General features: G+C 72.8%; 100 protein-coding genes, 4 pseudogenes and 1 riboswitch (2 of these 105 cut by a window edge). Of the genes and pseudogenes, 47 read left to right on the top strand and 57 right to left on the bottom strand.

All coding sequences use genetic code 11. The features are described from left to right. Positions 1–334, top strand: the 3' portion of a protein-coding gene (locus ACZ4O3_RS01920) for a carbohydrate ABC transporter permease (protein ID WP_362723152.1). 500 nt of this gene lie to the left of the window's left edge; 334 of the gene's 834 nt are visible here — the last part of the coding sequence; its start codon lies off the left edge, out of view; it ends in the stop codon at positions 332–334. Continuing rightward, positions 334–1614, top strand: a complete 1281-nt coding sequence (locus ACZ4O3_RS01925) for an ABC transporter substrate-binding protein (protein ID WP_467720818.1) — start codon at positions 334–336, stop codon at positions 1612–1614. The genes ACZ4O3_RS01920 and ACZ4O3_RS01925 overlap by 1 nt, the downstream gene beginning before the upstream one ends. A gap of 79 nt (positions 1615–1693) precedes the next feature. On the opposite strand, the gene ACZ4O3_RS01930 is transcribed toward ACZ4O3_RS01925, so the two are convergent. Continuing rightward, the gene (locus tag ACZ4O3_RS01930) at positions 1694–3943 is read right to left on the bottom strand and encodes an MMPL family transporter (RefSeq protein ID WP_362723147.1); all 2250 of its coding nucleotides are present in this window, start codon (positions 3941–3943) and stop codon (positions 1694–1696) included. Between the two features lie 394 nt (positions 3944–4337). Between ACZ4O3_RS01930 and ACZ4O3_RS01935 the strand changes: the two genes are divergently transcribed. After that, positions 4338–4889 (top strand): DUF1697 domain-containing protein, encoded by a 552-nt coding sequence (locus tag ACZ4O3_RS01935; RefSeq protein WP_362723145.1) that lies wholly within the window; start codon positions 4338–4340, stop codon positions 4887–4889. Here the strand turns inward: ACZ4O3_RS01935 and ACZ4O3_RS01940 are convergent. The 16 genes from ACZ4O3_RS01940 to ACZ4O3_RS02015 form a co-directional block, all read right to left on the bottom strand. Next, positions 4870–5724, bottom strand: a complete 855-nt coding sequence (locus ACZ4O3_RS01940) for a transglutaminase-like domain-containing protein (RefSeq protein WP_362723143.1) — start codon at positions 5722–5724, stop codon at positions 4870–4872. The genes ACZ4O3_RS01935 and ACZ4O3_RS01940 overlap by 20 nt on opposite strands. A gap of 286 nt (positions 5725–6010) precedes the next feature. Beyond that, positions 6011–6748: a sirohydrochlorin chelatase gene (locus tag ACZ4O3_RS01945; RefSeq protein WP_384993368.1), complete on the bottom strand. Its 738-nt coding sequence runs from the start codon at positions 6746–6748 to the stop codon at positions 6011–6013. An 8-nt stretch (positions 6749–6756) separates the two neighbouring features. Beyond that, positions 6757–7635: an ABC transporter permease gene (locus ACZ4O3_RS01950; RefSeq protein WP_362719464.1), complete on the bottom strand. Its 879-nt coding sequence runs from the start codon at positions 7633–7635 to the stop codon at positions 6757–6759. Continuing rightward, positions 7622–8407 carry an ABC transporter ATP-binding protein gene (locus tag ACZ4O3_RS01955; protein ID WP_362719467.1) on the bottom strand — a complete coding sequence of 262 codons (786 nt, stop codon included), beginning with the start codon at positions 8405–8407 and terminating at the stop codon, positions 7622–7624. The genes ACZ4O3_RS01950 and ACZ4O3_RS01955 overlap by 14 nt, the downstream gene beginning before the upstream one ends. 35 nt (positions 8408–8442) lie before the next feature. Further along, positions 8443–9546: an aliphatic sulfonate ABC transporter substrate-binding protein gene (locus tag ACZ4O3_RS01960; RefSeq protein WP_362719470.1), complete on the bottom strand. Its 1104-nt coding sequence runs from the start codon at positions 9544–9546 to the stop codon at positions 8443–8445. A gap of 222 nt (positions 9547–9768) precedes the next feature. Beyond that, complete coding sequence (locus ACZ4O3_RS01965; protein ID WP_362719473.1) at positions 9769–11106, bottom strand: sulfate adenylyltransferase subunit 1; 1338 nt, start codon at positions 11104–11106, stop codon at positions 9769–9771. A gap of 2 nt (positions 11107–11108) precedes the next feature. Next, entirely contained in the window at positions 11109–12044 is a 936-nt protein-coding gene (cysD, locus tag ACZ4O3_RS01970) for a sulfate adenylyltransferase subunit CysD (RefSeq protein WP_467720819.1), read from the bottom strand. Next, a complete protein-coding gene (gene cysC, locus ACZ4O3_RS01975) occupies positions 12041–12649 on the bottom strand; it encodes an adenylyl-sulfate kinase (protein ID WP_384993381.1) in 609 nt (202 codons plus the stop codon). The genes cysD and cysC overlap by 4 nt, the downstream gene beginning before the upstream one ends. Then, entirely contained in the window at positions 12646–13365 is a 720-nt protein-coding gene (locus ACZ4O3_RS01980; RefSeq protein ID WP_467720820.1) for a phosphoadenylyl-sulfate reductase, read from the bottom strand. The genes cysC and ACZ4O3_RS01980 overlap by 4 nt, the downstream gene beginning before the upstream one ends. After that, entirely contained in the window at positions 13362–13541 is a 180-nt protein-coding gene (locus ACZ4O3_RS01985) for a hypothetical protein (RefSeq protein WP_217546992.1), read from the bottom strand. Before ACZ4O3_RS01985 ends, ACZ4O3_RS01980 begins: the two co-directional genes overlap by 4 nt. Further along, positions 13538–15232, bottom strand: a complete 1695-nt coding sequence (locus tag ACZ4O3_RS01990; protein ID WP_467720821.1) for a nitrite/sulfite reductase — start codon at positions 15230–15232, stop codon at positions 13538–13540. The genes ACZ4O3_RS01985 and ACZ4O3_RS01990 overlap by 4 nt, the downstream gene beginning before the upstream one ends. A 126-nt stretch (positions 15233–15358) precedes the next feature. Beyond that, on the bottom strand, positions 15359–15442 hold the full coding sequence (locus tag ACZ4O3_RS01995) for a putative leader peptide (RefSeq protein ID WP_309500612.1): 84 nt from the start codon (positions 15440–15442) through the stop codon (positions 15359–15361). 92 nt (positions 15443–15534) lie between these two features. Further along, positions 15535–16125, bottom strand: coding sequence for a GNAT family N-acetyltransferase (locus tag ACZ4O3_RS02000; RefSeq protein WP_362719485.1), 591 nt, complete (start codon positions 16123–16125; stop codon positions 15535–15537). Positions 16126–16167: 42 nt separating this feature from the next. Then, a complete protein-coding gene (locus ACZ4O3_RS02005) occupies positions 16168–17502 on the bottom strand; it encodes a hypothetical protein (protein WP_467720822.1) in 1335 nt (444 codons plus the stop codon). Between the two features lie 202 nt (positions 17503–17704). Beyond that, complete coding sequence (locus ACZ4O3_RS02010) at positions 17705–18982, bottom strand: GAF domain-containing protein (RefSeq protein ID WP_467720823.1); 1278 nt, start codon at positions 18980–18982, stop codon at positions 17705–17707. 294 nt (positions 18983–19276) lie between these two features. Then, complete coding sequence (locus tag ACZ4O3_RS02015; RefSeq protein WP_467720824.1) at positions 19277–20920, bottom strand: acyl-CoA dehydrogenase family protein; 1644 nt, start codon at positions 20918–20920, stop codon at positions 19277–19279. A 151-nt stretch (positions 20921–21071) separates the two neighbouring features. Between ACZ4O3_RS02015 and ACZ4O3_RS02020 the strand changes: the two genes are divergently transcribed. Both ACZ4O3_RS02020 and ACZ4O3_RS02025 read left to right on the top strand, forming a co-directional pair. Then, the gene (locus ACZ4O3_RS02020; RefSeq protein WP_384993398.1) at positions 21072–22217 is read left to right on the top strand and encodes a YihY/virulence factor BrkB family protein; all 1146 of its coding nucleotides are present in this window, start codon (positions 21072–21074) and stop codon (positions 22215–22217) included. 24 nt (positions 22218–22241) lie between these two features. Next, positions 22242–22916, top strand: a complete 675-nt coding sequence (locus ACZ4O3_RS02025) for a helix-turn-helix transcriptional regulator (RefSeq protein ID WP_467720825.1) — start codon at positions 22242–22244, stop codon at positions 22914–22916. Here the strand turns inward: ACZ4O3_RS02025 and ACZ4O3_RS02030 are convergent. After that, the gene (locus tag ACZ4O3_RS02030) at positions 22857–23300 is read right to left on the bottom strand and encodes a VOC family protein (RefSeq protein ID WP_467720826.1); all 444 of its coding nucleotides are present in this window, start codon (positions 23298–23300) and stop codon (positions 22857–22859) included. The two genes, ACZ4O3_RS02025 and ACZ4O3_RS02030, sit on opposite strands and share 60 nt — an antisense overlap. A 51-nt stretch (positions 23301–23351) precedes the next feature. Beyond that, on the bottom strand, positions 23352–23984 hold the full coding sequence (locus tag ACZ4O3_RS02035) for a VOC family protein (protein ID WP_467720827.1): 633 nt from the start codon (positions 23982–23984) through the stop codon (positions 23352–23354). A gap of 98 nt (positions 23985–24082) precedes the next feature. Between ACZ4O3_RS02035 and ACZ4O3_RS02040 the strand changes: the two genes are divergently transcribed. The 4 genes from ACZ4O3_RS02040 to ACZ4O3_RS02055 all read left to right on the top strand — a co-directional run bounded on the left by ACZ4O3_RS02040 (position 24083) and on the right by ACZ4O3_RS02055 (position 26575). Then, complete coding sequence (locus tag ACZ4O3_RS02040; RefSeq protein ID WP_467720828.1) at positions 24083–24625, top strand: membrane lipoprotein; 543 nt, start codon at positions 24083–24085, stop codon at positions 24623–24625. A gap of 31 nt (positions 24626–24656) precedes the next feature. Beyond that, the gene (locus tag ACZ4O3_RS02045; RefSeq protein ID WP_362731869.1) at positions 24657–25307 is read left to right on the top strand and encodes a ThuA domain-containing protein; all 651 of its coding nucleotides are present in this window, start codon (positions 24657–24659) and stop codon (positions 25305–25307) included. A gap of 159 nt (positions 25308–25466) precedes the next feature. Continuing rightward, a complete protein-coding gene (locus ACZ4O3_RS02050) occupies positions 25467–26333 on the top strand; it encodes an isocitrate lyase/PEP mutase family protein (RefSeq protein WP_384993414.1) in 867 nt (288 codons plus the stop codon). Continuing rightward, on the top strand, positions 26330–26575 hold the full coding sequence (locus tag ACZ4O3_RS02055) for a hypothetical protein (RefSeq protein WP_467720829.1): 246 nt from the start codon (positions 26330–26332) through the stop codon (positions 26573–26575). Before ACZ4O3_RS02050 ends, ACZ4O3_RS02055 begins: the two co-directional genes overlap by 4 nt. 79 nt (positions 26576–26654) lie before the next feature. Here ACZ4O3_RS02055 and ACZ4O3_RS02060 read toward each other — a convergent pair whose 3' ends face one another. Continuing rightward, positions 26655–26795, bottom strand: a complete 141-nt coding sequence (locus ACZ4O3_RS02060) for a hypothetical protein (protein WP_362732905.1) — start codon at positions 26793–26795, stop codon at positions 26655–26657. A 163-nt stretch (positions 26796–26958) separates the two neighbouring features. Here ACZ4O3_RS02060 and ACZ4O3_RS02065 point away from each other — a divergent pair, with 163 nt between their 5' ends. After that, entirely contained in the window at positions 26959–28515 is a 1557-nt protein-coding gene (locus ACZ4O3_RS02065) for a carboxylesterase/lipase family protein (RefSeq protein WP_467720830.1), read from the top strand. 34 nt (positions 28516–28549) lie between these two features. Here ACZ4O3_RS02065 and mmuM read toward each other — a convergent pair whose 3' ends face one another. Further along, positions 28550–29485 carry a homocysteine S-methyltransferase gene (mmuM, locus tag ACZ4O3_RS02070; RefSeq protein WP_467720831.1) on the bottom strand — a complete coding sequence of 312 codons (936 nt, stop codon included), beginning with the start codon at positions 29483–29485 and terminating at the stop codon, positions 28550–28552. Positions 29486–29544: 59 nt separating this feature from the next. After that, a complete protein-coding gene (locus ACZ4O3_RS02075; protein WP_467720832.1) occupies positions 29545–32049 on the bottom strand; it encodes a SpoIIE family protein phosphatase in 2505 nt (834 codons plus the stop codon). A gap of 289 nt (positions 32050–32338) precedes the next feature. Here ACZ4O3_RS02075 and ACZ4O3_RS02080 point away from each other — a divergent pair, with 289 nt between their 5' ends. Beyond that, positions 32339–33235 (top strand): RNA polymerase sigma-70 factor, encoded by an 897-nt coding sequence (locus ACZ4O3_RS02080; protein WP_362728449.1) that lies wholly within the window; start codon positions 32339–32341, stop codon positions 33233–33235. A 286-nt stretch (positions 33236–33521) separates the two neighbouring features. After that, positions 33522–34451, top strand: a pseudogene (locus tag ACZ4O3_RS02085) (lysylphosphatidylglycerol synthase transmembrane domain-containing protein); the annotation flags it as partial. Between the two features lie 72 nt (positions 34452–34523). Here the strand turns inward: ACZ4O3_RS02085 and ACZ4O3_RS02090 are convergent. Further along, a complete protein-coding gene (locus tag ACZ4O3_RS02090) occupies positions 34524–35159 on the bottom strand; it encodes a TetR/AcrR family transcriptional regulator (protein WP_384993433.1) in 636 nt (211 codons plus the stop codon). Between the two features lie 120 nt (positions 35160–35279). Between ACZ4O3_RS02090 and ACZ4O3_RS02095 the strand changes: the two genes are divergently transcribed. From ACZ4O3_RS02095 to ACZ4O3_RS02110, 4 genes are all read left to right on the top strand, one after another. Continuing rightward, positions 35280–36497, top strand: a complete 1218-nt coding sequence (locus ACZ4O3_RS02095) for an ABC transporter permease (RefSeq protein WP_467720833.1) — start codon at positions 35280–35282, stop codon at positions 36495–36497. Positions 36498–36771: 274 nt separating this feature from the next. Then, positions 36772–37110 carry a VOC family protein gene (locus tag ACZ4O3_RS02100; RefSeq protein WP_467721001.1) on the top strand — a complete coding sequence of 113 codons (339 nt, stop codon included), beginning with the start codon at positions 36772–36774 and terminating at the stop codon, positions 37108–37110. Positions 37111–37330: 220 nt separating this feature from the next. Further along, on the top strand, positions 37331–39028 hold the full coding sequence (locus tag ACZ4O3_RS02105) for a DUF2264 domain-containing protein (RefSeq protein WP_467720834.1): 1698 nt from the start codon (positions 37331–37333) through the stop codon (positions 39026–39028). A gap of 83 nt (positions 39029–39111) precedes the next feature. Next, positions 39112–39390, top strand: coding sequence for a hypothetical protein (locus ACZ4O3_RS02110; protein WP_467720835.1), 279 nt, complete (start codon positions 39112–39114; stop codon positions 39388–39390). Between the two features lie 16 nt (positions 39391–39406). Here ACZ4O3_RS02110 and ACZ4O3_RS02115 read toward each other — a convergent pair. The 4 genes and pseudogenes from ACZ4O3_RS02115 to ACZ4O3_RS02130 all read right to left on the bottom strand — a co-directional run. After that, positions 39407–39595, bottom strand: a pseudogene (locus tag ACZ4O3_RS02115) (ABC-2 family transporter protein); the annotation flags it as partial. After that, positions 39593–39892, bottom strand: a pseudogene (locus tag ACZ4O3_RS02120) (ATP-binding cassette domain-containing protein); the annotation flags it as partial. The pseudogenes ACZ4O3_RS02115 and ACZ4O3_RS02120, both read right to left, overlap by 3 nt. Positions 39893–40032: 140 nt before the next feature. Continuing rightward, positions 40033–41268: an ROK family transcriptional regulator gene (locus ACZ4O3_RS02125; RefSeq protein ID WP_467720836.1), complete on the bottom strand. Its 1236-nt coding sequence runs from the start codon at positions 41266–41268 to the stop codon at positions 40033–40035. Between the two features lie 109 nt (positions 41269–41377). Next, positions 41378–42631: an FAD-binding protein gene (locus ACZ4O3_RS02130; protein WP_384993456.1), complete on the bottom strand. Its 1254-nt coding sequence runs from the start codon at positions 42629–42631 to the stop codon at positions 41378–41380. Between the two features lie 136 nt (positions 42632–42767). Here ACZ4O3_RS02130 and ACZ4O3_RS02135 point away from each other — a divergent pair, with 136 nt between their 5' ends. From ACZ4O3_RS02135 to ACZ4O3_RS02145, 3 genes are all read left to right on the top strand, one after another. Continuing rightward, positions 42768–43775, top strand: a complete 1008-nt coding sequence (locus ACZ4O3_RS02135; RefSeq protein WP_362724131.1) for a hydroxyacid dehydrogenase — start codon at positions 42768–42770, stop codon at positions 43773–43775. A gap of 231 nt (positions 43776–44006) precedes the next feature. Next, on the top strand, positions 44007–45326 hold the full coding sequence (locus ACZ4O3_RS02140; RefSeq protein ID WP_467720837.1) for a radical SAM protein: 1320 nt from the start codon (positions 44007–44009) through the stop codon (positions 45324–45326). 401 nt (positions 45327–45727) lie between these two features. Then, the gene (locus ACZ4O3_RS02145; protein WP_467720838.1) at positions 45728–47239 is read left to right on the top strand and encodes a cellulose binding domain-containing protein; all 1512 of its coding nucleotides are present in this window, start codon (positions 45728–45730) and stop codon (positions 47237–47239) included. Between the two features lie 97 nt (positions 47240–47336). Here the strand turns inward: ACZ4O3_RS02145 and ACZ4O3_RS02150 are convergent, their stop codons facing one another. The 3 genes from ACZ4O3_RS02150 to ACZ4O3_RS02160 form a co-directional block, all read right to left on the bottom strand. Next, positions 47337–48338: an ABC transporter substrate-binding protein gene (locus ACZ4O3_RS02150; RefSeq protein WP_362728598.1), complete on the bottom strand. Its 1002-nt coding sequence runs from the start codon at positions 48336–48338 to the stop codon at positions 47337–47339. A 97-nt stretch (positions 48339–48435) separates the two neighbouring features. Next, complete coding sequence (locus ACZ4O3_RS02155) at positions 48436–49470, bottom strand: ABC transporter permease (protein ID WP_362728600.1); 1035 nt, start codon at positions 49468–49470, stop codon at positions 48436–48438. Then, positions 49467–50261 carry an ATP-binding cassette domain-containing protein gene (locus ACZ4O3_RS02160; protein ID WP_362728602.1) on the bottom strand — a complete coding sequence of 265 codons (795 nt, stop codon included), beginning with the start codon at positions 50259–50261 and terminating at the stop codon, positions 49467–49469. The genes ACZ4O3_RS02155 and ACZ4O3_RS02160 overlap by 4 nt, the downstream gene beginning before the upstream one ends. A 201-nt stretch (positions 50262–50462) precedes the next feature. Between ACZ4O3_RS02160 and ACZ4O3_RS02165 the strand changes: the two genes are divergently transcribed. Beyond that, positions 50463–51473 (top strand): LacI family DNA-binding transcriptional regulator, encoded by a 1011-nt coding sequence (locus tag ACZ4O3_RS02165; RefSeq protein WP_467720839.1) that lies wholly within the window; start codon positions 50463–50465, stop codon positions 51471–51473. A gap of 108 nt (positions 51474–51581) precedes the next feature. Here ACZ4O3_RS02165 and ACZ4O3_RS02170 read toward each other — a convergent pair whose 3' ends face one another. After that, positions 51582–52898 (bottom strand): acyltransferase family protein, encoded by a 1317-nt coding sequence (locus tag ACZ4O3_RS02170; protein WP_467720840.1) that lies wholly within the window; start codon positions 52896–52898, stop codon positions 51582–51584. Positions 52899–53251: 353 nt separating this feature from the next. On the opposite strand from ACZ4O3_RS02170, the gene rsgA reads away from it, so the two are divergent. From rsgA to ACZ4O3_RS02190, 4 genes are all read left to right on the top strand, one after another. After that, positions 53252–54349: a ribosome small subunit-dependent GTPase A gene (gene rsgA / locus ACZ4O3_RS02175; protein WP_362731369.1), complete on the top strand. Its 1098-nt coding sequence runs from the start codon at positions 53252–53254 to the stop codon at positions 54347–54349. A 105-nt stretch (positions 54350–54454) separates the two neighbouring features. After that, positions 54455–55843 (top strand): bifunctional transcriptional activator/DNA repair enzyme AdaA, encoded by a 1389-nt coding sequence (locus ACZ4O3_RS02180; protein ID WP_467720841.1) that lies wholly within the window; start codon positions 54455–54457, stop codon positions 55841–55843. After that, complete coding sequence (locus ACZ4O3_RS02185) at positions 55843–56337, top strand: methylated-DNA--[protein]-cysteine S-methyltransferase (protein ID WP_467720842.1); 495 nt, start codon at positions 55843–55845, stop codon at positions 56335–56337. The genes ACZ4O3_RS02180 and ACZ4O3_RS02185 overlap by 1 nt, the downstream gene beginning before the upstream one ends. Positions 56338–56506: 169 nt before the next feature. Continuing rightward, positions 56507–57688 (top strand): SGNH/GDSL hydrolase family protein, encoded by a 1182-nt coding sequence (locus ACZ4O3_RS02190; protein WP_467721002.1) that lies wholly within the window; start codon positions 56507–56509, stop codon positions 57686–57688. A gap of 4 nt (positions 57689–57692) precedes the next feature. Here the strand turns inward: ACZ4O3_RS02190 and ACZ4O3_RS02195 are convergent, their stop codons facing one another. Further along, positions 57693–58178, bottom strand: a complete 486-nt coding sequence (locus ACZ4O3_RS02195; protein WP_362731681.1) for a DUF456 domain-containing protein — start codon at positions 58176–58178, stop codon at positions 57693–57695. Between the two features lie 21 nt (positions 58179–58199). Beyond that, the gene (locus tag ACZ4O3_RS02200) at positions 58200–59180 is read right to left on the bottom strand and encodes a helix-turn-helix domain-containing protein (protein WP_384993484.1); all 981 of its coding nucleotides are present in this window, start codon (positions 59178–59180) and stop codon (positions 58200–58202) included. A gap of 488 nt (positions 59181–59668) precedes the next feature. On the opposite strand from ACZ4O3_RS02200, the gene ACZ4O3_RS02205 reads away from it, so the two are divergent. Both ACZ4O3_RS02205 and ACZ4O3_RS02210 read left to right on the top strand, forming a co-directional pair. Beyond that, a complete protein-coding gene (locus ACZ4O3_RS02205) occupies positions 59669–61357 on the top strand; it encodes a protein phosphatase 2C domain-containing protein (protein WP_467720843.1) in 1689 nt (562 codons plus the stop codon). A gap of 61 nt (positions 61358–61418) precedes the next feature. Next, positions 61419–63161: a pyruvate dehydrogenase gene (locus ACZ4O3_RS02210; protein ID WP_362728718.1), complete on the top strand. Its 1743-nt coding sequence runs from the start codon at positions 61419–61421 to the stop codon at positions 63159–63161. Positions 63162–63176: 15 nt separating this feature from the next. Here ACZ4O3_RS02210 and ACZ4O3_RS02215 read toward each other — a convergent pair whose 3' ends face one another. Beyond that, positions 63177–64511, bottom strand: coding sequence for a helix-turn-helix domain-containing protein (locus tag ACZ4O3_RS02215; protein ID WP_467720844.1), 1335 nt, complete (start codon positions 64509–64511; stop codon positions 63177–63179). Between the two features lie 178 nt (positions 64512–64689). Between ACZ4O3_RS02215 and ACZ4O3_RS02220 the strand changes: the two genes are divergently transcribed. The 3 genes from ACZ4O3_RS02220 (at position 64690) to ACZ4O3_RS02230 (ending at position 66666) form a co-directional block, all read left to right on the top strand. Then, complete coding sequence (locus ACZ4O3_RS02220; protein WP_467720845.1) at positions 64690–65310, top strand: hypothetical protein; 621 nt, start codon at positions 64690–64692, stop codon at positions 65308–65310. A gap of 134 nt (positions 65311–65444) precedes the next feature. After that, a complete protein-coding gene (locus ACZ4O3_RS02225; protein ID WP_362729057.1) occupies positions 65445–65909 on the top strand; it encodes a hypothetical protein in 465 nt (154 codons plus the stop codon). 307 nt (positions 65910–66216) lie between these two features. After that, on the top strand, positions 66217–66666 hold the full coding sequence (locus tag ACZ4O3_RS02230) for an ATP-binding protein (protein WP_362729055.1): 450 nt from the start codon (positions 66217–66219) through the stop codon (positions 66664–66666). A gap of 80 nt (positions 66667–66746) precedes the next feature. Here the strand turns inward: ACZ4O3_RS02230 and ACZ4O3_RS02235 are convergent, their stop codons facing one another. Then, positions 66747–67778 carry a DUF2637 domain-containing protein gene (locus tag ACZ4O3_RS02235; RefSeq protein WP_362729053.1) on the bottom strand — a complete coding sequence of 344 codons (1032 nt, stop codon included), beginning with the start codon at positions 67776–67778 and terminating at the stop codon, positions 66747–66749. 316 nt (positions 67779–68094) lie between these two features. Continuing rightward, the gene (locus ACZ4O3_RS02240; RefSeq protein WP_467720846.1) at positions 68095–68919 is read right to left on the bottom strand and encodes a (2Fe-2S)-binding protein; all 825 of its coding nucleotides are present in this window, start codon (positions 68917–68919) and stop codon (positions 68095–68097) included. Between the two features lie 163 nt (positions 68920–69082). Between ACZ4O3_RS02240 and ACZ4O3_RS02245 the strand changes: the two genes are divergently transcribed. Beyond that, complete coding sequence (locus ACZ4O3_RS02245) at positions 69083–69850, top strand: GntR family transcriptional regulator (protein ID WP_362731896.1); 768 nt, start codon at positions 69083–69085, stop codon at positions 69848–69850. Positions 69851–70019: 169 nt separating this feature from the next. On the opposite strand, the gene ACZ4O3_RS02250 is transcribed toward ACZ4O3_RS02245, so the two are convergent. Continuing rightward, entirely contained in the window at positions 70020–70787 is a 768-nt protein-coding gene (locus ACZ4O3_RS02250) for a hypothetical protein (RefSeq protein WP_467720847.1), read from the bottom strand. A 353-nt stretch (positions 70788–71140) separates the two neighbouring features. Beyond that, positions 71141–72838, bottom strand: coding sequence for a PucR family transcriptional regulator (locus tag ACZ4O3_RS02255; protein WP_467721003.1), 1698 nt, complete (start codon positions 72836–72838; stop codon positions 71141–71143). A 354-nt stretch (positions 72839–73192) separates the two neighbouring features. Here ACZ4O3_RS02255 and ACZ4O3_RS02260 point away from each other — a divergent pair, with 354 nt between their 5' ends. The 5 genes from ACZ4O3_RS02260 (at position 73193) to ACZ4O3_RS02280 (ending at position 79879) form a co-directional block, all read left to right on the top strand. Beyond that, positions 73193–74083 carry an FAD binding domain-containing protein gene (locus ACZ4O3_RS02260; protein WP_362724759.1) on the top strand — a complete coding sequence of 297 codons (891 nt, stop codon included), beginning with the start codon at positions 73193–73195 and terminating at the stop codon, positions 74081–74083. Continuing rightward, positions 74083–74643 (top strand): (2Fe-2S)-binding protein, encoded by a 561-nt coding sequence (locus ACZ4O3_RS02265; RefSeq protein WP_362724756.1) that lies wholly within the window; start codon positions 74083–74085, stop codon positions 74641–74643. The genes ACZ4O3_RS02260 and ACZ4O3_RS02265 overlap by 1 nt, the downstream gene beginning before the upstream one ends. A 4-nt stretch (positions 74644–74647) precedes the next feature. Beyond that, positions 74648–77047, top strand: coding sequence for a xanthine dehydrogenase family protein molybdopterin-binding subunit (locus tag ACZ4O3_RS02270; protein WP_467720848.1), 2400 nt, complete (start codon positions 74648–74650; stop codon positions 77045–77047). Positions 77048–77196: 149 nt separating this feature from the next. Next, positions 77197–78654 carry an NCS2 family permease gene (locus ACZ4O3_RS02275; RefSeq protein WP_467720849.1) on the top strand — a complete coding sequence of 486 codons (1458 nt, stop codon included), beginning with the start codon at positions 77197–77199 and terminating at the stop codon, positions 78652–78654. Between the two features lie 73 nt (positions 78655–78727). Then, positions 78728–79879 carry an XdhC family protein gene (locus tag ACZ4O3_RS02280; protein WP_467720850.1) on the top strand — a complete coding sequence of 384 codons (1152 nt, stop codon included), beginning with the start codon at positions 78728–78730 and terminating at the stop codon, positions 79877–79879. Positions 79880–80457: 578 nt separating this feature from the next. On the opposite strand, the gene ACZ4O3_RS02285 is transcribed toward ACZ4O3_RS02280, so the two are convergent. Next, positions 80458–80955: a cyclic nucleotide-binding domain-containing protein gene (locus ACZ4O3_RS02285; RefSeq protein ID WP_467720851.1), complete on the bottom strand. Its 498-nt coding sequence runs from the start codon at positions 80953–80955 to the stop codon at positions 80458–80460. A 42-nt stretch (positions 80956–80997) separates the two neighbouring features. Continuing rightward, positions 80998–81438, bottom strand: a complete 441-nt coding sequence (locus tag ACZ4O3_RS02290; protein WP_467720852.1) for an SRPBCC family protein — start codon at positions 81436–81438, stop codon at positions 80998–81000. Positions 81439–81595: 157 nt separating this feature from the next. Between ACZ4O3_RS02290 and ACZ4O3_RS02295 the strand changes: the two genes are divergently transcribed. The 3 genes from ACZ4O3_RS02295 to ACZ4O3_RS02305 all read left to right on the top strand — a co-directional run bounded on the left by ACZ4O3_RS02295 (position 81596) and on the right by ACZ4O3_RS02305 (position 84777). After that, positions 81596–82618 (top strand): DUF2278 family protein, encoded by a 1023-nt coding sequence (locus ACZ4O3_RS02295; RefSeq protein ID WP_467721004.1) that lies wholly within the window; start codon positions 81596–81598, stop codon positions 82616–82618. 717 nt (positions 82619–83335) lie between these two features. After that, the gene (locus ACZ4O3_RS02300; protein WP_467720853.1) at positions 83336–83755 is read left to right on the top strand and encodes a TIGR03668 family PPOX class F420-dependent oxidoreductase; all 420 of its coding nucleotides are present in this window, start codon (positions 83336–83338) and stop codon (positions 83753–83755) included. A gap of 71 nt (positions 83756–83826) precedes the next feature. Beyond that, positions 83827–84777, top strand: a complete 951-nt coding sequence (locus ACZ4O3_RS02305; protein WP_467720854.1) for a serine/threonine-protein kinase — start codon at positions 83827–83829, stop codon at positions 84775–84777. Between the two features lie 32 nt (positions 84778–84809). Here the strand turns inward: ACZ4O3_RS02305 and ACZ4O3_RS02310 are convergent, their stop codons facing one another. Then, the gene (locus tag ACZ4O3_RS02310) at positions 84810–87215 is read right to left on the bottom strand and encodes a SpoIIE family protein phosphatase (protein WP_467720855.1); all 2406 of its coding nucleotides are present in this window, start codon (positions 87213–87215) and stop codon (positions 84810–84812) included. Positions 87216–87441: 226 nt separating this feature from the next. Here ACZ4O3_RS02310 and ACZ4O3_RS02315 point away from each other — a divergent pair, with 226 nt between their 5' ends. Next, positions 87442–87672 carry a response regulator transcription factor gene (locus tag ACZ4O3_RS02315; protein ID WP_362731857.1) on the top strand — a complete coding sequence of 77 codons (231 nt, stop codon included), beginning with the start codon at positions 87442–87444 and terminating at the stop codon, positions 87670–87672. 60 nt (positions 87673–87732) lie between these two features. Continuing rightward, positions 87733–88857 carry an NAD(+)/NADH kinase gene (locus ACZ4O3_RS02320; protein WP_362731859.1) on the top strand — a complete coding sequence of 375 codons (1125 nt, stop codon included), beginning with the start codon at positions 87733–87735 and terminating at the stop codon, positions 88855–88857. Positions 88858–89196: 339 nt separating this feature from the next. Here the strand turns inward: ACZ4O3_RS02320 and ACZ4O3_RS02325 are convergent, their stop codons facing one another. After that, entirely contained in the window at positions 89197–90543 is a 1347-nt protein-coding gene (locus ACZ4O3_RS02325) for a hypothetical protein (protein ID WP_467720856.1), read from the bottom strand. A 113-nt stretch (positions 90544–90656) separates the two neighbouring features. On the opposite strand from ACZ4O3_RS02325, the gene ACZ4O3_RS02330 reads away from it, so the two are divergent. After that, on the top strand, positions 90657–91895 hold the full coding sequence (locus ACZ4O3_RS02330; RefSeq protein WP_467720857.1) for a molybdopterin-dependent oxidoreductase: 1239 nt from the start codon (positions 90657–90659) through the stop codon (positions 91893–91895). Positions 91896–92208: 313 nt separating this feature from the next. On the opposite strand, the gene ACZ4O3_RS02335 is transcribed toward ACZ4O3_RS02330, so the two are convergent. From ACZ4O3_RS02335 to ACZ4O3_RS02345, 3 genes are all read right to left on the bottom strand, one after another. After that, the gene (locus ACZ4O3_RS02335) at positions 92209–92952 is read right to left on the bottom strand and encodes a class I SAM-dependent methyltransferase (protein WP_467720858.1); all 744 of its coding nucleotides are present in this window, start codon (positions 92950–92952) and stop codon (positions 92209–92211) included. Beyond that, positions 92949–93575 (bottom strand): TIGR04282 family arsenosugar biosynthesis glycosyltransferase, encoded by a 627-nt coding sequence (locus ACZ4O3_RS02340; RefSeq protein ID WP_467720859.1) that lies wholly within the window; start codon positions 93573–93575, stop codon positions 92949–92951. The genes ACZ4O3_RS02335 and ACZ4O3_RS02340 overlap by 4 nt, the downstream gene beginning before the upstream one ends. 103 nt (positions 93576–93678) lie before the next feature. Further along, the gene (locus ACZ4O3_RS02345) at positions 93679–94383 is read right to left on the bottom strand and encodes a glycosyltransferase family 2 protein (protein ID WP_467720860.1); all 705 of its coding nucleotides are present in this window, start codon (positions 94381–94383) and stop codon (positions 93679–93681) included. A gap of 123 nt (positions 94384–94506) precedes the next feature. Between ACZ4O3_RS02345 and ACZ4O3_RS02350 the strand changes: the two genes are divergently transcribed. Together ACZ4O3_RS02350 and ACZ4O3_RS02355 are read left to right on the top strand one after the other, a co-directional pair. After that, complete coding sequence (locus ACZ4O3_RS02350) at positions 94507–95256, top strand: response regulator transcription factor (protein ID WP_467720861.1); 750 nt, start codon at positions 94507–94509, stop codon at positions 95254–95256. Next, positions 95249–96361, top strand: a complete 1113-nt coding sequence (locus ACZ4O3_RS02355) for a sensor histidine kinase (RefSeq protein WP_467720862.1) — start codon at positions 95249–95251, stop codon at positions 96359–96361. The genes ACZ4O3_RS02350 and ACZ4O3_RS02355 overlap by 8 nt, the downstream gene beginning before the upstream one ends. 30 nt (positions 96362–96391) lie before the next feature. Here ACZ4O3_RS02355 and ACZ4O3_RS02360 read toward each other — a convergent pair whose 3' ends face one another. Continuing rightward, entirely contained in the window at positions 96392–97393 is a 1002-nt protein-coding gene (locus ACZ4O3_RS02360; protein WP_467720863.1) for an NAD-dependent epimerase/dehydratase family protein, read from the bottom strand. Between the two features lie 75 nt (positions 97394–97468). Next, complete coding sequence (locus tag ACZ4O3_RS02365) at positions 97469–98266, bottom strand: response regulator (protein ID WP_384993558.1); 798 nt, start codon at positions 98264–98266, stop codon at positions 97469–97471. Between the two features lie 121 nt (positions 98267–98387). Here ACZ4O3_RS02365 and ACZ4O3_RS02370 point away from each other — a divergent pair, with 121 nt between their 5' ends. Continuing rightward, a complete protein-coding gene (locus ACZ4O3_RS02370) occupies positions 98388–99974 on the top strand; it encodes a sensor histidine kinase (RefSeq protein ID WP_467720864.1) in 1587 nt (528 codons plus the stop codon). Continuing rightward, positions 99971–101182 (top strand): PP2C family protein-serine/threonine phosphatase, encoded by a 1212-nt coding sequence (locus tag ACZ4O3_RS02375; RefSeq protein ID WP_467720865.1) that lies wholly within the window; start codon positions 99971–99973, stop codon positions 101180–101182. The genes ACZ4O3_RS02370 and ACZ4O3_RS02375 overlap by 4 nt, the downstream gene beginning before the upstream one ends. On the opposite strand, the gene ACZ4O3_RS02380 is transcribed toward ACZ4O3_RS02375, so the two are convergent. From ACZ4O3_RS02380 to ACZ4O3_RS02390, 3 genes are all read right to left on the bottom strand, one after another. Then, a complete protein-coding gene (locus ACZ4O3_RS02380; RefSeq protein WP_467720866.1) occupies positions 101170–102021 on the bottom strand; it encodes a YihY/virulence factor BrkB family protein in 852 nt (283 codons plus the stop codon). The genes ACZ4O3_RS02375 and ACZ4O3_RS02380 overlap by 13 nt on opposite strands. Before the next feature lie 49 nt (positions 102022–102070). Further along, positions 102071–102898, bottom strand: a complete 828-nt coding sequence (locus ACZ4O3_RS02385) for a GAF and ANTAR domain-containing protein (RefSeq protein WP_362714711.1) — start codon at positions 102896–102898, stop codon at positions 102071–102073. Positions 102899–103322: 424 nt separating this feature from the next. Then, the gene (locus tag ACZ4O3_RS02390) at positions 103323–103676 is read right to left on the bottom strand and encodes a VOC family protein (RefSeq protein WP_362731830.1); all 354 of its coding nucleotides are present in this window, start codon (positions 103674–103676) and stop codon (positions 103323–103325) included. 144 nt (positions 103677–103820) lie between these two features. Between ACZ4O3_RS02390 and ACZ4O3_RS02395 the strand changes: the two genes are divergently transcribed. Then, positions 103821–104960 (top strand): SGNH/GDSL hydrolase family protein, encoded by a 1140-nt coding sequence (locus ACZ4O3_RS02395; protein WP_467720867.1) that lies wholly within the window; start codon positions 103821–103823, stop codon positions 104958–104960. 163 nt (positions 104961–105123) lie between these two features. Next, the gene (locus ACZ4O3_RS02400) at positions 105124–107586 is read left to right on the top strand and encodes an endonuclease/exonuclease/phosphatase family protein (RefSeq protein ID WP_467720868.1); all 2463 of its coding nucleotides are present in this window, start codon (positions 105124–105126) and stop codon (positions 107584–107586) included. Positions 107587–107638: 52 nt separating this feature from the next. On the opposite strand, the pseudogene ACZ4O3_RS02405 reads toward ACZ4O3_RS02400, so the two are convergent. The 7 genes and pseudogenes from ACZ4O3_RS02405 to ACZ4O3_RS02435 all read right to left on the bottom strand — a co-directional run. Further along, a pseudogene (locus tag ACZ4O3_RS02405) lies at positions 107639–108022 on the bottom strand (5-methyltetrahydropteroyltriglutamate--homocysteine S-methyltransferase); the annotation flags it as partial. After that, a riboswitch (cobalamin riboswitch) is annotated at positions 108005–108126 on the bottom strand. It overlaps the preceding pseudogene by 18 nt. 164 nt (positions 108127–108290) lie before the next feature. Continuing rightward, positions 108291–108806 carry a flavin reductase family protein gene (locus ACZ4O3_RS02410; RefSeq protein WP_362728444.1) on the bottom strand — a complete coding sequence of 172 codons (516 nt, stop codon included), beginning with the start codon at positions 108804–108806 and terminating at the stop codon, positions 108291–108293. 58 nt (positions 108807–108864) lie between these two features. Then, the gene (locus tag ACZ4O3_RS02415) at positions 108865–109644 is read right to left on the bottom strand and encodes an alpha/beta hydrolase (protein ID WP_467720869.1); all 780 of its coding nucleotides are present in this window, start codon (positions 109642–109644) and stop codon (positions 108865–108867) included. Between the two features lies 1 nt (position 109645). Further along, positions 109646–110977, bottom strand: coding sequence for an LLM class flavin-dependent oxidoreductase (locus ACZ4O3_RS02420; protein WP_467720870.1), 1332 nt, complete (start codon positions 110975–110977; stop codon positions 109646–109648). A gap of 36 nt (positions 110978–111013) precedes the next feature. Beyond that, the gene (locus ACZ4O3_RS02425; RefSeq protein WP_467720871.1) at positions 111014–111841 is read right to left on the bottom strand and encodes an ABC transporter ATP-binding protein; all 828 of its coding nucleotides are present in this window, start codon (positions 111839–111841) and stop codon (positions 111014–111016) included. Continuing rightward, entirely contained in the window at positions 111838–112707 is an 870-nt protein-coding gene (locus tag ACZ4O3_RS02430) for an ABC transporter ATP-binding protein (protein ID WP_467720872.1), read from the bottom strand. The genes ACZ4O3_RS02425 and ACZ4O3_RS02430 overlap by 4 nt, the downstream gene beginning before the upstream one ends. After that, positions 112704–112797 carry the final stretch of an ABC transporter permease gene (locus ACZ4O3_RS02435; protein ID WP_467720873.1) on the bottom strand. It continues 815 nt past the right edge of the window, so only the last 94 of its 909 coding nucleotides appear in the window; its start codon lies beyond the right edge, outside the window; it ends in the stop codon at positions 112704–112706. The genes ACZ4O3_RS02430 and ACZ4O3_RS02435 overlap by 4 nt, the downstream gene beginning before the upstream one ends.

Consider the following 112797-nt stretch of genomic DNA (forward strand, 5'->3'; position numbering starts at 1 on the left):
ACTGGAGGAGGCCGCGGCCGTGGACGGGGCCGGTCGGCTGCGGACCCTGGTGTCGGTGACGGCACCGCTGCTGGCGCCCGGGATCGTGGCGACCGGGCTGTTCGCCTTCGTCACCGCGTGGAACGAGTTCTTCTTCGCCCTGGTGCTGCTGAAGACACCGGAGAAGCAGACCCTGCCGGTCGTCCTCACGCACTTCATCGGCGCGGAGGGCGTGGCCGACCTCGGACCCCTCGCCGCGGCCGCCTTCCTGGCCACGCTGCCCTCGCTGGTCGTCTTCGCGCTCGTCCAGCGGCGGATCACGGGTGGGATGCTCACCGGGGCGGTGAAGAGCTGATGCGGCCCAGAACCGGCACGGCACTCCTCGTCCTGCTGCTCGTGCTCGCCGGCTGCTCGGCGGGCGGGAGGGCCGACGGCGGTCCGATCACCCTCCGTTTCCAGTCCCTGGCCTGGCAACAGGACTCGGTCGCCGCCAACAAGGAACTGGTGAAGGAGTGGAACGACACCCATCCGAGCGTCAAGGTCGCGTACGTGCAGGGGAGCTGGGACAGCGTTCACGACCAGCTGCTCACCTCCTTCGAGGGCGGTGAAGCCCCGGACATCGTCCACGACGCCTCCGACGACCTCGCCGACTTCGCCTACGGCGGCTACCTCGCCGACCTGACCGGCCTGCTGCCCGAGCGGCTCAGGTCCGACATCCCGCAGCGGAGTTGGCGGACGGCGACCTTCGGTGACGGCATCTACGGGGTGCCCTTCCTCCAGGAGCCGAGAGTGCTGATCGCCAACAGCACCTGGCTCGCGAAGGCGGGAGTGCGCATACCGACCCCCGGGCACCCCTGGAGCTGGGCCGAGTTCCGGCAGGTCACCAGGGAACTCAGCGGCGACGGCAGGTACGGCGTCGCCTGGCCGCTCAGGGAGCCCGTCTCGGCCACGCTCAACCTGTCCCTGTCGGAGGGCGGACAGCTCTTCCACCGTGGGGCGGACGGCAGGGTGACCGTGCGGTTCGGGGCCGCCGACCAGGTCGTGCCGCGCACCGTCCACGACCAGGTCGACGTAGACCACAGCGCGCCCGGGTCCACCCTGGGCAGCGGCGGCTCGGACACCCTGCCGGGCTTCTTCGGCGGCAAGTACGCGATGGTCCCGCTGGGCTTCTCCTACCGTCAGCAGATCGTCCAGCAGGCGCCGAAGGGCTTCCGCTGGCAGGTGCTGCCCGCCCCGGCCGGCGCCGACGGACTCGCCCAGGGCGTCAGCCCGCAGACGCTGTCCGTCGCCGCGGCCAGCCCCCACCGGAAGGAGGCGGTCCAGTTCATCGACTTCCTGCTCCGGCCGGAGAACATGGTCCGGCTCGCCCTCGGCGACTGGATGCTGCCCACCGGCACCCAGGCCCTGGACGACCCGGCCCTGCACACCGCCACGGACGGCTGGGCCACCGGCACCGCCCTGGCCGGCCACCTCAGCCCCGCACCCGCCCAGACGGTCCGCGGCTACCCGGAGTGGAAGGACAAGGTGGCCACCCCCGCCCTCCAGTCGTACTACAGCGGCGCCATCGGCCTCGGTGAACTCCGCCACCGCCTGGAGCACGACGGCAACCTCGTCCTCGCCCGCTACCAGCGCTGAACACCCGCGGGCGCCGAACAGGGCCCGCCGGCTCACCCGGAGACCGACGGGCCCTGTGCCGGGGGGCGTTGCCCGGAGCTCAGACCGGCAGCCGGTCCGGCTCCCCCCGGTTCACCGCGGGCGCCACCGGCTCCGGGGACTCGTCGTGGGTGAGGTCCGGCAGCCAGCGCAGCCAGCGCGGCAGGTACCAGTTGCGCTCGCCGAGCAGGGCCATCACCGCCGGGAGCAGCACACCCCGGATGAGCGTCGCGTCGATGAGGACCGCGGCGGCCAGGCCCACGCCCATCTGCTTCATGGACTGCATGGACAGTGTGCCGAAGATCGCGAACACGGCCACCATGATGACGGCGGCGCTGGTGACGACCCCGGCCGTGGTGACCACACCGTGCTGGATCGCGTCCTTGGTGGACCGGCCGCGCAGCCGCGCCTCGCGGATCCGGGAGACCACGAACACGTGGTAGTCCATCGACAGGCCGAACAGGATCACGAAGAGGAACAGCGGCAGCCAGCTGACGATCGCGCCGACGCCCTCCGCGCCCACCAGGGAGGCGCCCCAGCCGTGCTGGAAGACGGCGACGAGGATGCCGTAGGCGGCGCCGACCGAGAGCAGGTTGAGCAGGATCGAGGTGATCGCGACCGTCAGCGAGCGGAACGACAGCAGCATGAGGAGGAAGGCGAAGACGACCACGAAGGCGAAGACCGGCACGACCGAGCCCATCAGCTGGTCGTTGAAGTCCTCGTTGCCCGCGACGTTCCCGGTCACCGGTGCCTGCACCCCGTCGACCCTGCCGAGCGTGGCGGGCCGTACCTCCTCGCGCAGCTTCACCAGGCTGTCGCCGGCCCTGTCCAGGTCGGAGCCGCCGACCAGCGGTACGGAGATCAGTGCGACGTTCTGGGCGTCGTGCACCCTGATGTCGACCGGGCCGCGCGAGGCACCCGAGCTGATCGCCTGCTCGCGGAAGTCGGCCAGTGCCCGCCGGACCTCGGGGGCGTTGATGTCCTTCGCCGTGACGACCACCTCGGCCGGTTCGGAACCGCCGGGGAAGGCCTCGTTGACCCGGTCGTAGGTCTGCACGATCGGCAGTGAGCCGCCGAACTCCTGGTCCAGGGTGAGCTGGGAGGTCTTCATGCCGAGGGCGGGCGCGGCGACCGCGAGCAGCGCCCCGGCCGCGACGAGCACGGAGACCAGCGGCCTGGCGAGCACCCCGCGCAGCACGGCGGTCCAGAACCGGCTCTCGGAGGGGCCGTGGGCGCGCCTGGCGCGACGCAGGAACGGGATCCGGCCCTTCTCGACCCGACCGCCCAGCAGGGAGAGCAGCGCGGGCAGGACGGTCACCGAGCCGACCATGGCGACCGCGACGACCATCAGGGAGGCCAGGCCCATCGCCTCGAACTCGGCGAGGCCGGTGAACAGCATGCCCGCCATCGCCACGCAGACCGTGACGCCGGAGACGATGATCGCCCGGCCGCTGGTGGCGGCGGCGATCCGCAGTGCCGCGTCCGCGCCCCGGCCGGCCTCCCGCTCCTCGCGCTCCCGGCGCAGGTAGAACAGGCAGTAGTCGACGCCGACGGCCATGCCGACCAGCAGCATCACGGAGTTGGCGGTGTCGCTCATCGGCTGCAGATGGCTGACCAGGCCCATCAGGCCCATCGTCGCCATGATCGCGGTCACCGCCAGACCGACCGGCAGCAGCGCCGCCACCAGTGCGCCGAAGGCGATCAGCAGGATGCCGAAGGCCACCGGCACGGCGGAGTACTCGGCCCGCTGGAAGTCCTTGCCGAAGGCGTCGGCGTACTGCTTGTTCATGCTGGCGCCGCCGATCTCCGCGATCCGCAGCGTGCCGTGCGCCTTCTGCACCCCGGCCACCGCGTCCAGGACCGGCTCGACCCGGTCGGCGGCGGTCTCCGCGTCGCCCCGCATGTCGAACTGGACCAGCGCGCTGCGGCCGTCCTTCGAGATGGTTCCGGAGGTGTACGGCGAGGTGATGCCGGTGGCCCTGCCGGTGCCGCCGACCGCCTTGACGACGTCCGCGACGGCGGCCCTGAACCCGGCGTCCGTGGCCTTGACCGACGGGTCCTCGGACTGGATCAGGACCGTCTCGCTCGCCGGTTGCCTGATCCCCGCGTCGTCGATGATCCGCGCCGCGGTGTGGGTCTCGCCCTTGAGCTGGTCGCTCTCGTCGACGTCGACCCGCCCGGCCGCCGAGCCGAGTCCCATGGCCAGGACGACGAACAGCACCCATATGCCGACGGCGGCCCAGCGGTGCCGGGCGCTCCAGCCGCCGGCCCGGGCGGCCAGGCCCCGCACCCGCGTCTCTCCGTTTCCCATGACGGGATCCATGACCGGATCGCCCCCTCGTGTGCGGTGGCGGCCCCGGCCGCCACGGATTCTTCACGACTTCCTCTGTTCGATTCGAAGGTATGGGGCGGACAAGACCGACTCCTCGTGCTGGCCGGTGAAGTCCGGCGGCCGGCTCTCGTCGCCCGGGAGGATGTCGGGCCCTTACATCTATCGACCCATCTCGGGGGTGATGATCAGGGCTGTCCCTTCCGACGACGGGGATCCGCTTTGTGATTACAGAACCTTGTTGAACAAGTCACAGGTGCGTGTAGGAGTTGATCCGGAGCGGTCCGATCGGCCAGAGTTTCGGGCAGTCCGGCATGCCCGGCACGGCCGTCGTGCCCACCCCCACGGGGCACGACGGCCGTTCTAAGGTGTTCGAATGACGATGTATGCGGCACTGCTGCGCGGGATCAACGTGGGCGGCAGGAAGAAGCTCCCGATGGCCGAGCTGCGGGCGCTCATGACCGGCCTCGGGTACGAGTCGGTGCAGACCTACCTCCAGAGCGGACAGGCCGTCTTCGCCGCCGCCCGGGGGGACGCCGAATCGCTGGCTGCCGAGCTGGCCGGGGCGGTCGAGGAGCGGTTCGGTTTCGCCGTCGACGTGCTCGTCCGCGACCACGCCTATCTGAGGGCGGTCGCCGAGTCCTGCCCGTTCCCGGCCGCCGAACTGGAGGCCAGGCAACTGCACGTCACCTACTTCTCCGCGCCGCTCGCGCCGGAGCGGTTCGCGGACATGGATCCCGCCGCCCACCTCCCCGAGGAGTTCCGCCTGGGCGACCGTGCGCTGTACCTGTACGCGCCGGACGGCCTCGGCCGTTCCAAGCTGGCGGAGGCGCTGTCCCGGCCGCGGGTCAACAAGGGGCTGATCGCCACCACCCGCAACTGGAACACGGTCGTCAAGCTGGTGGAGCTCACCGACCCGGCAGCGTGACCGTCCGCCGGCCGAGGAAGGGCGCCGCCGACACGATCTCGCGCGGTACGGCCAGCCGTGGGTCCGCGGCCAGGCGGCGCAGCCCGTCGGGGTCGTCGGTGGACGCCACGGTGTCGAGAAGCGCCAGGTCGTCCGCCGTGACCGGGGTGTCCGGCCCACCGGCGAGGCCCCAGCCGTCCCAGGGCAGCGGTTCGGTGCCGTGCCGGGCGGCGAGGTCCAGGACCAGGTTGTGGCGCACGAGCCACAGACCGCGCAGTCCGGGATCGGCCCACACCCCGAACGTGCCCGGATCGGCCTCGCCCGCCCGGCAGGCCCGCCAGGCCCGGCCCGCCACCACGAACCGGTCCCTGGGCACGTCCAGCGGGTCGAAGGGCACGTCGTAGACGTCCGCGGACACCTGCGCGTCCGCGAGCCGCCAGCCGCCGTCCGGCCGCTGGTACTCGGTCACCCAGTGGTCGTCGTGGAAACCCTCGGCGAAGTAGGTGGCGTAGCCGCCCCGGACGCGCGCCGGCGTCCCGGTGGCCCGCAGCAGCGAGCACAGCAGCAGGGAGTAGTCCCGGCAGGTTCCGACGAACTGCTCGTCGTAGGAGCGTGGCTCGGTGAGCGGAGCGTCCTTGCGCTCGCGCAGGATGCGCAGGATCTCGCGGACGTAGCGGGCCTCACCGTCGTGGTGCAGCCGGTCCCGCGGGATCTCGTGTCCGAGCCGTTCGCCCTCCAGCCGGTGGACGACGAGCCCGCGGACGAGGCGGGTGAGCTCGCGCGGGTCACGGGGCAGGCCGGCGGTGTCGAGCGGGCCCGGATCGCTGTACGGCGTCTGGTTCAGGCAACTGTCCATGACCGCACCTTCGCCCCTGCCCCAGGGGCAGGGTCCAGCGCCACGAGCCGGATGCCGAGTTCGTATACACCTGTGCCGTGCCGCCGCGCTCACCCGGTCGACTGACGCACGGGGCGGGTTGTTGGCAACCGTACCGGTAAGGGACCCGGTGTGACACGTTCGCCGGCCACGGCGCAGAAGTAAGAGCCGGGCTCGGCGGCACCGCTCGATGGAGCGCCGCTGCCCGGCCGTTCGCGGTCCGACGTCACAGGGGAGCGCCGGACCGCGAACCCCGAGCAGACCCCGCTCAGGCTCCTACGGCCGTCAGGGCGGGGGTACGGGCCGCGTCGTACCGCTCCAGCAGCAGCCGGGCCACCTCCGGGGCCGGGCCGAGCACCTCGGCCAGCACGTCCGCCCGCGCCGCGCCTCGCGCGATCCGGTCGGGCAGGAAGCCGGGGGCGAGGACGTAGGGGGCCACCGCGACCCGGGCACAGCCGAGTTCCCGCAGCTCCCGTACCGCGTCCTCGGTACGCGGGAGGGATGCGGAGGCGAACGCGGGCCGCACGGCGCACCAACCGGTGTGCCGCCACTCCCGCGCGATTTCTGCGATCACCGCGATCGCCTCCGGGTCACTGGACCCCGCCGAGGCCAGCACGACCCCGGTCGAGGGTTTGTCGGCGGGAGTCAGCCCCGCCTCGTGCAGCCGCCGTTCGAGGGCCGCCAGGAGCAGCGGGGACGGCCCGAGCACGTCCGCCTGCCGGATCCGCAGCCGGGCGGGCGCGCCCCGCAGCACGGCGGGTATGTCGGCCTTCGCGTGGAAGGCGCGCGTCAGCAGCAGCGGCAGGGCCACCACGTCACGGACGCCCTCCGCCGCCAGGGACTCCATCACCCCCTGCACCGAGGGGACGTTGAAGTCCAGGAAGCCGGTCTCCACGCGCAACCCGGGCCGCAGCGACCGTACCCGCCGTACCAGGGCGTGCACGGTCGCCGCGTGCCGGGGATCGCGGCTGCCGTGGGCGATGACGACCAGAACCGGCCTGCGCACGGGCGACCTCAGCCCTTCACCAGCAGACCGCGGCTGCGCAGCACGTAGCGCTCCAGCGGGCTGAAGATCAGCAGGTCGATCGCGATGCCTACGAACAGGATCAGGATGATGGCCTCGAACACCATGGCCATGTCGCTGGCGGTGCGCGCGTTCTCCAGGAGCTGGCCCAGGCCCACGCCGAGGTCCGGGAAGCTCGCGATGATCTCCGCCGCCATCAAAGAGCGCCAGGAGAACGCCCAGCCCTGCTTCAGGCCCGCCACATAGCCGGGCAGCGCCGCCGGCAGCACCACGTGCCAGATGCCCTTCACGCCCGTCGCGCCCATGGTGCGTCCGGCGCGCAGGAACAGCGGGGGCACCTGGTCGACACCGGAGACCAGTCCGTTGGCGATGGAGGGGACCGCGCCGAGCAGGATCACCGCGTACATCATCGAGTTGTTCAGGCCCAGCCAGATCACGGCCGGCGGCACCCACGCCACCGACGGCAGTGACTGCAGGCCGGACAGGATCGGGCCGATGGCGGCGCGCACGAACCTCACCCGGGCCACCAGCAGACCCAGCGGGGTGCCGATGACCAGCGCGAAGAGGAACCCGAGGAGGCCACGGCTGACACTGGTCCAGATGTAGCCGAGCAGGTCGCCCTTGAGCCAGGCGTCCTTGAACGCGTCTCCCACCGCGGTGGGCGAGGGCAGCTTGGACGGGTCGTCGACGACCGGGACGAGGAGCGTCCAGACCACGAGGACCACGGCGAGCGCGATGATCGGTGGCAGGATCTTGGCGGTGAAGACCTGCCGGAAGGTCGGGCGGCCGACGGTCGACGTCTCCAGCGCGTCGAGGCCCGCCTCGACACTTCCGGCGTCCTTGGCCGCGGTCGTCTCAGTGCTGGCCATGACGGCGGATCTCCCCACGCAGTACATCGGTGATCTCGAGGGACAGTTCGGCCACGGGCGCGTCCTCGATCCGGCGCGGCTGCGGGATGCCGACCGTCCACTCGCTCGCTATCCGGCCCGGGCGGGACGACAGCAGGACCACCCGCTGGGCGAGCCGCACCGCTTCGCGCACGTTGTGCGTGACGAACAGGACGGAGACCCCGGTCTCCTGCCAGATCCGGGTCAGCTCGTCGTGCAGCACGTCCCGGGTGATGGCGTCCAGGGCCGAGAACGGCTCGTCCATCAGCAGCAGGTTGCTCTCCTGGGCGAGCGCCCGGGCCAGCGCCGCACGCTGGCGCATCCCGCCCGACAGCTCGTGGACGCGCTTGCCGTACGCGCCCTTCAGCCGGACCAGTTCGAGCAGCTGCTCGGCCCTGGCACGGCGGTCGTTCTTGGGAACCCCCTGGAGTTTCAGGGCGAGTTCGATGTTCTTGCCCGCGGTCAGCCACGGGAAGAGGGCGTGCTCCTGGAACATCAGGGCGGGCCGCCCGTCCGTCGCGATGGAGCCCGCGGTGGGCCGGTCAAGACCCGCCGCCAGGTTCAGCAGCGTGGACTTGCCGCAGCCCGAGGCCCCCAGGAGGGTGACGAACTCACCCGGCGCGACATCGAGCGTGATGTCGTCCAGGACGAGCTGCTGTCCGCCGGGAGTCGCGAAGGACTTCGAGACGTGCTCAAGGCGAGCCGCGTACTCCACCGACTCGCCGGCCTTGGCGAGCGTCGTGGTCGTGGCCATGGTCGTCACCTCCTGGGAACGCGTCGGGACCGGGGTCAGCTGCTGCCGAGACCGGCGGCGTCGACCGTGCTCGCGCCGTCGGCCTTGAGGATCTTGTTGAGGATCGTCAGGTCGTAGATGTTCTTCAGCAGCGGGTCGGAGAGCAGACCGGCCTTGACGGCGTGCTCGGCCTCGGTGTTGAGGGTGGAGGCCAGCGGGTCGTCGGTGAACTGGATCGACTTCCAGGCCGGGTCCAGGACCTCGGCGGGGAGCGCCTTGCCGGAGTCGGCCTCCAGCTGCTTGTTGGCGGCGGCCTTCGCCTGGTCCGGGTTGGCGTTGATCCACTTGTTGGCCTCGACCGAGCCCTTCAGCACGGCTTCGACGACCTTCGGGTGCGCCTTGAGGAACTTCTGCGACACGATGATGTTCGTGATCACGAACTTCTTGTCGGGCCACAGCGTGGACTCGTCGAGGAGCACCTTGCCGCCCTCGGCGACCAGCTTGGACGCGGTCGGCTCGGGCACCCAGGCGCCGTCGACGGATCCGGCCTTGAAGGCGTCCGGGGTGATCTTGTTGTCCGTGCGGACGACCGTGACGTCGCCCTTGCCGCTCTGCGCGTCGACCTTCCAGCCCTGCTCGGCGACCCAGTTGAGGAACGCCACGTCCTGCGTGTTGCCCAGCTGGGGCGTCGCGATCTTCTTGCCCTTGACGTCCTTCAGGGACGTGATCTTCTTCGGGTTGACGACCAGTTTCACGCCGCCCGACGCCGAACCGCCGATGATCTTCAGGTCGGTGCCGTTGGACTTGGTGTAGCCGTTGATCGCCGGCGAGGGGCCGATCCAGCCGATGTCGATGGAACCGGAGTTGAGCGCCTCGATCTCCGAGGGGCCGGCGTTGAAGATCGCGTACTTGGCCTGGGTGGCGCCGAGCTCCTTCTGGAAGAAGCCCTTCTGGTTGCCCACCAGCGCGGTCGCGTGGGTCAGGTTGCCGAAGTAGCCGATCCTGACGGTGTCGAGGCCGTCGATCTTCTTGGCGCCGGCGGCGACCTTGGCCGTGTCGGTCTTGTCGGAGTCCGACCCGTAACCGCAGGCGGCGAGGGCGAGCAGGGGAAGCGCGGCTATCACCGCGAGACTGCGGCGGAAAGCTTTTGTAGCAGGCACGGGAGGTGTTCCTCTCGGAGGCCCGGCGGTCACGGTCTCTCAGGTCGTGGCCGGGAGGTCGGCAGGTCTTCGTTCACGGCAGTGGGGGGTGAGGGCGCGCAGGCAGTGCGCGTACGTCAACGCACACATCGCGCCACTCCGCCCTGCCCGCTGCCGAGACTGCCGCTGCCGACGCGGCCGCCTTCCTTGGCGAACGTGGAGTAGTAGTCGGTGGAGTTCACGTCAGAAGTCCCACCCGTCGTCCTCGGCCTCGTCCTTGACGGGCTCGGGGGAGGCGAACGACTCACCGACCATGCCCGCGGTGAGCGTGGTGCCGTCGGCGGGGTCGATCAGGATGAAGGAGCCGGTGCGGCGCGAGTCGGCGTAGGAGTCGACCGGCAGCGGCTCGGCGGTACGGATCTTCACCCGGCCGATGTCGTTGGCGACGAGCTGCCCCGGGTGCGGGTGCAGGGACAGGTCGTCGAGGGTGAGCCGGGACGGGATGTCCTTGACGATCGCCTTGACCGTACGGGTGCCGTGCTTGAGCAGCACCCGGTGGCCGACGGTCAACGGCTGGTCGGCCACGTGGCAGACGGTCGCCTCGACCTCCTGGGTGGTCTCCGGCGCGTCCTTCGTCGGCACGATCAGGTCGCCGCGCGAGACGTCGATGTCGTCGGCGAGCAGGAGGGTCACCGACTGGGTGGTCCAGGCCGAGTCGACCGGCCTGCCGAGCAGGTCGATGCCGGAGACCGTGGTCGTACGACCGGACGGCAGGACCGTGACCGGCTCGCCGACGTGGAAGGTACCGGCGGCGATCTGTCCGGCGTAGCCCCGGTAGTCCGGGTGCTCGGCGGTCTGCGGGCGGATCACGTACTGCACGGGCAGCCGCGCGTGGCAGTGCGCCAGGTCGTGGCTGACCGGGACGGTCTCCAGGTGCTCCAGGACAGTCGGGCCGCCGTACCAGTCCATGTTCGCCGACGGTTCCACGACGTTGTCGCCGACGAGCGCCGAGATCGGGATCGCGGTGACCTCCGGGACGCCCAGCTCGGTCGCGTAGGCCGTGAACTCCTCGGCGATCCCGGCGAAGACCGCCTCCCGGTAGCCGACCAGGTCCATCTTGTTGACGGCGAGGACGACGTGCGGGACCCGGAGCAGGGCGGCGATCGCGGCGTGCCGGCGGGTCTGCTCGACGACCCCGTTGCGGGCGTCGACCAGGACCACGGTCAGTTCGGCGGTGGAGGCGCCGGTCACCATGTTGCGGGTGTACTGCACGTGGCCCGGGGTGTCGGCGAGGATGAACCGGCGCCGGGGTGTGGCGAAGTAGCGGTAGGCCACGTCGATGGTGATGCCCTGTTCGCGCTCGGCGCGCAGTCCGTCAGTGAGCAGGGCCAGGTCGGGGGTGTCCTGTCCGCGGGATGCCGAGGCGCGTTCCACGGCCTCCAGCTGGTCGGTGAGGACCGACTTGGAGTCGTGCAGCAGGCGTCCGACGAGGGTGGACTTGCCGTCGTCGACCGAGCCGGCGGTCGCGAAACGCAGGAGGGTGGCCTCGGTCAGGCCGAGTTCCGTGGTGGTCGTGCTCATCTCTAGAAGTACCCCTCGCGCTTGCGGTCTTCCATCGCGGCTTCGGAGAGCTTGTCGTCGGCGCGGGTGGCGCCGCGTTCGGTGAGCCGGGAGGCGGCGATCTCGGCGATCACCTTCTCGATGCTGTCGGCGTCGGAGTCGACGGCGCCCGTGCAGGACATGTCACCGACGGTCCGGTAACGCACCTGGCGCTTCTCGACGCTCTCGTCGTCCCGCGGGCCGCCCCACCCGCCCGCCGTCAGCCACATCCCGCCCCGCTGGAACACCTCGCGCTCGTGCGCGAAGTAGATGTCCGGCAGCTCGATCTCCTCGCGGGCGATGTACTGCCAGACGTCGAGTTCGGTCCAGTTGCTGAGGGGGAAGACGCGGACGTGTTCGCCGGGGGCGTGGCGTCCGTTGTAGAGGTTCCACAGCTCGGGGCGCTGGCGGCGGGGGTCCCACTGGGAGAACTCGTCGCGCAGGGAGAAGACCCGTTCCTTGGCGCGCGCCTTCTCCTCGTCCCGGCGGCCGCCGCCGAAGACCGCGTCGAACCTCTCGCTCTGGATCTTCTCGGTGAGCGGCACCGTCTGCAGGGGGTTGCGGGTCCCGTCGGGCCGTTCGCGCAGCGCGCCCCGGTCGATGTAGTCCTGCACGGAGGCCACGTGGAGACGCAGCCCGTGGTGCTCGACCGTACGGTCGCGGTACTCCAGGACCTCGGGGAAGTTGTGGCCGGTGTCCACGTGCAGCAGCGAGAAGGGGATCGCGGCGGGGGCGAACGCCTTGAGTGCCAGGTGCAGCATGACGATGGAGTCCTTGCCGCCGGAGAACAGGATCACCGGCCGCTCGAACTCGCCCGCCACCTCGCGGAAGATGTGGACCGCCTCGGACTCCAGCGCGTCCAGGTGGGACAGGGCGTACGGGGTACCGGTGCCCTCCTCGTGGGTCGCCACGGTCGTCATGCCAGTCCCTTCTCGGTGAGCAGGGCGTGCACGGACGCCGCGGACTCCTGCACGGTCTGGTGCTGCGACTCGATCCGCAGATCGGGCGTCTCGGGCTCCTCGTAGGGGTCGTCGACCCCCGTCAGCCCGGTCAGCTCACCGGCTGCCTGCTTGGCGTACAGACCCTTCACATCGCGTACGGAGCACACCTCGACCGGGGTCGCCACATGCACCTCGACGTAGGCGGTGCCGTTCTCCTCGTGGCGCTTGCGCACCGCGTCCCGGCTGTCCGCGTAGGGGGCGATCACCGGGACAAGGGCCATGACGCCATGACGTGCCAGAAGTTCGGCGACGAAGCCGATGCGCTGCACGTTGGTGTGCCGGTCCTCACGGCTGAAGCCGAGGCCCGCCGAGATGAACTCGCGGATCTCGTCGCCGTCGAGCACCTCGACGCGGTGGCCCTCGGCGCGCAGCCGGTCCGCCAGCTCGTACGCGATGGTGGTCTTGCCGGCGCTCGGCAGACCCGTGAGCCAGACGGTGGCTCCGGTCGTCACGTGATTCTCCTGTGTGTCGGTGGTCGTCGCGAGGGGGGTGCCGACCTGCGCCCCGAAGGCCTGTGCGGTCATCCGTGCAGGCCGCACTCGGTCTTGGCGCGCCCTGCCCAGCGGCCGGCGCGCGCGTCCTCGCCCTCCAGCACCCGGCGGGTGCAGGGGGCACAGCCGATCGAGGCGTAGCCGTCCATCAGCAGGGGGTTGGCCAGCACCCCGTGCTCCGCGACATACGCGTCCACGTCGTCCTGGGTCCAGCGGGCGATCGGCGAGATCTTGACCTTCTGCCGCTTCTCGTCCCAGCCGACGACCGGCGTGTTCGCCCGGCTCTCCGACTCGTCGCGGCGCAGCCCGGTCGCCCAGGCCGTGTAGTTCGCCAGGCCGCGCTCCAGGGGCAGGACCTTGCGGAGCCGGCAGCACAGGTCCGGGTCGCGGTCGTGCAGCTTCGGCCCGTACTCCGCGTCCTGCTCGGCGACCGTCTGGAGCGGGGTGAGCGTGATGACGTTGACGTCCATCACGGCCTCCACGGCGTCCCGGGTACCGATGGTCTCCGGGAAGTGGTAGCCGGTGTCGAGGAAGACGACGTCGACCATGCCGTCGCTCCTGCGGGCGCGTGAGGCGAGGTGGGCCACCACCGCGTCCTCCATGGAGGAGGTCACGCAGAAGCCCTTGCCGAAGGTGTCCACCGCCCACTGGAGGATCTCCAGGGCCGAGGCGTCTTCGAGATCGCGGCCCGCCTGCTCGGCCAGTGCCTTCAAGTCGTCGGTGGTGCGGTCTTCCTGAACGGTGGTCATATCTGTTCCCCTCCGGCCTCGGAGTGCTTCAGCCCCCGGGCGAGCAGCCCGAGGAACTTCAGCTGGAATGCGCGGTTGCACGCCGCGCATTCCCAGGCGCCGTGGCCCTGTTCGTTCGGACGCAGGTCCTCGTCGCCGCAGTAGGGGCAGTAGAACGGGGCGGCCCGCTCGCTCATGAGAGGGCCTCCTCACTGGCGCGGGACGCCCAGGCGGCGAACCGCTCGCCGTCCTCGCGCTCCGCCTGGAAACGCTTGAGCACCCGCTCGACGTAGTCCGGGAGTTCCTCCGAGGTCACCTTGAGACCGCGGACCTTGCGGCCGAAACCGGCCTCCAGGCCCAGGGCGCCGCCCAGGTGCACCTGGAAGCCCTCGACCTGCTCGCCCCGCTCGTCGAGGACCAGCTGGCCCTTGAGACCGATGTCCGCGACCTGGATGCGGGCGCAGGCGTTCGGGCAGCCGTTGAGGTTGATGGTCAGCGGCTCGTCGAAGTCGGGCAGCCGGCGCTCCAGCTCGTCGATGAGCGAGGCGCCCCGCGCCTTCGTCTCGACGATGGCGAGCTTGCAGTACTCGATGCCGGTGCAGGCCATGGTGCCGCGCCGGAAGGCAGACGGCCTGGCGGTCAGGTCCAGTGCCTCCAGGGCCTCGACCAGCGAGTCGACCTGGTCCTCGGTGACGTCGAGGACGATCATCTTCTGCTCGACGGTGGTCCGTACCCGGCCCGAGCCGTGGGCCTCGGCGAGGTCGGCCACCTTCGCCAGGATGGCCCCGTCCACCCGGCCGACGCGCGGCGCGAACCCGACGTAGAAGTTGCCGTCCTGCTGCCGGTGGACACCGATGTGGTCGCGCCAGCGCTGCAGGGGTTCGGCCGGCGCGGGGCCGTCGACGAGCCCGCGCTCGAGGTACTCCTCCTCCAGGATCCGGCGGAACTTCTCCGCGCCCCAGTCGGCGACCAGGAACTTCAGCCGGGCGCGGGTGCGCAGCCGCCGGTAGCCGTAGTCCCGGAAGATGCCGATGACACCGGCCCAGACCTCCGGGACCTCCGCCAGCGGCACCCAGGCGCCCAGCCGGACGCCGATCTTCGGGTTGGTGGACAGACCGCCGCCGACCCACAGGTCGAAGCCGGGGCCGTGCTCGGGGTGCTCGACGCCGACGAAGGCGATGTCGTTGATCTCGTGCACCACGTCGAGCAGCGGCGAACCGGAGATCGCGGACTTGAACTTGCGCGGCAGGTTGGAGAACTCCTTGCTGCCGATGTACCGCCGGTTGATCTCGTCGATCGCCCAGCTGCCGTCGATGATCTCGTCCTCGGCGATGCCGGCGACCGGCGAGCCGATGACCACGCGCGGGGTGTCGCCGCACGCCTCGGTGGTGGACAGGCCGACGGCCTCCAGGCGGTTCCAGATCTCGGGAACGTCCTCGATGCGGATCCAGTGCAGCTGGATGTTCTGCCGGTCGGTGATGTCCGCACTGCCCCGCGCGAACTCCTGCGAGATCTCTCCGATCACCCGCAGCTGCTGGGTGGTGAGGCGGCCGCCGTCGATCCGCACCCGGAGCATGAAGTACTTGTCGTCCAGTTCCTCCGGCTCCAGGACGGCCGTCTTGCCACCGTCGATGCCGGGCTTGCGCTGCGTGTACAGGCCCCACCAGCGCATACGTCCGCGCAGGTCGTTGGGGTCGATCGAGTCGAAGCCGCGCTTGGAGTAGATCGTCTCAATGCGTGTCCGCACATTGAGACCGTCGTCGTCCTTCTTGAACTGTTCGTTGCCGTTGAGCGGGGTGAAGTGCCCCATGGCCCACTGCCCCTCGCCGCGGTGACGACTCACCTTGCGGCGGGGCGCGGAGGCGGGGTTCTGCGGGGTGGCGGCCATGGCGATATACGTCCTTCGGACAGGTGGGAAGCGGCTCTTACCTGCGCCTGCGGGCGCGTGGGGGCATGTCTGCGCGACACTGCGCAAGGAGAGGTCTGGACAGCGGGGAGCGGCGGTGCTGTGCTCTCAGCCCGCCGGACAGATGGCGCTGGACATGCGGCCGAGGTCGACGTGCCGCCGACTCACCAAGGCGATTCCAGTTCCAGACATGACGGAAGCGTGTCACGCGGATCTCGGGCCAGTCCACCATCGTCCGTGATTCGGACGGATCTATTCTGAATACTGAGACGTGATGGTGTGGGTCACGCCGCGGGTCGTGGATCCGGGTGGGCCCCCGGCCAGGGGCCCGGGGCCGAGACGTCCGGTTCCTCCTCGACCTTCGTGTCGAAGAGCCGGAAGCCCCGCCGCTGGTAGTTGGCCATCGCGTGCTCGCCGTCCAGGCTGCAGGTGTGCAGCCACACCCGCTTCGTCGGCGGCAGCCCGGGCCACCGGTCCGCCAGGTCCCAGGCGCGTGCGGCGCCGTGGGAGAGCAGGTGACCGCCTATCCGGCGGCCGCGGAACGCCGGGACCAGGCCGAAGTAGAGGATCTCCACGACCCCGCCCTCCTGCGGTTCCAGCTCGACGTAGCCGGCCGGGGTGCCCCGGTCGTAGCCGACCCAGGTCTCCACGCCCGGCCGCTCCAGGTGCTCGCGCCACCGGGCGTACGTCCAGCCCAGCCGGTCGGTCCAGCGGATGTCGCCGCCGACCGAGGCGTACAGGAAACGGCTGAACTCGGGGGAGGGGATCTCCGAGCGCACGACCCCGACCGTGCCGCCCTCCGGCACGGCGGCCGGGAGGAGGTCGGCGGACGAGGTCTGCTCCAGGGACCAGGTGGTCACGACGATGCTGCTCATGGGGCCAGGCAATCATCCCGGCACCGGCCGTGTCGACGTCCGTTATCCGAGGGACGCGTCGATCGAGCGCAGCGGTACCGAGAACAGCATGCGGCCGGTGAGCGACCACACCTCGCCGGTGTCGGGGGCGTAGGAGAGCGAGCCGGTGCTCTCTCCCCAGCAGCGGTGCGAGGCGTCCGAGCCGCAGCGGGCCGCCTGCGCGCCCTTCGTGTCCTGGCGCCACAGGCTGCCGTGCCCGTCCATGGCGCCGGGGAGGTGGCCGACGTACCACTCGGAGGCGGTCGCCCCCGGCGGGCGGTACGCCAGGACGCCACGGATCTCCGAGGCCCCGGTGCGGTACGCCTCGACCGCGTCCGCCCGGCCCGCGGGGTCGGTGGCGAGCGGTCCGTCGTGCTTCGGGTTCTCGTCGAACGCGTACCGCCACAGCCGGGCCCGCTGATCGCTGTCCGCGGGTGTCCACTCGCCCAGGACCAGGCTGTCCGGGGCCGTCCCGCGGTCCACGGCGAGCGCGCTGGGACAGGGCGCACCGGTCTCGGAACAGGCTCCGGCGGTGAACCGGTACGAGCCCACGGCGGGCATCACGTACCGGAAGCCGTCGGCCGACCAGCCGCCGCGCACCCGGCCGATCGCGGCGGACAGCACGGAGGTGCGCTGGATCCGGTTCAGGTCGTAGACGTAGAGCGCGTCGGCGCTGCCCGGGGTGGTGGTGACCAGCAGCTTGTCCTCGTACCAGGCCATGCCGGAGATCTGCGAGGCCAGCCCCCGGTAGGTGCGGCCGTCGGCGCTGGGTACGGTCAGCAGCACCCAGGAGTAGGAGGGGTGTGCCGGGTCGTTCTCGTTCACGACCGCGACCCTGGCCAGGCCCCGGGAGGCGGCCGGGCCGCTGTCGGCGCTGTGGGTCCAGCCGGCCAGGACGACCCGGTTGGCGCCCCACAGGCCGTCGTCGTCCGCGTCGGAGGAGGTGGTCACCGAGGCCGGGCGCCAGTCGTCGGTGAGGGTGTCGGAGGGGTCCCAGCAGTACGCCGCGGTGGCCTCCGGGGTGACCGGCAGCGAGTCCCGGTCGGCGGAGTCGCAGTCGGCCGCGGTGCGCAGGTTGTGGTCGGCGTCCTCCAGTACGTCGGCGACTCCGATCGTGCCGCCCATCGCCGAGGCGAGCCGGTCCAGCGAGCGGCGCGGCACCAGGTTCTCCTGAAGCTGGAGCCGCCCGGTGTCGGCGGCGGCGGTCAGCGGCTTCAGCGCGCCGGGGTCCTCGGCGACCGTGGCCTGCGAGGCACTGACGATCGTGGCGGTCGCGGTGAGTGCCAGCGCGGCCCCGGCCAGGGCCGCGCGCAGTGCCGTGCCCCGCCTGCGCCGCCGGTGTCTGCCGCGATGCTTCATGTGTCCTCCCGAGGCGGGCCAACTGTGCCTCATGGTCCGTACGTTGACCGAGGAGCAGTTGGTGATGCCCGTAACGGGATGCTACGGCAGTCGGGGCGCCCGTACCGCGAAGACCCCGCAAAAATGCGGAAGATACCTCCTCTGATGCCCCGGATGCGTCGAATGGGCGCCGGGGTGCGGACCCGCACGCCACGTCGCGGCTTCAGCGGGACCGGAGGCCCGGCCCTCTGCCCGCGGCCACCGCCGGGGCGTTCGAGCAGGGCAGCAGGTCGTGCGGGTCGGCGGGGAGCAGCACCTCGATCTCCGCGTCCTCCCGGAACCGGTAGGGCCGGTGTTCGAGCAGCGCCCCCAGATAGCGCCGGATCCGGGACATCTCGGCGCGCACGGTCACCGTCCTGGAGGCGTCACCGAAGACGTCCTCGGCCAGCCCGGCCGCGCTGCGCCCGGCGCGCCGCACCGCCAGCAGATACAGCAACTCGGCGTGCCGGGGACTCAGTTCCCGGGACCACGAGCAGGCGTCGCCGCCCACCGTCACGGAGGGCCGGCGCGGCCGGGCCAGGTCGAGCACCAGCCGGCCGCCGCCCGCCGGTGCGGGTTCGTCCACCGCCCGCAGCAGCCAGCCCCCGGCCAGCGGCTCCACCACGCACAGCCCGAGCGCCGGCAGCCAGCGGCGGCCCGGCGAAAGGGACTTGGGCAGCGCGAGCCGCTGCGGATACGGCATGCCGATGACCGCCGCCGTCCAGCCGCCGGCGTCCACCACCAGTGCCCGCCCGGCCAGCCGGGCCAGCACCGGCGCCGCGACCGCGCGCAGCCGCTCCAGCGCGTCCAGGTGCAGTTCCCGCAGCCGGGCCTCGGCGAGTTTCGCCACCGAGTCCACCCAGGCCAGGATGGCCGGATGCATGGTCTCCAGCGGGCCGCTGATGTCGACCACGCCGAGCAGCGTGCCGTCCCGGGGATCGGTGATGGGGGCGCCGGAACACGTCCATGAGGTGAGCGAGCGGGCGAAGTGCTCGGCGGCGAAGACCTGGACGGGGCGCCGCACCACCGCCGGGGTGCCGATCCCGTTGGTGCCCACGACGTCTTCGCGCCAGTCGGCGCCGGGTGCGAAGCCGACGCCGTCCGCCTTGCGCAGCACCGGCGAGGAACCCTCGCGCCACAGCACCCGGCCCTCGGCGTCGGCCACCACCATGATGTGCTGGGCGATGTCGGCGACCGAAAGCAACCCCTCGCGCAACACCGGCAGTACCTCCCTGAGCCGTGACTCCTCTCGCCTGCGCCGCACCTCGTCGGGGGAGAGCGGCCCCGCACCGAAGTCGTGGTCGGGGTCGACACCGCTGCGCAGCGTCCGCCCCCAGGACTGCTCGATCACCGGCCGCGGCGCGATCCGCCCACGCTGCCCGGCGAGTCTCGCCTCCCGCAGTTCGCTCAGTAACCGTGCCGCCTGCGCCGCGTCCACCGCGGCGAGTCGCGCCACGTCCATCGGCGGGTTCCCCACTGATGTCCTCCCGGACAGTCCTCGGAAAAGGTGTGGAAGTGTGTTGTCAAGCCGTCCGGGCGGCGGTTTCCGGTCCGGCTGCGCGTCTCATACTGCCGTTCTCCCGTGCCGGAGGCACACAGTCCGTCCACAGACACCGAGATGTTGCAACCCCTTGCAACCCTGGTGAACGGACCGCGGGTGGCCGAAAATTGAGCCGACGCTTCGGCGTCGGTGGCCTGACATGGGCCGAAGGAGCGGGGGTGGTGCCGTGTCGGCGCAGCACCACCCCCGTGCGCCTCAGGCCGGGACGCCTGCCCGGGCCCGGTCCACCACGGCCGTCAGGTCCAGGCCCTTGGGCAGGGTGCCGAAGGAGGAACCCCAGTCGTTGGCCAGTCGTGACGCGCAGAAGGCGTCTGCCACCTCCGGGGGTGCGAATCGGACCAGCAGGGAGCCCTGGAGCACCGTCGCCAGGCGTTCCACGAGGCGTCTGGACCGGGCCTCCATGCCCTCCAGGTCGGCCAGTTCGGAGAAGAGGTCCTTGACCGCGCGGTCCAGCCGGTGGTCGGCGCCGTGCGCCCGGCCGATCTCCTGGAGGTAGGCGTCCAGCGCCCCCGGCTCGCGTTGCAACGCCCTCAGGACGTCCAGGGCCTGGATGTTTCCCGCGCCCTCCCAGACCGAGTTCAGCGGTGACTCGCGCACCAGCCGGGGCAGCCCCGACTCCTCCGCGTAGCCGTTGCCGCCCAGGCACTCGGCGGCCTCCACGGCGACCGGCGCACAGCGCTTGGTCACCCAGTACTTGGCGGCCGGCAGCGCCAGCCGCAGCAGGGCGCGTTCGGCCTCGCCGTCGTCGTCGTAGGCGGCGGCCAGCCTGAGTGCGAGCGCCGTCGCGGCCTCCGACTCGATCGCGAGGTCGGCCAGGACGTTGCGCATCAGCGGCTTGTCGGCGAGCTTGCCGCCGAACGCCTCGCGGTGCGTGCAGTGGTGCACGGCCTGGGCCACCGCCTGCCGCATCAGCCCCGCCGAGCCCACCACACAGTCGAGCCGGGTCGCGGCGACCATCTCGATGATGGTCCGCACCCCGTGCCCCTCCTCACCCACCCGCCGCGCCCAGGTGCGGTCGAACTCCACCTCGCCCGACGCGTTCGACCGGTTGCCGAGCTTGTCCTTGAGCCGCTGGAGGAGGAAGACGTTGCGGGTGCCGTCCGCCAGCACGCGCGGCACCAGGAAACAGGTCAGTCCGTCCGGTGCCTGGGCCAGCACCAGGAAGCCGTCCGACATCGGTGCCGAGCAGAACCACTTGTGCCCGGTGAGCGTGTACGTCCCGGACTCGGCCAGCGGGGCGGCGACGGTCGTGTTCGCGCGTACGTCGCTGCCGCCCTGTTTCTCCGTCATGCCCATGCCGAAGAGGGCGCCGGCCTTCCGCGCGGCCGGCCGCAGCTCACGGTCGTAGATCACGGACGTCAGCAGCGGTTCCCATACGGCGGCCAGCTCCGGGTCGGCGCGCAGCGCGGGCACCGCCGCGTTCGTCATCGACAGCGGGCAGCAGTTCCCGGCCTCGGCCTGGGTCCAGACCAGGAAGGCGGCCGCCCGCCGGACGTGCCCGGACGGCCGTACCCAGCCCGTGGTCAGACCCGCTCCCACGCCTTTGCCGAGCAGCCGGTGCCAGGCGGGATGGAACTCGACCTCGTCGACGCGGTGGCCGTAGCGGTCGTGGGTGCGCAGTCGCGGCGGGTGCTCGTTGGCCTGCGCCCCCCACTCCTGGACCTGCGCCGAACCGGCCGAGACGCCGATCGACGACAGCTCGGCGCGCACCTCGTCGAGCAGTTCCGGGGCGGTGTGCCGGGCCACCGCCTCGACGAGGGCGTGGTCGGCGGCGAAGAGGTCGTATCCGACCAGCGGGGGCGGCTGGTTGGTCACGGTATGGGTGGTGGTGCCTGCCATGTCTGCGAACCTAACCGGGGGCGACGGCGGTGGTCTCCAGCGTGACACAGGGGTACCCCCGATCGCCGCGCAAGATCCCGTGGGGTCCGGAAGATCGCTCGGGGACCCCCGGAAGATGAGTACCGCGCCGGACGGCGGATACCGTTAGGGCGTGCAGCCAGCAAGCGATACCCCCGAGCGGCCCTCCGGCCGGCTCCACCGGGCCAGGGCCCTCTACCGGAACGTCTCCAAGCGCAGGACGGCCTGGCTGCTGGTCAAGGACACCGTCAATTCCTGCATGGAGTACCGCATCCTCGGCCTCGCCGCCGAGGCCGCCTTCTTCACGCTGCTGTCCGTGCCGCCGCTGCTGCTCAGCCTCATCGGCCTGCTCGGCTACGTCGACGACTGGACCGGTGCCGACACCATCGCCAGCCTGGAGGCCAACCTCCTGGACGCCTCCCGGACCGTCCTGTCCGACAAGGGCGTCCGGGAGATCGCCGAGCCGATCCTGCACGACGTGATGCGGGGCGGCCGCCCCGACGTGATCTCCATCGGCTTCCTGTTCGCCCTGTGGTCGGGCTCGCGCGCGGTGAACGTCTTCATCGACACGATCACCGTGATGTACGGTCTCGACGGCGTCCGGGGCATCGTGAAGACCCGGGTGGTCTCCTTCCTGCTGTTCGTCGCGGCCCTGCTGATCGGCTCGGTGGCGCTGCCGCTGATGGTGGCCGGGCCGGACGCGGTGGTCCGGATCGTGCCGTGGTCGGAGACGGTCGTACAGGTCCTGTACTGGCCGGTCGTGATCGTGCTGTCCATCGTCTTCCTGACCACGCTGTACCACGTCTCCGTGCCGGTGCGCTCGCCGTGGATCGAGGACGTGCCGGGCGCCCTGGTGGCCCTGGCCATGTGGGTCCTCGGCAGCTTCCTGCTGCGCATCTACCTGACCAACACCGTCGAGGGCGCGACGATCTACGGCTCGCTCGCCGCGTCCGTCGCCGTGCTCCTGTGGATCGGTGTGTCCGCCTTCGCCGTGCTGGTGGGCGCGGCGATGAACGCCGCCATCGACCGGGTGTGGCCGGCCGCGGCCACCGCCGCGGCGCGCGCCGCCAACGAGCGGCTGCGGGAGGTCCAGGTCGCCGAGTACGTCGCCCGCGCGGCCGCGGCCCGGGACGCGGACCCGGGGGACCCCGACGACCCCGACATGCCGTCGGAGTTCCCCGAGCGCTGGTCCCGGTTCCTGCCGCCGGAGGACGTCACGGCGCGGTTGCGTACGCATGTGAAGAGCAGCCATCCGCCGCGCAAGCCTGACGGCAGCTGAACGGGCGCGTCTGGGCTGGCGTACGTGTACAAGGAGCGGGTGTCCCGGCTTCCCGGTGCCGTCGTCTGGGTGAACAGACCCGGCGAGGGCGGAGCCGGGCGGGTACTGCCCGACGGGTGCATGGATCTGCTCTGGCACGAGGGGCGGCTGCTGGTCGCCGGGCCCGACACGCGCGCGTACGTCACCGAGGGCGCCCGGGGCGTGTGGGTGGGCCTCCGTTTCCACCCGGGCACCGCGCCCGCCGTCCTCGGCGTCCCGGCGCACGAACTGCTCGACCGGCGCGTGGAGCTGACCGACCTGTGGCCGCCCGCGGTGGTACGACGGCTGCGCGACCGCGTCGGTGCCGCCGCCGACCCCGCCGCCGCGCTGGAGCGGATCGCCCTGGAACGGGACGTGCCGGCCGACCCGTTGCTGAAGCGGCTCGTCGAGGCGCTGGACGCGGGGCGTCCTGTGGCCGCCGTCGCCGACGAGCTCGGCCTGGGTGCCCGCCAGTTGCACCGGCGCAGTCGCGACGCGTTCGGCTACGGTCCCAAGACGCTCGCCCGGGTGCTCCGGATGCAGCGCGCCCTCTCGCTCGCCCGGAGCGGGGTGCCGCTCGCGGAGACGGCGGTCCGGGCCGGGTACGCCGATCAGCCTCACCTATCCCGCGAGGTGAGGGAGTTGGCCGGACTGCCGGTGACCGGGCTGCTCGGCGGGTAGCGGGGCGAACAGGTCGACGCCGTTGCCGTCGGGGTCGTGCACGGTGGCGTACCGCTGGCCCCAGAAGGCGTCCCACGGCTTGAGCTCGCCGTGGTGGCCGGCGCCGACGAGGTCCTCGTAGGCCGCGTCCACCTCGGCCGGTGATCCGCAGCGGAAGGCGAGCCCGACCCGGCCGCCGCCGGCCGGCGGGCGCCAGGCCGGGTGGAAGGAGCGGACCGTCTCCTCGGTGTCCAGGGCGACGACGAGGCCGCCGGGCAACTCGGCCTCGACGTGCGGCTGTTCCTCGGCGCCGGGCGGGAATTCCAGGCCCAGGCGACGGTAGAAGGCGAGGGAGGCGGCCAGGTCGGAGACGACCAGGCCGATCACGGCGAATCGTGGAGTCATGACGTCACCGTAGGCACGGGCCGTGGCGCCGGTCTTGAAGGAATCGGACACTCAGGAGAAGATCACGGCCCCCCGCGGGGTGTCGACGGTGAAGGAGAACGCCACCGGTCCCTCGGTCAGGACCAGGTCCGTGCCCAGGGCCCTCAGCAGAGGGCGGACCCGCGCGGGGTCGGGGACGGTCGCGGAGAGCGCGAGCAGCGGAGTGACCGGCAGCCCGGAGGCCGTCGGGTGGAGCGAGGAACCCCAGTCGATCAGGAACGGCACCAGGCCCGAGGGATGCGCGGTGGTGCTGTCGGTCAGACGCCACTCGAGGAGTGTGCCGTCGGGGCGCCGGCGGCTCATCGGACGCGGGGTGCCGGGGTCGTAGCCCCGGGCCCGTGCGGCCGCGACCGCCCCGTCCAGGTCCGGCGGGCTGATCGCCCAGGTCACCGTGCGGGCCGTGGTGAGTCCGTCGACGCCGAAGGGGCGGGCGCCTGGCGGTACGGACTGCTCCGGGTCCGGGCCGATGATCTCCAGGTAGCCGGTGCCGCCCAGCGACACCAGATGGTTGCGGGTGCCGAGGTCCGGATGGGCACCGCCGGGCACCGGCGCCACACCCGTCCGCCGCGCGAAGTCGGCGACCGTCGCGGCGAGGTCGGGGGTCGCGAGCACCAGGTGGTCGAGGAGGGGCGGGGTGGCGTTCATCGAGGCGAGCCTAGGGCCTGTCCGGCGGGGGCGGACAGGTGGCGGGGCGACCGGGAAAACCGGGTGCCCGTGGCACACCCGTGCGGCACGATGGGCGCATGATCCGTGCCGTGCGCGTCCTGCCGACCCTGCTCCTGGCCGCCGCCCTGCTCAGCGGATGCGGTACCGAGAAGGCGGACCCCGGCGCCTCCCGCTCGCCCGCCGACCCGGCCGAACTCGCCGCCAGGGCGAAGGCGTCGGGTATGAACCCGGACTTGGTGTACGTCACCGGGGCCCCGGGGTTCACGCTCGCCCGGCAGTCCGTCGGGGTGCAGGGCGCGGACGGCTTCTCCGCCGCGTACACGGACGAGACCGGCGCCGTCATCCACCTCTACACCGACCACCTGCGCTACGCAGGGCAGCACAAGTACGAGGTGAAGGAGAAGGACTGTGTGGTGTGGCTCGAAGGCGAGGGCGGCGTCTCCGGCGCCGTACTCGCCAAGGCCGTGCGCGCGGTCCGCCGGCCCACCGCCGGCGAGCTCGACACCCTGCTGCCCACGCCCGACCCGGCCTTCACCGACGACCAGCCGGTGCAGCGGGGCGATCTGCCGTCCAACGGCGACGGCGCGCCCGACAACAGCGTTCCGACGCCCGGCCTTTGAACCGCCGGCGGCCATGGGCGACCATGCGGTCATGGCCCCTCGACTGCTCGTGTGCACCCGTACCACCGGCTACCGCCACGACTCGATCCCCGACGCCGTCGCCGCCGTACGGGAGTTCACCGACTTCGACGTCGACGCCACCGAGGACCCGGCCGCCCTGGAGCAGCCGCTGGACGGGTACGCGGCCGTCGTCTTCCTCTCCACCAGCGGCGAGATCCTGACACCGCGGGGCCGCGACCGGCTGGCCGCCCACGTCGAGGCGGGCGGCGGTTTCGCCGGCGTGCACGCGGCGGCCTGTACCGAGTACGGCTGGCCGTACTACGGCGAACTCCTCGGCGCCCGCTTCGACCGCCATCCGGAGTACCAGCCCGGCCGGGTGCTCGTCGAGGACCACGGCCATCCCGCGACCCGGCGGCTCCCCGCGGTCTGGGACTTCACCGACGAGTGGTACGACTTCAGGGACAACCCGCGCGGCCGGGTACGGGTGCTGCTGCGCGCCGACGAGTCGTCGTACGACGGCGGCACCATGGGGGACGACCATCCACTGGCCTGGTGCCGCGAGCAGGGGGCCGGACGGGTGTTCTTCACGGCACTCGGCCATGCCCCCGAGGCCTACCGGGATCCCGGCTTCCTGACCCATCTGCACGGGGGGCTCGCCTGGGCCGCTCGGCTCGGCCAGTGACGTTTCTCCGGTGAACTCGATCCACCATTGGGGTGAGTAAAGCTCGCGCACACAGATAGTCACGTGCGTATCTAGAGATGCTCTTGTCTTGGCAAAGGGCTGTCGAGACGCGGAGGTCACGGAGCCGCCGCGCCACCCACCCACAGGAGGAGCCGGACCTTGACTTACGGGAAGAAGCTGCGCGAGCAGATCGCCGGGCCGGGGACCACCCCGCTGATCGGCGTGTACGACATGTACTCGGCGTCGATCGCAGCCAAGCACTACGACGGGATGTTCGTCTCGGGCTTCGGCTTCGCCGCCTCGTACTACGGCCTGCCGGACATCGGATTCATCGCCTGGCCCGACATGGTGGCCTTCGTCCAGCGGCTGCGGGGTGCGTTCCCGCACCACCACCTCCTCGTCGACATCGACGACGGGTACGTCGACCCCGAGGTGGCCTGCCACGTCGTGGAAGGGCTGGAGCGGATCGGCGCCTCCGGGGTGATCCTGGAGGACCAGAAGCGGCCGCGCCGCTGCGGGCACGCCGACGGCAAGCAGGTGCTGCCCCTGGAGGAGTACCTGGACAAGCTGGAGAAGGTCCTGGAGACCCGCCAGGACCTGGTGGTGGTGGCCCGCACGGACGCCACCGACGAGCACGACATCCTGCACCGCGCGGAGCGGCTGGCCGCCACCGACGCGGACGTGATCCTCGTCGACGGGGTCCGCAGCGAGGAGTGGATCCGCCGCATCCGCAAGGTCGTCGGCGACAAGCCGCTGCTCTTCAACCAGATCGGCGGCGGCAAGTCACCCCGGCTCTCGCTCACCGAACTGGACGAGCTCGGCGTCGACGTCGCCATCTACTCCACCCCCTGTCTGTTCGCCGCGCACGAGGCCATGGAGAGCGCGCTGGGCCGACTCAGGGCGGCGGACGGCCGGCTGCCCGCGGTGGACGCGGCCGGTGGCGTAGGGGTCAAGGCGTCCACCTCCCTGCTGGAACGCAACATCGCCCGGGAGCGGCTCGAGGAGCCCGAGGGCGTGGGCGTGTGACGCGGTTGCCGACGGCGGTGGCGGTGGCGGCGGCGCTGCTCGGCGCCGCCGCGGTCCCCGGGCACGCGGCCGGGAGCCTGATCACCGTGATCGACAACTCCAACGCCGACTCCATCCTGGAGGTGGACCGTACGGCGAACGTCCAGGCCGGGCGGGGCACGGCCGGCAGCGACCACGACGGGAGCGCCGTGGAGGCGATCCAGGCGCTGCGCGGTGAGCTGCCTCAGAGCGACGACGACTGAATGACCGGCCGGTGGGCAACCGCGCGTCCGTCGTGACGGGGCGCGCGGTTGCCCACCGCTCTTGACGGGGTGTTCCGGCTCACTCCTCGTTCGTGTCCGGGCGGCCCTCGTCGTCCAACTCCACGTCCTCCTTCGGGTCGTGCCGCTCGTCCGGGGCGGCCACCGTGGCGTGGTGCTCGGCCGGGGCACAGGCCGCCGGGGCGCGCAAGGTCGGATTCATGCACAGAAAACGATCTCGAGCCGGGAAGCGGCCGGCCGCCCGCGGTACGCCAAGTAGCCGCGGGTATCCGCCGGGACGCCGTGTACGGCGGAATACTGGAACTGGATGTGGTGCTCTTTTCCAACCGGTGTCGTGGCGTGCGGCGGGAGGAGCTGGTGGGCGGATGACGGCAGACCGGACGGACCCGACGGGACCCGTGGCCGGCACCCCGTACGGGGCGGTCCGCGGCAGGTGGGAACACGGGGTCGCGGTGTTCCGCGGCATCCCCTACGCCGCCCCGCCCTTCGGGGCGCACCGGTTCCGTCCGCCCGTGCCGCCCGAGCCCTGGGACGGCGTCCGGGACGCGGGTGACTTCGGGCCGACGGCACCCAAACCGCCGTACTCGGAGGCGTTCGCGGAGTATCTGTCCGACCCGGTGATCCCCGGCGACGACTGCCTCAACCTCAACGTGTGGACCCCGGAGCCGGGCCCCGGCGCCCGGCTCCCGGTCCTGGTCTGGCTGCACGGCGGCGCCCTGACCCGGGGATCGTCCGCCGTACCCGTGTACGACGGCCACGCGTTCGCCCGTGACGGCGTGGTCTTCGTCTCCGTCAACTACCGGCTGGGGGTCGAGGGGTACGGCCTGTTCCCCGACACCCCGCCGAACCCCGGCCTGCGCGACCAGCTCGCCGCCCTGCGCTGGGTCCACGCCACCGTCGCCGGGTTCGGCGGCGACCCCGACCGCATCACCCTCTGCGGCCAGTCGGCGGGAGCCATCAGCGCCGGCGCCCTGCTGGCCGCGCCCCAGGCCCAGGGGCTGATCCGCCGGGCCGTGCTGCAGAGCGGCCCGCCCGAGGCCGCGGAGCGCGACAAGGTGCGGCGCATGGTCCGCCGGATGGCCAACCGGCTGCGTGTCCCCGCCACCGCCCAGGCCTTCGCCGAGGTCGACCGCGAGCTGCTGCTGCGCACCCAGGCCGAGGTCGGCCGGCTGAGCAGCCCGGTCCTGGGCGGCCCCGCCTTCGGGATCGTCGTCGACGGCGACCTCGTCCCGCGCGACCCCCTGGAGGCCCTCCTCGACGGCGAAGCGGCCCACGGCGTGGACCTCCTCATGGGCTGGACCCGCGACGAGTACCGGCTCTGGCTGGTCCCCGGCGGCCTGCTCGACCACGTCGACCGGCTCGGCCCGGTCGCCCTGGCCGGTGCCATGGCCCGCTGCCACGCCGGCCACGAGGTGCCCCGCGGCTACCGCCTCCTGCACCCCGAGGCCGGCACCGCCGAGACCGTCGGCCAGATGGTCACCGACCACCTGCTCCGCCGTCCGCTGCACCGGCTGGCCGAGGCCCGGCCGGGCTCGTCGTACCTCTACGAGTTCGCCTGGCCCTCCAACCGCCCCCGGCTCGGCGCCTGCCACGCCCTGGAGCTGGGCTTCGTGTTCGACACCGGGGACGGGCCCGACGCGGCCCGGCTGGCCGGTGAGGGCGCCCCGCAGCGGCTGGCCGACGAGACGCACGGCGCCTGGGTGCGGTTCGCCGCCACCGGGGACCCCGGCTGGCGGTCCTGGGACGACACCCATCCGGTCCGTGTCCTCGGCGACGGTGAGCCCCGCACGGTGTCCGGTCCCCGGGACCGTGAGTTCGCCCTCTGGACACCGGGTGCGGTGCCGCGGTCCGAGCGGACCGCCGAACCGGCCACGGCCGTACGCCGGCTGCGCCGCTCGGTGGCCGCGGTACGCCGCCGCTGAGCCCCGCGGCCGCGCGGGGACCAGCGCGCGGTGGTCAGCGGTCCTGCGGGCCCCGGACCGCCCGGGCGATCCCGGCGATCGCCTCCGGTCCCACCCGGCAGCAGCCCCCGATCAACCGGGCCCCCGCGGCCCGCCACCCCGCGACCTGATCCGCCGCGAACGTCGACCGTCCCGTCCACGTCCGCGCCGCCGCGTCCCACACCTCCCCGCTGTTGGGGTAGACCACCACCGGCTTCCCGGTCACCCGCGCCGCCACCTCCACCGCACGGTCCACGTCCTCGGGCGCACAGCAGTTCACCCCCACCGCGATCACCTCGTCCGCGTCGGCGGCCAGGGCGAACGCCTCCGCCAGCGGCTGTCCCGCCCGAGTCCGCCCACCCGCCACGCTGTACGACAGCCAGGCCGGCACCCCCAGCCCGCGCACCGCCCGCAGCAAGGCCGCCGCCTCCTCGGCGTCGGGCACGGTCTCCAGCGCGAGCACATCCGGCCCGGCCCCGGCCAGCACCTCCAGGCGGGGCCGGTGGAACCGCTCCAGCTCCCCGACGCTCAGCCCGTACCGCCCGCGGTACTCGGAGCCGTCCGCGAGCATCGCCCCGTACGGCCCGACCGAGGCGGCCACCCACAACGGCCGTACGATCCCCTCGGCCCGCGCCCGCCGAACCGCGTCCCGGCCCAGCCGCACGCTCAGCGCGAGCAGCCGGGCGGCCTCCTCGTGAGCGATCCCGCGCTCCGCGAACCCCTCGAACGTGGCCTGGTAACTGGCGGTGATCGCGACGTCCGCGCCTGCCCCGAAGTACGCGAGGTGCGCGTCGCCCACCGCGTCGGGCCGGTCGGCCAGCAGCCGTGCCGACCACAGCGCGTCGCTCAGGTCGTGTCCGGAGGACGCCAGCTGGTTGGACATACCGCCGTCGAGCACGACCGTCCCGGCGGCGAGGGCGTCGGCGATGCCGGGGGAGTCGTCGCTGTCCATGCCCCGACGCTAGCCGACCCGGCAGCGAGCGGCCGACGGTGTCCGCCTCCCGGTCCCGGTCACCACGCCCGGGCCGCACACGCGCCGCCCGCCGGCCGGCCCTGCGGGCGGACCGTCGAGGGCCGGCCGAGGTCCTGTTCGGACCAGACGACCTTGCCGCCGGACTCCGGGCGGGAGTCCCACCGGCGCGACAACTGGGCCACCAGAAACAGGCCGCGGCCGTTCTCGTCGGTGGTGCGTGCGCGGTGCAGACGCGGGAGGCAGTCGGTGGTGTCGAAGACCTCACAGGTCAGGACCTGGTGCTGGATCAGTCGCAGTCCGATGGGGCCGCTGCTGTGGCGGACGGCGTTGGTGACCAGTTCACTGACGATCAGTTCCGTGGAGTCCTCAAGGCTTTCCAGGCCCCATTCGGCCAGCTGACCGGCGGTCAGGCGGCGGGCGCTGCGGACCGCGGTCCGGTCACCCGGCAGCGTCCACGAGGCGACCTGGGCGGGACCGAGTGAGAGGGTGCGCACCAGGAGCAGGGTGACGTCGTCGGACGGTGCCGGGCCCGGGAGGGTCTCCATCGCGCGGTCGCAGAGGTCCTCCAGGGAGCGCGCCGGTTCCGACAGCACGGCGCCCAGGTGGTTCATCCCCGCCTCGATGTCGTGGTCGCGGGTCTCGATCAGGCCGTCGGTGTACAGGGCGAGGAGACTTCCCTCGGGCAGCTCCAGCTCCACGGCCTCGAAGGGGGTCCCCAGCCCGACGCCGAGCGGGGTGCCGGTGGGAAGGTCGGGGAAGGTGACCCGGCCCTGCGGGTCGACGATCGCGGGCGGAGGGTGCCCGGCCCCGGCCATGGTGCACCTGCGGGTGGCCGGGTCGTAGACGGCGTACAGACAGGTGGCGCCCATCACGGCGGCCAGCTGGTCCGGGATGTCCCCGACGTCCTCGCCCAGCCGCTCCAGCGTGTCGTCGAGGCGGGTCAGCAGCTCGTCGGGCGGCAGCTCCATCTCGGCGAGCATGTGTACGGCGGTGCGGAGCCGGCCCATGGCGGCGGTCGCGTTGATGCCGTGGCCGACCACGTCGCCGACGACGAGGGCGACCCGCGCGCCGGACAGCGGGATCACGTCGAACCAGTCGCCCCCGACGCCGATGTCCAGGTCGGCGGGCAGATAGCGGGAGGCCACCTGGACCGCCGTGCCGCCCCGCAGACGCTGCGGGAGCAGGTTGCACTGGAGCGCGAGGGCCGTCGCGTGTTCGCGGGCGTACAGTCGGGCGTTGTCCAGGGACAGCGCCGCGCGGCTGACGAGCTCCTCGGCGAGCAGCAGGTCGTTCTCCTGGAACGGCGCCGGGTCCTCGGTGCGGATGAACAGCGCCATTCCCAGCAGCACACCCCTCGCGCGAATGGGGACGACCATCAGCGAGTGCATGCCGTTCTCGTGGATCTTCCGCGCCCGTACCGGGTCCTGGTCGGGCCAGGTGCCCGGAGCGGTGTCCAGGACCGGCTCCAGGTGGGATCTCCCGGTGCGCAGGACGTCGGTGAACGGCGCGGCGGGCGGCACGGGGACCGCCTCGCCGCGCTCCCACGGGGATTCCGGGACCCCCTGGCGGATCGAGGCCAGCCCGGCGCGCAGGAAGACGGGGAGGCGCTCGCCCGTCGGGCCGATACGGACGGCGGGCCCTTCTCCCGTCGGGACCGAGTGCTCCAGGTCGACGACGGCGTAGTCGGCGAACAGGGGTACCGCGAGATCGGCCAGTTCCTGGCTGGTCCGCATCACGTCCATGGTGCTGCCAAGACGGGTGCCGGCCTCACTGAGGATCGCGAGGCGCTCCTGCGCCCGGCGGCTCTCGGTGACGTCGACACTGATCGTGCACACCCCGACGGGCCGCCCTTCGGCGTCCTGGAGGCAGAAGAAGGAAGCCATGAGGATGTGCTCCCGGCGTGGACTCGCCGACAGCCGCCTGCGGAACTCGTGGACGCCGGGTGTGCCGGTGCGCAGGGTCTGCCGCATCGCCGCCTCGAACGCCCTGGCCTTGGCCGCGGGCAGCGTGTGGGTGGACCGCCGTCCGAGCCGTTGCTCGGGGGAGACGCCGTCGTGGCTCTCCATCGTGTCGTTGACCCAGGTGCAGCGCAGCTGCGAGTCGCGGACGACGATGCCGATCGGTGAGCGGGTGAGGAGCGATTCCCGCACCGATCCGTTCGTGGCTTGGCGGGAGAGCTTGCGGACGTCGGTCACGGACACCAGCCACCGGACGGCTCCGTCCTGCCCCCGCAGCATCGAGATCCGCAGGCTGACGGTGAGCTGCCGGCCGTCCCGGTGGCGTACCGCCGTCGTGCCCGACCAGCCCTTGCGGGCACGGCATCGTTCGACGAACGCCGATATCGTCGGCGCCTCCTCGAAGGACGGCACCACCAGGGCGGCGGACCGGCCCACCATGTCCCCGGCGGGGTATCCGACGAGCCGCTCGGCGGCCTGGGTCCAGCCGAGCACCGTCCCCTGCTCGTCGACCATCGCGATGGCGGAGTCGGACATCTCGTGGGTGGTCGGCTGCCTGTCGAGTGTCGCCGTGTGAGTGCTGCGCATCGAGCTCTTGTCCTTAGGTGAATGGGGCGGAGGGACGCTGTTCGTGCCTTGTCTCCGGTCCCGGATCCAGACGCAGATGCGAACGCCGGTTCGGTGTCGTTTGCGTGGTTTTGTCTCTAGACCGGGCTCCACTCCGATGTGTGACAGCGTCACTCGGCCGGATTCGGGGGAAGCGTGCGCCGGTGCCTTGACTCCTTGCGGGGGAGGGAGTGGCGCATAAAGCTATGTAAAGGACATATCCATCGCCGGGGATGCCGGGGAACTTGTCGACCAGCAAGGAATCTGCGCGATGCCGACGAACAGCAACCCACCGGACGGCTCCGAGGACCTCCGGGAGGCGGAGGCGGTCTTCCAGGACGCTCGCGGCGCCATGTTCGGGATCGCCTACCGGATGCTCGGCAGCGTCGCTGAGGCGGAGGACGTCCTTCAGGAGGCCTGGATCCGCTGGCAGACCTACGACCGGTCCAGGGTGGACAGCCCACGGGCGTTCCTCACGACGACCGTGACCAGACTCGCGATCAATGTGCTGCAGTCGGCGAGGGTCCGTCGGCAGGCGTACGTCGGGCCGTGGCTTCCGGAGCCGGTCGACACCAGCGGCGACCCGGCGCTGGGTGCCGAGAACACGGAGGCGCTGGAGGTCGCGGTGCTGATGCTGCTGGAGAAGCTCACCCCCACCGAACGCGCGGCCTACGTCCTCCGGGAGGCGTTCGACTATCCGTACGAGCAGATCGCGGAGGTCATCGGCCAGACCAACGCCAATGCCCGCCAACTCGTGAGCCGCGCGCGCAAGCACCTGGCCGCGGAGAAGCGGGCCGGTGTCCCGGCCGCGGACCACCAGAGGTTCCTGACGGCGTTCGTGGCCGCCGCCCAGGAAGGGGAAGTGGCCGTGCTGGAGCGGCTGTTCACGGAGGACGTCGTCTCGTACTCGGACGGCGGAGGCGTCGTGCGGGCGTCCAAGTTCCCGGTGGTGGGCCGTCATCGCGTGGCGAAGTACTACCACGCGTTCGCGGACCGCTTCTGGGTCGGCGTCACGGTGGAGCCGGCCGAGGCGAACGGCAGGCCGGCGGTGAGTCTGTCCCGCGACGGCGCCGTGTTCGCCGTCCTCACGGTGAGCGTCACCCCGGACGGCATCGACCGGGTGATGGTCATGATGAACCCGGCGAAACTCGCCGCCATGACCGCCTGAGTGCCGGCGCCCGAGCGAAAGGGCCCCGCCCCGCGGCGGTCTCCGCTAGGACCGCTCGCGGGAGGGCGGGGCCATCCGCCCCCCCATCACTGCACGGGGGGGCGGACCGCAGGCGGCCGTCCCTTGACGCCTGCCTTCCGAAAATAAAACGAACAGTTCTTTTTTACAAGCCCTGACCGAGCATCCGGTCAAGGAAAACGAATGTTCATCTTGACCCGTCTCGTCGGAACCCGCAGGATGGAGCACGAAAACAGAATGATCATTCCGGATAAGGGAGGGTGGCGGCATGGGCTCGGTGCGGGCCAGGGGGCCGGTGTGGTCGCACGCCCGGTCCCGCGTCGCGCTCGTCACGGGCGCCGTCGTGCTGTTGCTCGGTGTCGAGCTGGCGCTCGCCGCGCCCTACGCGTGCCGTGCGGCGGGGCGGCTGGCCCACGCTCGGCCTGCCTGGTTCCTGCCGGCCGTCGCCGCGGAGGTGATGTCGATGGCGGCCTTCGCCCGTCTGCAGCGCCTGGCCCTCGGGGTGGGCGGGCTGCGGGTGGGACTGCGTGCCGCGGCTTCCGCCGTGTTCGCGGGAAACGCCCTCAGCGCGACGCTGCCGGGCGGCAGCCTGGTGTCGGTCGCCTACCGGACGCGGCGCATGCGTGCCTGGGGCGCCGGCGTGCCGCTGATCGGCTTCACCCACGCGGTCACCGGGGTGCTGGGCACGGTCACGCTCGTCATGCTCGGGGGGTTCGGCGCGCTGCTGGCGGGGGACGGCGCCCGGCTCACCGGGGCGGCCGTTCAGGTGGCGGCGGCCGGTGGCGGCATCGCCGTCGCGCTCGTCCTCGTCCGGCATGCCGGTGTGCTGCGCCGTCCGGTGGGCGCCCTGCTCCGGGCGTGGCGGAGGCTGCGGCGCGGCGAGGGCCGGCAGACGTCGGCCGACGGCCTGCTGGGAGAGCTGGCCGCCCTGCGGCCTCCGCCGCGCTTCTGGGTCCTGGGGCTCGGCGCCGCCCTGGTCAACTGGGTCGGCGACCTCGTGTGCGTGCTCGCCGTGTGCCATGCGGTGGGCCGCGCGCCGGCTCCGGGCGAGGTGCTGCTCGCCTACGTGGCCGCGATGACGGCCATGTCGGCGCTGCCCCTGTTGCCCGCGGGGCTCGGACCGCTGGACGCGGCTCTGGTGCTGACCCTGCATCGCGGCGGAATGCCGATGGCCGACGCCACGGCCGCCGACCTTCTCTACCGGACCCTCAACCCGGGGCTGATCGGCGTGGCCGGGTGGTCGGTCCTGCTGGCCCGCCGGCGGGACGGATCAGGGGGTGGCCTGCTCCGGCCACAGGGCCCGCACGGCTTCGCTCACCCCGGCCATGAGCGCGGGGTCCAGCACGGCCATGTGGAGGATGTAGCCGGGCAGCAGGCAGACCAGCGCACCGGCGATCTTCTCGGCGGTCACCTCGCCGGGCAGGGCGCCGCTCTCCTGGTGCTCTCGCACGACCTCCGCGAGGTCGGAGCGCATCTGGGCCAGCAGAGTGCTGAACTGCCGGGCCAGCGCGGGATTGCGCAGGGCCTCCGACCAGGCCAGCACGGCGAGCCGTGAGGTGTCCTGTGCCGCGGACCGGGACGTCAGGAGGTCGAGGACCTCCGCGAGGACGGCCCCCACGGAACCGGCGGGCCGGGTCGTGGCGACCGTGTGGACCAGTGCCAGGACGTCGCGCATGTTCTCCTCGGCGATGGCGAGGATCATCTCGTCCTTGCTCGCGAAGTGCCGGTAGACCGCGCCCGCCGAGAGCCCGGACTCCGCGAACAGGTCCTGCATCGACGTCGAGTGGAATCCGTCGCGCAGGAAGCACCGCCGGGCCGCGTCCAGAATCTGGGCACGGCGAGCGTCCATGTACTCCTGGGACACCTTCGGCATGGGGGCATCCTCCAAAGAAAAACGAATGTTCATCTTGACTCGGGATCGCTGAGCCTAGCAGACTGGCTCGCCAGAGAATGATCATTCGTTTTTGGAGGCGGGATCGTGAAGTCCCCGTTGGCGGGAAATCAGTCATGGCGTCGTCTGGCCATCATGGCAGTGGCGCTGCCGCTGGTGATCTCAGTGGCAGTGCTGGCCTATGCCTGGCCCGCGGCGCGCATCGCCCCGCGCGACCTGCCGGTGGGGATCGTCGGCACGAGTACGGCGAGCCAGGGGGTGGTGGAGGGGCTGGCCCACGGCGAGCCGGGGGCCTTCGACTTCCGTCTCTACCCCGACAAGGCGTCGGCGCGTGCGGCCATCAGGGAGCGGGACATCTACGGTGCCTTCGCCGTGACTCCCGGCAGCCTCACCGTGCTGGAGTCCACCGCCGCGAGCCCGACGGTCGCCCAGCTGCTGGACAAGACGGGTGTGCAGCTGGCCGCCCGGGCGTCCAGGGCGGCCGCGGAGCGTGCTGCCGCGGCCGCCCACGACGCGTCCGCGCACGCCAAGTCCCCCCACGCCAAGTCGGCCCGCACCAAGACCGCCGACGCGAAGGGCGGCAAGGCCGCGGCTGCTGCCGGCACGCCGGCGCCGGTGAAGGTGAAGACCGTGGATGTCGTCCGGATCTCGGCGGACGACCCCCGGGGCGTGGTCTTCAGTGCGTCGCTTCTCCCGATGACCATCTGCAGCATCGTCATCGCCCTGGTCGTCGTGCTGGCACTGCGGCTGCGACCCGTGGTGCGTGCCTTGTCCCTGGTCGTGGTGAGCGGAGCGGCGGCCCTCGGCGTCTACGTGATCGCCCAGGGGTATCTCGGCGCCCTGCCGCACGACCACCTGGCGACCTGGGCTTCCCTGGCGCTCACCATCCTCGCCATGAGCGCCACCACCGCCGGGATGGTCACGCTGGTGGGGTCAGGGGGGCTCGCGCCGAGCGCGGCGCTCATGGTCTTCGTCGGCAATCCGTTCGCGGGCAGCACGTCCGCACCGGAGCTGCTGCCCAGGGCGGCCCATGTCATCGGCCAGTGGCTGCCGCCGGGTGCCGGCGCGAGCCTCGTGCGCGGTACGGCCTACTTCGACGGCAGCGACAGTGCGGGCCACGTGGCCGTCCTCGTTCTGTGGAGCCTGCTGGGGCTGACGGCCGTCCTGTTCGGTCACTATGCCTACCCCCTGGAGCGGGGCCCCGTCACCGGCGAGAGCAGGACGGCGGGTCCGAAGGGCCCGGCTCTCGATGCCCCGGCCCCCCTGGTGCCGCCGTCCGTCGAGGACCCGTCCGCGCCGGTGAGCGTCGGAATGCGCGCGCACTCGCACGCCCGGCACGCCGCGGGCGCCTGACCCGGCGCTGAGGGGGCGCGGGCGCCGCGGCCCCGCCCGGCAGCGGCCTCGTGGCCCCGGGCGCCCGGGGGCGCGGCCTCGGGGCCCCAGGGGTTCTGGGGCAGGGCCGGGACAAGGCCGGGCGGCATGTGATCTCGGGTGGACGCGATGCGGTGGGAACCGCCGTCGAAGCGCCGGACGCGGCCGCCCTGGCCCGCTTCTGCGCCGAGCTGCTGGAGCGGCCGATCGTCACGAGGAGCCCGGGACGGCGGTGGTGGCCCCGCCGCAGGGAGCCGTGCACATCGTGTTCCAGGAGGCCGCCGGTCACCGTGCACCGCCGGCCTGGCCGCCGGTGCACGGTGAGCAGCGCACGACGATGCGCTTGGACTTCCAGATGGACGACCTGGACCTGGCGGTGGCCGACGCCGTCGCCCTGGGCGCGACACCGGGCGCGCACCAGCCGCGGGACCACGTCCGTGCCCTGCTCGATCCGGCGGGTCACCCTTTCGGGCAGGTCCTGATCCATCCCGCGTACAACGCCAGGACGAGCGACGAGGCGGCCTACCGCGCGAATCCGGAGACAACGGCATCGCGCTTCTGGTCAACGGGCTCGGCGTCAATCATCCTGAGGTGATCCGCTCGGCCGCCGCGGCTCCACCTGTACGACGTGAAGAAGGACGACACGCACACCTCCTACGAACTGCTCGCCCGGCACCTGGTCCCGCGGGGCACCGTGCGGGTGGCACGAGCCCCTGGGGCGTCCCGACCGGAACCGGGGCGCCCCAGGTCTTGAACGGCGGGCGGTCCGGCGCGGGGTCCGGTACGAGGTTCGGCACGAGCGAGGAAGGGCACCGATGCAGATGCCTCCCGGGGACCGCGGTCCCAGCCCGCGCACCGGCTACACCCGCACGCACTGGGAGGCCGCGGCCGACGCCCTGCTCGCCGCCGTGGAGCCGTACGCAACCCCGGACCGCGCCCTGTACCACCTGCCCGGCGACCACCCGAGCTGGTCGGGACGGCTCTCCGACGGCCTGGAGGGCTACGCGCGCACCCTGCTCCTCGCCGCTTTCCGCCGGGACGAGACCGTGCTCCAGCGGTACGCGGACGGACTCGCGGCCGGCGTGGCGGGCGGCTGGCCGCGCGTCGAGGACCGGAGCCAGCCGCTGGTCGAGGCGGCCTCCGTCGCCCTCGCCCTGCGGCTGACCCGCCCGCTGCTGTGGGACCGTCTCGACGACGCGGTGCGTCAGCGCGCCGCGGTCTGGCTCGCCGACGCGCTCACCGCCGAACCCTGGCCCTGCAACTGGGAGCTGTTCCCGGTGACGGTCGGCGGGTTCCTCGCCGAGGTCGGCCACGAGACGGAGGCCGCGCACCGGGCGGTCGACCACGGCCTGGCCCGTATCGAGGAGTGGTACGCCGGCGACGGCTGGTACACCGACGGCGACGGCCGCAAGTACGACTACTACAACGGCTGGGCGATGCACCTCTACCCGGTGCTGCACGCCTGGCTGGCCGGCGACGAGAAACTCCTCGACCTGTACGGCGGCCGTCTGGAACGCCATCTCGCGGACTACGCCCGGCTGTTCGGCGGCGACGGTGCCCCCATGCACCAGGGCCGCTCACTGACCTACCGCTTCGCGGCCACGGCCCCGCTCTGGCTGGGCGCCCTCACCGGACGCACGCCCCTGCCCCCCGGGGAGACCCGGCGGCTGGCCTCCGGCGCGCTCAGGTACTTCCTGGACCGCGGCGCGGTGGACGCCCACGGGCTGCTGACTCTCGGCTGGCACGGCCCCGACCGCGCCGTCCTCCAGGGATATTCGGGCCCCGCCTCCCCGTACTGGGCGAGCAAGGGCTTCCTCGGCCTGCTGCTCCCCGCGGAGCACGACGTGTGGACGGCGGTGGAGGAACCGGGGCCGGCCGAGCGTACGGACGCGGTCACGCCGATCGCGCCGGCCAACTGGCTCCTCCAGTCCACGAGTTCGGACGGGATCGTGCGCCTGCACAACCACGGCAGCGAGGACGTCCGCTACGACCCGTACTACACCCGGCTCGGCTACTCGACCGTGACACAGCCCTCGGCGTCGAACGACAACAGTGTGATCGTCGGCGGCGATCCGGGCCGGACCGACATCGAGCCGCTGGGCGTCGGCGAGGAGTGGGCGGCCTCGCGGCACACGGCCGGCTCGGGCGCCCGGGTGACGAGCGTCGTACTCGTGCGCGGGGCCGCGGAGGTGCGGGCCTTCCTGGTGGCCGGGGCGGCGCCGGGGACGCCGGTGCGGGTGACCGGCTGGGCCGCACCGGAGGGGCTCCGGGCCGAACTGCTGCCCGCCGTCGGCCTCGACGAGACGCTGAGCGGGGTCACGGGCGAGGGCGCGACCCTGTTCGTCGCGCTGAGCCGGCTCACCGGAACGGCGAACGCCGCGCGGTTGGGGGAGACGGTGACCGTACACGCCGAAGGGGAGCGTGAGGTGACCGTGCTGTGGGCCGGCGGGCCGGGACTGCGGGTCCGCTGGCAGGACGACGGAGTGGCTGTGGAGCACATCGCGCGGGACTGAGCCCGGCCGGACGGCCGGACGCGGGGCGGCGCGTCACGCTGCTGCCCGACGGGGAGCGGCTGCGGGCCGAGCTGATCGGGCAGTTGGAGCACGGCCGTCCGGCCGCCGGTGAACCGACGCCCTTCGCGGTCTTCCTCGACCACGTCCTGCGCCCGTTCACCGCCTACCGGCCGCGGACCGGCCTGCCCCGTCTCACGGTGGCCGCCGGAACCGACTCCCGCGGCCAACTGCTCCACGACACGGCCGAGTCCGTCGCCCGGCACACCGGCGCCGCCTTCGCCGAGATCCCCGGCGGGCACCTGGGCACCGTGCAGCACCCGGCCGGCTTCGCGGACCGGGCCGGGGAGGTCCTGCTCGGCTGACCGTCCCGCCGGCCGGTCAGCCGTTCACCCCCGTGTAGTGGCCGAGCGCCCACCGCCACAGCCCGCGGGACGCCAGGTAGGCGAGCAGGCCGAGGAGCGGGGATCCGGCCGCCAGCCAGTAGGGGACGCCCGTCGCGTGGCCGTGCCCGGTGAGGACCGCGGCCGGGAAGTAGGCGACGAAGGCGAGGGGGAGGCCGTAGGTGATGTTGCGGGCGTTGCGCTCCCGCTCCTGGTACGGCACCACGCCGGCGACCCGGGCGTGGCCGGAGCTCGGGGTGAGGATGCCGGTGAGCATCTTGATGGTGGTCGACTTGCCCGCGCCGTTCGGGCCGAGCAGGGCGAGGAGTTCGCCGGGGGCGACGTCGAAGGTGATGTCGGAGACCGCGTGCTTCTCGACGCGCTCGGGGTTGACCAGGGACCGCAGGGCGCCGGAGAGACCCGGGCGCCGGACGGTGGTGTGGAAGGTGCGGGACAGACCGCGGACCTCGATGCTTGCGGCCACGCTGGGTGACTCCCTCGTTCCGTGCGCGACGTACGGCCGGCCGGTTCGGTAGGCCGACCGGCCGCGGATACGCAACGACGGTCGCAGGGCGCCGAGGGGCCCGGCAATGGATTAAAGGAGCGGCGGGTTGGACTGATCGATCACCGGGAGGCGGACGCGGTACGGCCCGCGCGCGTCCCGCCCCGTTGTCCCACGGACCGCAGCGCCCCCTCCAGCGCGAAGGTGGCCGCGCCCAGGCAGACCGGGTCGGTGGGGATGGGGGACAGGACGATCTCGGTGGCGGCGAACGGCCGTCCGAGCGCATGGAGCCGGACGGCCTCGCGGACCTCGTCGAGCAGCGGTTCACCGAGCCTGCGGGCGACCCAGCTGCTGAGCACGACCAGTTCGGGGTTGAGCAGGTTGACCAGGTTGGCGACCCCGGCGCCGATGTATCGGGCGGTGTCGCGCACCACCCGGACCGCGACCGGGTCACCGTCGGCCACCGCCCGGGCCAGCGCCTCGATCGTGGCCGTCTGGTCGTCGGGGTGCAGCAGCGGACTGTCCGGGCTCGACTCGCGCAGGTTCAGCATGATGCCGGGCGCGCCGGCATAGGTCTCCACGCAGCCGTGGTTGCCGCAGTGGCAGGGCCGCCCGTCCAGGACGAGCGTGGTGTGCCCCCACTCCCCGGCGCTGTTGCTGACCCCCCGGTGCAGCTCGCCGCCGAGCGCGAGCCCGGCGCCGACCCCGGTGCCCAGGTTCACCACCACCGTGTCGCCGCGGCCGCGCGCCGCCCCGAACCACTGCTCGGCCACCGCGCAGGCGCGCAGCGGATTGTCCAGGTGAAGCGGGTAGGCGATGTGTTCGGAGAGCAGGCCGAGCAACGGCACGTCGTGCCAGTCCCAGTTGGGCGCGTACTCGGCGATGCCGGTGTGCCGGTCCACCTGCCCGGGCGCGCTCACTCCGACCCCCAGCACCCGCGCGCCCTCCACCCCGGCCTGGGCGACCACCGAGCCGACGGCGACGGCGACATGGCCGACCACCTGCTCGGGACGGTGCTCGCCGGGCCGCAGGTCCTCCTCGGCCCGGGCCAGCACGTTCAGCGCGAGGTCGAACAGCTCGACGTGGACGTACGTCTCCGCGATGTCGACGCCGATCAGCGCGCCCCCGGAGGCGTTGACCGCCACCAGCCCCCGGGGCCTGCCGCCCGCCGAGTCCTCGAAGCCGACCTCCGTGATCATCCGCAGGTCGAGCAGTTCGCCGACGAGGGTGGCGACCGTGGCCAGACTCAGCCCGGTGACGGACGCCAACTCCTGCCGGGAGGTGGGAGACTCGGCGATGATGTGCCGCAGCACCTCGTAGCGGTTCGCGGTACGGATGTCCCGTGATGTGTGCTTCACACGGCGCAAGGCTATGGGCTGCGGCGGGCTTTCGACAAGGTATTAGGAAAAGGGCTTTATTAAGTCGGTGGCATCGGCTCCGCGGCAGCGCCGGCGCGTCGCGGCCGCGTCACAGAGCCAGCGCGTCGCGGACGAAGGGATTGGCGAACTTCCCGTCCGGGTCCAGGGTCCGGGCCAGTGCGCGGAAGTCGGCGAGCCGGGGGTAGCGGTCGCGGAGCACCTCACCGGGGACGCTGTGCACCTTGCCCCAGTGCGGACGCGGCTCGAACGGCGCCAGCACCTCCTCCAGCAGGCCCACCGCGGGCAGTACGGCCGCCAGGTCGTCGACCCAGGTGAAGTGCAGGGCGACGGAGTCCCGGTCGTGGGCGGGGCTGAGCCACTGCGGATCGGCGGCGATGGTCCGCACCTCGCTGGTCAGCAGTGCGGGGGAGACCGACTGCCGGACGGCGTCGACCGCGTGCAGCGCCTCGACGGCCGTCGACCTCGGCAGCAGGTACTCCGACTGGAGCTCGTCCCCGCTGCTCGGTGTGAACTCCGCCCTGAAGTGCGGCAGCCGCTCGTGCCAGGGCCCGGGCACCCCGAACTGCTCGGTGCAGTTGCCCGCCGGCATCCCCGGCACCGGGTGCATCGCCTCCGTCGCGGGCGCGGCCCAGCCGAAGTCGACGGCCGGCCGGTCGGTGCGCCGCTTCACCCACACCTGCCTGAAGCCGGGCTCCCGCCAGTCGGTGAACAGACTCACGCTGTAACCGGCCCCGGACACGGCCGTGAAGTCCAGCCCGGCCAGTGGAAGTCCGACGTACACCGTCTGCGCGACCCGGTAGGCCGGCTCCAGGTCGAGGGTGAGCGCGGTGACCACCCCGAGCGCGCCCAGCGAGGTGACGGCACCCTCGAAACGGGCGTCGCCGCGGGCGATCGAGATCGATTCGCCGTCGGCGAGGACCAGCTCCACCTCGCGCACGGGCGCCGCGAGCGACCCGTTGGTCACGCCGGAGCCGTGGGTCCCGGTGGCCACCGAACCGGCCACCGAGATGTGCGGCAGCGAGGCCATGTTGGGCAGCGCCAGGCCGTACGCGTCCACCGTCCGGGCCAGTTCGGCGTACCGCACTCCGCCCGCGACCCGGACGGTGCGGGCCGCCGTGTCCACCTCGATCACCGGTGGCAGCCCGGCGATCGAGACCAGCAGACCCTGCGGACCCGGGTCGGCGATGCGGTTGAAGGAGTGTCCGCTGCCCAGCACCCGCACCCGCGCACGGCCCGCCACCAGCGACCGGAGCGCGTCGAGCGAGTCCGGGCGGTGGAATTCCTTGGCCGTGTACGTGATGTTGCGCGCCCAGTTGGTGACCGTCTGCGCCGGATCCGTCATCGCGATCGTTCCATCTCTGTCGTACGCCGCCTCCCGTCCTTCGGGGGAGTGCGTGTGCGTTGACCCTCTCATTCGCGGAGATCTACGGTGGAGACCGGTTGCTGTCCGCGCGTCACCGAGCCGGAAGGCCCCTTCCTTGCCCGAGCGTCTCCCAGCCGTGTTCGCCATGACAGCCGAGAACATTCCGCACGTTTTCCCCCCGGAGGTGCTCGCGCGACTGCGTGCGTGCGTGGACATCGATCCCACCGCGGTGGTCGACGACTTCGCCGACCCCCGGGCCCGGGCGGCGCTCGCCCGCGCCGAGGTCCTCGTCACCGGCTGGGGCTGCCCGACCCTGGACACGGCCGCCCTGGACGCCATGCCCGCACTGCGCGCGGTGCTGCACGCGGCCGGCTCGGTCAAGGGCTTCACCACGCCCGAGGTCTGGCGGCGCGGCATCCTCGTCTCCTCGGCGGCCGCCGCCAACGCGCTGCCCGTCGCCGAATACACCCTCGCGATGATCCTCCTGGCCGGAAAGGACGTCTTCGCCTCCCGCGACCTGCTCCGCAGCCGGCGCGGCCACCCCTACGGCGGCATCGTCCCCGGCATCGGCAACTACCACCGCCGTGTCGGCGTCGTCGGCGCCTCCCGCATCGGCCGCCGCCTCATCGAGCTCCTGCGCCCCCACGACCTGGTGGTGAGCCTCGCCGACCCGTACGTGGACGAGGCGGAGGCCGCCCGGCTCGGCGTGCCGCTGCTGCCGCTGGACGAGCTGCTGCGCACCTCGGACATCGTCACCGTGCACGCACCGCAGACCCCGGAGACCCACCGTCTGGTGGGTGCCCGCGAGCTCGCCCTGATGCCGGACGGGTCGGTGCTGATCAACACGGCGCGGGGCTCGCTGGTCGACCACGACGCCCTGGCCGGGCAGCTGCGCGCCGGCCGCCTGACCGCGATCCTCGACGTCACCGACCCCGAGCCGCTGCCCGCGGACTCCCCGCTGTTCGACCTCCCCAACGCCTTCCTCACCCCGCACCTGGCCGGCTCGCAGGGCAACGAGCTGGCGCGGCTCGGCCTCACCGTCGTGACGGAGGCCGAACGCCTGACGGCCGGCGACGGACTGCGCTACGGGGTCGACCCCTCGATCCTCGAACGGGCGGCGTGACGGCCGTCTCACGGGGTGCCCCTCAGACCTGGCGAAGGGGGTCGGGCGGTGGCGTGGCGGACCCGGGCAGCGGGCCGGGACGTCCACCCCGCGCTCACCGCCGGCCGAGAGGACGGACGAAACGGCGTCAACCGGTATGAATCGCACGGCGTGAGGGGACCCGGCACGGCCGGCGAACGAGCGGGGGCATACCGTGAGGAGTCGAACGCCTGAGTCGGAAGGAGACACGGGATGGGCAGTCGTACCGCGCTGGTCGAGGATCTGATGGAGAGGTTCCCGCACGTACCGAGGGAAGCCGTCTTCAAGGAGGACCTGCTCCGGGGCGGTGTCGCCTTCGACCCGTCGGCCCTGAGCGACAACGAGAGCGGCGAGGTGAAGCCGAAGTCGTACTTCATCTTCTCCTTCGACCACGGCACCCTGCCCGAGCTGGGCGAGGCCGCGCTGCGCCGGCCGCCGGAGGAGATCATCCTCACGGGCGGCCCGTACGACCTGCGGCGCACCGTCGTGTCGGTACGGGTGAACCCCGCCTCGCCGTACCGGGTGGCCGCCGACGCGGAGGGGCTGCTCGGGCTCTACCTCGACGGCAAGCGGATCGCCGACGTCGGGGTGCCGCCGATGCCGGAGTACTACCGGCACAAGCTCGCCAACGGGAAGTCCGTGATGGAGGTCGCCCCCACCATCCAGTGGGGCTACCTGATCTACCTCACCGTCTTCCGGGTCTGCCAGTACTTCGGCGCCAAGGAGGAGTGCCAGTACTGCGACATCAACCACAACTGGCGCCAGCACAAGGCCGCGGGCCGGCCGTACACCGGCGTCAAGGACGTCGACGAGGTGCTGGAGGCCCTGGAGATCATCGACCGGTACGACACGGCGAAGACCTCCACCGCCTACACCCTCACCGGCGGCGCGATCACCTCCAGGCTCCAGGGCCGGGACGAGGCCGACTTCTACGGCATGTACGCCAAGGCCATCGAGGAGCACTTCCCGAACCGCTGGATCGGCAAGGTCGTCGCCCAGGCACTGCCCAAGGACGACGTCCGGCGTTTCAAGGACTACGGCGTGCAGATCTACCACCCCAACTACGAGGTGTGGGACGAGTACCTGTTCAAGATGTACTGCCCGGGCAAGGAGCGGTACGTCGGCCGGGACGAGTGGCACAAGCGGATCCTGGACTCGGCCGAGATCTTCGGCGCCCGCAACGTGATCCCCAACTTCGTGGCGGGCGTGGAGATGGCCGAGCCGTTCGGGTTCAAGACCGTCGACGAGGCGATCGCGTCCACCACCGAGGGCCTGCGCTTCTTCATGTCGCACGGCATCACGCCCCGCTTCACCACCTGGTGTCCGGAGCCGACGACCCCGCTCGGCAAGGCCAACCCGCACGGCGCTCCGCTGGAGTACCACATCCGCCTGCTCCAGGCCTACCGGCAGACGATGGAGGACTTCGGTCTGTCCTCGCCCCCCGGCTACGGCCCGCCCGGTCCCGGCAACGCCGTCTTCTCCGTCAGCTCCTTCATGGACAGTCTGCCCGCGGAGGAACCCACGAAGGTGTGACTCCTGCGGGCCACCGGACACAGGAGGGCGTCAGGCGGATCGCCGGCGCCCTCCTCGGCGTTTTGGAGGGGTCCCGGCCGGGCTGCCGGCTCCCCGCGGCGACCGCGCTTGCCTCCCGGGCCTTGCTGTGCGAGGGATCGAGGAGGACGGTGAGTCGGAACGCGGTTGCGGCGCGTATAACAGCTCGGAGTTGCGGGCCACGGCGGAGCGGCAGACGCCACGCCGGAGACCGGTGATGCGGGTGACGGGGAGGATCCGTGGCACGACCATCGGTAACCGGTTTTGAATAGGCCGCTTGTCCGTTGTGCAGGAGACGTGAAAAGCTCGGGTCCTGCCGCGAGGTTCCCCCCAACTCCATTGCCGATGTGGTGAGTTGACCTCGCTTTTGATGCAGGAGACCCATGCCCGACCTGCCGATCCCCCAGGACGCCGCCGAGGCAGCGCTGTTCTCCGAATGCTGGGACGCGGTGCTCTCCTACGCCGACCTGTGCACGTCCGGCTCTCTGACGGCCAATCAACTGGCCACCGAGGCCTTCGCCCTCGGCATGCGCGAGGCCCGTGACACGGACTTCACCGCCGCCCGCAGCGGCGGACGGCGCTCCGCCCGGCTGCCGATGATCCCGCTGCTGCTCACCGCCGTCCGCAACACGGCCGCCGGCTGGGAGGCGGACGGACTGGGCCACAGACTCGACCCGGACCTCAGGCTGTGGCTCAACTCCGAGAAGGCCGCGCGGTACACGGGCCTGCCCCTGCAGCGGCCCGTCGCGCTGCGCGGCCTGCGCGACATGCAGGAGGCGGACGCCGCACTGCTGTGGCTGGCCGAGGTGGAGGCGCTGCCGCTGTCCTCGGTGGCACGCCGGCTCGGCCTCGACCCGGCCGTCGCCGCCCAGGAACTGGAGCAGGTGCGCGGTCTGTTCCGGGACCGCTGTCATCGCGCGCACCTCGACACACCGATGGCCGCCGAGTGCCGCAGCTACGCCCGCCTCCTGGACGCGGTGACCCGGTCCGCCGCGGCCGACACGCCCGACGACCTCTCCCGGCACCTCGCCACCTGTGTGCAGTGCGCCGAGGCCGCCGCCTGTCTGCGGCTGCACGGCGGCGGACTGCCCGCGGCGCTGGCCGGCGGGGTCATCGGCTGGGGCGGCCTCGCCTACCTGGAGCGCCGCCGCCGCGCGGCCGAGGTGCGGCTCGGCCCCGGCCGCCCGGGCGCCGGCGACCACGACGGCGGCCACCCCAAGGAGGGCACCGGCCGCAGCCGGGTGCTGCGCCACGGGCTGCTCGGCGCGGCGGTCCTGATCTCGCTGGTGGCGCTCGGCGTGTCGATGATGCCGATGGGCAGCGGCGACGGCGACGGCGCGGCCACCGCCTCCCACGACGACCGGCAGCCGGTCGCCGACCCCACCTCGCTGGCCCCGTCCACCCCGCCGCCCGCCACCCACAGCGCCTCCGCCTCCCCGTCCGCGTCGGCCGCCGCGAGCAGGCCTGCCGACAAGAACCCCGACCCGGAGCCGCAGGGCACCTCCACCGCGACGGCGGGCACCGGCGCCGAGGAGACCGGCCACGCCTCGCCGTCTGCCTCGCCATCGCATTCCGCCGCGGCCACCTGCCGGGTCTCCTACGACCTGGTCAACCAGTGGACCGACGGCTTCCAGGCCACCGTCACCGTCACCAGCACCCGGGCCCTGTCCGGCTGGCGGGTCCAGTGGTCCTTCCGGGACGGCCAGAAGGTCACCCAGATGTGGGACGCGAGCGTCAGCCAGAGCGGCGGCCGGGTCACCGCGGACTCCGCCGACTACAACCAGTCGGTCTCCCCGAACGGCACCCTCTCCTTCGGGTTCCTCGGCACCTGGAGCGGCAAGAACACCGCGCCCTATGCCTTCACGCTGAACGGCGGCTCCTGCTCGTCGCGTTGAGCCCGAGTGGTGCCGCGACCGGCGGCCGGGCGGACCCAGGTGGGCGGGTCCGGCCGGCCGCTGACCGTGTGTCAGCCCGGCATTTCGGACGGCCGGGTCAGCACTGCGACTTGTAGAAGTACTTGCTGACCGACGGGTCGCCCATGTTGTCCTTCGTGATCGCCACCATGTTCGTGCCGATCGTCTTGCTCACCGTCTTGTTCTCGAAGGCGGCCGCGAGCTGGTCCACCGCCTGCCGGCCGATCGACGCCGGGTCCTGGGCGACCAGCACCTGGAGGGTGCCCGCCTTCAGCGCGGCGACCTCGTCCGGCTCGGCGTCGAACGCGGCCACCTTCACCTTGCCCTGCTTGCCGGCCTGCTTCAGCCCGGTGGCGATGCCCGTACCGGTGTTGGTGTTGCCCGCGAACGCCCCGCCCAGGTCCGGGTGGGCGGCGAGCGTCGACTGGATCTGGGAGGCCGCGGTGGCCGGCAGGTCGTTGTCGTAGAGCGTCGGCAGCACCTTGATGTCCGGGTACTTGCCCATCTCCTCGGTGAAGCCCTTGATCCGGGCGTCCGTCGTCGACACACCGGGCTTGACGCTGATGACGATGACCGAGCCCTTCTCGTTCATCAGCTTGGCCAGCGCGTCGGCGGCGACCCGGCCACCCTTCTCGTTGTCCGACGAGATCCGGGTGATCCCGACGGAGTCGTCGCTCACCGTCGTGTCCACCAGCGCCACCTTGGTGCCCGCCGACTGGATCTGCTTGAGCGACGGCGTCAGCGCGCTGGTGTCCACCGGCGAGATCAGCAGCCCGTCGGGCCGGGCCGCCGCCACCGAGTCGAGGAGCGGGCGCTGCACCGACACGTCCCACTGCGCGGAACCGTCGGCCGTGAAGTCCATCCCCTTGGCCTTGGCCTCCTGCTGCGCGGCGCAGGTCATGGTGATGTAGAAGGGGTCGCTCTTCACCCCCGTGATCAGCCGGACCTTCTTGCCCTTGGCGCCACCCGCACTCCCCGAGCCGCCGCCGTCGTCCGACGAACCGCATGCCGAGGCCGCGCCGAGGGCCAGCACCGTGCCCACCGCGACCAGCAACCCGCGCCTGCTGCGTATGCTCCCCATCACAGAGTTCTCCTTGTCGTACGCGAACGAGTTGTCCTGGGCGATCGAGTTGTCCTGTGCGATCCCGTGCCGCGCGCCGCGGGCGTGCCCGACGGCGTCATGCGCGTTCCCGGGTCTTCCTGCGCATCTGGTCGACGTAGACGGCCACGACCAGCACGACGCCCACCGCCACGTCCTGCCAGTACTGCTGGACGCCGATCACGATCAGCCCGGTGGTCAGCACCGCCGGGATGAACACACCGATGACCGTGCCCAGCACCGAACCCCGGCCGCCGAAGAGGCTGGTGCCGCCCAGCACCACCGCGGTGATCACCTTGAGGTTGTCGGTGGAGTGCCCGGCGATCGACGTCGTGCCGTACGAGGCCAGCCACATCACGGCGCCCAGCCCGGCCAGCAGCCCCATCAGGCCGTACACCTTCACCAGATGCCGGCCCACCGGAATGCCCGCCCGCCGTACGGCCGTCGGGTTCGACCCGATCGCGAGCGTGTGCTCGCCGAAGCGGGTCGCGGCCAGCACCGCGCCGAAGATCGCGGTCACCACGGCGGCCAGGATCACCATCCAGGGAATCCCGAGCAGCTTGCCGAAACCGAGGCCGTTCTGCAGATGCGTGGAGGCCGCGCCGGCCGGGTCCTGGCCGCCGGTGGCGAGTTCGGCGATCCCCAGCGCCGCGCCCAGCCCGCCCAGCGTCACGATCAGCGGTGGCACCTTGCCGCTGGCCACCACCACCCCCTGCAGCGCGCCCCACGCCGTGCCCACGGCCAGTGCGATCACGACACAGAGCGCGACCGTGCCCCAGCCCGACGCCGGACCGCCGTGATGGATGTTGTACTCACCCGCCGCCACCGCGGCCAGCACCAGCACCGACCCGATCGACAGGTCGATGCCCGCCGTGATGATCACGAATGTCATGCCGACGCCGAGCACCAGGTAGATGGCCGCGTTCACGGCGATCTGGGTGATGTCGTACGTGGTGAAGAACTTGCCCGGCGCCGCGATGGTGAAGAACACCACCAGCGCCAGGAGGATCACGAAGGTCCACAGTTCGTTGAGCGTCGCCGCGCGCCGGAGCCAGTCCGGCATCCCGGCACGGCTGCCCGCGGCCACCGGGGCCTGCTCGCTCTCGGCCGTCATCGTGCGCCCTCCGCTTCCTTGCCCCCGACCGGCCCGTCCAGGGACCCGGTCATCGCCCCGACGAGCTCCTCGATCGTGGTCTCCGCCGCGGTGTACGACGCGACGCGCCGGCCCAGCCGCAGTACCTCCACCCGGTCCGCGACCGACAGCACCTCGGGCATGTTGTGACTGATCAGCACCACGCAGATGCCCCGGTCGGCGACCCTGCGGACGGTCTCCAGGACCCGAGCGCGCTGCACCACCCCGAGGGCGGCGGTCGGCTCGTCCATGAAGATGACCTTGTTGGCGAAGGCGACCGCCCGGGCCACCGCGACGGACTGCCGCTGCCCGCCGGACAACGTTGTCACAGCAGCCGTCACATCCTTGAGTTCCACACCGAGCTCGGCGAAGGCCCTGACCGCCTCCCGGCGCATCGCGGGCCGGTCGAGGATGCCGACCCGCCCGAGCAGGCCTCCGCGCACGATCTCGCGGCCGAGATAGAGGTTGGCCGCCGCGTCCAGATCCGGTGCCAGCGACAGGTCCTGGTACACCGTCTCCACGCCGTGCCGCTGTGCGTCCATCGGCCCGGAGAACCGCACCGGCTCGCCGTCCAGGCGGACTTCGCCGGCATCGGGGGAGAGGACGCCCGACAGGACGTTCACCAGAGTGGACTTGCCGGCGCCGTTGTCGCCGATGAGGGCGACGACCTCGCCGGGGTATGCCGTGAAATCGGCGCCCTGGAGCGCCTGGACGTGACCGAAACGCTTGACCACGCCATGTGCGGTGAGCAGTGGTTCCCTTGCAGAGGCCATGTTGTGCCTTCTGGTTGGTATCGTTAACAGCTTGGCTGATTCTTGGGGCGCCCACAGCGGGGTGTCAAGGGTGGTGCAGCCGATCCCGCGTCGGTCCCCAGGGCCTCTCAACTCCGCGTATTCGCAGGTCTGTTGATATGCCGTCGAGTTGGTAACGTTAACCGGTCGACGCTCAGACGTGACGCAGGTGGAGGACGTGGCGTGGCAGCCACCCGGCCGACCATGAAGGACGTTGCCGCGGAAGCGGGCGTCAGCGCGATGACGGTGTCCCGGGTCGTGAACGGCGATGCGGCCGTCGCCCCGCGCACCGCCGCGCGGGTGGAGGCCGCGGTCCGCAAACTCGGCTACCAACGTGACGACGTGGCCCGCCAGTTACGCCGGACCCACGAACTGAGCCAGACCATAGGGCTGTTGGTCGATGATGTGGCCGACCCCTTCATGGCCGCGGTCGCCTCCGCGGCCGAGGACGTCGCCCGGCAGCGCGGCAGCGTCATGCTCATCGGCTCCAGCCGCGCCGACCTCGGCCGGGAACGCGAGGTGATCGCCGCGTTCACCGCCCGCCGCGTGGACGGCCTGATCCTCACCCCGGCCGCCGGCAGCCACCGCTTCCTGCGCCCCGCGCAGGCACAGGGCACGAAGATCGTCTGCGTGGACCGGGCGGCACCCGGGCTGAACGTCGACGCCGTGGTGGTCGACAACTTCGGCGCGGTGCGCGAGGCGGTCGGGCGGCTGGCGGCGCACGGCCATCGCAGGATCGGCTACCTCGGCGACACCCCGCGGATCTGGACGTTCGGCGAACGCCGGCGCGGGTATCTGGCGGCGCTGGCCGCGGCCGGCATCACCGCCGACCCGGCACTGGTCAGGGACGGTCTGCGGTCGGGCCCGGAGGCGGCCCGGGCCGTCACGGAGATGCTGAACCGGCCCGATCCGCCCACCGCCCTGCTGGCCGGCAACGAGATCCTCGGCTTCGGCGCCCTCACCGTCCTCCCCGCCGGCCTGGCCTTCATCGCCTTCGACGACTTCGCACTCGCCGAGCGGCTGACGCCGCCCGTCACCGTGATCGCCCAGGACCCGGTGGGCCTCGCGACCCGGGCGGCGCATCTGCTGTTCGCCCGCATCCACGGCGACGTCTCACCACCACGCACCGTCGTCATGCCGACCCGGCTGATCGAGCGGGGGTCGGGAGAGCTGCCGGGGCCGTTCGCCGCGTAGCCGGACCGTCCCGGCCGCCGGTCACAGCGCGTCCGGAGAACCGCCGCCCGCCCCGGCCGGCACCGGCACCGGCTCGGCCAGCCGGTGCCGAACCCCTGGAACCCGCTCTCACACGCGGCCCGTCGCCCGTGCCGCGGCGCGCCGTTCCGGGCGGTGTGCCGTAGCTCGCCGGGTCAGCATCACCAGCGTCGTGCCCAGTGCCAGGCCCACGGCCGGCAGGACGGGGAACCGGCCGTCGGGTGCGAACCCCCGCACGGCGAATCGGCTGAGAGCGGCGACGTCCATGGCCAGGCCGAGCCACAGCGGCCAGGCGTGCCGCAGGGCCGCGTCCGGACCCGTCCGTTCGTACAGCACGGTCAGCCCGCTTTCCAGGGGCCGGAGCGCGGACACGACACCGGCCAGGACGACACCGAGCACCAGCAGCCACGGGATCCGCAGCGCCCACCACGCGGGGGACCCGAGCACCGGCTCGGGCGCGAGGCCGGTCAGGTAGAACGCGGCGGCGACCACCAGGACCGGCAGCATGTGCCACAGGTAGAGGGTCATGCTGGTGGCCCCCACCGGGCGCACCACACGCCACACCCGCTCGCGGTCCAGCAGCCGCCGCACCGCCGGCGCGGCGAGCAGACACAGCCCGACCTGGGCCACCACCCACGCCAGCATCGCGGCCGACGGCGGATCGGTGTTGCCGGGGTGCTGCCCGGTCACCAGGATCAGACTGACCGGGAACGGCCCGAAGGCCACGAGCGCCGCGAAGGCCCCCGCACCGCCCGCCGCCATCAGGACCGGCACCAGCCGCCGGGTCAGCAGACCGTCCCGCCAGCAGAAGCCCAGCTGATAGGCGACACCCCACACGAGCACGTAGTTCAGCAGCCCCGCGTACGGCGCGTGCACCGTCACCACGAGCACGTCCACGGCCAGGGCGACCGCCCCCAGCACCGCCGGGACGCGCCCGCCCCAGCGCCGGTGCGCCGCGTGCATCGGCGGTGTCAGGGCGCTGAGCAGCAGGTACACCGGGAGGAACCAGAACTGCATCGCCATCGCCCAGCCCACCAGCGACAGCGTGCCTGCGTCCACGCCCGCCGCCGAACAGACACCGACCGCGAGCAGCACCAGGCCGCTGTACAGGCTCGTCGGCAGCAGCAGCCGCAGCGCCCGCCGCCCCAGCCACCCGGCGGCCGTTCCCCCGGCCGCCCGGTGCCGCGGCCAGGAACCGCCCGCCGCATGACCCCCGGCGAGGAAGAACAGCGGCATGATCTGGAACACCAGGGTCAGCCACTGGGTCCAGGGCACGGTCGCCAGCAGCTCCGGGGCGGTGATTCGTCCACCGGGCTCCCGGACCAGGGCCGTGATCAGCCAGTGGCCGAGGACCACCAGCACGATGGCCCACGCGCGCAGGAAGTCGACGTAACGGTCTCTGCTCATGGCCCGTCATGCTGCCCGCAGCCCCGGCGCCGCATGCCGGTAAGCCCATGCCGCAACCATTTCGTGCCCGGTACGACACCGCCCGCGGTCCGGCACGGCTCCTCGGCCGGCACGGCCCGGAACGCAGCCGGGAAAAAGCGTTGGCGTCCCGGTGCGCGTGCCCTCTAAGGTGAGGTCGCTCGGTGCGGCGGCTCGGATTCGCCGCCGCTGTTGGCCGATTGACGCGCAGGAGGTGTGACCGATGGCTGTCGTTGCGATGGGCGCTGCCCGTGACCAGAAGTTCATCCATTCCACCTCCGCGGCCACCGGCTGACCTACCCGTATTCCCGGGGCCGCCCTGTGAAGGGTCACCCTTGTCTTCCAGCTCCGCTGCTGTCTTCTCCGCGCTCGCTCCCTACGGCTGGGACGAGACCTGGGCGAAGGAGTTCGCCCCCTATGCCGCCGAAGGCCTGCTGGCCGGGCGGGTCGTCCGTGTCGACCGCGGGCAGTGCGACATCGTCACCGCCGGCGGGCCGCTGCGCGCCGACACGGCCTTCGTCACCCCGCACGATCCGCTGCGCGTCGTGTGCACCGGCGACTGGGTCGCCGTGGAACCCGGCGGCAACCCCCGTTACGTACGCGCGTATCTGCCGCGCCGTACCGCCTTCGTGCGCTCCACCTCCTCCAAGCGGTCCGAGGGGCAGATCCTCGCGGCCAACGTCGACCACGCGATCGTCGCGGTGTCCCTCGCCGTCGAACTCGACCTCGGCCGGATCGAACGGTTCCTGGCGCTGGCCTGGGAGTCCGGGGCCCAGCCGGTCGTGGTCCTCACCAAGGCCGACCTGGTCCCGGACCCGGTGACGCTCGCGCATCTCGTCCAGGACGTCGAGACCAGCGCCCCCGGCGTGCCCGTCCTCACCGTCAGCGCGCTGGCGGGGGACGGCCTGGACCTCCTCGTCTCGCTCGTCCGCTCCGGTACGTCCGTCCTGCTCGGACAGTCCGGCGCGGGCAAGTCCACCCTCGCCAACGCGCTGGTCGGCGAGGACGTGATGGACGTCCAGGCCGCCCGGGACGTCGACGGCAAGGGCCGGCACACCACGACCACCCGCAACCTGCTGGCGCTGCCGGCCGGGGGTGTCCTGATCGACACGCCGGGGCTGCGCGGCGTGGGCCTGTTCGACGCCGGGGCCGGGGTCGGGCAGGTGTTCTCCGAGATCGAGGAACTGGCGCAGCGGTGCCGGTTCGCCGACTGCGGGCACGAGAGCGAGCCGGGCTGTGCGGTGCGCCACGCGGTGGAGACCGGGGAACTGCCCGTGCGCAGGCTGGAGAGCTACCGCAAGCTGATGCGGGAGAACCAGTGGATCGTCGCGAAGACGGACGCGCGGCTCCGCTCCGAGATCAAGAAGGACTGGAAGAAGAGGGGGGCGGAGGGGAAGGCGGCGATGGAGGCGAAGCGGGGACGGTGGCGGTAGCGGGATGAGTGCGGGCGGGTGGGGCGGCCGCGCTGCCCTGCCCGTCGGCTCGGTGTCCGATTCCCGCCAGCCCCACCCTCGCTCATCGCTCACACTTGACGAGTGATGGACGAAGAGACCAGGTACGAGGCGGTGCGCAGCCGGGACGGGCGGTTCGACGGCGCGTTCTTCTTCGCCGTGCGGACCACCGGCATCTACTGCCGTCCCAGCTGCCCCGCCGTCACCCCGAAGCGGCACAACGTCCGCTTCTTCCGCACCGCCGCCGCGGCGCAGGGCTCGGGTTTCCGGGCCTGCCGCCGGTGCCGGCCGGACGCCGTGCCGGGATCCGCCGAGTGGAACGCCCGCGCCGACGTCGTCGGCCGGGCCATGCGGCTGATCGGCGACGGCGTCGTGGACCGGGAGGGGGTCGGCGGCCTCGCCGGCCGGCTCGGCTACAGCGCCCGCCAGGTGCAACGGCAGCTCACCGCCGAACTCGGCGCCGGCCCGGTCGCCCTCGCCCGGGCCCAGCGCGCCCACACCGCACGCCTGCTGCTCCAGACCACCGAGCTGCCGATCACGGAGATCGCGTTCGCGAGCGGCTTCGCGAGCGTGCGGCAGTTCAACGACACCGTCCGTGACGTGTACGCCACGACCCCGAGCGGGCTGCGCGAGGCGGCGCCCGGTGGCCGGGGCGCCCGGCGCGGCTCGCCGGCCGCCGGGATCCCGCTGCGGCTCGCCCACCGCGGCCCCTACCAGGCCGGTCCCGTCTTCGACCTGCTGGAGCGCGAGGCCGTACCCGGCATCGAGGAGGTGGTCGGTGCCCTGGGTGCCCGCACCTACCGCCGCACCCTGCGACTTCCCTACGGCCATGCCGTCGTCGCCGTCGAGGAGCGGACGGGTGGCGCCAACGGCGGTGCCCGTCCCGGCGGCTGGCTCGACGCCCGGCTGCGGCTCACCGACCCGCGCGACCTGACCACCGGCGTACAGCGGCTGCGGCGGCTGTTCGACCTCGACGCCGACCCGTACGCGGTCGACGAGCGGCTCGCCGAGGACCCACGGCTCGCCCCGCTGGTCGCCGCCCGGCCGGGGCTGCGCTCGCCCGGCACCGCGGATCCGGCCGAGGCCGCGGTACGGGCCCTGGTCGGGACCGGGGGCGCGGAGCGGCTGGTCCAGCGGTACGGGAAGGTGCTGGACGCGCCGGCCGGCAGCCTCACCCGCCTCTTCCCGGAGCCCGCCGTGCTTGCGGGCGCGGAACCGGGGGGCACCCTCGGCGCGCTCGCCACCGCGCTCGCGGACGGCGCCGTACGGCTGGACCCGGGCGCCGACCGGGACGACGCGGTGGCTGCCCTGCGCGCGCTGCCCGGGATGCGGCCGGAGGTGGTCGCCGAGATCCGCGTCCGCGCGCTCGGCGACCCCGACGTGGCCGGGCCGGGCCGGGACGTACCGGAGGGCTGGCGGCCCTGGCGGTCGTACGCCGCCCGGCACCTGCTGGTGGAAGGAGAGCTGAGGAACTGATGGGTGACACGTACTGGACCCGGATCGCGTCGCCGGTCGGGGAGTTGCTCCTGACGGCGGACGGACGCGGGGCCTTGACCTCCCTGTCCGTCCCCGGGCAGAAGGGCGGCCGGAGCGTGGAGGCGGGGTGGCTCGCGGACGCGGGGCCCTTCCGGGCGGCCGAGCAGCAGCTCGCCGCGTACTTCGCCGGTGAACTGGAGGAGTTCCGCCTGGAGTTGAGCACCCACGGGACCGACTTCCGGGAGCGGGTGTGGAGCGCGCTGGACGGTGTTCCGTACGGGGGGACGACGACGTACGGGCAGATCGCCGCGCGGATCGGGGCGTCCAGGGCGGCGGTTCGGGCGGTCGGCGGGGCGATCGGGGCCAACCCGTTGCTGATCGTGCGGCCTTGTCACCGGGTGATCGGGGCGGACGGATCGATGACCGGGTACGCGGGGGGACTTGAACGCAAGGTACGGCTGCTGACGCTGGAGGGAGTGGTGGGCCGGGGCTGAGACGCCCCGGCAGGAGCGCGGGCAGCCGCCTGCCGCCCGCCGTTCAGGGGTGCCGTGCCGCCGGGCACGCGCTGCGCCAGCCGAGTGGTGCCCCCGGTCGAGTTGCTGCCCCGCACGGCATCCGTATGTCACCTTCCCCTCCAGTGGACCTAGGGAAGGGCAGGTGCGGATGCGCAAGGTCGGGCGGGTCCTCGGCGCGGCGCTGCTGATCGCGGTGGGTACGACGGGGCGGGCCGGCGCCGAGTCCGGCCCCTCGCTCTGGGCGGGGAGCTGGGAGGCCGCGCCCTCCGGTACCGTCCCCGCGGTGCCCGGGGCCGCCTACCGCAATGTCGTCCATCTCAGCGTCGGAGGCAGCGCGGTACGGATCCGCGTCAGCAACCGGCTCGGCAGCGCGCCGCTACGGCTCGGCGCGGTCACCGTAGCGCTGCGCCGGGGCACCGGCCCCGACGCCGTACCCGGGTCCATGCGCGGCGCCACCTTCGGCGGAGCCACAACCGCGGCCGTACCGGTCGGACAGGACCTGGTCAGCGACCCGGTGCCGCTCCCCGTCCCGGCCGCCGCCGACCTGCTGGTCACCGTCGAGACGCCGGGGGACCCCGGCCCCGCCACCTATCACCGGGTCGCGCTCCAGACCAGCTACCTCGCCGGGCGCGGCACCGGCCGGGCCGCCGACGAGCACGGGGACGCGTTCACCCGGACCACCGGGAACTGGTACTACGTCACCGGTGTCGACGTGTGCGCCGTGACCCTCGGCACCGTGGTCGCCTTCGGCGACTCCCTCACCGACGGCAACGGCTCCAGCTTCGGCACCAACCACCGCTGGCCCGACCGCCTCGCGGAACGGCTGCGCCCCTTCCGGATCGGCGTCCTCAACGCCGGGATCTCCGGTAACCGGCTGCTGCTCGACAGCACCGGGGGACCGGGCGCCCTGAACCGGCTGGACGCCGACGGGCTGACCCGGGCGGGTGTCCGGGCCCTGGTCCTCCTCGAAGGCATCAACGACATCAAGGGCACCCCCGAGGCGACCGACCCCGACGACTTCGTGCGGGCGTACCGGACGGTCGTGGCCCGCGCCCATGCCCGAGGGATCCGGGTCGTGGGCGCGACGCTCACGCCCTACGAAGGGTTCAGTGGCTACACCGACGCCCGGGAGGCCGTACGGCAGCGGGTCAACGCGCTGATCCGCACCCGGCACGTCTTCGACGCGTACGTCGACTTCGACGCCGTCGTCCGTGACCCGCAGCGGCCGACGCGGATCCGGCCCGGCTACGACCCCGGCGACCATCTGCACTTCAACGACGCGGGCATGCGCGCCCTGGCCGCCGCCGTCCGCCTCGTCGACCTGCTCTGAGGCCTCAGCCGCCCCGGACCACCGCCACCAGCCAGCCCGCCGCGACCAGCAGGCAGGCGAACAGTTCGGCCAGCACGCTGGAGCCGCCCGCTTCCATCGTCGTGCGCAGTGCGGCCAGCGCCTCGGCGCGGCGGCCGAGACGGAGGCGTTCGTGCAGGTAGATCCCGGCCATGAAACCGGGGATCGCGCCGATCACGGGGAGCAGGACGAAGCCGAGGACGGCGCCCGTCCCGGCGTACACGCCCATGCCGGCGGTGGCACCGCCCGCCCGCAGCCGGCGCGGCGGCAGGGTCCAGCGGACCACCTGGGCGAGCAGCAGCACGACCGAGGCGCCGACCAGGACCGCCCAGGCCACCGGGCGCGGGTCGTACAGCGCCCACCACAGCATGGCGGCCCACACCAGCCACGAACCCGGCACGCCCGGCACCAGTACTCCGCACAGGCCGAGCACCAGCACCAGGCCGACCAGCAGGAGTTCCCCTGCTCCCATCTGCCCAGGGTGCCGCGCGGGTCAGTCCCGGGCCACCCAGCCCCGCTCGTAGGAGTGCCAGCCCAGTTGCAGCCGGGTCGTCACCCCGGCCAGCTCCATCAGCCGTTTCACCCGGCGCTGCACGGTCCTGAGGCCCAGGTCGAGCTGTTTGGCCACGCTCGCGTCGGTCAGCCCGGCCAGCAGCAGCGACAGCACCTCCAGATCGGTGGGGTCGGGGGCGTCCGGCCCGTCCTCGGTCACTCCGGACGCGCCCAGGCGCAGCGGCAGAGCCGTCCGCCACACGGACTCGAACAGTTCGGACAGCAGCTCCAGCAGGCCGCTGGCGTGCACCACCACCGCGGCGGGTTCCGAGGTCCGGGAGGTGAGCGGGACCATCGCGAGGGCGCGGTCCGCCACGACCAGCCTGGTCGGGACCCGGTCCACCACCCGCACCTGCTCGTCCCGGCCCAGTGCCGCCGTCAACTCCGTGATCCCGTACGGCAGATCGAGCACCGCACGCTCCACCACCACCCGGTAGCGCACCCCCCGGCCGGCCGCCTGCTCCTCGGCCTCGTTCTCCACTCCGGAGACCACCGTCGGGTTGCCGGTGACCAGTGCGCACACCTCGTCGGCGGCGCCCAGCTGGAGCTGGAGGAACCGCTGGGCGACGGCCGGGGCGCCGGTCACCACCTCCACCAGGTCGTGCACCGCCGGCTCGGCCGCCGCGGCCCGGTACTCCTCGGCGAGCAGCGCCGCCGCCAGCTCGGCCTTCTCCAGCTCGTGCCGCTGCCGGGTGAGCAGCGCGCCCAGCGCCACCCCGGGCGGCGCGGCCACCCAGCGGCCCGGCCGGCCCGAGGACTGGGCCGCGAGGCCGTGCCGCTCCAGCCGGCGCAGCGCATGCTCGGTGTCCGGCTCGGCCAGCGTCAGCCGCCGCGCCAGATCGGGCACATCGGCGGCGCCCACGGAGACCAGCGTCCGGTACGCCGACTCGTCCTTCTCGTCCAGACCGAGCGCTGCCAGCATCGACCCGCGTTCCTCCCTTGAAATCGAGCCCCATGGCGGGAACCGGCCACGGCGCAAACCCGCCGCAGCACATCATCGCCGTACCGGCGGTCACTCTGCCAAGATCACGTCACCACGGCACCTTCACCGGGTATCCGGATCCGCGATTCACGGGTGGTCGCAAGGAACACCCGTCACCATCTGGCCTCCGGCCGGGACGTCACCGTGTCCGGCCGTGCGAAACGGTGACCCGGGCCCGTGACGCGCGCACGCGCAGGGGATCCGGGGCCGGGTCACTCAGCTGTCGCCGGGTGGTTCTCCCGTGGGGGGTGGGACCACCCGGCGACTCACAGGTGTCACGCGTACCGTTCCCCCCATACGTGTCGTCGAGCCCATTTCCCCGCACGAGTGTTCAGTACGTCACTCGCCACGGCGTTCGATACCGACTCGTGTACGGGATTTTCCTGATGCCCCGTTTTCATCCGGCTCCCGCGGTGACAATTAGGGGCATGAGCCAGCCAGGGGGTAGGCCCGCCCGTCATGAGGACGACTGGTGGGGGCAGTTGTACGACGACTCCACCGAGGACACCGGCCCCACGGCCGCGCCCGATTCCCTGGACGACCGGTTCGCCTCGGCGAAGAACACGGTGGCGGGGCGGGGACGGCGGGCAGCCCCGGAGGAACCGGGCACCGATCCGGCGCCACCGGCCGCCCCGGTCCCGCCGGATCCGCCCCCGGTCCCGCCGGCGGTGCCGAGGCGGTCCGGTGTGCCGGACGCGTCGGACTCATCGGCCGCACCCGGTCCTTGGACCGTGCCGGTGCAGCCGAGCCCGCCCGGGTCCTTGGCCGCAGCGGGGCCGTCGGCCGCCGGGGTCCCGCCGGTCCCGGCCGGCCCGCCGGGTCCCCCGAAGGCACCGGCCTCCGCGGCGGCCGGCGGGCCGCCTCCGCCGCCCGTGGTGCCGCGCCCGCTCGGCTCCGCGGCCCCGCCGGCCGGCCGGGAGCCGTCGTCGGGCCAGCCGCCGGCCGCCGCGCTCGCGCCGCCCGCCGTGCCCGCGCAACGCGCTGCCGCCGAGGCACCGGGCGAGGACGCCGCCTCCGCCCGGAAGCCCTGGCCCTGGGACGAGGAGGACCCGGAGTCCGCGGAGGCGGAGGACGACGCCTGGGCCGGCGCGCACCCCGCCACCCGCCCCGACCTGGCCGCGCCCCCGCCGTACTCCGCCCCGGCCTCCTCCGTGGAGTACGTCGGCTCCGGCCCGCCCACCTACGACGCCGAACCGACCGCGCTGCCCGCCGCCGACCCCGACGGACTCGACGACCTGGTCGCCGACACCGTGCTGGACGGCGCCCGCTACGGCATCTGCACCCTGCGGGCCGTCTCCCAGCGCGGTGACTCCGCCCGGTACCGCGGCGAGCCGCGCCGCGACGCCCTGCTCACCGCCCGGTTCGGGTCCGGCGACCGGGCGCTGCTCCTGGTCGCGCTGGCCACCGGTGCCCGGGGCACCCCCGGCGCCCACCGGGCCGCCGCCGAGGTCTGCCAGTGGATCGCCCGGGCCGTGGGCCGCAGCCACCAGCGGCTCACCGAGGACATCCAGGCAGCCCGGCGCGGCGACCTCAAGTCCGGGCTGCACCGGCTCACCGACCGCAGCCTCGGCCGGCTCCGGGCCGGCGCCGCCGAACGGGGCGTCGCCGCCGACGAGTACGCGGCCAGCCTGCGCTGCCTGCTCGTCCCCACCCACCCCCAGTGCCGTACCCGGGTCTACTTCGGGGCCGGGGAGGAGGGCGGACTGTTCCGGCTCCGGGACGGCGAGTGGCAGGACATCGAACCGCGCGCCGGCACCGAGACCGTCGGAGAGCCCGTGGTCGGTTACGGTTCGCCGCCCGCCGAGACCCCGGAGGGCGACCGGCTCACCATGGACCTCGGCATACCGACCCCGCCGAGCCCCTACGAACCCGCTCCGGAACCGCCCCGCGCGCCCTTCCTCTTCCGGGCCTCGGTAGCCCGCCCGGGTGACGCGCTGGTGATGTGCAGCGGCGGCCTCGCCGATCCGCTGCGCGGTGAGCCCGCCCTCTGCGCCTATCTGGCCCGGCGCTGGTCCGGCGGCGCACCGCCGGGTCTCGCCGCGTTCCTCGCGGACACCCAGGTGCGGGTGAAGGGTTACGCCGACGACCGTACGGCGGCGGTCGTCTGGGAGGCGTGACGCCGGTCCCTGTGCGTGGATGGGGAGGTATCCGCCCACAGGGAAGGGGCACCCGTCCGTCATGCCCAAGCAGAACGTCGCCGAGCAGTTCGTCGACATCCTCGTCCGAGCCGGAGTCCGCCGCCTCTACGGCGTCGTCGGTGACAGCCTCAACCCGGTGGTCGACGCCGTCCGCCGCAACTCCGCCATCGACTGGATCCACGTTCGCCACGAGGAGACCGCCGCCTTCGCGGCCGGCGCGGAGGCCCAGGTCACCGGGAGACTGGCGGCCTGCGCCGGCTCCTGCGGACCGGGCAACCTGCACCTCATCAACGGCCTGTACGACGCCCACCGTTCGATGGCCCCGGTGCTCGCCCTCGCCTCGCAGATCCCCTCCAGCGAGATCGGCCTGGGCTACTTCCAGGAGACCCACCCCGACCGGCTCTTCCAGGAGTGCAGCCACTACAGCGAGCTGATCTCCAGCCCCAGGCAGATGCCCCGGCTGCTCCAGACCGCCATCCAGCACGCGGTCGGCCGCAGCGGGGTGAGCGTGGTGAGCCTGCCGGGCGACATCGCCGACGAGCCCGCTCCGGACGAGCCCCTCGAGAGCGCGATCGTCACCTCCCGGCCCACCGTCCGTCCCGGGGACGAGGAACTCGACAAGCTGGTCGCGATGATCGACGCGGCGGACAAGGTGACCCTGTTCTGCGGCAGCGGCACGGCGGGCGCGCACGCGGAGGTCATGGAGCTCGCCGGGAAGATCAAGTCCCCGGTGGGCCACGCCCTGCGCGGCAAGGAGCACATCCAGTACGACAACCCGTACGACGTCGGCATGAGCGGACTGCTCGGCTACGGCGCCGCCTACGAGGCCACCCACGAGTGCGACCTGCTGATCCTGCTCGGCACCGACTTCCCCTACAACGCCTTCCTCCCCGACGACGTGCAGATCGTCCAGGTCGACGTGCGCCCCGAGGTACTGGGCCGCCGCTCCCGTCTCGACCTCGCCGTGTGGGGCGATGTGCGCGAGACGCTGCGCTGTCTGGTGCCGCGGTTGCGGACCAAGGAGAACCGGCGGTTCCTCGACCGGATGCTCAAGAAGCACGCGGACGCGCTGGAGGGGGTGGTGAAGGCGTACACCCGCAAGGTGGAGAAGCACGTCCCGATCCACCCCGAGTACGTGGCCTCCGTGCTCGACGAACTCGCCGACGAGGACGCCGTGTTCACGGTGGACACCGGCATGTGCAACGTCTGGGCCGCCCGGTACGTCACGCCCAACGGCCGCCGCCGGGTGATCGGTTCCTTCTCGCACGGCTCGATGGCCAACGCGCTGCCGATGGCGATCGGCGCGCAGTTCACCGACCGCCGCCGCCAGGTCGTGTCGATGTCCGGGGACGGCGGCTTCGCCATGCTGATGGGCGACTTCCTGACCCTCGTGCAGTACGACCTGCCGGTGAAGGTCGTACTGTTCAACAACTCGGCCCTCAGCATGGTGGAACTGGAGATGCTGGTCGCGGGCCTGCCCTCGTACGGCACGACCAACGTCAACCCCGACTTCGCCGCCGTCGCCCGGGCCTGCGGTGCCTACGGGGTGCGGGTCGAGAAGCCCCGCCAGCTCGCCGGTGCGCTGAAGGACGCCTTCAAGCACAGGGGCCCGGCCCTGATCGACGTGGTCACCGATCCCAACGCGCTGTCCATCCCGCCGAAGATCAGTGCCGACATGGTCACCGGCTTCGCGCTCTCCGCGTCCAAGATGGTCCTGGACGGCGGCGTGGGCCGGATGGTCCAGATGGCCCGCTCCAACCTGCGCAACATGCCGAGGCCGTAGCGGGTGCCGTCCGGCTCAGCCCTCGACCGGCACCCACTGGCGGACGCCGTCGACGAAGCCGTACCAGTAGTGCGGCAGGCCCTTGATGGAACTGGTGCGGAACGGCCGGCCGTGGTCGTCGATCCGGACCGTGCCCGAGCGGCCCTGTGAGGACCAGTCCAGTTCGAGGTACCAGCGGCAGTCGCAGCCCTCGGTGTGCGCGTTGACGCGGAGCACCTCCGGGTCGGTGGACGAGACCCGGTAGGGCAGCCGCATGGTCGAGACGGTCCGGCCGTCCGGGCCCTCGCCGGCCACCGGGCGGGCGAGGGGGCGGTCCTTGTCCAGGTCGACGTCGAAGTAGCGCGGGGTGAGACCGCCGCCGCAGCCGTCGGCCATGGAGTAGGCGATGCCGGGTGCCGGGGAGGTACGGCCGACGACCCGCACCCGTAGGTCCTCCAGGACGACGGCCGTGGACGAGCGGCCCTGCACCGAGATCTGGACGATCGTGTCGTGGCCGTGCACCGCGTTCTGGGTGGCTGCCCAGGTGCCTGCGTCCTGCGGGACCGGCGGCGGCGGGACCTCGGCCGGCTGCTTGTCGATGACGTAGTCGTGGTCGCAGCCCAGTTCCCAGACCTGCGAGCCGGCGGTCCAGGCGAGCGGGACGGTGGCCGGGGCGGAGGCGCCGGGCGTGGCCGGCCCGGAGGGGGCGGGGGTCCTGGTGCCGTCCGGCGAGGGGGAGGGCGAGCGGCGGACCGGCGAGCCGGAGCCCTCCGGTGATGGCCCGGTGGCCGTCGGGCCGGGGCGCCGGGCGTCCCCGGCGGCGGTGGTGGGGGAGGAACCCGCAGACCGGGCCGAGGTGCCGGCGGGCGGCCGGTCGTCCGAGGGGGCGATCAGACTGCCCAGCGTCACCAGCAGGACGACGGCCACGGCAGAACCGACCAGGGTGCGGCGCCGGCGGTACCAGGGGCGGGGCGCGGGCGCGGGCGCGGGCGCGGGTCCGGGTCCGGGCTCGGGCGCCGGATCCGTGCCGCTCCCGGCGACGGCTTCCGGCTCGCCGGTCCCGGTGTCCTCCGCGGTCCGTGGCCGCTGCCGTGCCGCCACCGCCCGTAACCAGCGTTCGTGGAGTTCCAGCCGCTCCTGCGGGCTCGCCCCGCAGAACGCGGCCAGACGTTCGACCGGAGCGAAGTCCAGCGGCACCGCCTCGCCCGCGCAGTAGCGATGCAGGGTGGAGGTGTTCATGTTCAGGCGGCGGGCCAGCGAGCCGTAGCTCCGGTCCGTACGGTCCTTCAACTGCCGCAGCAGCGCCGCGAACTCCTCGACGTCCTCGCGCACGGGCACCTTCCCCCGGTCGTCCGTATCCCAGGCACTCATATACCTGCACGTCACATGGGCTGGGATGGTTCCAGGGCGGCGGAACGGGCGGTTGCCGTTGCGGTTGCCGCGGCGGACGGCCGATGCTTCTGGTGTCGCACCGACCAGGGCCGGCCCGACCAGCCGGCGCCGTCCGCGGCATCCCACACCCATGCACCGATCCGACGGGGGACCATCCATGCCCAAGCGCACCCGAGCAGGCGCGCTCACCGTACTCGCCGGCGCCGCGCTCGCCGTGGGCGGCTCGCTCGCCGTCCCGGCGGCGGCCGCCCCAAAGCCGCCCGGCTTCCTCGCGGCGTCCGACCTGCCGCCGCGTCCGGGCTCGTCCTGGACGGCCGGCCGGGTCACCGCGGGCGTACCGGAGGCGGTCAGGCAGGACACCTGCCTCGGCGTCGCCCTCGGCGGTGGCCGGCACACCTGGTACCGGGAGTTCCGGACCGACCTGGACACCAGCGCCCGTCAGGTCAGCGTCGAACTGCCCGACGTCCGCGCGGCGAAGGGCCGGGTCGCGAAGCTCGGCGAGGACATCGTGTCCTGCGCGGACCGGATCGAGACGGACGACCCGGAGACCCGGGCCGACTTCCAGGACCACGGAGACCTGCGCGTCGGGGACGGCGCCCATGTCTACGCCCTGCACACCGAGACCTCCTGGGGCGCCAGTGACATCCGGCTGCTGTCGCTCGGCCGGGAGGGGAGGACCGTGACGGTCGTGGACTGGGGGCAGCTGGGCGGCTTCCAGGACGCGCCGGTGAAGGCGTTCAAGAAGACGACCGTCACGGCCGTGAAGAAGCTCCACTGACGGGGCGGGGCCGTCCTCCCGCCCGGGGGAGGGGAGGACGGCCCCGACAGCCATCGGCCATCGGCCATCTGCACAGCAACTCACCACAGCCAACTCACCACAAGCACCTCATCACAGACAACGGGGAATCAGACATGAGCACCAAGACCCGCACCGTCCTGACCGCCGGCCTGCTCGCCGCGGCCCTCGGGCTCGGCGTCACCGCCCAGGCCTCGGCCGGCGCCTCGCGCAGCGTCGCCGGCGACCCGTCGGACAACCTCACCCGGATCGCCGACTTCTACGGCGCCTACGTCGACGCCGAGAGCGACCCGGACGGAAGCGGCGGCCTGCCCACCGCGCTGCGTGCCTACTACCTCGACCCGACGTACCTGAAGGCGCTGAAGGCCTGGGAGCAGCGTGAGCACGCCGACGGGGTGCTCCGAGCCCAGAACACCCCGCTCAAGTGGAAGGTCACCGGCAACGGCACGGCGAAGAACCGCACCGAGGCCGTCGTCACCCTCACCTGGAGCCGGAACACGACCACGAAGCTGTACGTCGACATGACCCGCGACTCCCACAAGATCACTCACATCGGCACCAAGGGTCTCGGGAGCAAGTAGGCCGAAGGGTAGGTTTCGGCCAGAATCGGCGGTGCCGCGAACCACGTGAAACAGCTCGGGCCGTTGTGTGAGCGGCTGTTTCGCGCCGGGTCCGCGGCACCGTTGGCGCGTACGGGGCGGTCCGGGAGACGACGTACGGACCAGGGCCGGTTCAGGACATGGCCGAACACCCGGCCGTCATCGGCGTGACATGACTGGCCCGTGCCCGAGCGGGCATGGATCCCCGTGAACGTGTTCGATCAGGAGGGGATCCGGCAACAGCGCGCGGGCGGGGGTCATGAACAGTCAGGCACGAGGGGGCGGTCCCGTGGCCATCGGGGCCTCCTCGGCGCAGGCGGCGGGGGAAGACACCGACACGACGGAACGGGGACACCCGTCACAGCTCAGGCGCCGACTGGGGCGGTCGGACCTGCGGGCGGTGCCCGAGGCCCGACGGGAGCTGCGGAAACTGCTACGACACTGGGGGAAACCGGGCCGCTCGGAGATCGCGGAACTGCTCACCAGCGAACTCGTCACCAACGCTCTCGTCCACACCGACCGTGAGGCCGTACTGACGGCCGTCGTGGGGCCGAGCCAACTGCGTGTGGAGGTGCGGGACTTCGTGGGGCGCAGGCCCCGCGTGTGCGCCCCGGACACCGGCGAGGGCACTCACGGCCGGGGCATGGTGCTGGTCGACTCCCTCGCGGACGCCTGGGGCGTCCAGCCGCACGAGGTGGGCAAGTCGGTGTGGTTCGAACTGGATGCGGACGCCGCCTGAAGGCGCCTGCGTACAACGGGACGGGGGCGCGACCTCCAAGGTCACGCCCCCGTCCCGAGGTGCCGTCCGGCAGCAGACGATCAGCCGAACTGCTGCTCGAGGTCCTTGAGCTTGCGCTCCAGGGAGTCCAGGCGCGGCAGCGCCATTGTGTCGTCCTCCGCGGTCAGGTCGACCGTGATCGGGTCAGACCCTTTGCGGACGGGCTGGAGGGAGGGCCGCTGGCGTACGGGGAGCTGCTCCGGCGCCGGTATGGCAGGCTCCGCAGTGGGCTGGGAGGCGCGCTCGACCTGGTGCACCTCGTCCTGCCGGCCCCGTCCGACGAAGCCCCGGTGGCCCCGGCTGATGGCCTTGAGCTGGGCTCGCTCCAGGCGGTCCTGCTCGCGGCGGCGCATCCGGTTCGTCTCCTTCTGGCGCTTGTCCTCGCGCACCTCGTCGACCGCCTCGTCCAGGCTGCGCACGCCCTCCAGGAGCATCAGCGACCAGGCCCTGTAGGTCTCACGGGGTGCCCGCAGCCACCGCACGATACGGATCTGCGGCAGCGGACGCGGCACCAGGCCCTGCTCGCGCAGGGCGGCCTTGCGGGTCTGCTTCAGCGCGCGGTCGAAGAGGACGGCCGCGGACAGCGACATGCCGGCGAAGAACTGGGGAGCGCCCGCGTGGTCCACGCCCCTGGGCGCGTGCACCCAGTTGAACCAGGCCGCGGCGCCCGCGAACGTCCACACGAGTATCCGGGAGCCGAGGGCCGCGTCACCGTGGCTCGCCTCGCGCACCGCGAGAACGGAGGAGAACATCGCCGCGCCGTCCAGACCGAACGGCACGAGGTACTCCCAGCCGTCGGAGAGTCCGAGGTTCTGCTGGCCGAAGCCGACCAGACCGCGGAACGAGAGCGCCGCGGCGACCGCCGCGGAGCAGAACAGGAGCGCGTAGGAGACGGTGCCGTAAATGGCCTCCTTGCGCCTGCGGCGCTCCTCGCTACGCTCCCACGAGTCGTCCTTCGCGTGCTCCCCGCCGGACCGCTTGGAGCGCGCGAGCACCGCCACCGCGACCAGCATGCCCAGGAGCAGTACGGCGCCGGGAAGCAGCCAGTTCAGCGATATGTCGGTCAGTCTCATCTAGGGGTCCCTTGCATTGGGATAGGGCGTATCGCCCGCCATAGTGGCCCAGTCCCGCCGGCCCTCAGGGGGTTTCGGGGCAAGAGACCGCCAAGGAAGTGCAAGGGCTTGGCCCAGGGCGGCATTCTGCTCGAACTGCCGTATGAGGGGCGGGAGTTGAGTTCGAGTAAGAGTACCCATACGGGTGGTTCCTCGGAAAGTTCCTGCGGCAAGTGAGGAAGTTGTGAATTCCCTGTCGGCGCAATGGTGGTCCCGCCCTCGGCGATCTTAGTGGATCCCAAGGGGTGCTTCGTGCCGGGACGGTCCTGAAGGTGCCTCAGGCCGCCGCGGCCGCGGTGATTTTGGCGATCCGCTCGTCGTCACAGGTCCGCGGACAGGTGACGCAGGTGTCCGCGGGGCGCAGGGTGTAGTACATGCAGCAGCTCGCCCGGTCCCGGGTCGGCAGCGGCTCGCCCGCCGGGCCGGTCAGCAGCCGGAAGGCGGCCGAGCCGACGTACGGCTCGGTGGCGCCCGGCAGCAGCCGGCCGAGTTCGCGTACGGCCCGCTCCTCGTCGCCGAGCAGTTCGCCGATGTACCAGAGCCCCTCGACGATCTCGTCGGTGGCCATGCCCCACAGCGCCCGCCCGCGCCGCCGCATCCGCGGCCCGAAGGCGCCGAGGACCGGTTCCAGGTGTTCGGCGACGGCTGCCCGCACCTCGGCCCGCAGCGCCTCCTCGTCGGCGACGACGACCGCGCCGGGCAGCGCAGCCGCCGGGTCGTCCGGCAGGCAGGCGAAGGAGGCGACACGCACCGCCATGCGGCCGGCCACGCGGTCGTACGAGACGTGCGTCACGGGCAGCCGCGGGACCCGGCGGTCCAGGAACCACGGGAGGGTGATCAGGAGGCAGGCGGCCCAGCCGTAGCGCTGCAGGCCGAACCCGGCCACCACGTCCGGCCGTCCAGGCTGCCCGTAGTCCCGCAGGATCTGGTCCTCGTCCCAGGCCAGGAAGGTGTCCAGGCCGGCCCCGCCCGCCGCGAGCTCGGCGGCGCCGACCCAGTCGCCGCCCCGGGGTGCGGGCTCGCCCTGGCCGAGCACCGTGACCACCAGGCCGGGACAGACCTCGGCCAGGCGGGCGTAGGCGGCGGAGACGGGGGAGGGCATGGGCTACCACCGATCGGGTACGGGCCGACAGCAGGATAAGTAAGGCTTACCTTATCCACTCGTTCGGAAATTTGAACTATCGCCCGGGGCGCCTAAGGTGCTTGACGGACGAGTAACAACCCACCGTTAATGACCCAAGTCCCGACGAGTCGGAGGAGGACCCGTGGACCATCGCGCGCACCCGGCTCCGGCCGCGACGGCCAGGGTGCCGGCGCAGACGCGGTCCGAGGAGCCGGCCTGGCAGGCGGGCGGGCATCCCGCCGGCACGCCGGCCGCGCGCGGCGAGCACACGCACGGCGAGCCGCCGATCCAGCGGCCCAGGCCCGTCGTGCAGCGGGCGTCGGTACGCGGGCAGATCCTGGACGCGCTGCGTACCGCACTGGCGAGCGGAGAGCTGACGCCCGGTGAGGTGTACTCGGCGCCGGCGCTGGGAGAGCGGTTCGGGGTCTCCGCGACGCCCGTGCGCGAGGCGATGCAGCAGCTGGCCCTGGAGGGCGCGGTCGAGGTCGTGCCCAACCGCGGCTTCCGGGTCGTGCGCCGGGGGGCCCGGGAGCTCGCCGAACTGGCCGAGGTGCGGGCGCTGATCGAGGTGCCGGTGATGATGCGGCTGGCGCGCAGCGTGCCGGCCGAGCGGTGGGACGCGTTGCGGCCGCTGGCCGAGGAGTCGGCGCGGGCGGCGGCGCTGGGATGCAAGGCGACCTACGCGGAGGCCGACCGGGCGTTCCACCGGGCGGTGCTGGCCCTCGCGGGCAACGAGCAGCTGGTGCAGATCGCGGAGGACCTGCACCGGCGGGCGGTTCCGCTGCACGGGGGCCGGGCCGACCTGATGGCGGACGCGGGTGAGCACACGGCGCTGCTGGACGCGCTGATCGCGGGCGAGCTGGACGTGGTGCGGCGGTTGGTGACAGGGCATTTCACCACCGCGGGTTGAGGGGGGCGGCCGGTTCGCGCGGCGGCCCGGCGTGGGGGCGTCGGCCGGCACCCGGGTGCGGGTACGTCGTGGCCGATCACGTAGTTCCCCGCGCCCCTGGAAGACGCGGTCGTCTGCGCCCCCGAAGGGGCGCGGGGAACTGCGTGACAATCCCGCACCGGGCCGCAGATCACGCGGTCGCCGCGCCCGGGGCCGGTGGGGTCAACTGGGCCGCCAGCCAGGTCGGGACGCCGCCCAGGAGGCGGAACAGACGGCCCGCCTCCTCCCGCAGCCGTGACGCCTCCGGCTCGGACTCCGTCTCGGCCAGGGACGCGAGTGCCGGTGCGGTGCCCACCAGGTAACCCAGCTCCTCCCTGATCCGCAGCGACTCCGCGAAGCCGTGCCGGGCCTCCGCCAACTCGCCGTCCCGCAGGGCAAGTCCGGCCAGATGACGCCAGGTGAAGGACAGCAGCAGCGGGTCGGTGTGGGCCGTCGCGGCCGCGTGGGCACGGCGGTAGGCCGCCCGCGCCGCCTGTGGGGAGCGGGTCAGGTTCTCCGCCAGCAGGCCCCGGCGGAAGTCCAGGAGGGCCCGTCCGGGCGCCCCCGGAGGGATCAGTGCCGCCGCCCTGCCGAGCGCGGCCCGCGCCTCGTCGGCCCGGTCCCGCACCCCGTGCAGCGTGGCCGCGTAGGCGAGTTGGCCGCGTTCGCACGCGGCGGCGCCGCGTTCCTCGTCGGTGCGGGCCGCCGCCTCCGCTGTCCGCAGCGCGTCCTCCGCCTCGCTCCAGCCGCCCTCGGTGTAGAGGCACCGTTCGACCATCAGCCCCGCCCGTTGCAGCGTGGAGGTCGGCGTGTCCGTCGGCAGAAGTGCCGCCGCGTCAGCCCAGCAGGCCCGCGAGCGCAGCCGCCATACCGCGGTCTGGAGGGGATCGTCACCGGCGTTCGTTCCGTTCCCAGACATGGCGGAGTACGCCACGTTGCCCTCCCCAGGGTCCTGCCCTTCGGCTCAGCCCGGGGTCGCGGGGTGCGGCACGCGCATCTGCGGCGTTGTCATCGGTCACCGACGCTCCGCGCCGGCTCCCTCCTCCGCCTTGCAGCTGCACGCACCACACCCCGCTCATCGGTGTCGCGAGGCGGGGTGCCTCGACACCGACCTGATCCGAAGGGCAGGCCCAGCGCGCCGTCGAGCTGTGAAGTGGTGGCCGCATTCCAGCACTGATCGCCACGCGGGGCCAAGAGGGTGGGTGAATAATTTCACAAAGTCGTGGGACGGCGGCCGCACTTGGCGCGAGCCGGTCACCCGCCCGCGTGACGTCAGCTCATCCGCAATGCCAGGAAGAAATCGAGCTTGTCCTCCAGCCGGGACAGGTCCCGGCCCGTCAACTGCTCGATCCTGCCCACGCGATAGCGCAGCGTGTTGACGTGCAGGTGGAGCCGGGTGGCGCAGCGGGTCCAGGAGCCGTCGCAGTCGAGGAACGCCTCGAGGGTCGGGATCAGCTCGGCACGGTGCCGGCGGTCGTAGTCCCGCAGGGGGTCCAGCAGGCGGGCGGTGAAGGCGCGGCGGACGTCGTCGGGGACGAAGGGGAGCAGCAGGACGTGCGAGGCCAGCTCCTGGTGCCCGGCCGCGCAGACCCGGCCGGGGCGGGCGGCGGCCACCCGGCGGGCGTGCCGGGCCTCCTCCAGGGCCCCGCGCAGCCCCTCCGCCGAGTGCACGGCCGCGCTGACGCCGAGGGTGACCCGGCCGTCGTCGTCCAGGCCCGCGGAGAGCGGGCCCCGCACCGACTCCAGCAGCGCGTCGGCGTGCACACCGGCCTCCGAGCCGTCGTGCTCGGCGGAGACCGCGGGGAGCGGGACCAGGGCGATCGCCTCGTCGCCGGTGTGGGCCACCGCTATCCGGTCGGACTGCTCGGGGCCGGTCGCCTGCGGGTCGACCAGGATCTCCTCCAGCAGTGACTGGGCGACCGGGCCGCCCTCCACCTCCCCGCCGTCCCATTCCACGCGGGCCACGACCACCTGCCAGTGCGGGGCCGCGCCGAGGCCCGGCAGCAGGACGGGCGCGGCCACCCGCAGCCGCGCGGCGATCTCGGCCGGGGCCGCCCCGGTCTGGACCAGCTCCAGCACCTCCTGGGCGAGCCGGCGCCGTACCGTACGGGCCGCGTCGCGGCGGTCGCGCTCGACGGCGATCAGCTGGGTGACGCCCTGGAGCAGGTCGAGGCGTTGGTCCTGCCAGTCGCCGGCGTCCGCCTCGACGGCCAGCAGCCAGTCCGCGAGCACGGTCTCGCGCACGTCCCGGGCGCCCTGCGGGGAGCGGCCTCCCCCCGCCGCCGGGCGGTGCCCCCAGGACCGGATCGGGAAGAGCGAGTACGTGCTGCCGTCGAGCAGCAGCCGGTGCGGGCCCCGGCGGCCGGTGCGGGTCGCGGCCAGGTGCTCGGCGGCCAGCCGGGCGCAGGTGTCGGCCGGCAGCGCGGGCCCGGACACCTTGGAGCCCGCGATCAGGCGGCCGGTCGGGGAGAGCACCCAGGCCCGCAGGTCGAGGTCCGAGCCGAGCAGGTCCAGGACCACGTCCGGGCCGCCGCCGGCCGGGCCCGAGGTCATCATCCGGCGGTGCCGGTCGACGACGGCCGCCAGGTCCCCGGCCCGCTCACCGCTGACCTGCCGTACGACGTGCTCGGTGATCGTCGCGAACGCCACCGACTCGTGCACCGCGAAGAGCGGCAGGCGGTGCTGGACGCAGGCCGTCACCAGGTCGTCCGGGATGTCCCCCAGCTCGGCCTCACCGACCGCCAGCGCGGCCACCCCGGCCTGCGCCAGGAGCCGTACGAACGGCTCGGAGTCCGCGGCGTCCCGGCGCCAGGCCAGGCCCGTCAGCACCAGTTCACCGCCGGAGAGGTAGCGGCTGGGGTCGCGCAGGTCCGTGGTCATCACCCCGCGCACGGTGCGGTCCAGTTCGTCCTCGCCGCCGAGCAGCCGCAGGCCCAGCGCATCGGTGTCCAGCAGTGCGCGCAGCCGCATCTCGTCGCCGCCGTTCTGTGTCTCGAAATCTACGATGAATCTTGCAGTGTCGTGGAGGTGGCGTCCGGTGTGCGAGGTCACGGACCGCGATCACGAGGTACCTGGGCGTTTCCATCGTTTCCACTGGAAAGCCAGGAGGTTACTGAGGACCTCCGTTCATACGAATCTACAAGATGCCTTTGCTGGCCAGCCAACTCCTTCATGGTTTCGGTGACTGACCCCAGTGGAGTACGGGGCGGTGTACTGGCGTCGTTCCGCGTTAACAGGACATGAACGAGCCGGGCCCGCCGCACACGGATTGGCTCAATCCGCACGACTCACGAGATGTAACGAGACGGAAGAAGAGAGCCGGTCATGGACTTCCTTCGCCCCGCCAGCTGGGAGGAGGCGCTCGCCGCGAAGGCCGAGCACCCCACCGCAGTGCCGATCGCGGGTGGCACCGATGTGATGGTCGAGATCAACTTCGACCACCGCCGGCCCGAGTACCTCCTCGATCTCAACCGCATCGGCGAACTCCACGAATGGGAGGCCGGCGAGGAGAGCGTACGGCTCGGTGCCTCCGTGCCGTACACCCGGATCATGGAGAACCTGCGGGCCGAGCTGCCGGGGCTGGCCCTCGCCTCGCACACCGTCGCCTCCCCGCAGATCCGCAACCGCGGTGGCGTCGGCGGCAACCTGGGCACCGCCTCCCCGGCCGGTGACGCCCACCCCGCGCTGCTCGCGGCGGGTGCCGAGGTCGAGGCCGAGTCGGTGCGGGGCACCCGGCTCATCCCCGTCGACGATTTCTACACCGGCGTGAAGCGCAACGCCCTGGCGCCGGACGAGCTGATCCGCGCGGTGCACGTGAAGAAGGCGGACGGCCCGCAGCAGTACTCGAAGGTCGGTACGCGCAACGCGATGGTGATCGCGGTGTGCGCCTTCGGACTGGCCCTGCACCCCGAGACGCGCACGGTCCGTACGGGCATCGGTTCGGCCGCCCCGACGCCGGTGCGCGCGAGGACCGCCGAGGACTTCCTGAACGCGGCGCTCGACGAGGGCGGCTTCTGGGACAACGGAAAGATCATCACGCCGTCGGTGGCCAAGCAGTTCGCGGACCTGTGCGCCGCCGCCTGCAACCCGATCGACGACGTCCGGGGCACCGCGGGCTACCGCCGGCACGCGGTCGGTGTGATGGCCCGCCGCACGCTCACCTGGACCTGGGAGTCGTACCGCGGCACCCGCCGCCTCACGGAGGGAGCCGCGTAATGCGCGTCAACTTCACTGTCAACGGACGTCCCCAGGAAGCCGACGACGTCTGGGAGGGCGAGTCCCTGCTGTACGTCCTGCGCGAGCGCCTCGGCCTGCCCGGCTCCAAGAACGCCTGCGAACAGGGCGAGTGCGGCTCCTGCACGGTCCGTCTCGACGGCGTCCCGGTCTGTTCCTGCCTGGTCGCGGCCGGCCAGGCAGAGGGCCGCGAGGTGGTCACCGTGGAGGGCCTGGCGGACTACGCCAAGGACCGCGCCGGCGGTACGACGCTCGACGAGGCGAAGCGCTGGCAGGCCAGGCCCGCCGCCGACTTCCGGACCGGCGAGGGCACCGAACTCTCGCCCATCCAGCAGGCGTTCATCGACGCCGGCGCCGTGCAGTGCGGCTTCTGCACGCCCGGCCTGCTGGTCGCCGCCGACGAGATGCTGGAGCACAACCCGACCCCGACCGACGCGGACATCCGGGAGGCGCTGTCGGGCAACCTGTGCCGCTGCACCGGCTACGAGAAGATCATGGACGCGGTGCGCCTCGCGGCCGCCCGGCAGGGAGAGGCGGTCTGAGCACATGCCCACCATCGGCACTCCCACCAAGATCACCCAGGGTTCCCGGACCAGGGGCGGCGTCGGCGAGTCCACGCTGCGCCCGGACGGCACCCTCAAGGTCACCGGCGAGTTCGCGTACTCGTCCGACATGTGGCACGAGGACATGCTCTGGGGCCAGATCCTGCGCTCCACGGTCGCCCACGCCGAGATCGTGTCGATCGACACCGGCGAGGCCCTCGCCCAGCCCGGCGTCTACGCCGTCATGACCTACGACGACCTGCCCACCGAGGTGAGGAACTACGGCCTGGAGATCCAGGACACCCCGGTCCTCGCGCACGGCAAGGTACGCCACCACGGCGAGCCGGTCGCGATCGTGGCCGCCGACCACCCGGAGACCGCCCGCCGCGCGGCCGCCAAGATCAAGGTCGAGTACCGCGAGCTGCCCGTCATCACCGACGAGGCCTCCGCGACCGCCCCGGACGCCCCGCACCTCCATGAGAACCGCGACGACCACCACATCGGCCACGTCCCGCACCCGAACATCGTGCACCGGCAGCCGATCGTCCGCGGCGACGCCGACGAGGCCGCCACGAGGGCCGACGTCATCGTCAAGGGCGAGTACTACTTCGGCATGCAGGACCAGGCCTTCCTCGGCCCCGAGTCCGGCCTCGCGGTGCCCGAGGAGGACGGCGGCGTCCACCTCTACATCGCCACCCAGTGGCTCCACTCCGACCTGCGCCAGATCGCCCCGGTCCTAGGCCTGCCCGAGGACAAGGTACGGATGACACTGTCCGGCGTCGGCGGCGCCTTCGGCGGCCGCGAGGACCTGTCGATGCAGATCCACGCCTGTCTGCTGGCGCTGCGCACCGGCAAGCCGGTCAAGATCGTCTACAACCGTTTCGAGTCCTTCTTCGGGCACGTCCACCGGCACCCGGCCCGCCTCTACTACGAGCACGGGGCCACCCGTGAGGGCAAGCTGACGCACGTCAAGTGCCGGATCGTGCTCGACGGCGGCGCCTACGCCTCCGCCTCCCCGGCCGTCGTCGGCAACGCCTCCTCGCTCGGCATCGGCCCCTACGCCGTCGACGACGTGGAGGTCGAGGCCATCGCCCTCTACACCAACAACCCGCCCTGCGGCGCGATGCGCGGCTTCGGCGCGGTCCAGGCGTGCTTCGCCTACGAGGCGCAGATGGACAAGGTGGCGGCGCAACTCGGCATGGACCCGGTGGAGTTCAGGAAGCTGAACGCCATGGAGCAGGGCACCCTCCTGCCCACCGGCCAGCCGGTCGACTCACCGGCCCCGGTCGCCGAACTCCTGCGCCGGGTCAAGGCGATGCCCCTGCCGCCCGCGCAGCAGTGGCTCTCGGCCGGCGAGGAGGCGGACGTACGGCAGCTGCCCGGCGGCCTGTCCAACACCACGCACGGCGAAGGCGTCGTCCGTGGGATCGGCTACGCCGTCGGCATCAAGAACGTCGGCTTCTCCGAGGGCTTCGACGACTACTCCACGGCCAAGGTGCGGATGGAGGTCGTCGGCGGGGAGCCGGTCGCCACCGTGCACACCGCGATGGCGGAGGTCGGCCAGGGCGGGGTCACCGTCCACGCGCAGATCGCCCGCACCGAACTCGGCGTCGCCCAGGTCACCATCCACCCCGCCGACACCCAGGTGGGCAGCGCCGGTTCGACCTCGGCCTCGCGCCAGACGTACGTCACCGGCGGCGCCGTCAAGAACTCCTGCGAGCTCGTCCGCGAGAAGGTGCTGGAGCTGGGACGCCGCAAGTTCGGCACGTACCACCCCGCCTGGGCGACCGCAGAGCTGCTCCTGGAGGGCGGCCAGGTGGTCACCGACGGCGGCGAGGTGCTCGCGGGCCTCGCGGACGTGCTCGGCGACGAGGCGGTCGAGATCGAGGCGGAGTGGCGGCACCGGCCGACCGTGCCCTTCGACCTGCGCACCGGCCAGGGCAACGGCCATGTCCAGTACAGCTTCGCCGCGCACCGCGCGGTCGTCGAGGTCGACACCGAGCTGGGCCTGGTCAAGGTGGTCGAGCTGGCCTGCGCCCAGGACGTCGGCAAGGCGCTCAACCCGCTCTCCGTCGTCGGCCAGATCCAGGGCGGTACGACCCAGGGCCTGGGTGTCGCGGTGATGGAGGAGATCATCGTCGACCCGAAGACCGCGAAGGTCAGGAACCCGTCCTTCACCGACTACCTGATCCCGACCATCCTCGACACGCCGACCATCCCGGTCGACGTCCTCGAACTCGCCGACGACCACGCCCCCTACGGGCTCCGTGGCATCGGCGAAGCCCCGACCCTGTCGTCGACCCCGGCCGTCCTCGCGGCGATCCGGAACGCGACGGGCCTGGAGCTGAACCGCACGCCGGTCCGACCGGAACACCTCACCGGCACCGGCCCCTCCGGGGTCTGAACCGGTAAGCCGTCCTGGGGGACTTCCGTCCCCCAGGACCCCTTCGAATGTTCGCCTCGGGCCGTCCCCCGGGTCGGGCACCTCCCCAAATCCCGCTCGTCGCCGCAGGCATGCGCGGGTGCCCCTTTGAACCTTGGGAGCAGGCCCATATGACCCAGCAGTCACTGGAGCCGGAGACCGTCGCCGACGACGCGGGCGCGGGAACCCGCGTCCCCGCCGGACGGTCCTGGCTCGACCGGTACTTCCACATATCCCGCAGAGGATCCACCGTCGCGCGAGAGGTCCGCGGCGGCGTCACCACCTTCATGGCGATGGCGTACATCCTCCTGCTCAACCCCCTGATCCTGTCCGGCAAGGACGTGGCCGGGGACACCCTCGGCCAGCAGGCGCTGATCACCGCGACCGCGTTCGCGGCGGCCTTCACCACGCTGCTGATGGGCTTCGTCGGCAAGGTGCCGCTCGCGCTCGCCGCCGGCCTGTCCGTCTCCGGCGTGCTCTCCTCGCAGGTCGCCCCGCAGATGACCTGGCCGCAGGCGATGGGCATGTGCGTGCTGTACGGCGTGGTCATCATGCTCCTGGTGGTCACCGGCCTACGCGAGATGATCATGAACGCGATCCCGCTGGCGCTCAAACACGGCATCACCATGGGCATCGGCCTGTTCATCGCGCTCATCGGTCTCTGCAAGTCCGGCTTCGTGCACCAGGGCAAGGCCACCCCGCTCAGTCTCGGCCCGGCGGGCGAACTCACGGGCTGGCCCGTGCTGCTCTTCGCCGGCACCCTGCTGCTGATCTTCATGCTGCAGGCGCGGAACGTCCCCGGAGCCATCCTGATCGGCATCGTCAGCGGCACCCTCGTGGCCGCCGTACTCAACGGCCTCGGTGTCATCGACCAGGAACAGTGGGCCAACGGCGCCCCCGAACTGCACGGCTCCGCCGTCTCCATGCCGGACTTCTCGCTCTTCGGGCACGTGGAGTTCGGCGGCTGGGGCGAGGTCGGCGCGATGACGGTCGCGATGATCGTCTTCACCCTGGTGCTCGCCGGGTTCTTCGACGCGATGGCCACCATCATCGGCGTCGGCACCGAGGCGAAGCTCGCCGACGACAGGGGCCGGATGCCGGGCCTGTCCAAGGCACTGTTCATCGACGGAGCGGGCGGCGCTGTCGGCGGCGTGGCCGGCGGCTCCGGGCAGACCGTGTTCATCGAGTCGGCGACCGGCGTCGGCGAGGGCGCCCGCACCGGGCTCGCCTCGGTGGTCACCGGCCTGTTCTTCGCGGCCTGCCTGTTCTTCACCCCGCTCACCGCGATCGTCCCGCAGGAGGTCGCCTCGGCCGCCCTGGTGGTCATCGGCGCGATGATGCTGATGAACGCCCGGCACGTGGACTGGGCCGACCGGGCCACCGCCATCCCGGTGTTCCTCACGGTCGTCCTGATGCCCTTCACCTACACCATCACCGCGGGTGTGGCCGCCGGAGTCATCTCCTGCACCGCCATCAAGGCAGTTCAGGGCAGGGCCCGGGAGATCGGGGCATTCATGTGGGGCCTGACAGTGATCTTCCTGGTCTATTTCGCCCTCCATCCCATCGAGAGCCGGCTCGGCGTCCACTAGACGCTCCGCTGCGCGGTTCCCCGCGCCCTTAGGGGGCGCGCCGTACCTGACCCTGTCGGAAGGAGACCGAGAGATGCTGGACATCGCCGAGGAGCTGAGCCGGTGGGTCGCGGACGGCCGTGACTTCGCCGTGGCCACGGTGGTGGCGGTGGGCGGCAGCGCCCCGCGCCGGCCCGGCGCCGCCCTCGCGGTGGACGCCGACGGCACGGTGGTGGGCTCGGTCTCCGGCGGGTGCGTGGAGGGCGCCGTGTACGAGCTGTGCCGGCAGGCGCTGGAGGACGGCGGCACCGTCCTCGAACGCTTCGGCTACAGCGACGAGGACGCCTTCGCCGTCGGCCTGACCTGCGGCGGTGTCATCGACGTCCTCGTCACCCCGGTCCGGGCGGGCGACCCCGCCCGGCCGGTGGCCGAGGCCGCGCTGGCCGCCGCCGCGCGGGGGCAGGCGGCGGCCGTCGCGCGGATCGTCACCGGGCCTGCCGAACTCCTCGGGCGCACCCTGCTGGTGGACGCCGACGGCGCCCACCGGGGCGGCTTCGGCGCCCACCCCGAGCTGGACCGCACGGTGGCCGCCGAGGCCCGGGCCTTCCTGGACGCGGGCCGCACCGGCACGCTGGAGATCGGGGAGCAGGGCTCCCGCTGCGGAGCACCGGTCACGGTGCTGGTGGAGTCGTCCGTCCCACCGCCACGGATGATCGTCTTCGGGGCGATCGACTTCGCGTCGGCGCTGGTCCGCGTCGCCAAGTTCCTCGGCTACCACGTGACCGTGTGCGACGCGCGGCCGGTCTTCGCCACCGAGGCCCGCTTCCCGGAGGCCGACGAGATCGTCGTCGAGTGGCCGCACACCTACCTGGAGCGCACGCGCGTGGACGGCCGCACCGTCCTGTGCGTCCTCACCCACGACGCCAAGTTCGACATCCCGCTGCTCCGGCTCGCCCTGCGGCTGCCGGTCGCGTACGTCGGCGCGATGGGTTCCCGCCGCACCCACCTGGAGCGCAACCGGCGGCTGCGCGAGGTCGGTGTCACCGAGTCTGAGCTGGCCCGCCTCAGGTCTCCGATCGGCCTGGACCTCGGCGCCCGTACACCCGAGGAGACCGCCCTGTCGATCGCGGCCGAGGTCGTCGCCGACCGCCGCGGCGGCAGCGGTCTCTCCCTGACCGGCGCCCACACCCCGATCCACCACGACCCGGCATCGGCGCCGGCGCGGCGGATCGGGTCGGTGGCCTGACTCCCCCCGGATCCGGCCACCCCGCAGGGAGCGGAGCGCCCGGTCCGTTCCCCCGATCGTCGTACCGGTCCGGGCGCCAGGGGACGATGGAAGCGCGTTCGCGAGTGTCGTACAGCGTCAAATGACGCATTCGGCAGGGGGAGTTCCGCTCCGATGCGGTCGCGGTGCACGGCCGCGGGACCGCTCACTCCCCGGCCCAGCGGCGTAACCCCGCCAGATCGAGTACGACGGTGCGGCCCCGCCCGGTGGCCACCAGGCCCTCCTGCTGCATCGCCGCAGGCAGCGCACCACCGACTCCCCGGACGCCCCGGTGGTGGCGGCCAGTTCACGCTGGTTGACCCGGACGGAGACGGCATCCGGCAGGACCTCCGGCGCGGCCGAGCCGTACTGCACGGCCAGGGCGTGTTGCGGAAGTCCCGTCTGCGGTGCGACGCCGTGCACGCACTCTCGCCGCACCGGGCGAAGGCCCGAGTACATCCCGTACGAGGACTTCCGCCCGGCACGACGGGAGCACGCACCTGACGCCGCACGGCCCGCCCTTCGGGCGAACGACGGGACTTTCGCAACACGCCCTGGCTTCACCAGCAGCCCGGCCACCCGGGCCCGGGTGGTGCGGGCGCCCTGTCGGCGCGCAGCCCGTCGGAGTCCCGCGACCGGCCCACGACACCGCGCAGGACGGACAGGCAGACCCCCGCATCCCGCTCCAGGAGCCGCAGGAAGGCGTCCGCGGCGACCACCACGCCCTCCGAGCGGCGCATCGCGGTGGCCGTCGCGCCCCGCGGACCGCCGTCGACGCAGGCGAGTTCGCCGAGGAGTTCACCGGGGCCGCGCAGGGCGAGCAGGCTGGTGCAGCCGTTGGCCGAGTCGACCGTCGCCTTCACCAGGCCGGCCGTCAGCAGGACGACGAAGCGGGTCTCCTCGCCCTCCCGCATCAGCACCTCGCCGCGGCCCCACCCGCGCGGGTGCCCGGCTCCCGCAGCAGCTCGGCCTCCCCGGGCGAGAAGACCGCCACCTCCGAGCCTCCCCGGCCACATCGCCCCACGGTGACGGTTCGGCACCGGAGAGCCACTGTCCATCGTGCGGCCGTGGTCTGCCAAGTGGGCCGGCCCGCGCGGCGGTCACGGCCTGCGGAGCAGCGCGTTGACCGCCCGGCCGAACACCGCCCGGGAGGTCCTGAGCACCAGCGGGTCGAGGGCCGACGGCAGACCCCGCACCCGCAGTTCCTCGTGCCAGACCACCCGGGTGCGGCCGCCGGGCCCCGGATGCACCTCCAGTTCGGCCCAGCCGAGCACCACCCGGCCGCGTTTGACCAGGCGGCACCGGCCGGAGCCGCCGTCGTCGGGGGGCTCCCAGACGGTCACCTCCATCGGGTCCTCGAAGAACAGCGGTCCGAGCCCGGAACGGGCCACGAGGACCGTGCCCTGACGGGTCGGCGGATCGGTGAGCACGGTGACGCGCGTCAGCGGGACCGCATCGGCGTGCGCGGACCACTCCGTGAGCCGGCGCCACGCCTCGTCGATCGACAGCGGAGCCGTGCGTTGGAGAAGGAAGGTGACCACGGAACGATCGTAGGGAATCGGCCAGGCTCCGCAGGCCGCGCATCGTCCGTTCACAGGACCGTCAGAAACGTCCAAGACGGGCCGGAACCGGCCCCGGGCCCGTACGATTCCCGCCATGGGCGGGCAAACCGCCTGCTCTCACGGGGAGTTGGTCGACATGCCGCTGAAGACCTATGGCGTACTGATCGCCCGGGCCGTCGACGTCCGGCGCGAGGGCGCCGGCGACAGCCCGCACTACCAGATCCACCTCACGGATGACACGGGAGTCCACTACCGGGCCGCGGTCAACGTCCTCTCGCAGCAGAAACCCGCCGAACTGCTCTACCTCGTCGACGACGACTTCGGGCACCCGCTCACCGCCCGCCTCGAGGACCTGACGGACGGCTGGAACACCCTGCCGTCCGGGCCCGGCGGCCCGGGCCTCGACTTCGTGCGCGGCAACCTCTTCGACCCGGCGAAGATGCGCGTCCTGCCCGCCGACCGCTCCGGCCCCGACAACGACCTCGCCGACCTGCTCGACCACTACGTGCGCCGTGCCGTCGGCGACCCCCGCGCCCGGCTGTACCTCTTCGGTGAACGCTGGGGGCCCGAGACCGGCGTCAAGGACAAGATCTTCGGCTTCCTGCCCGGCGACGGCGTCCACGACATCCACATGAACCAGGGCAACAGCGGCCGCTTCAGCGGCGACGACGGGGTGTGGCAGGACGGCGGGCTGCTGATCCGCCTCCCCGGCGACGGCCGGGGCGCGGGCCGCTGGGTCGGGATATTCCTGGCCTTCCAGAACCAGGCCTGGCACACCGACGACGTCACCGGCCACGCCCTCGGCGGCGTCGACACCTCCCGGCCGGCCCCCGGCGACCGGCCGGTGCGGATCGTCGCCGCGCTGGTCAACCCGACCGGGCCCGCCCCCGAGGCGGAGACCGTCACTCTCCTCAACGCCTCGCCCGCCCCGGCCGACCTCACCGGCTGGCGCCTGCTGGACCGCATCGGCCAGGCTTCCCCGGTGCCGCCCGGCCCGCTGGCCCCCGGTGCCGTCCTCGCCGTCCCGCTGTCCGGCGGCGCCCGACTCGGCAACCACGGCGGCGAGATCACCCTCCTGGACGCCGCCGGCCTCAAGGTGCACGGGGTGTCCTACACGGCCGGGCAGGCGGCCCGCGAAGGGTGGTGGACGGTCTTCTGACCGGACCCGACCGCCGGGACCCCGGAAGGGCCGGGCGCCTCGGGCGGTGAAGGCGTACGGCTCGACGACCACGCCGTCCCTGGAGCGGCACGCCGGGACGATACGCGCAATAGAAAACCTGTACGAATTTCCCGGCGGTGGACTCGGTCCTCGACACGTCCAGGTGTGAGCATGGGGGAGGGGCCGATACCGACCGGAGAGGACGAGCCGTGCGCTACCGGTACCGTCCCGAGGCCGGTCGCGAACTCGCCGCGGCGCTGGTGAAGCCGAGCGACGAGGCCGACCTGCCGGACCCGGTCGTGCCGGCGCCGCCGCGGGGCGGGGCGGCCGCCCCGCTCGACGTGCTCGTCGTACGCACGATCGGAGCCCCGCACCACGAGGAGTTCGGTGTCGGCGCGTTCGCCGGGGACGATCCACAGCTCCCCGACCGGGCGACCGCGGCCCCCCTGGACCTGGGCGAGGACGCCTGGCCCCCGTGGTGGAACGGGAGCGGCGCGAACTGCGCCGTCGTCGACGACGGCCCGGCCACCGGCTCCACCGCCCGCGCCGCGCCACGTACGGGGCCGCGGCCCCGCCCGGTCCGTGCTCGCCGTCCCCGTCGGCGCGCCCGACTCCCCGGACGCGCTCGCCGCCGGCAGCTGACGGACGCCGACGTGCCGGACGCGCCGCGCGACGCCTGGGGGAAAGCCGACAAGAAGCCGACAAGAAGGGGACGCGGTGCCGGAACTGACGGAGGACGAGGCGCGGCGGCGGTTCGCCGGGGCGCGCGTGGCACGGCTCGCCACCGTCGACGGGAGCGGTCGCCCGCATCTGGTGCCGGTCGTCTTCGCGCGGTACGGGGCCGACGGGATCGTCACCGCCGTCGACCACAAGCCCAAGACCACGCCCCGGCTCAAGCGGCTGCGCAACATCGCGGCCCAGCCGTGCGTGAGCCTGCTCGTGGACGAGTACGACGAGAACTGGGACCGCCTGTGGTGGGTCCGGGCGGACGGTGAGGCGCGGGTGACTCCCGCCGACCCGGCGGTCATCCAGCCCCTGCGCGAGAAGTACCCGCAGTACCGGGAACACCCGCCGAACGGCCGGGTCATCCGCGTGACCGTGTCGCACTGGACCGGCTGGCAGGCCGCCGTCCTTTAGCGTCCTTTAGCGGGACACCGTGGCGCTGGATACGATGCAGGCAGGTCCGGAACGCTACGGGTGGACATGCCATGGCGACGCGCATCGCGGGTTACGAGGTCGAGGGCGAGATCGGGCGGGGCGGAATGGCCGTCGTCTACCGTGCGAAGGACCTGCGCCTGGACCGCACCGTCGCGCTGAAGCTGCTCGCCCCGGAGATGGCCCGCAACGACACCTTCCGCCGCCGCTTCACCCACGAGTCGCGGGTGGCGGCCGCCCTCGACCATCCCCACATCGTGCCGATCTTCGAGGCCGGCGAGACGGACGGCGTGCTGTACATCGCGATGCGGTACGTGTCGGGCCCGGACCTGCGCGCGCTGCTCGACCAGGAGGGCGTGCTGTCGGTGGCCGCGGCCCTGCGGATCGCCACCCAGGTCGCCTCGGCGCTGGACGCGGCCCATGAGCACGATCTGGTGCACCGGGACGTGAAGCCCGGCAACGTGCTGGTGGCGCGGGGTACCGACAGCGACCACCCGGAGCACGTCTACCTCACGGACTTCGGGCTCACCAAGAAGTCGCTGTCGCTGACGGGGTTCACGACGGTCGGCGAGTTCGTCGGCACCCTGGACTACGTGGCGCCGGAGCAGATCTCGGGCCGCCCGGTCGACGGCCGGTGCGATCTCTACAGCCTCGGCTGCGTGGTCTTCGAGATGCTCGCGGGCGGTCCGCCGTTCGTCCGGGACGAGGACATCGCTTTGCTGTGGGCGCATCAGTACGACCGGCCGCCCGCGCTGAGCGAGGTGCGGTCCGGGCTGTCGCCGGGGCTGGACGAGGTGTTCGCCAAGGCGCTGGCCAAGGTCCCCGAGGACCGATACGGCTCCTGCCTGGAGTTCGTGGGCGCGCTGCGGCTCGCCGCGTACGGCGTCGCACCGGCGCAGGAGGCCTCGCGGCAGGCCCCCGCGCACCGGACCCCCACGGTCCGCCGGGACACCGCCCCCGTCCCCGGCCCGCCCGCCTGGGCCCGTCCGGTGTTCGGTCCCTAGACCTCAGGGCCCGCCGGGTGTGCCGGGAACTCTCAGCCCCCGGTGAGGAACTGTTCCGCCCAGACGGTCTTGCCGGTGGTGGCGTGGCGGGTGCCCCAGCGCTGGGTGAGCTGCCCGACGAGGAGCAGACCGCGTCCGCCCTCGTCGTAGGTGTGCGCCCGTCGCATGTGCGGGGCCGTGTTGCTGGAGTCGAAGACCTCGCAGGTGAGGGTGTGGTCGTCGTGGATGAGCCGGAGCCTGACGGGCGGCCGGCCGTACCGGAACGCGTTGGTGACCATCTCGCTGACGATCAGCTCGGTGATGAACGCGGCCTCCTCCAGCCGCCAGGCGATGAGCTGGTCGGTTGCCTGCTTGCGGGCGTCGGCGACGGCGGCCAGGTCGAAGGGCAGCTCCCAGGTGACGACCCGGTCCGCGTGCAGGGCCCGGGTGCGGGCGACGAGGAGGGCGATGTCGTCGTCGGGGCGGTGGGTGAGCATGGTCGTCAGGACCCGGTCGCAGACGGTCTCCAGGTTCTGGGCGGGGCGGGCGAGCGCGCCGAACATCATGTCCAGGGCCTCGTCGATGTCGTGGTCGCGGGGTTCGAGCAGGCCGTTGGTGTAGAGGGCGATCAGGCTGTCCTCGGGCAGTTCGGTCTCGAAGGACTCGAAGGGCAGCCCGCCCAGGCCCAGCGGAGGCCCGGCGGGCACGTCGAGGAAGCGGACGGTGCCCGAGGTGACGACGGCGGGCGGCGGGTGTCCGGCCCGGGCGACGGTGAACCCGCGGGTGACCGGGTCGTACACGCCGTACAGGCAGGTGGTGCCGACACCGCCGGCGGTCTCCTCGGCGTTGTCGGCGCCGGCCTCCTCGGCGGAGAGATGGCCGACCAGGTCGTCGAGGTGGCTGAGGAGTTCGTCGGGCGGCAGGTCGACGTCGGCCAGGGTACGGACGGCGGTGCGGACCCGGCCCATGGTGGCCGCGGCCCGCATCCCGTGGCCGACCACGTCGCCGACGACGAGCGCGACCCGGGTCCCGGACAGCGGGATCACGTCGAACCAGTCGCCGCCCACCCCGGCCTGGCTGGCCGAGGGCAGATAGCGGCTGGCGATGTCCAGCGCCGCCTGTTCGGGCAGCGAGTGCGGGAGCAGGCTGCGCTGGAGCGTCATCGTGGTGGTGTGCTGACGCTGGGCGCGTTCGGCGCTCTGGATGCTGGTGGCCGTACGGGCCGCCAGCTGCTCGGCCACCCACAGGTCGTCCGGGTCGAACGGCTCGTTGCGCAGGTTCCGCCCGAACAGGGCGACCCCGAAGGTGGTGCCGGCCGCCCGGAGCGGCACCGTCATCAGGGAGTGCGCCCCGCTCTCCCTGACCCACGCGGCCGCCTGCGGATCCTCCCGCGCCCAGCGGGCCACGACCTCGTCGTCGCTCGTGTACACCGTGCCCCGCTCCTCCCTCAGGCACCGCCCCGACGGCGACCAGGGCGGGCAGCGCAGCACCTCGCCGGTGAGACGGGGGAGCGGCGGGCCGTGCGGCGACACCCGTACGGCCGCCCGGCGCAGCGCGCGGCCGTCCGCGGCCGTCGCGCCGGGCCTGGCCGCGTCCAGCAGGTCCACGGCGCACGCGTCGGCGAACGCGGGCACGACGACGTCGGCCAGCTCCCGCGCGGTGCGCTGCACGTCGGAGCTGGTGCCGATACGCACTCCGGCATCGCTCAGGAGCAGCATCCGGCGCCACACCAGCTGTTCGGACGGATCGACGTGGGCCGTCAACGTCACCGCCCGCACCCATCCGTCCGCGTCCGTCAGCGGGGCGAGCCGTCCGTGCCAGTCGTGGTCGGGGTGGTCCGGGTCCAGACGCAGGTGGACGTCCTCGGTGCCGCCGCCGTCCAGGATCCGCCGCATGCCGGCCTCGGCCTCGACGCCGCCCTCGTACGGTGCGATGTCGGTCAGCCGCAGCCCGCGCATCGTGCCCTCCGGGAGGGACAGGCTGCGCTGCATCCCGACACTGGCCAGCACCAGCCGCAGTCCGTCGTCGAAGACGGCGGCGACGCACGGGGACTGGTCGAAGGCCCATTCCCCGAGGGTCCGGTCGGCGCCCGCGGGCGCTCCGGTGACGGCCGACACCACCCGCCACTCCGCGCCGCCCGGCCGGTCGCCGCAGGCCCGGCGGTGCACGAGCACGTCCCGGTCCAGCCGGTGTCCGTCCCGGTGGCGCAGGGCCGCGGTCCCGCTCCACCGCGGACCGGCGGCCGCCTCGCGCCAGCAGCCCCCGTCCGGCTCGGCGAGCAGACGGGCGGCGTCCTGCCCCAGGATCTCGGCGGGCGGGTAGCCCAGCAGCAGCCTGGCCCCGTCGCTCCAGCCGGTCACGGCACCCCGCTCGTCGACGGTCACCGCGGCGGTGTAGGCCCCCTGCGGTACAGCGTGGGTCAGTGCCGGGGTACTGGGAGGGGTGGGACGTCGTTCCATGCCGCTCATCCTTCGCGGAACCTGCACGGCCGGCTCTTCTCCCAGGATGATCCCGGCCGACACGGAGCACCAGTCGCCGCTGTCCGCCGGCCGTCGTCGGCATACGCACCCCCGGGCTCCTGTGACACGCCTGTGACGGACGGCGGACGCCGCCATGACGTCGGCTTGTGAGGGTTCTGTAAACAGACAAATTGCCACTATCGGTCAATCCGCCCAGGGAATCCTCATGAGCTTCACCGTTGTCACCCAGCACACCGAGACCGCCGCCGTCGCGCTGGCCCCGCGTGAGCGCGAGACGCTGAAGCACATCGCCGCGGGCTGCACGTACTTGCAGGCCGCACGCCTGATGGGGCTCTCCCGGCACACCGTCGACGCCTACCTCCGCCGGATCCGTGCCAAGCTCGACATCAACACCACGGCCGAGCTCACCCGCCTGGCCGTCTCTCTTGGTCTGTGAGACACGCCCGGTCGTGACAGCGTGGGAACAACGGCTGCGCACGGTGTCCTGGAGGCGGAGATGACGGTGAACGGGCTCGGACTGGTGGTGCACGGAGGCCGGGCGGAGGCGGTGGACGCCGCCCGAACGGTGCGGGCGTGGGCGGCGGAGCACGACGTGCCGTGCACGGACATCGACGTATGGAACGACGGCGGACGGCACAGCTCGGGGGAGGAGGTCGCGGCCGCGGGCGATCCCGACCTGATCGTGACCCTCGGCGGCGACGGCACCTTCCTGCGCGGTGCTCGGCTCGCCGCCCACAGCGACGCCCTGGTCCTCGGCGTCGACCTGGGCCGGGTCGGCTTCCTGACCGAGGTGGCGGACTGCTCGGTGCGGGAGGCGCTGGACGCGATCCGCGAGGACCGGTTCACGGTCGACAGCCGCATGCTGCTCACCATGCGGGCCTCCCGCCGGCTGGAGGTGCCCTCCGACATGGAGGGTCTGATGCGCTACGGCCGAGGGCCGTTGCTGCCGCCGCCGGAGGTGCGCACCGACTGCACGGAGGACACCGAGTGGGGTGTGCCCCTGCACGTCTTCGCGGTCAACGACGTCGTACTGGAGAAGCTGTCCCGGGACCGCCAGGTGTCCGTCGGCGTGTACATCTCCGGCCGGCTGCTCGCCTCCTACTCCGCCGACGCGCTGCTGGTGGCGACGCCGACCGGCTCGACCGCCTACAGCTTCGCGGCCGGCGGTCCCGTCGTGTCGCCCGTCGCGGACGCACTCGTCTTCACCCCGGTCGCCCCGCACATGACGTTCAACCGCTCGGTCGTCACCGCCCCGAACGAGGCGGTCGGCCTGCGCGTCCTGGAACGCTCGGGGCAGGCCGCGGTCAGCGTCGACGGGCAGGTGCGCGGGGTACTGGAGCCGGGCGACTGGATCGGTGTGTACGCCGCCCCGGCCCGGCTGCGGGTGGTCAGGCTGGCGCCGATGGACTTCTACGGCCGGCTGCGCGAGCGCATGAACCTCACCGACGCCCCGGCCGCCGTCGCCGACGGCACCCCTCCGCCGCTGTGGTCGCCGCGGACGCCCCTGCCCGGCGACATGGCCCACCTCTCCCTGCTGCCCGCCAGCCTGACGGGCGTCGAGGAGGAAGAGCCGTGCGTCGAGGTGAAGGGTGGCGTGACCCCGGCATCCGGACACGTCTGACCCCCGCCCCGGCCGCCACCCGCCCGGGCCGCCCGCGCCGGCCGGGGCCGGGGGCCCGTGGTGCGCGGGCCGTGGTGCCGACGACCGGACCCCCGTGGACCGCATGGTCGCCGGCACCCTGGTGTACCGCCGCCCCGATCCGCACGACCGCCGCCGCGTCCTGCTCCATCTCACCCCGCGCGGGGACGGCCTGTACCGGCGCGCCGCCCACCGGGTCCGCACCGACCGGGCCCGGTTGCTCGCCGGGACGGCCGACGAAGGAGCGCTCGCCCGCCTGCTGATCCGGCCCGGCCCGCCTGACGCCCGTCACGTTCTCCCGCGCACACCCGCGGTGAGGTGTCACCACCCGGTGAACAGGAGATGGTTCACCAGCAGCGCGAGCAGTGCCTGCGCCGCCAGCCACCCGCGCGGCCGGGGCAGGAACGCGGCCGCCGGCAGCAGCCACATCGCGAACGGCAGCCAGATGCGCTCCGTCTCCGCCTTGCTCATTCCCGACACGTCGGCCACCAGCAGCGCGACCAGTGCGACCGCCACCAGGAAGGCCAGCCGGACGGGTGCGGAGTCCGTCGTACGGCGGCGGAGCAGGGCCGCACCGGCCCGCCGCAGCCCGGCCACCGCCGCCGGACCGATGACGACCACCGTGCAGGCCAGGTTGGCCCACACCCAGTAGCCGTACGGGCGGGTGCCGCCGACGCCCTGGTAGTAGCGGGTGACCAGCAGCCGGTATCCCTCCGGCCAGTCGAACCCGGCGAGCGTGAACACGACGGGGACCACCGCCGCCCCCGCCACCAGCGGCACGAGGACCACCGGCCGTGCCCGGACCCGGCGCCGGCCGAGCACCAGCACCGCGGCCCCGATGAGCGCGAAGAGCGTCAGGCCGTACGACAGATAACAGGTCAGCCCGTACAGCAGCCCCGCGCCCGCCGCCCAGCCCGTCATGGAGCGTCCGGTCACCGCCAGGGCCAGCAGTGCCACCGCCCAGGCGGCCACCGCCGCGAAGTACCCGTCGGCCGAGGCGCCCACCCAGACCGCGGCCGGGGCCATGACCAGGAAGGGCGCGGCCCGCCGGGCGAGCCGCTCGGCGGCCAGCGCCCGCACCGCGACCAGCACGGCGACACAGGCCGACGACCCGACGGTGATGCACCACGCGCCCGCCCAGCCGCCGCCGCTCAGTCCGACCCGGTCGAGGAGGACGAAGGTGAGGGTGGCCGCCGGCGGATGCCCGGCGATGTGGGCGGGCCAGGGCGCGGGCGTGCCGCTGACGATGTGGTGGGTGAAGTCGCGCAGGGTCGCCGGGACGTCGTGGAAGCGGCCGATGACCGTGAGGTACTCGTTCGGGCTGGTGAGCCGGCCGGCCACGCCCCGCCGCCAGCCGTCGACCAGCGCCAGCGACCACGTCCAGGCCAGACAGGCGCCGAAGGCCGCCGCGAGCAGCCCGCGCCAGGGCAGCCGCTCCGCGAGGTTCGGCCCGTACGCGACCACGGCGGCCGCGACCAGTACGGCGGCCGGGGTACCCGGGCCCACGTGCGGGTCCCAGTCGGCGAACAGCGGCGGCCAGTGCACGAACAGGACGCGGTAGGCGTCCTGGAGGTGCCGGCCGACCAGAACGGCGAGGAGCACCAGCAGAGCGGCGGCGAGGACGGCGTACAGATCGGCACAGCGAGCACGGTGAGGAGCGCGGGTCACACCGGAACGCTAGGCCGGTGAGTGGACGAAAGCCTGGATCAAGCGGCTGACGTCAGACTTTCGTCATGGGTCGCGCGGCCGTCCCGGGGGTCTGCCCGGCCTACGGTCGGACCATGCGACACGACGACCCACGACTTCCCACCTCGCCCGGCTTCTGGCGCAGCCCGCTGCGCGGCACCTGGTTCACCGCGGTGCTCGGCCTCGTGCTGCTCGGCGGTGTCACCGTCCTGTTCGTGACCGGTCTGGTGTCGTACGCCGCCTACAACCCGGACCTGGCCCCGGTGAACGACCAGACCCCGGACAAGGGCATCCTCGGCTTCTACCTGTTCTCCTGGCCGACGGACCCGTCCTGGCTCTACCGGTTCACCCAGGGCCTGCACGTCACCCTCGGCGTCACCCTGATCCCGGTGCTGCTAGCCAAGCTGTGGTCGGTGGTGCCGAAGCTGTTCACGCTGCCCCCGGCCCGCTCGCTCGCCCACGCGCTGGAGCGGATCTCGCTGCTGCTGCTGGTCGGCGGCGGCCTCTTCGAGTTCACCACCGGCGTTCTCAACGTCCAGCTCGACTACGTCTTCCCCGGCTCCTTCTATCCCCTGCACTTCTACGGCGCCTGGGTGTTCTTCGCCGCCTTCGTGGCACACGCGGCGCTGAAGACCCCGACGGCCCTCCGGGCGGTCCGCGGGCGGCGGCGGGACGAAGGCGAGTTGGCGGCCGCCCGGCCGGAGGAGCCGACCGTGTCCCGGCGCGGGGCGCTGTGGTTCGTCGGCGGCGCGTCCCTGCTGCTGCTCGTCACCACGGCCGGGCAGAGCATCGGAGGCGCGCTGCGGCGCACCGCCCTGCTCGCGCCGCACGGTGGCGCCGACCCCGGCAGCGGGCCCAACGGCTTCCAGATCAACAAGACGGCCGCCTACGCCGGGATCGACGCCCGGGCCACCGGCGCCGACGCCTGGCGGCTCGTCGTCACCGGACGCGACGGCCGGACGGTCCGCCTCGGCCGCACCGAGCTCCTGCGACTGCCCCTGCACAGCGCCGCGCTGCCCATCGCCTGCGTCGAGGGCTGGTCCACCGCCGACCAGTGGTGGCGCGGGGTGCGGCTGCGCGACCTGGCGGCACTCGTCGGCTACGACGGCGACCCGCCGGACGTGCTCGTGGAGTCGATCCAGCTGCACGGCGCCTTCCGCCGCGCCGCCCTGCGCGCCAACCAGATCGCCGACCCGCGCTCCCTGCTCGCCCTGACGGTGAACGGCGAGGACCTGTCCCCCGACCACGGCTACCCGGCGCGTGTGATCGTGCCCGCCGCGCCCGGTGTGCTCAACACCAAGTGGGTGGCCCGGATGACCTTCGGAGACCTGTGATGCGTACCCGCCCCGTCGTCGGCAGCCCCCTGGAGATCCTCCTGCTGGGCTGCTCGTTCGCGCTCGCCGCCTACGCCGGTGTACGGCTGCTCTCGGGTGACTGGCTGGGCGTGGCGCTGTGGGTGGTGGGGGCGGCCCTGCTGCACGACCTCGTGCTACTGCCGCTGTACTCGCTGGCCGACCGGGCGGTCCTCCGGGGGCTGGGGGCGACGGGCCGGCGCCGGTGGGCGGTGTACGTCCGGGTCCCGGCCGCGTTCTCCGCGCTGCTCCTGCTGGTGTGGTTCCCGCTGATCAGCGGGATGGTGGCCGGCCACTACCGGTCGGCCACCGGCCGGTCCGCGGACGGCTTCCTGGCCCGCTGGCTGCTGATCACCGCCGTGCTCTTCGGCGGTTCGGCGCTGCTGCTGGCGTACCGGCTGCGCAGGGCGACGAAGCGGCGCCCGCCGGCCGCCCACTGACCGGCCCGCTCCCAGCCCCGCGCGTGCCGCAGCAGGGCACCGGTGCCGAGCCGCGCCCAGAGGAAGGGGGCACCGACGGCCTCATGGGCGTCGGTGAGACGGACCCGGGCGCGTTCGTCGACGTCCACCGGAGCGGTCTCGGCGATCAGCAGCCCGCCCGGCGCGAGGAGCTGGGCCACCCGGTCGAGCAGTTCGCGGGGGTCGCCGCCGATCCCGACGTTCCCGTCCATCAGCAGCACGGTGCCCCAGCGGCCCTCGCCGGGCAGCGGCTCGAAGACCGAGCGGCGCAGTGCCTGGCCGCCCAGGCGCACGGTGTGCTCGACGGCCGCCGCACTGACGTCGATTCCGAGGACGGTACGGCCCCGGGCGGCGAGTTCGGCCACGAGCCGCCCCGGGCCGCAGCCGACGTCGAGGACGGCCCCTTCACAGCGGTCCAGGGCCTGCCGGTCGACCGGGTCGGCCCGTGCGCACCAGCGCTCGACCTCCAGGGGCAGCAGCCAACCGTCGGTGCGGCGCAGGAACAGCGGGCCCCGGCCGGTCCGCAGGGCGGTGGCGTAGGGGTCGGCGCCGGTCCAGGCGACGGGCGGTGAGGTGGTCACGGGCGGCCCGTCCCGCTGTCCGCCGTGCACCGGGCCAGGAGAGCGGCGAAGCGGCCGTGCGGGACGAGGGCGGCGACGGCGGCCGCGTCCTCGGCGGTGTCCACGTCCCGCAGCCGTGGCAGGTCCCCGACCCGCAGTCCCGCGGCGACCAGCCGCCGACGCTGGATCGCGCCGGTCTCCGGCGTGGACATCGGCACCCCGCGCAGCAGCGCGGGGTCCGGGTCGGCCAGCCCCAGCGCCCAGAACCCGCCGTCCTCGGCGGGCCCGAAGCAGGCGTCGAGGTCTGCGAGGTCCACGGTGAGCAGGGCCGGGGTGACCTGGGGGGTGTCCATGCCGATGAGGAGGGCCGGGCCGGAGCAGTGGCCGAAGGCGTCGGCCAGACGCGCGTCCAGGCCGCCCGCGCACTGCGGCAGGACGTCGAAGCCGGGCGGCACCCAGGGGCCGGGGTCTCCGTCGAGCACCAGGACCCGGCGGGTGGCGGGGGCCGCGGCGACGGCGTCCAGGGTGTCGGCGAGGGACGCCTCGGCGAGGGCGGCGGCCTGCTCGGGGGAGAAGGGCGGGGTGAGCCGCGTCTTGACCCTGCCGGGCCGGGGCTCTTTCGCGATCACGAGGAGGGTGGTCATACGGGGGTCCCTTGACTGGTCAGGCGGGAAAGCGGAGGCAGGCGAACGCGTCCCTCGGGGGCGCGGGGCCCTGGTGATGTGCGGCTCCGCCGCGTGGGCGCGCTCAACCCCCGCCGGCCCGCACCCGGGGCGCCTCCTGCAGTACCCGGCTCATGTCCCGCACCGCCTGCCAGGTGCCCCGCCAGGTGCCGGTGACCTTCGAGACTCCGGTGCGCGGCCGGTACGGCACCTCGTGCTCGGTGATCCGCCAGCCCGCGTCGGCGGCCCGCACCACCATCTGCAGCGGATAGCCGCTGCGCCGGTCGTCGAGGTCCAGTGCGAGCAGCGCCTCCCGGCGGGCGGCCCGCAGCGGACCGAGGTCGTGCAGCCGCAGCCCGGTCCGGCGCCGCAGCATCCGCGTAAGCGCCAGGTTCCCGGCCCGGGCATGTGCCGGCCACGCCCCCCGGCCCTGCGGCCGCCGTCGGCCGAGCACCAAGTCCGCCCCGCCGTCGTGGACTTCGCGCACGAACGGCACGAGGAGCCCCGGATCCAGCGAGGCGTCACAGTCGCAGAAGCAGACGATGCCGGCGGTCGCGGCGGTCAGCCCCGCGTGGCACGCCGCGCCGAAGCCGCGCCGCGCCTCGTGGACGACGGTCGCGCCGAGCGACCGGGCGATGTCCGCCGAGCCGTCCGTGGAGCCGTTGTCGACCACGAGGGCCCGCCAGCCCGCCGGGATCCGGCCGAGCACCCAGGGCAGCGCATCGGCCTCGTTCAGACAGGGAAGAACGACGTCCACGTCCGTCGTGGGGGAGATCGGTGAGGTGGTCACGGTGTCACCCTACGAACGCGAACCAGACATAACGGACCTCGGCTCCTTACGAAACGCGGACGTCGTGGCCCGCCGCCACCCGCGGGTGCGACACCCGCGACGGCCCGGTGCGAGGGTGGAGGCATGCATCAGCCGTACGAGCTCACCGACGGCCGGGCCGCCCCCGTCGCCGCCCGGGTCCTGGTCGTCGACGACGATCCGACCGTCGCCGAGGTCGTCACCGGATACCTCGACCGTGCCGGGTATCTGGTCGACCACGCCGACGACGGCCCCACCGCCCTGACCCGCGCCGCCGCCCACTGGCCGGACCTCGTGGTGCTCGACCTGATGCTGCCCGGCATGGACGGCCTGGAGGTCTGCCGGCGGCTGCGCGGCCGCGCCTCCGTCCCGGTCATCATGCTCACCGCGCGCGGCGACGAGGACGACCGGATCCTGGGCCTGGAGGTCGGTGCCGACGACTACGTCACCAAACCCTTCAGCCCCCGCGAACTGGTGCTGCGGGTGGAGTCGGTGCTGCGCCGCGCCCGCCCCGCGCCCGCCGCGCACTCCTTTTCCACCGCCGGCCTCACCCTCGATCCGGGCGCCCGCCGCGTCACCCGCAACGGCACCGAACTCGCCCTCACCCTGCGCGAGTTCGACCTCCTCGCCTTCTTCCTGCGGCACCCGGGGCGGGCGTTCAGCAGGGAGGACCTGATGCGCGAGGTGTGGGACTGGGACTTCGGTGACCTGTCCACCGTGACGGTCCATGTCCGCCGGCTGCGCGCCAAGGTCGAGGACGACCCGGCCCGGCCGCGCCTGATCCAGACGGTGTGGGGTGTCGGCTACCGCTTCGCGCCCGAGGCCGACGGGCAGGAGGCGGGCCGGCATGCGTGACACCCTGCTGATCGCCCTGTACGCGCTGGCCGGTGCCGCCCTCACCGGGCTCGCCGGAGCGGCCGCGCTGCGGCTGCTGCGGCGGCGCTCGCTCACCGTGTCCATCGCCGTGGTCGCCGCCGTCGGCGTGGTCGCGATGCTCGCCGGCACCCTGGCCGTCGCCTGGGCGATGTTCCTCTCCTCGCACGACCTGTCGGTGGTGACGACGGTGGTGGCGATGGCGGCCGCGGTCTCGCTCGGCAGCGCGCTGATACTGGGCCGCTGGGTCGGTGCCCGGAGCCGTGAGCTCGCCCTCGCCGCACGCTCGTTCGGCGAGGAAGGCGACTTCGCCGCGCCGGCTGTCCCGGCCACCGCCGAACTGGCGGAGCTGAGCCGCGAGTTGGCGGCCACCAGCACGAGGCTCGCGGAATCCCGGCAGCGCGAACGCGCCCTGGAGACCTCACGCCGGGAGCTGGTCGCCTGGATCTCGCACGACCTGCGCACCCCGCTGGCCGGTCTGCGGGCCATGTCGGAGGCGCTGGAGGACGGGGTGGCCACCGACCCGGACCGCTACCTGAAGCAGATCCGTACCGAGGTCGAGCGCCTCAACGACATGGTCGGCGACCTCTTCGAACTCTCCCGCATCCACGCGGGAGCGCTCGCGCTGAGCCCGAGCCGGATGTCGCTGTACGACCTCGTCGGCGACGCCCTCGCGGGCGCCGACCCGCTGGCCCGCGCACAGGGTGTACGCCTGGTCGGCCACCGCGTGGAGCCGGTGCCCGTCGAGGTGGACGGCAAGGAGATGAGCCGGGTGCTGGGCAATCTGCTGGTGAACGCCATCCGCCGGACGCCGCCCGACGGCACGGTCGCGGTCGCCGCCGAGCGCGGTCCCGAGGGCGTCGTGGTGTCCGTCACGGACGGCTGCGGCGGCATCCCCGAGGAGGACCTGCCGCGCGTCTTCGACACCGGCTGGCGCGGCAGCCACGCCCGCACGCCCCCGGCCGGAGCGGGACTCGGCCTCGCCATCGTGCGCGGGATCGTGGAGGCCCACCAGGGGCGGGCCACCGTCCACAACATTCCCGGCGGCTGCTGCTTCGAGGTGGTGCTGCCCACCGCCGCTTCCTGATCGTGGACAGCACCACCGGTCCATGGAGGGCTACGCCCCCCGCATCCCGGCCCGCGCGAACTCCCGCATCCCCTCCGCGAACCCGACCTCGGCCTTCCAGCCCAGCTCGGCCCGCAGCCGCGAGGAGTCGGCGGTGATGTGCCGTACGTCCCCCAGCCGGAACTCCCCGGTGACCACCGGCGCGGGCCCGCCATGGGCCTCGGCCAGCGCGCGGGCCATCTCGCCCACGGTGTGCGGCTCGCCGCTGCCGGTGTTGTACGCGCTCAGCGCACCCGGCTCCGGCCTGGCCTCCAGGGCCACCACGTTGGCCGCGGCCACGTCCCGCACGTGCACGAAGTCGCGGCGCTGCCGACCGTCCTCGAACACCCGGGGCGCCTCGCCGCGGGCGAGCGCGGAGCGGAAGAGCGCGGCCACGCCGGCGTAGGGGGTGTCACGGGGCATCCGGGGCCCGTACACGTTGTGGTAGCGCAGGGCCACGGCGGACCCGCCGGTCGACCGGGCCCAGGCGGCGGCCAGATGCTCCTGGGCCAGTTTCGTGGTGGCGTACACGTTGCGCGGATCGGCCGGCGCGTCCTCGGCGACCAGTCCCGGTGCCAGCTCGGCACCGCACACCGGGCATGCCGGTTCGAACCGGCCCGCCTCCAGGTCGGCGACCGCGCGCGGCCCGGGCCGTACGGCACCGTGGTGCGGGCAGGCGTACCGTCCCTCCCCGTACACGACCATCGACCCGGCCAGCACGAGGCGCCGTACCCCGGACTCGGCCATCGCGGCCAGCAGCACGGCCGTACCGAGATCATTGCGGGAGACGTACTCCGCCGCGTCCCCGAAGCCCACGCCCAGCCCGACCATCGCGGCCTGGTGGCAGACCGCGTCCACGCCCGTGAGCGCCCGCCCGACCGCCGCCGGATTGCGCACGTCGGCGCCCGGATCGGCGCGCACGTCGAACACGACCGCCTCGTGGCCGTGAGCGGTCAGCGCCTCGACGACATGGGACCCGATGAACCCGGCACCGCCGGTGACCAGTACACGCATACGGCCACGCTAGGCCCGCACGGCCACCGGACCACGTGCCCGGGCCCGCATGTCACGACTCCGTAAGGACGACCCCTACTCCTTGGGGGGCTTGACGGCGATGTCGAGGTAGAAGGCGTCGATGCTGCGCACCGCCGTCTCGAACTCCGCCAGGTTGACGGGCTTGGTGACGTAGGCGTTGGCGTGGTGGTGGTACGCGCCGTTGACGTCGTCGGGGGCCACGGACGTGGTCAGCACGACGACCGGGATGGTCCGCAGTTCCGCGTCCTCCTTGACCACGGCGAGGAACTCGCGCCCGTTCATGCGGGGCATGTTCAGGTCGAGCACGATGAGGTCGGGGCGCTCGTTGTCCGGGTCGCGCAGGTAGTCGAGGGCCTCGACGCCGTCGGAGACCTGGGTGAGATTGCGCGTACCGCGCTCGGTGAGGGCGTCCTGGATGAGCATCGCGTCGGCGACGTCGTCCTCGACCAGCAGCACGTCGTACGGACGGATTGTGGCGGCAGCCATGATGGGGGAGCTCCGGGGTGTGGGGCGGGAGTGGTCTGTGCTGTTGGTGATGAGCCCGGGCCAGCGGCGCCGGGCTCCTTGGCGGCTCATGCTCACGGCCCGGCCGATCTCCGGGTAGCCCGCGCCGCTCTCGGCGGCGGCGTGGGCGGCCTGGTCCTCCAGGTGCCGGACGGTCTGCTTGACCCGGGCAAGTACCCGCAACCGCAGCAGAGCATGCCAGCGGGCCTCGCCCGCCACGTCGACGGGGTCCGCCGCCGGGGCGGTGGCCGCCTGCGTGAGCAGCCGGGCGAGTTCGTCCACCACCTGGGTCACCAGCACGTCCGTGTCCCCGCTCACGGGACCGGGAGGGGGAGAGGGAGCGGGCATGGCCTCACCCTAGGGCGTTGATCCAGGGAGGGACAACATGCGTTGTCGGCCCCGAGTACAGTGTCTCTGCCGCGCGCCCAGGTGCGGTCCGGACGGCAGGCCGAGGGAGCAGCGCACCGCGATGACAAGCAAGCCGTCAGGCGCCGCGGGCGCGTTCGCCGACTGGACGACCCGGCGCTGGCTGCGGGTGGGCGTGGCCGCCACCCTGGTCGTCCTGACGGTACTCGGGTCGCTGGGTGGCTGGGCGATGTGGCGAACCTCGCATATCACGTCCGCGCTGGTGGACCGGCGCTCGCCCGCCCTGATCGAGTCGATGCGGGTCGAGGAGGCGCTGGTCAACCAGGAGACCGGCGTCCGCGGTTACGGGCTGTCCGGGCAGCGGGACTTCCTCCAGCCCTACGCGCAGGGCGTGACCGGCGAGCGGGCCGCGCTCGAGCGGCTGCGGCCGCTGCTCACCGGCGACGGCCGGGCCCGTGCCGACCTGGCCGAGGTGGAGAGACTCGCCGGGACCTGGCAGGAGCGCGTCGCGCGGCCGGTCGCGGCGGCCTCCCCCGCCCAGGCCGCGCAGATCACCGCGGCACGCGCCGCCGAGGGCAAGACCGCGTTCGACTCCCTGCGGCGCGCGATGACCCGCCAGCAGGCCCACCTGGAGCAGGAGCGGACGGTGGCCACCCGTCAGCTGCGGCAGGCGGTGACCCTGCGGAACTGGGTGTTCGCCGTCATCGCGGCCCTCATCCTCCTGGTGGCCGGACTCGTCTTCGAGGGGCTGCGACGCGGCGTCACCGGGCCCCTCAGCAGGCTCGGCTCGGCCGCCCGTGACGTGACGCAGGGCCGCTTCGACCGTTCCCTCGTCGGCACCGGCCCCGCGGACCTGCGCCGGCTCGCCAGTGACGTGGAGTCGATGCGGCTGCGGCTGGTGGCGGAGCTGCGGTTCAGCGAGGAGGCCCGCGGGCTGCTGGACGGGCAGGCGGCGGACCTGAAGCGGTCGAACGCGGAACTGGAGCAGTTCGCCTACGTGGCCTCGCACGACCTCCAGGAACCGCTGCGCAAGGTGTCCAGCTTCACCCAGCTCCTGCAACGGCGTTACGGCGGACAACTGGACGACAAGGCCGACCAGTACATCGGCTTCGCCGTCGACGGCGCCAACCGCATGCAGAACCTCATCAACGACCTGCTGGCCTTCTCCCGGGTGGGCCGCGTCCACAACGAGCAGCGGACCGTGGACCTGGAGAGCGTGCTGAGCACGACCCTGGACGACCTCAGCGTGGCCGTCGAGGAGACCGGCGCCGAGATCACCCACGACCCGCTGCCGTCCGTGCTCGGGGACACGACCCAGCTGGGCATGCTGCTGCAGAACCTGCTCTCCAACGCGATCAAGTTCCGTCACCCCGACCGGTCGCCGCGGATCCACGTCGGCGCGCACGAGGCCGAGGGGATCTGGGAGTTCGAGGTCCGCGACAACGGCATCGGGATCGCGCCGGAGTTCCAGGAGAAAGTCTTCGTGATCTTCCAGCGGCTGCACACGAAGGACGCCTATCCGGGTACCGGTATCGGGCTGGCGATGTGCAAGAAGGTCGTGGAGTTCCACGGCGGCACCATCTCGATCGACCCCGACAACCCGACCGGCACCCGCGTCCTGTTCACCCTGCCCGCCCTGCCCGCCCCCACGGCCGCGACGGCCGTACCGGACAGAGAGACACAGTCGTGACCGGTCCATCCTCAGGCCGCGGCGAGCAGGTGGCCGAGCAGTACGACGTCCTGCTCGTGGAGGACGACGACGGCGACGCCCTGCTGGTCGAGGAGCTCCTCCACGACACCGATCTGCCGTACACCCTGACACGGTGCCACACCGCCGCCGAGGCCCACCGGGCACTCGCGGCCGGCCCCGTGGACTGCGTCCTGCTCGACCTGCACCTGCCGGACGCGTCCGGGGTGGAGACGATCCAGACCATCCAGGCCGACACCCACGCCGCGATCATCGTCCTGACCGGGCTGGACGAGCCCCGCGCCGGAGTCGAGTCGCTCGCCGTCGGCGCCCAGGACTATCTCGTCAAGGGCAAGGTCGAACCCGACCTGATGCAGCGCGCCGTCCGCTACGCGGTCCAGCGCAAGCAGGCCGAACTCGCCAACGCCGCGCTCCAGATGGGCAGGCTGCGCGCGGAGGAGAACGCCCGGCTGGAACGCGGGCTGCTGCCCGAACCCCTGCTGTCCTCGCCGGCCGTCACCGCCTCCAGCCGCTACTACCCCGGACGGGCCCAGGCCCTGCTGGGCGGTGACTTCCTCGACGTCGTCCAGACCGACGACGGCCAGGTCCACGCGATCATCGGAGACGTCAGCGGGCACGGCCCGGACGCCGCCGCGCTCGGCGTCTGCCTGCGCATCGCCTGGCGCGCGCTCACCCTCGGCGGGCACCGCGCCCACCACCTGCTGCACCTGCTGGAACAGATACACATCGCCGAACGCGCGGGCAGCGACCTGTTCACCACCTGCTCGCTCATCACCCTGGACCCGCGGGCCGGCACCCTCACCCTGCACCTGGCCGGCCACCACGAACCCCTGATGGTCACCCCCGACGGAACCCGGCAGGTCACCGCCGCCCACGGAATCGCGCTGGGCATCGCCCCCGGAGTGGGCGACTGGCCCGCCACCACGCTGGCGCTGCCCGGCGACGGGGCGCTCATCGCCTACACCGACGGACTCATCGAGGGATTCGCGGACGGGACCGGCGCCCGGCTCGGGGTGGACGGCCTGCTGGGCATCATCGACTCACTGGCGGCAGCCGACCCCGGCACCCACCTGGACCGGCTCATCGCCCGCACCCGCGCCCTCAACGCCGACCGTCACACCGACGACCTCGCCGTCCTGCGCCTGGACTGGAAGACGGGCGGCTCCCGGGGCCCGGCTCACTCCTCCTGAGCGGTCTTCTCCAGCTCCGCGTTGAACTGGGCGCCGATCAGCAGGGCGAGGTTGGACAGCCACAGCCAGATCAGGAAGATCACGACGCCGCCCAGCGAGCCGTACAGCCGGTTGTAACTGGTGACATGGGAGGTGTAGACGGTGCAGCCCAGCGAGACGACCAGCAGGAGGAGCACCGCCAGCACACCGCCCGGCGCCATCTTCCGGACGGGGCGGGAGGACTTCGGCCCCGAGTGGTAGAGGACGAGCACCGTGCCGACGGCCACCGCGACCGCCAGCGGCCACCGGAGCGCGTGCCAGGCGGCCTGCGGCCCGCTTCCGAGATCCAGCGCGCGGCCCAGGAAATCGGCCAGGCTGCCGGTGAGGAACAGGGCCAGGACGGAGATGAGCAGCAGCAGGATCAGGACCAGGGCCGTGGTGAGGATGCGGGGCGCGGTCCGCCAGACCGGCCGGTGCGAGCTGATCCGGTGCATGGCGTGCAACGCCCGGCGGAAGACACTCAGATAGCTGGACCCCGACCACAGCGCCGCCGCCCCGCCCAGCACGATCAGCGCCCAGGCCGCGGACGACTGACCGGACATCTGCCGCAGGGTGCTGCGCAGCAGGGCACGGGAGGCGAGCGGGGCGGCCTGCGCGATGCGGTCGATGACCTCCGGTCTGGCCGTGGGGATGGTCAGACCGAGGACCGAGAGAATGACCAGCAGGACGGGGAACAGCGCCAGGACGGCGTAATAGGTCAGCGCGGCCGCCCAGTCCGTCACGTCGTCGTTCCAGACGGACACCGGGGTCCGGCGCAGCGCCGCCCACCATCGAGCCGTACGGCCGTCTGCATCATCCATGAAACGGATGCTCTCATTCCGTGGTCTTCGGCTCGGGCAGGTGGGGGATTCAGTGTCGGTGGGCGGCCCGGACATGGAGCTGGTTCAGGGCGTCGACCACCACGGTGTTGTGGTGCCAGAGCAACCAGCGGCCCACCTCGCAGCCGAGTCGCTCCAGCGCGGCCAGCTGGACGGTCGTGAGTTCGTGCAGCGGCTGCTCGTGGTGCGCGGAGATCATGCCGACCACGGCGCCCTTCGGGCTGACCAGCGGGACACTGTGGCAGGCGCGGCTGCCGGCCTGCAGGATCACCTGCCGGGAGCGCTCGTCGAAGGTGTCGCAGGAGCGGACGTCCTTCACGGTGACCTGCCGTGCCTCCTCGGCCGCCTGCGCGCACGAGGTGGTCCCGCTGTCGACGAAGGCGAAGTAGTCGGTGAACCGCCGGTCCAGCCCGGTGTGCCGGACCATGCGCAGCAGCCGGTTCTCCACCAGCTGCACATTGCCCATCCGGGTACCGGTGATGCGCAGGGTGCGCTGCAGGGCGGCGTCCAGGACCGCGCCCCGGCTCTGCGGACGGGTGCCGTCCAGGTGCAGGGCGGGTACCGGGGGCGGGGCCCCGTGCGGCCGGCCCGCCACCCAGCGCAAGGCCGTCGGCTCGGGTGCCGGAAGCCGGACGACACCGGCGGCGAGGGTGTGCAGTTTGAGGTTGAACCGCTGGGAGGCGTCACGCAGCAGCTCGAACGACTCCTCGTGCGAGGAGAGCCGGTAGTACTTCAGCAACAGCTCCTCGGCGCGGGCCACACCGGCACGCGCCAGCCGCGTGTTGCGCTCCGCCACGATCCGCTGCTCCTCGGCCGCGTCGGCAGGCGGCGGGACAGGGGCGTTCGGATACTCGGTCATGGTCACACCTCCTCGTCGTACGCATGCCCGCCGCGAGCCCCGGCAGGCCACCCGATCTTCACGACGTGACCACGGTGTGCCTGATTCGGCCGCCGCGACGCACCGCAGGGCCCGGGCACCCCGCCCGTGGTCGACCCGGCCGGCCCCGCGAGCGGCCCGCGAGGAACTGCCGGCCCGCGAGAAGGCCCACACCGGTGAGGACGACGCGACAGCTCCTCGCGACCCCTACGGCCGGGGCGAGGCGTGGGAAGGACGACCCCGGGAGCCGGCGCAAGGAGGACAGCGACTGCCGGTCCCGGCGCTCCGACGCGGACGGGAGTGCCACCTGGGGCCCACCCGTCGTCCCGAGCCCCCGTGGAGACCCTCGGCCGGCGCGGCCGGCCCCACTGACAGCAGCCCGAGCCGCCGCTCGGCCCAGGCACGGTCAGGCGGGCTGCCACAGTTCGATCCGGTTGCCCTCGGGGTCGGTGACCCAGCCGAACCGGCCGACACCGTCCATGTCCTGCCTCTCCTCGGCCACGTCCGCGCCCGCTGCACGGAGCTGCGCGAGCATGGCGTCCAGGTCGCGGACCCGGAAGTTCAGCATGGTCTGCTGGGTGGGGGATCCGAAGTAGTCGGTCCCGGACTCGAAGGCCGCGAAGACGGTGGACCCGGCCTCCTGACGCCACAGCCCGTGGTCGTCGGTGTCCAGGCCCAGGCAGTCTCGGTACCACGTGCTCAGGGCCGCCGGGTCCTTGGCCCGCAGGAAGTATCCGCCGATTCCAAGTACACGTTCCATGCCGACATCCTGCCAGGACGGCGGCCCGGCGGTCCGGAACGGGCATGATCACCGTCCTGGAGCCGGTCGGCGCCGGGATCGCGGGCACGGACCGGTATCCGGGGAAGAAGCACACTCCCACGTCATCCCAAGGAGAGCCGCCACGTGCGTTCCGTCCTCACTCTCGCGCTCGACTGCGTCGCCGGGGCACTGGAGAAGACCTCCGGTCCCGCCGGGTTCTCCCTGCATCGCGCTCCCGCCTCCGGACGCGCCCAACTGGCGGACACCGCCTATGAGATCGCCAGCGTCATGCCCTCCGGGGTACGGCTGGAGATGCTCACGGACGCCACCGAGATCGAAGTGGACGCCCAGCTCACCCAGGTCGTGATGGCCGGATCCGAGCCGTCCGATGCGGTCTTCGACCTGGTCGTCGACGGTGAACTGCGGCCCCCCGTCACCACCTCCCGCCAGACCCTCATCCGCGTCGACCCCGCCACCATGGCCATGGACGAGCACCCGTCCCCGCCGGCCACCCTACGGTTCCCGCTCGGCGCCCGGCCCCGGGAGCGCCGCGTCGAGATCTGGCTGCCCAACTCACGGGCGGCCCTGCTCGTCGACGTACGGGCCCCCGGGGAGGCCTCGGTGCGCCCGGCCCCGGCGAGCGGCCCGGTGTGGGTGCACCACGGCAGCTCGATCAGCCAGTGCTCGGAGGCGGACCGCCCGACCGGAACCTGGCCGGCGATCGTCGCCCGGCGCGCGGGCCGCTCCCTCGTCAACCTCGGCCTGGGCGGCGAGTGCCACCTCGACCCCTTCATGGCCCGGGCCATCCGCGACCTGCCCGCCGACGCGATCAGCCTCGAAGTGGGCATCAACATCGTGAACGGCGACACCATGCGGGAACGCACCTTCGTCCCGGCGTTCCACGGCTTCCTCGACACCGTCCGCGACGGGCACCCGGACACGCCGGTCCTCGTCATCAGCCCCGTGGTCTGCCCGGCCGTCGAAACCCGGCCCGGCCCCACGCTGCCGGGCACCGACGGCAAGGTCCACACCCTCGACCGCCCCGCCGAACTCGCCTCGGGCGCGCTGACGCTGAAGCGGGTGCGGGAGTTGCTGACCGAACACGTCGAGCGCAGGCGCAAGGCTGGAGACCGGCACCTGAACCTCATCGACGGCACCACGCTGTTCGGGCCCGAGGACATCGCCGACCTCCCCGACGGCCTGCACCCGAACTCGGCCGGCTACGCGCGCATGGCCGAACGCTTCCTGCCGCGGTCGTTCGGCGAGGCGGGGCTGATGCGATAGGCCCGGGTCCGGGCGGCGCGAGCGCGAGTGGACCCGCAGATTTAACCGCGGACACCTTGTTACGCCATTTCTACGCGCGTAACCTCAGCCGCTCGCATGGATCCCACCGGTCGACGGCACGTCATGTGCGCGCTGTCCGGCGGACGTTGAAGGAGTCATCCTCGTGCAGATTCACAGACCCAGCGCATCGCGGGTAGCCGGCGCCGCGTTCGTGGCCGCGGCGGCCACGGCGGCCGTCGTCGTGGCGCCGCTGCCCGCCGCGTTCGCCACCCCGTCGGCGAGCGCGGTCATCTCGGAGGCGTACGGCGGCGGAGGCAACTCCGGGGCGACCCTCACCAACGACTTCGTGGAACTGGCCAACCGCTCCACGGCGGCCTACTCCCTGGACGGCTACAGCCTCCAGTACCTCCCGGCCTCCGCCTCCGCGAGCTCGCCGTGGCAGGTCACCCCGCTCACCGGCGCACTGCCCGCCGGCGGCACCTACCTGGTCGGCGAGGGCGCGGGCGCCGGCGGCACGACCGCGCTGCCGGCCGCCGACGCGACCGGCACCATCGCGATGTCCGCCACCGCCGGCACCGTGGCCCTGGTCAGGGGCACCACGGCACTGACCTGCAAGACGGCCGCCGACTGCACCGGCAACACCGACGTCGTGGACCTCCTCGGCTACGGCACCGCCGTCGTCCGCGAGGGCGGCGACGCCCCGGCGACGAGCAACACCACCTCCGTCTCCCGGGCCGCCTCGCGCGCCGACACCGACGACAACGCGGCGGACTTCACGGCCGGTACGCCCACCCCGGCCAACAGCGCGGGCGACACCGCGAGCGGCGGCACCGGCGGCCCCGGCGGCCCGACCGAGCCCGGCGCCTTCCGCATCCACGACATCCAGGGCAGCACCCGCCTCTCGCCCCTGAAGGGCCAGAACGTGGTGGGCGTCCCCGGCATCGTCACCGCCGTGCGCACCACCGGCAGCAAGGGCTACTGGATCCAGGACCCCACCCCGGACGCCGACCCCGCCACCAGCGAGGGACTGTTCGTGTACACCGGCTCGGCCGCGCCCACCGTCTCGGTCGGCGACTCGGTCCTGGTCAGCGGCAAGGTCTCGGAGTACTACCCGGCCTCCGCCGCCCAGTCGGTCACCGAGCTGGGCAACCCGGTCTCCACCACCCTGTCCACCGGCAACGCCCTCCCGGACGCGGTCGCGCTCAACGCCTCCACCGTCCCGGGCGAGTACACCCCCACGGCCGACGGCGGCAGCATCGAGGGCCTCACCCTCCGGCCGGCCGTGTACTCCCAGGACTTCTACGAGTCCCTCGAGGGCATGCGCGCCTCGGTCTCCGACGCCCGCGTGGTCGGCGCGACGAACACCTACGGCGAGATGTTCGTGACGGCCAAGCCGCACGAGAACCCCACCCGGCGCGGGGGCACCCTCTACGGCGGTTACGACCAGCAGAACACCGGCCGCATCGAGATCGTCTCGGCCGACGGAACGACCCCCGCACTGAACGTCGGTGACGAGCTGTCCGGCACCACCACCGGCCCGGTCGACTACTCCGACTTCGGCGGCTACCTGCTCGCCCCCTCCGCGGCCACCACCGGCACGGCCGTCGACAACGGCCTCGAGCAGGAGGTGACGCGCAAGCAGTCCCGCGACGAACTGGCGATCGCCACCTACAACGTCGAGAACCTCGACCCGACCGACGGCGACGACAAGTTCGCCCGGCTGGCCAGGGGTGTGGTCAAGAACCTCTCCTCGCCCGACGTCGTCACCCTGGAGGAGATCCAGGACGACAACGGCGCCACCGACGACGGCACCGTCTCCGCCGAGGCGACCCTGAAGAAGTTCACCGCGGCGATCGTCGCGGCCGGCGGCCCCACGTACTCCTGGCGCTACGTCGACCCGGTCGACGACAAGGACGGCGGCGAGCCCGGCGGCAACATCCGCCAGGTGTTCCTCTTCAACGCCAAGCGGGTCTCCTTCGTGGACCGCGCCGCCTCGGGCGACGCCTCCACCACGCCCGTCTCGGTGGTCAAGGACCGCAAGGGCCAGGCCCACCTGTCCGCTTCCCCGGGCCGGATCGACCCGGCGAGCGCCGCCTGGACGGACAGCCGCAAGCCGCTCGTCGGCGAGTTCGTGTTCCAGGGCAAGACGGTCTTCGTCATCGCCAACCACTTCATCTCCAAGGGCGGCGACGACCCGGTCCACGGCCGCTACCAGGAGCCGACCCGCTCCTCGGAGACACAGCGAGGGCTCCAGGCCGAGGTGGAGAACGCCTTCGTCCAGTCGCTGCTCGCCGCCGACCCCCGGGCCCGGATCGTGGCCGCCGGTGACCTGAACGACTTCGAGTTCTCCGACGCCGTCAAGACCCTCACCGGGAACGGCGACGACCTCACCGACCTGATCAACACCCTCCCGGTGTCCCAGCGTTACAGCTACGTCTACGACGGCAACAGCCAGACCCTGGACCACATCCTGACCAGCCCCTCCCTCACCCACTACGACTACGACGTCGTCCACATCAACGCCGAGTTCGCCGACCAGGCGAGCGACCACGACCCCCAGGTCGTCCGGATCGACGTGAAGGACTGCGGCAGGAAGCCGCACCAGCCGAAGCCCCACGGGAAGTGACCGCGCCGGGCCGGTGCACCGGGAGTGCCCCGGCCCGGAGGGTCCGGTGCCGTCAGGAGGCCGGCAGTTCCTCGCGTACCGTGCGGGCCGCGCTGACCAGGTTCTCCAGGGAGGCACGGGTCTCGGGCCAGGCACGGGTCTTCAGGCCGCAGTCGGGGGTGACCCACATCCGTTCGGCGGGGATCGCCTTCAGGCCGGTACGGAGCAGGTCGGCGGCCTCCGCGGCGCTCGGGACACGCGGCGAGTGGATGTCGTACACGCCGGGTCCCGCCTCGCGCGGGTGACCGTGCGCGGCGAGTTCGCGGGCGACCTGCATGTGCGAGCGGGCCGCCTCCGGGCTGATGACGTCGGCGTCGAGGTCGTCGATGGCCTGGACGATGTCGCCGAACTCGGCGTAGCACATGTGGGTGTGGATCTGGGTCTGCGGGCGCACCCCCACCGGCCGTCGCTTCCTAGGTCCGTACGTCGGACCCAGTGCGTGTGACGGCGCTCGTTCCCACTCACCGCTGCGGGGCGGTCCCGGATTCCCACCGGGTTCCCTCGCGCGACGCATCCCGCCTGGCGGACGGGGCGAACCAACTGCGCCGCCCAGCCTACGGGGTACCGCCGCGGAGAGCGGCGACACGTCCGTCATCCGGATGGCGTGAGCCGGGCCACCTGCTCCCGGCCCGCACCGTACCCCGGCCGTTCCCGGCCGCCCCGGGTCACACCAGTGGGTGCGCCGACGCGAAGGAACCGTTGTGGTGGACGAGGGCCGGGGCGGCGTCGGCCACCGCGCCCGAGTCGATCTCGCCGACGACCAGCAGGTGGTCACCGATGGTCTGACGGAGCGTGATGCGGGCCGACAGCCAGCCGGTGACGTCGTCGAGGACCGGCAGACCGTCCGGCTGCGCTTGCCAGCGCACCCCTGCGAACCGGTCGATCCCGCTGCGCGCGAACCGTGCCGCCAGGCCGGCGTTCGCGGTGCCGAGGACATGGACGGCGAAGCGGTCCGCGAGACGCGCCGCGGGGGTGCTGGACGCTTCGAGACCGATGCAGAACGACACCAGGGCAGGCCGCAGGGAGACGGAGGTGAAGGAGGTGGCGGTGAAGCCGACGGGGCCCGGGAAGGTGATCACCGTGACTCCGGCGGCGTGCCGGCGCAGGGTGTCGCGGAGGACGTCCGCGCCGTCGGGGACGGTGGCCGGCGGCGACGGACTCCGGCGGATCGGGGCGGTCATGCCCTTTCCTTTCGGCAGGCGGGGGAGAGGCGAGGCCGGGGGCCCGCGGTGGCGGCCGTCACCAGGCGCTCGACTCCACCGCGATCGCGGGCACCAGCCCGGTCCGCAGTGCCTCCAGGAAGGTCACGACCTCGGCCGCGACCGAGCGGTGCTGGAGGTCGTTGAGGACGTCGTGGTGGGCGTCGCGGACCACCGCCAGCCGGGAGCGGGACAGCGTCTTCGCGGTACGGGTCAGGGCGTCACGGTCGGCGAGCGGGTCCGCGTCGCCGACGAGGAGCAGGGCGGGCACCGCGAGGTCCGCCTGGTAGGCCGCGTCGAGCAGCGCGCCGGGCAACGGGGTGCCGAGCGCGCCTCGTTGCGCCTCCGGGTCGTCGCTGAGCACACCGCGATGGGTGGGGCAGGACGTGCGGACGTCGAGTTCGTCGTCCCAGGAACCGCCGTAACCGCCGTTGCCTCCGGTACGGCCCGGGAGACCGGCGAGCACGACCGCGTCCGGCCGCACGGCGGCCGGGGGGCCGCCGGGGCCGGACAGCGCCGCGACGGCCGCGGCACCGGAGTCGGCGCCCACCAGCACCAGTGGCGCGGCGACCCCGCCCCCGGAGGCCGCGGTCCCCGCCACGGCGGCGGCGAGCCGGTAGCCGAACCGCGCCAGCGAACCGTGCAGGTCGTCGGCGTCGATCTCGGGGCCGTCCACGACCCGGACACGGTAGGCGTCGGCCGCGAGCCGCCTGCCGAAACGGCCGTAGGCGGCACGGCTCTCCCCTCGGCCGGGCACCACGACGACCGTGCCGCGGGTGAGGAGGCCCTCGGGGGCGTGGTGGTCGGTGTACTCGCTCATCTCAGGCTCCCGCACGTACGGTGTGGCGGTTGGCCGGGACCGGGAGACCGAGGTTGCCGCGCAGGGTGCCGGCCTCGTACTCGGTGCGGAACAGCCCGCGTTTCTGGAGGATCGGGACCACACCGTCCACGAAGAGTTCGAGGTCGTCATCGGTGCGGAAGGCGAGGTTGATGCCGTCGAAGGTGCCGGCGTCGAACCACTCCTCGATGGTGTCGGCGACGGTCTTCGGCGCGCCGACGAACGGCGACTGGCGGAACTCGCTGACCAGGTTGGCGACTTGTCGCAGGGTGAGCCGTTCCGACCTGGCCCGCTCGATGAGCTTGGCCGCTCCGGTGCGGCCGCCCTTCTCGGCGAGGTGCGCGACGTCCGGGAACGGACCGTCCAGGTCGTGCGCGCTGAAGTCGTACGCGCCGAAGGAGCGCCCGAGCAGCGCGAGGTTGCGCTCGAAGTCGTTGTCCTCCTCGAAGATCTCCCGCTCCCGCAGCCGGGCCGCCTCGTCGGTGCGGCCGACGACCGGACCGCCGTGGATGAAGATCTTGATGTGCTCGGGGTCGCGGCCGTAGGACGCCGTGCGCTTCTTGATGTCGGCGTAGTACTCCTGGGCCTGCTGGAGCGAGCCGCCCGGCGCGTAGATGCCCTCGGCGACCTGTGCGGCGAGGTCGCGGCCCTCCTCGGAGACCCCGGCCTGGAAGATCACCGGCTGGCCCTGCGGCGAGCGGGACAGGTTGAGCGGGCCAGCGATCCTGAAGTGCTCACCCTCGTGGTTGAGTTCGTGCAGCTTCGCGGTGTCCAGGAAGACGCCCTGCGCCACGTCCGCGGGGAACGCGTCGTCCTCGTAGGAGTCCCACAGGCCGCGGGCGACCTGGACGAACTCCAGGGCGCGGCCGTACCGGGTGGTGTAGTCGAGGTGCTCGTCGAGCCCGAAGTTCCTGGAGGTGCCGGTGTCGAAGCTGGTCACCACGTTCCACCCGGCGCGGCCGCCGCTGATGTGGTCGAGGGAGGCGAACCGGCGGGCCAGGTTGAACGGCGAGTTGTACGTCGAACTCGCCGTGCCCACCAGGCCGATGTGCCGGGTGTGGGTGGCCACCGCCGACAACAGGGTCAGCGGTTCCAGGCGGTTGAGGTAGTGCGCCGGGTAGGTGGCGTTGATGAACTGGCTGTCGACGATGAACAGGGCGTCGAACAGGGCGTGTTCGGCCGCCTTGGCCTGCGCGATGTAGTAGTTGATGTCGATGCTGGCGTTCTTGGCGACCCGCGGGTCCTTCCAGAGTCCGTGCTGGCCGGGGCCGCCGACGCCGTAGGGGTGCAGGGCGAGGTGGATCTTGCGGGACATCGGTGAGTCCGTTCTGTGTGGTGGGAGTCGAGTGGTTCAGACGTGCAGCAGGGCGCGAAGCGCCTCGCGTTCGGCGCGGCCGGCCGAGGCCGTCCGCAGGGTGGGCGCGGAGCTGACGAGCAGCCGGGTGTACACGTGCCGGGGATCCGTGATCACGTCCCGGGCGGCGCCGGTCTCGACCAGCTCGCCCTGGTGGAGCACCGCGATCCGGTCGGCGATCCCGGCGACCGAGCCGAGGTCGTGCGAGATGAAGACCAGGGCCGTGCCCGAGGCGCCAAGTTCCTTCAGGATCTGCAGGATCTGGACCCGGTTGGCGGAGTCCAGGGCGCTGACCGGCTCGTCGAGGATGACCAGCTGCGGTTCGGTGACCAGTGCCCTGGCCACCGCGATCCGCTGCCGCTGACCGCCCGACAGCTCCCCGGGCAGCCGGTCGAGCAGTTCCTCGGAGAGCCGGACGCGGGCGAGGAACGTACGGGCCCGGCCGGCCGCCTCCTTGCGCGGCACGCCCTGCACGAGCAGCGGCTCGATCAGCGACTCCTCGATGGTGAGGTCCGGGTCGAGGCTGCGCAGCGGGTCCTGGAAGACGTACTGGAGGACACCGCGCCGGCGTAGATCCCGCCACTGGCGTCTTCCGTACCGGCGGACGTCCTCGCCGCCGATGACGATCCGGCCCGCCGAGGCGCCCACCAGGCCGAGCACGGCGCGGGCGAAGGTGGACTTGCCCGATCCGGTCTCGCCGATGATCCCGACGGTCTCGCCGGGCGCCACGGTCAACGAGACGTCGTGCAGGGCGCGGCGGCGCTGCCGGCGCGCACCGTAGTGCACCTCCAGGCCGGTGACTTCGAGGACGGGCGGGGTGCTCACAGGGCCTCCTGCGGTGCGCGGAACTTCTCCAGGCCGTACTGCTCGTGCTCGGCGACGAGGAGCCGGGTGTAGGCGTGCCGCGGGTGGAGCAGCACCTCCCCGGTCGGACCGTGCTCCACCACCTCGCCCTCGCGCATCACGAGGACCTCGTCGCAGAGCTGGGCCACGACGGCCAGGTCGTGGGAGACGACCACCAGGGCCAGCCCGGTGCGCTCGCGCAACTCGGCGAGCAGGTCGAGGATCTCGGCCTGGACCGTGACATCGAGGGCGGTCGTGGCCTCGTCGGCGATGAGGATCCTCGGGCCGGCGGCGATGGCGGCCGCGATCAGCGCCCGCTGGAGCATGCCGCCGGACAGCTCGTACGGGTACTGGCCGTAGACCAGTTCGGGGTCACGCAGCCGCACCGCGTGGAGCAGCTCGATCGCGCGGTGCCGGGCCTCCCGCCGCTTCAGCCCCTTCTTGACCCGGACCACCTCGGCGATCTGCGCGCCCACCCGGATGGACGGGTTGAGGTAGGACGCGGGGTCCTGGAACACCGCGCTGATCGTCGCGCCCCGCAGTTCCGTCCACTGCGAGGGCGTCAGCGTGGCGATGTCCGTGCCGGTGATCTCGACCGAGCCGGCCGTGACCCCGAAGTGCGGGGGCAGGATGCCGAGCGCGGCCCGGCAGGTGAGGGTCTTGCCGCTGCCGGACTCGCCGACGATGCCGACGGTCTTCCCGGGGGTGAGTTCGAAGCTGACTCCGTGCACGATCTCGCGGTCCGCGGCCAGGTCGCCGATCCGTACGTCACGGACGGCGAGCACCGGGGCCGTACCGGCGGGTGCGCGGGTCTGCTCGGGGGCGGGGCTCTGGGACAGGGCGGTCATGACGCACCTCCGGCGGGAACGGCGTCGCACTGCCCGGGCCCGCCCCGCCCGTCCGGGCGGCCGGCTCGGGCCGTGCGGTTGTTGGCGAAC

Source organism: Streptomyces sp. NPDC026515, assembly GCF_055567595.1.

Bases quoted from the DNA above. Each gene is read 5' to 3' on its own strand.
- ACZ4O3_RS02225 (WP_362729057.1), top strand. From the start codon at position 65,445: ATGAGCACCAAGACCCGCACCGTCCTGACCGCCGGCCTGCTCGCCGCG.
- ACZ4O3_RS02220 (WP_467720845.1), top strand. From the start codon at position 64,690: ATGCCCAAGCGCACCCGAGCAGGCGCGCTCACCGTACTCGCCGGCGCC.
- ACZ4O3_RS02235 (WP_362729053.1), bottom strand. From the start codon at position 67,778: ATGAGACTGACCGACATATCGCTGAACTGGCTGCTTCCCGGCGCCGTA.
- ACZ4O3_RS02170 (WP_467720840.1), bottom strand. From the start codon at position 52,898: ATGAGCAGAGACCGTTACGTCGACTTCCTGCGCGCGTGGGCCATCGTG.
- ACZ4O3_RS01925 (WP_467720818.1), top strand. From the start codon at position 334: ATGCGGCCCAGAACCGGCACGGCACTCCTCGTCCTGCTGCTCGTGCTC.
- ACZ4O3_RS02340 (WP_467720859.1), bottom strand. From the start codon at position 93,575: ATGACCACCCTCCTCGTGATCGCGAAAGAGCCCCGGCCCGGCAGGGTC.
- ACZ4O3_RS02280 (WP_467720850.1), top strand. From the start codon at position 78,728: ATGCTGGACATCGCCGAGGAGCTGAGCCGGTGGGTCGCGGACGGCCGT.
- mmuM (WP_467720831.1), bottom strand. From the start codon at position 29,485: ATGGACAGCGACGACTCCCCCGGCATCGCCGACGCCCTCGCCGCCGGG.
- ACZ4O3_RS02205 (WP_467720843.1), top strand. From the start codon at position 59,669: ATGAGCCAGCCAGGGGGTAGGCCCGCCCGTCATGAGGACGACTGGTGG.
- ACZ4O3_RS02140 (WP_467720837.1), top strand. From the start codon at position 44,007: ATGGGCAGTCGTACCGCGCTGGTCGAGGATCTGATGGAGAGGTTCCCG.
- ACZ4O3_RS02410 (WP_362728444.1), bottom strand. From the start codon at position 108,806: ATGACCGCCCCGATCCGCCGGAGTCCGTCGCCGCCGGCCACCGTCCCC.
- ACZ4O3_RS02190 (WP_467721002.1), top strand. From the start codon at position 56,507: ATGCGCAAGGTCGGGCGGGTCCTCGGCGCGGCGCTGCTGATCGCGGTG.
- ACZ4O3_RS02080 (WP_362728449.1), top strand. From the start codon at position 32,339: ATGCCGACGAACAGCAACCCACCGGACGGCTCCGAGGACCTCCGGGAG.
- ACZ4O3_RS02315 (WP_362731857.1), top strand. From the start codon at position 87,442: ATGAGCTTCACCGTTGTCACCCAGCACACCGAGACCGCCGCCGTCGCG.
- ACZ4O3_RS01985 (WP_217546992.1), bottom strand. From the start codon at position 13,541: ATGAGCGAGCGGGCCGCCCCGTTCTACTGCCCCTACTGCGGCGACGAG.
- ACZ4O3_RS02215 (WP_467720844.1), bottom strand. From the start codon at position 64,511: ATGAGTGCCTGGGATACGGACGACCGGGGGAAGGTGCCCGTGCGCGAG.
- ACZ4O3_RS02180 (WP_467720841.1), top strand. From the start codon at position 54,455: ATGGACGAAGAGACCAGGTACGAGGCGGTGCGCAGCCGGGACGGGCGG.
- ACZ4O3_RS02380 (WP_467720866.1), bottom strand. From the start codon at position 102,021: ATGGATGATGCAGACGGCCGTACGGCTCGATGGTGGGCGGCGCTGCGC.
- ACZ4O3_RS02355 (WP_467720862.1), top strand. From the start codon at position 95,249: ATGCGTGACACCCTGCTGATCGCCCTGTACGCGCTGGCCGGTGCCGCC.
- ACZ4O3_RS02030 (WP_467720826.1), bottom strand. From the start codon at position 23,300: ATGACTCCACGATTCGCCGTGATCGGCCTGGTCGTCTCCGACCTGGCC.
- ACZ4O3_RS01995 (WP_309500612.1), bottom strand. From the start codon at position 15,442: ATGTCTGGAACTGGAATCGCCTTGGTGAGTCGGCGGCACGTCGACCTC.
- ACZ4O3_RS02275 (WP_467720849.1), top strand. From the start codon at position 77,197: ATGACCCAGCAGTCACTGGAGCCGGAGACCGTCGCCGACGACGCGGGC.
- ACZ4O3_RS02260 (WP_362724759.1), top strand. From the start codon at position 73,193: ATGGACTTCCTTCGCCCCGCCAGCTGGGAGGAGGCGCTCGCCGCGAAG.
- ACZ4O3_RS02150 (WP_362728598.1), bottom strand. From the start codon at position 48,338: ATGGGGAGCATACGCAGCAGGCGCGGGTTGCTGGTCGCGGTGGGCACG.
- ACZ4O3_RS02415 (WP_467720869.1), bottom strand. From the start codon at position 109,644: ATGAGCGAGTACACCGACCACCACGCCCCCGAGGGCCTCCTCACCCGC.
- ACZ4O3_RS02130 (WP_384993456.1), bottom strand. From the start codon at position 42,631: ATGACGGATCCGGCGCAGACGGTCACCAACTGGGCGCGCAACATCACG.
- ACZ4O3_RS02430 (WP_467720872.1), bottom strand. From the start codon at position 112,707: ATGACCGCCCTGTCCCAGAGCCCCGCCCCCGAGCAGACCCGCGCACCC.
- ACZ4O3_RS02285 (WP_467720851.1), bottom strand. From the start codon at position 80,955: ATGGACAGTGGCTCTCCGGTGCCGAACCGTCACCGTGGGGCGATGTGG.
- ACZ4O3_RS02010 (WP_467720823.1), bottom strand. From the start codon at position 18,982: ATGGACGTGGCGCGACTCGCCGCGGTGGACGCGGCGCAGGCGGCACGG.
- ACZ4O3_RS02370 (WP_467720864.1), top strand. From the start codon at position 98,388: ATGACAAGCAAGCCGTCAGGCGCCGCGGGCGCGTTCGCCGACTGGACG.
- cysC (WP_384993381.1), bottom strand. From the start codon at position 12,649: ATGACCGCACAGGCCTTCGGGGCGCAGGTCGGCACCCCCCTCGCGACG.
- ACZ4O3_RS01980 (WP_467720820.1), bottom strand. From the start codon at position 13,365: ATGACCACCGTTCAGGAAGACCGCACCACCGACGACTTGAAGGCACTG.
- ACZ4O3_RS02320 (WP_362731859.1), top strand. From the start codon at position 87,733: ATGACGGTGAACGGGCTCGGACTGGTGGTGCACGGAGGCCGGGCGGAG.
- ACZ4O3_RS02295 (WP_467721004.1), top strand. From the start codon at position 81,596: ATGCCGCTGAAGACCTATGGCGTACTGATCGCCCGGGCCGTCGACGTC.
- ACZ4O3_RS01930 (WP_362723147.1), bottom strand. From the start codon at position 3,943: ATGGGAAACGGAGAGACGCGGGTGCGGGGCCTGGCCGCCCGGGCCGGC.
- ACZ4O3_RS02385 (WP_362714711.1), bottom strand. From the start codon at position 102,898: ATGACCGAGTATCCGAACGCCCCTGTCCCGCCGCCTGCCGACGCGGCC.
- ACZ4O3_RS02045 (WP_362731869.1), top strand. From the start codon at position 24,657: ATGGCCCCTCGACTGCTCGTGTGCACCCGTACCACCGGCTACCGCCAC.
- ACZ4O3_RS02005 (WP_467720822.1), bottom strand. From the start codon at position 17,502: ATGAAGCATCGCGGCAGACACCGGCGGCGCAGGCGGGGCACGGCACTG.
- ACZ4O3_RS01955 (WP_362719467.1), bottom strand. From the start codon at position 8,407: ATGGCCACGACCACGACGCTCGCCAAGGCCGGCGAGTCGGTGGAGTAC.
- ACZ4O3_RS02200 (WP_384993484.1), bottom strand. From the start codon at position 59,180: ATGCTGGCAGCGCTCGGTCTGGACGAGAAGGACGAGTCGGCGTACCGG.
- ACZ4O3_RS02095 (WP_467720833.1), top strand. From the start codon at position 35,280: ATGGCAGTGGCGCTGCCGCTGGTGATCTCAGTGGCAGTGCTGGCCTAT.
- ACZ4O3_RS02270 (WP_467720848.1), top strand. From the start codon at position 74,648: ATGCCCACCATCGGCACTCCCACCAAGATCACCCAGGGTTCCCGGACC.
- ACZ4O3_RS02155 (WP_362728600.1), bottom strand. From the start codon at position 49,470: ATGACGGCCGAGAGCGAGCAGGCCCCGGTGGCCGCGGGCAGCCGTGCC.
- ACZ4O3_RS01940 (WP_362723143.1), bottom strand. From the start codon at position 5,724: ATGGACAGTTGCCTGAACCAGACGCCGTACAGCGATCCGGGCCCGCTC.
- ACZ4O3_RS02075 (WP_467720832.1), bottom strand. From the start codon at position 32,049: ATGCGCAGCACTCACACGGCGACACTCGACAGGCAGCCGACCACCCAC.
- ACZ4O3_RS02365 (WP_384993558.1), bottom strand. From the start codon at position 98,266: ATGCCCGCTCCCTCTCCCCCTCCCGGTCCCGTGAGCGGGGACACGGAC.
- ACZ4O3_RS01990 (WP_467720821.1), bottom strand. From the start codon at position 15,232: ATGGCCGCCACCCCGCAGAACCCCGCCTCCGCGCCCCGCCGCAAGGTG.
- ACZ4O3_RS02305 (WP_467720854.1), top strand. From the start codon at position 83,827: ATGGCGACGCGCATCGCGGGTTACGAGGTCGAGGGCGAGATCGGGCGG.
- ACZ4O3_RS02015 (WP_467720824.1), bottom strand. From the start codon at position 20,920: ATGGCAGGCACCACCACCCATACCGTGACCAACCAGCCGCCCCCGCTG.
- ACZ4O3_RS02195 (WP_362731681.1), bottom strand. From the start codon at position 58,178: ATGGGAGCAGGGGAACTCCTGCTGGTCGGCCTGGTGCTGGTGCTCGGC.
- ACZ4O3_RS02255 (WP_467721003.1), bottom strand. From the start codon at position 72,838: ATGCGGCTGCGCGCACTGCTGGACACCGATGCGCTGGGCCTGCGGCTG.
- ACZ4O3_RS02185 (WP_467720842.1), top strand. From the start codon at position 55,843: ATGGGTGACACGTACTGGACCCGGATCGCGTCGCCGGTCGGGGAGTTG.
- ACZ4O3_RS02310 (WP_467720855.1), bottom strand. From the start codon at position 87,215: ATGGAACGACGTCCCACCCCTCCCAGTACCCCGGCACTGACCCACGCT.
- ACZ4O3_RS02040 (WP_467720828.1), top strand. From the start codon at position 24,083: ATGATCCGTGCCGTGCGCGTCCTGCCGACCCTGCTCCTGGCCGCCGCC.
- ACZ4O3_RS02250 (WP_467720847.1), bottom strand. From the start codon at position 70,787: ATGTCTGGGAACGGAACGAACGCCGGTGACGATCCCCTCCAGACCGCG.
- ACZ4O3_RS01965 (WP_362719473.1), bottom strand. From the start codon at position 11,106: ATGAGCACGACCACCACGGAACTCGGCCTGACCGAGGCCACCCTCCTG.
- ACZ4O3_RS02360 (WP_467720863.1), bottom strand. From the start codon at position 97,393: ATGCGTGTACTGGTCACCGGCGGTGCCGGGTTCATCGGGTCCCATGTC.
- ACZ4O3_RS02210 (WP_362728718.1), top strand. From the start codon at position 61,419: ATGCCCAAGCAGAACGTCGCCGAGCAGTTCGTCGACATCCTCGTCCGA.
- ACZ4O3_RS02420 (WP_467720870.1), bottom strand. From the start codon at position 110,977: ATGTCCCGCAAGATCCACCTCGCCCTGCACCCCTACGGCGTCGGCGGC.
- ACZ4O3_RS01950 (WP_362719464.1), bottom strand. From the start codon at position 7,635: ATGGCCAGCACTGAGACGACCGCGGCCAAGGACGCCGGAAGTGTCGAG.
- ACZ4O3_RS02000 (WP_362719485.1), bottom strand. From the start codon at position 16,125: ATGAGCAGCATCGTCGTGACCACCTGGTCCCTGGAGCAGACCTCGTCC.
- ACZ4O3_RS02060 (WP_362732905.1), bottom strand. From the start codon at position 26,795: ATGAATCCGACCTTGCGCGCCCCGGCGGCCTGTGCCCCGGCCGAGCAC.
- ACZ4O3_RS02390 (WP_362731830.1), bottom strand. From the start codon at position 103,676: ATGGAACGTGTACTTGGAATCGGCGGATACTTCCTGCGGGCCAAGGAC.
- ACZ4O3_RS02145 (WP_467720838.1), top strand. From the start codon at position 45,728: ATGCCCGACCTGCCGATCCCCCAGGACGCCGCCGAGGCAGCGCTGTTC.
- cysD (WP_467720819.1), bottom strand. From the start codon at position 12,044: ATGACGACCGTGGCGACCCACGAGGAGGGCACCGGTACCCCGTACGCC.
- ACZ4O3_RS02350 (WP_467720861.1), top strand. From the start codon at position 94,507: ATGCATCAGCCGTACGAGCTCACCGACGGCCGGGCCGCCCCCGTCGCC.
- ACZ4O3_RS02065 (WP_467720830.1), top strand. From the start codon at position 26,959: ATGACGGCAGACCGGACGGACCCGACGGGACCCGTGGCCGGCACCCCG.
- ACZ4O3_RS01935 (WP_362723145.1), top strand. From the start codon at position 4,338: ATGACGATGTATGCGGCACTGCTGCGCGGGATCAACGTGGGCGGCAGG.
- ACZ4O3_RS02160 (WP_362728602.1), bottom strand. From the start codon at position 50,261: ATGGCCTCTGCAAGGGAACCACTGCTCACCGCACATGGCGTGGTCAAG.
- ACZ4O3_RS02240 (WP_467720846.1), bottom strand. From the start codon at position 68,919: ATGCCCTCCCCCGTCTCCGCCGCCTACGCCCGCCTGGCCGAGGTCTGT.
- ACZ4O3_RS02265 (WP_362724756.1), top strand. From the start codon at position 74,083: ATGCGCGTCAACTTCACTGTCAACGGACGTCCCCAGGAAGCCGACGAC.
- ACZ4O3_RS02105 (WP_467720834.1), top strand. From the start codon at position 37,331: ATGCAGATGCCTCCCGGGGACCGCGGTCCCAGCCCGCGCACCGGCTAC.
- ACZ4O3_RS02035 (WP_467720827.1), bottom strand. From the start codon at position 23,984: ATGAACGCCACCCCGCCCCTCCTCGACCACCTGGTGCTCGCGACCCCC.
- ACZ4O3_RS02330 (WP_467720857.1), top strand. From the start codon at position 90,657: ATGCGACACGACGACCCACGACTTCCCACCTCGCCCGGCTTCTGGCGC.
- ACZ4O3_RS02090 (WP_384993433.1), bottom strand. From the start codon at position 35,159: ATGAACATTCGTTTTTCTTTGGAGGATGCCCCCATGCCGAAGGTGTCC.